The 115,343-nt window shown below is 35.8% G+C and carries 86 protein-coding genes, 5 tRNA genes and 1 riboswitch (2 of these 92 running past the window's edge); of the genes, 58 read left to right on the forward strand and 33 right to left on the reverse strand.

Features of this window, described 5'->3' with window-relative positions; genetic code table 11:
* From C8N37_RS06310 to C8N37_RS06335, 6 genes are all read left to right on the forward strand, one after another.
* A protein-coding gene (locus tag C8N37_RS06310; RefSeq protein WP_108158117.1) for a sensor histidine kinase crosses the window boundary here: on the forward strand, window positions 1-1,383 show its 3' portion. Its footprint begins 93 nt before the window's first position; 1,383 of the gene's 1,476 nt are visible here — the last part of the coding sequence; the start codon falls outside the window, past its left edge; the stop codon is at window positions 1,381-1,383.
* A 159-nt stretch (window positions 1,384-1,542) separates the two neighbouring features.
* Complete coding sequence (locus C8N37_RS06315; RefSeq protein ID WP_108158118.1) at window positions 1,543-4,158, forward strand: zinc-dependent metalloprotease; 2,616 nt, start codon at window positions 1,543-1,545, stop codon at window positions 4,156-4,158.
* Window positions 4,159-4,181: 23 nt separating this feature from the next.
* Entirely contained in the window at window positions 4,182-7,526 is a 3,345-nt protein-coding gene (locus C8N37_RS06320; protein WP_108158119.1) for a SusC/RagA family TonB-linked outer membrane protein, read from the forward strand.
* A gap of 10 nt (window positions 7,527-7,536) precedes the next feature.
* Entirely contained in the window at window positions 7,537-8,856 is a 1,320-nt protein-coding gene (locus C8N37_RS06325; RefSeq protein ID WP_108158120.1) for a RagB/SusD family nutrient uptake outer membrane protein, read from the forward strand.
* 71 nt (window positions 8,857-8,927) lie between these two features.
* Window positions 8,928-9,653, forward strand: a complete 726-nt coding sequence (locus C8N37_RS06330) for a LytR/AlgR family response regulator transcription factor (RefSeq protein WP_108158121.1) — start codon at window positions 8,928-8,930, stop codon at window positions 9,651-9,653.
* A gap of 150 nt (window positions 9,654-9,803) precedes the next feature.
* The gene (locus C8N37_RS06335) at window positions 9,804-11,018 is read left to right on the forward strand and encodes an MFS transporter (RefSeq protein ID WP_108158122.1); all 1,215 of its coding nucleotides are present in this window, start codon (window positions 9,804-9,806) and stop codon (window positions 11,016-11,018) included.
* Window positions 11,019-11,072: 54 nt separating this feature from the next.
* Here the strand turns inward: C8N37_RS06335 and C8N37_RS06340 are convergent.
* Together C8N37_RS06340 and C8N37_RS06345 are read right to left on the reverse strand one after the other, a co-directional pair.
* Window positions 11,073-11,145, reverse strand: a tRNA-Gly gene (locus tag C8N37_RS06340).
* Between the two features lie 64 nt (window positions 11,146-11,209).
* The gene (locus C8N37_RS06345) at window positions 11,210-12,748 is read right to left on the reverse strand and encodes an NAD(P)/FAD-dependent oxidoreductase (protein ID WP_108158123.1); all 1,539 of its coding nucleotides are present in this window, start codon (window positions 12,746-12,748) and stop codon (window positions 11,210-11,212) included.
* Between the two features lie 177 nt (window positions 12,749-12,925).
* Here C8N37_RS06345 and C8N37_RS06350 point away from each other — a divergent pair, with 177 nt between their 5' ends.
* The 5 genes from C8N37_RS06350 to C8N37_RS06370 all read left to right on the forward strand — a co-directional run bounded on the left by C8N37_RS06350 (window position 12,926) and on the right by C8N37_RS06370 (window position 16,627).
* Window positions 12,926-13,504, forward strand: a complete 579-nt coding sequence (locus C8N37_RS06350; protein WP_108158124.1) for a LemA family protein — start codon at window positions 12,926-12,928, stop codon at window positions 13,502-13,504.
* 87 nt (window positions 13,505-13,591) lie between these two features.
* Complete coding sequence (locus tag C8N37_RS06355) at window positions 13,592-14,023, forward strand: TPM domain-containing protein (protein ID WP_108158125.1); 432 nt, start codon at window positions 13,592-13,594, stop codon at window positions 14,021-14,023.
* 3 nt (window positions 14,024-14,026) lie between these two features.
* Window positions 14,027-14,851 carry a TPM domain-containing protein gene (locus C8N37_RS06360; protein ID WP_373866211.1) on the forward strand — a complete coding sequence of 275 codons (825 nt, stop codon included), beginning with the start codon at window positions 14,027-14,029 and terminating at the stop codon, window positions 14,849-14,851.
* A gap of 130 nt (window positions 14,852-14,981) precedes the next feature.
* The gene (locus C8N37_RS06365) at window positions 14,982-16,112 is read left to right on the forward strand and encodes a TlpA disulfide reductase family protein (protein WP_108158126.1); all 1,131 of its coding nucleotides are present in this window, start codon (window positions 14,982-14,984) and stop codon (window positions 16,110-16,112) included.
* A gap of 71 nt (window positions 16,113-16,183) precedes the next feature.
* Window positions 16,184-16,627 carry a hypothetical protein gene (locus C8N37_RS06370; protein ID WP_108158127.1) on the forward strand — a complete coding sequence of 148 codons (444 nt, stop codon included), beginning with the start codon at window positions 16,184-16,186 and terminating at the stop codon, window positions 16,625-16,627.
* Window positions 16,628-16,816: 189 nt separating this feature from the next.
* Here C8N37_RS06370 and C8N37_RS06375 read toward each other — a convergent pair whose 3' ends face one another.
* The gene (locus tag C8N37_RS06375) at window positions 16,817-18,394 is read right to left on the reverse strand and encodes a glycoside hydrolase family 10 protein (RefSeq protein ID WP_108158128.1); all 1,578 of its coding nucleotides are present in this window, start codon (window positions 18,392-18,394) and stop codon (window positions 16,817-16,819) included.
* A 152-nt stretch (window positions 18,395-18,546) separates the two neighbouring features.
* On the opposite strand from C8N37_RS06375, the gene C8N37_RS06380 reads away from it, so the two are divergent.
* From C8N37_RS06380 to C8N37_RS06390, 3 genes are all read left to right on the forward strand, one after another.
* Window positions 18,547-19,974, forward strand: a complete 1,428-nt coding sequence (locus tag C8N37_RS06380) for an L-serine ammonia-lyase (RefSeq protein WP_108158129.1) — start codon at window positions 18,547-18,549, stop codon at window positions 19,972-19,974.
* Between the two features lie 97 nt (window positions 19,975-20,071).
* The gene (locus tag C8N37_RS06385) at window positions 20,072-20,875 is read left to right on the forward strand and encodes an MBL fold metallo-hydrolase (protein ID WP_108158130.1); all 804 of its coding nucleotides are present in this window, start codon (window positions 20,072-20,074) and stop codon (window positions 20,873-20,875) included.
* 636 nt (window positions 20,876-21,511) lie between these two features.
* Window positions 21,512-22,294, forward strand: a complete 783-nt coding sequence (locus C8N37_RS06390) for a hypothetical protein (RefSeq protein WP_108158131.1) — start codon at window positions 21,512-21,514, stop codon at window positions 22,292-22,294.
* Window positions 22,295-22,520: 226 nt separating this feature from the next.
* On the opposite strand, the gene C8N37_RS06395 is transcribed toward C8N37_RS06390, so the two are convergent.
* Window positions 22,521-23,129 carry a hypothetical protein gene (locus C8N37_RS06395; protein WP_146171029.1) on the reverse strand — a complete coding sequence of 203 codons (609 nt, stop codon included), beginning with the start codon at window positions 23,127-23,129 and terminating at the stop codon, window positions 22,521-22,523.
* 100 nt (window positions 23,130-23,229) lie between these two features.
* On the opposite strand from C8N37_RS06395, the gene C8N37_RS06400 reads away from it, so the two are divergent.
* Together C8N37_RS06400 and C8N37_RS06405 are read left to right on the forward strand one after the other, a co-directional pair.
* A complete protein-coding gene (locus tag C8N37_RS06400; protein ID WP_108158133.1) occupies window positions 23,230-23,628 on the forward strand; it encodes a hypothetical protein in 399 nt (132 codons plus the stop codon).
* A 223-nt stretch (window positions 23,629-23,851) separates the two neighbouring features.
* The gene (locus tag C8N37_RS06405; RefSeq protein ID WP_146171030.1) at window positions 23,852-25,072 is read left to right on the forward strand and encodes a hypothetical protein; all 1,221 of its coding nucleotides are present in this window, start codon (window positions 23,852-23,854) and stop codon (window positions 25,070-25,072) included.
* 89 nt (window positions 25,073-25,161) lie between these two features.
* On the opposite strand, the gene lipB is transcribed toward C8N37_RS06405, so the two are convergent.
* The 9 genes from lipB to C8N37_RS23215 all read right to left on the reverse strand — a co-directional run bounded on the left by lipB (window position 25,162) and on the right by C8N37_RS23215 (window position 37,286).
* Entirely contained in the window at window positions 25,162-25,860 is a 699-nt protein-coding gene (gene lipB, locus C8N37_RS06410) for a lipoyl(octanoyl) transferase LipB (RefSeq protein WP_108158135.1), read from the reverse strand.
* A gap of 108 nt (window positions 25,861-25,968) precedes the next feature.
* Window positions 25,969-27,156: a GTPase HflX gene (hflX, locus tag C8N37_RS06415; protein ID WP_108158136.1), complete on the reverse strand. Its 1,188-nt coding sequence runs from the start codon at window positions 27,154-27,156 to the stop codon at window positions 25,969-25,971.
* A gap of 225 nt (window positions 27,157-27,381) precedes the next feature.
* Window positions 27,382-29,487, reverse strand: a complete 2,106-nt coding sequence (gene recG / locus C8N37_RS06420) for an ATP-dependent DNA helicase RecG (protein ID WP_108158137.1) — start codon at window positions 29,485-29,487, stop codon at window positions 27,382-27,384.
* Window positions 29,488-29,774: 287 nt separating this feature from the next.
* Complete coding sequence (locus tag C8N37_RS06425) at window positions 29,775-31,442, reverse strand: SusD/RagB family nutrient-binding outer membrane lipoprotein (RefSeq protein WP_108158423.1); 1,668 nt, start codon at window positions 31,440-31,442, stop codon at window positions 29,775-29,777.
* Window positions 31,443-31,452: 10 nt separating this feature from the next.
* A complete protein-coding gene (locus C8N37_RS06430) occupies window positions 31,453-34,512 on the reverse strand; it encodes a SusC/RagA family TonB-linked outer membrane protein (RefSeq protein WP_108158138.1) in 3,060 nt (1,019 codons plus the stop codon).
* A gap of 448 nt (window positions 34,513-34,960) precedes the next feature.
* Window positions 34,961-35,674 (reverse strand): hypothetical protein, encoded by a 714-nt coding sequence (locus tag C8N37_RS06435; RefSeq protein ID WP_146171031.1) that lies wholly within the window; start codon window positions 35,672-35,674, stop codon window positions 34,961-34,963.
* Between the two features lie 157 nt (window positions 35,675-35,831).
* Window positions 35,832-36,758: an EamA family transporter gene (locus C8N37_RS06440; RefSeq protein WP_108158140.1), complete on the reverse strand. Its 927-nt coding sequence runs from the start codon at window positions 36,756-36,758 to the stop codon at window positions 35,832-35,834.
* A complete protein-coding gene (locus tag C8N37_RS06445) occupies window positions 36,758-37,144 on the reverse strand; it encodes a RidA family protein (RefSeq protein WP_045753091.1) in 387 nt (128 codons plus the stop codon). Before C8N37_RS06445 ends, C8N37_RS06440 begins: the two co-directional genes overlap by 1 nt.
* A gap of 10 nt (window positions 37,145-37,154) precedes the next feature.
* Window positions 37,155-37,286 carry a DUF6728 family protein gene (locus tag C8N37_RS23215; protein WP_307724928.1) on the reverse strand — a complete coding sequence of 44 codons (132 nt, stop codon included), beginning with the start codon at window positions 37,284-37,286 and terminating at the stop codon, window positions 37,155-37,157.
* Between the two features lie 68 nt (window positions 37,287-37,354).
* On the opposite strand from C8N37_RS23215, the gene nagA reads away from it, so the two are divergent.
* The 21 genes from nagA to C8N37_RS06545 all read left to right on the forward strand — a co-directional run bounded on the left by nagA (window position 37,355) and on the right by C8N37_RS06545 (window position 67,228).
* Complete coding sequence (nagA, locus tag C8N37_RS06450; RefSeq protein ID WP_108158141.1) at window positions 37,355-38,467, forward strand: N-acetylglucosamine-6-phosphate deacetylase; 1,113 nt, start codon at window positions 37,355-37,357, stop codon at window positions 38,465-38,467.
* Window positions 38,468-38,536: 69 nt separating this feature from the next.
* Window positions 38,537-40,144 (forward strand): glycoside hydrolase family 10 protein, encoded by a 1,608-nt coding sequence (locus C8N37_RS06455; RefSeq protein ID WP_108158142.1) that lies wholly within the window; start codon window positions 38,537-38,539, stop codon window positions 40,142-40,144.
* A gap of 159 nt (window positions 40,145-40,303) precedes the next feature.
* Window positions 40,304-40,852 (forward strand): acyl-CoA thioesterase, encoded by a 549-nt coding sequence (locus C8N37_RS06460; protein WP_108158143.1) that lies wholly within the window; start codon window positions 40,304-40,306, stop codon window positions 40,850-40,852.
* Between the two features lie 243 nt (window positions 40,853-41,095).
* Window positions 41,096-44,179, forward strand: coding sequence for a SusC/RagA family TonB-linked outer membrane protein (locus C8N37_RS06465; protein ID WP_108158144.1), 3,084 nt, complete (start codon window positions 41,096-41,098; stop codon window positions 44,177-44,179).
* Between the two features lie 4 nt (window positions 44,180-44,183).
* A complete protein-coding gene (locus C8N37_RS06470; RefSeq protein ID WP_108158145.1) occupies window positions 44,184-45,815 on the forward strand; it encodes a SusD/RagB family nutrient-binding outer membrane lipoprotein in 1,632 nt (543 codons plus the stop codon).
* A 50-nt stretch (window positions 45,816-45,865) separates the two neighbouring features.
* Window positions 45,866-46,507, forward strand: coding sequence for a peptidoglycan recognition protein family protein (locus tag C8N37_RS06475; protein WP_108158146.1), 642 nt, complete (start codon window positions 45,866-45,868; stop codon window positions 46,505-46,507).
* Window positions 46,508-46,983: 476 nt separating this feature from the next.
* A complete protein-coding gene (locus C8N37_RS06480) occupies window positions 46,984-48,207 on the forward strand; it encodes an exo-beta-N-acetylmuramidase NamZ family protein (protein WP_108158147.1) in 1,224 nt (407 codons plus the stop codon).
* A gap of 57 nt (window positions 48,208-48,264) precedes the next feature.
* Window positions 48,265-51,756 carry a SusC/RagA family TonB-linked outer membrane protein gene (locus tag C8N37_RS06485; protein WP_108158148.1) on the forward strand — a complete coding sequence of 1,164 codons (3,492 nt, stop codon included), beginning with the start codon at window positions 48,265-48,267 and terminating at the stop codon, window positions 51,754-51,756.
* 10 nt (window positions 51,757-51,766) lie between these two features.
* Window positions 51,767-53,626 (forward strand): RagB/SusD family nutrient uptake outer membrane protein, encoded by a 1,860-nt coding sequence (locus C8N37_RS06490; protein ID WP_108158149.1) that lies wholly within the window; start codon window positions 51,767-51,769, stop codon window positions 53,624-53,626.
* 194 nt (window positions 53,627-53,820) lie between these two features.
* On the forward strand, window positions 53,821-55,677 hold the full coding sequence (locus tag C8N37_RS06495; protein WP_108158150.1) for an outer membrane protein assembly factor BamB family protein: 1,857 nt from the start codon (window positions 53,821-53,823) through the stop codon (window positions 55,675-55,677).
* A gap of 20 nt (window positions 55,678-55,697) precedes the next feature.
* Entirely contained in the window at window positions 55,698-57,524 is a 1,827-nt protein-coding gene (locus C8N37_RS06500; protein ID WP_244914355.1) for a glycoside hydrolase family 9 protein, read from the forward strand.
* Window positions 57,524-58,219: a polysaccharide deacetylase family protein gene (locus C8N37_RS23065; protein ID WP_244914356.1), complete on the forward strand. Its 696-nt coding sequence runs from the start codon at window positions 57,524-57,526 to the stop codon at window positions 58,217-58,219. The genes C8N37_RS06500 and C8N37_RS23065 overlap by 1 nt, the downstream gene beginning before the upstream one ends.
* 25 nt (window positions 58,220-58,244) lie before the next feature.
* A complete protein-coding gene (gene murQ, locus C8N37_RS06505) occupies window positions 58,245-59,057 on the forward strand; it encodes an N-acetylmuramic acid 6-phosphate etherase (protein WP_108158151.1) in 813 nt (270 codons plus the stop codon).
* 29 nt (window positions 59,058-59,086) lie between these two features.
* Complete coding sequence (locus tag C8N37_RS06510) at window positions 59,087-60,577, forward strand: sodium:solute symporter (protein WP_108158152.1); 1,491 nt, start codon at window positions 59,087-59,089, stop codon at window positions 60,575-60,577.
* A gap of 69 nt (window positions 60,578-60,646) precedes the next feature.
* Complete coding sequence (locus C8N37_RS06515) at window positions 60,647-61,462, forward strand: purine-nucleoside phosphorylase (protein WP_108158153.1); 816 nt, start codon at window positions 60,647-60,649, stop codon at window positions 61,460-61,462.
* 28 nt (window positions 61,463-61,490) lie between these two features.
* Complete coding sequence (locus C8N37_RS06520; RefSeq protein WP_108158154.1) at window positions 61,491-63,479, forward strand: putative porin; 1,989 nt, start codon at window positions 61,491-61,493, stop codon at window positions 63,477-63,479.
* A gap of 185 nt (window positions 63,480-63,664) precedes the next feature.
* Window positions 63,665-63,739, forward strand: a tRNA-Val gene (locus C8N37_RS06525).
* A gap of 31 nt (window positions 63,740-63,770) precedes the next feature.
* Window positions 63,771-63,845, forward strand: a tRNA-Val gene (locus tag C8N37_RS06530).
* A 31-nt stretch (window positions 63,846-63,876) separates the two neighbouring features.
* Window positions 63,877-63,951 (forward strand) — tRNA-Val (locus C8N37_RS06535).
* Window positions 63,952-63,983: 32 nt separating this feature from the next.
* A tRNA-Val gene (locus tag C8N37_RS06540) sits at window positions 63,984-64,058 on the forward strand.
* Window positions 64,059-64,294: 236 nt separating this feature from the next.
* On the forward strand, window positions 64,295-67,228 hold the full coding sequence (locus C8N37_RS06545) for a M16 family metallopeptidase (protein ID WP_108158155.1): 2,934 nt from the start codon (window positions 64,295-64,297) through the stop codon (window positions 67,226-67,228).
* Between the two features lie 47 nt (window positions 67,229-67,275).
* Here the strand turns inward: C8N37_RS06545 and C8N37_RS06550 are convergent, their stop codons facing one another.
* A complete protein-coding gene (locus C8N37_RS06550) occupies window positions 67,276-67,998 on the reverse strand; it encodes a 3-keto-disaccharide hydrolase (RefSeq protein ID WP_108158156.1) in 723 nt (240 codons plus the stop codon).
* Window positions 67,999-68,100: 102 nt separating this feature from the next.
* The gene (locus C8N37_RS06555) at window positions 68,101-68,622 is read right to left on the reverse strand and encodes an NADPH-dependent FMN reductase (RefSeq protein ID WP_108158157.1); all 522 of its coding nucleotides are present in this window, start codon (window positions 68,620-68,622) and stop codon (window positions 68,101-68,103) included.
* A gap of 228 nt (window positions 68,623-68,850) precedes the next feature.
* Here C8N37_RS06555 and C8N37_RS06560 point away from each other — a divergent pair, with 228 nt between their 5' ends.
* From C8N37_RS06560 to lepB, 5 genes are all read left to right on the forward strand, one after another.
* On the forward strand, window positions 68,851-69,648 hold the full coding sequence (locus tag C8N37_RS06560) for a ParA family protein (protein ID WP_108158158.1): 798 nt from the start codon (window positions 68,851-68,853) through the stop codon (window positions 69,646-69,648).
* 1 nt (window position 69,649) lies between these two features.
* Window positions 69,650-70,576, forward strand: a complete 927-nt coding sequence (locus tag C8N37_RS06565; protein ID WP_108158159.1) for a ParB/RepB/Spo0J family partition protein — start codon at window positions 69,650-69,652, stop codon at window positions 70,574-70,576.
* Between the two features lies 1 nt (window position 70,577).
* Window positions 70,578-71,303: a DUF5683 domain-containing protein gene (locus C8N37_RS06570; RefSeq protein WP_108158160.1), complete on the forward strand. Its 726-nt coding sequence runs from the start codon at window positions 70,578-70,580 to the stop codon at window positions 71,301-71,303.
* Between the two features lie 83 nt (window positions 71,304-71,386).
* On the forward strand, window positions 71,387-72,133 hold the full coding sequence (dapB, locus tag C8N37_RS06575) for a 4-hydroxy-tetrahydrodipicolinate reductase (protein ID WP_108158161.1): 747 nt from the start codon (window positions 71,387-71,389) through the stop codon (window positions 72,131-72,133).
* Window positions 72,134-72,240: 107 nt separating this feature from the next.
* Window positions 72,241-73,665: a signal peptidase I gene (lepB, locus tag C8N37_RS06580; RefSeq protein ID WP_108158162.1), complete on the forward strand. Its 1,425-nt coding sequence runs from the start codon at window positions 72,241-72,243 to the stop codon at window positions 73,663-73,665.
* A 45-nt stretch (window positions 73,666-73,710) separates the two neighbouring features.
* Here the strand turns inward: lepB and C8N37_RS06585 are convergent, their stop codons facing one another.
* The gene (locus C8N37_RS06585) at window positions 73,711-74,427 is read right to left on the reverse strand and encodes a pyridoxine 5'-phosphate synthase (RefSeq protein WP_108158163.1); all 717 of its coding nucleotides are present in this window, start codon (window positions 74,425-74,427) and stop codon (window positions 73,711-73,713) included.
* 117 nt (window positions 74,428-74,544) lie between these two features.
* Between C8N37_RS06585 and cdaA the strand changes: the two genes are divergently transcribed.
* On the forward strand, window positions 74,545-75,339 hold the full coding sequence (gene cdaA / locus C8N37_RS06590) for a diadenylate cyclase CdaA (RefSeq protein WP_045755791.1): 795 nt from the start codon (window positions 74,545-74,547) through the stop codon (window positions 75,337-75,339).
* A 43-nt stretch (window positions 75,340-75,382) separates the two neighbouring features.
* Here cdaA and C8N37_RS06595 read toward each other — a convergent pair whose 3' ends face one another.
* The 6 genes from C8N37_RS06595 to C8N37_RS06620 form a co-directional block, all read right to left on the reverse strand.
* Window positions 75,383-76,231, reverse strand: coding sequence for a DUF2911 domain-containing protein (locus tag C8N37_RS06595; protein ID WP_108158164.1), 849 nt, complete (start codon window positions 76,229-76,231; stop codon window positions 75,383-75,385).
* Between the two features lie 113 nt (window positions 76,232-76,344).
* A complete protein-coding gene (locus tag C8N37_RS06600) occupies window positions 76,345-78,072 on the reverse strand; it encodes a DUF4091 domain-containing protein (protein WP_108158165.1) in 1,728 nt (575 codons plus the stop codon).
* A 68-nt stretch (window positions 78,073-78,140) separates the two neighbouring features.
* Window positions 78,141-79,436, reverse strand: a complete 1,296-nt coding sequence (locus C8N37_RS06605) for a sugar MFS transporter (RefSeq protein ID WP_228115926.1) — start codon at window positions 79,434-79,436, stop codon at window positions 78,141-78,143.
* Window positions 79,437-79,766: 330 nt separating this feature from the next.
* Complete coding sequence (locus C8N37_RS06610; RefSeq protein WP_307724930.1) at window positions 79,767-80,186, reverse strand: hotdog fold thioesterase; 420 nt, start codon at window positions 80,184-80,186, stop codon at window positions 79,767-79,769.
* Window positions 80,158-80,706, reverse strand: a complete 549-nt coding sequence (locus C8N37_RS06615; protein WP_108158167.1) for a DinB family protein — start codon at window positions 80,704-80,706, stop codon at window positions 80,158-80,160. The genes C8N37_RS06610 and C8N37_RS06615 overlap by 29 nt, the downstream gene beginning before the upstream one ends.
* On the reverse strand, window positions 80,687-81,916 hold the full coding sequence (locus C8N37_RS06620; RefSeq protein WP_108158168.1) for a sensor histidine kinase: 1,230 nt from the start codon (window positions 81,914-81,916) through the stop codon (window positions 80,687-80,689). Before C8N37_RS06620 ends, C8N37_RS06615 begins: the two co-directional genes overlap by 20 nt.
* 162 nt (window positions 81,917-82,078) lie before the next feature.
* Here C8N37_RS06620 and gltX point away from each other — a divergent pair, with 162 nt between their 5' ends.
* On the forward strand, window positions 82,079-83,605 hold the full coding sequence (gene gltX, locus C8N37_RS06625) for a glutamate--tRNA ligase (RefSeq protein WP_108158169.1): 1,527 nt from the start codon (window positions 82,079-82,081) through the stop codon (window positions 83,603-83,605).
* A gap of 62 nt (window positions 83,606-83,667) precedes the next feature.
* Here gltX and C8N37_RS06630 read toward each other — a convergent pair whose 3' ends face one another.
* Both C8N37_RS06630 and dapF read right to left on the reverse strand, forming a co-directional pair.
* A complete protein-coding gene (locus C8N37_RS06630; protein WP_108158170.1) occupies window positions 83,668-86,553 on the reverse strand; it encodes a DEAD/DEAH box helicase in 2,886 nt (961 codons plus the stop codon).
* Between the two features lie 164 nt (window positions 86,554-86,717).
* Entirely contained in the window at window positions 86,718-87,500 is a 783-nt protein-coding gene (dapF, locus tag C8N37_RS06635; protein WP_108158171.1) for a diaminopimelate epimerase, read from the reverse strand.
* A gap of 243 nt (window positions 87,501-87,743) precedes the next feature.
* Between dapF and C8N37_RS06640 the strand changes: the two genes are divergently transcribed.
* The 5 genes from C8N37_RS06640 (at window position 87,744) to C8N37_RS06660 (ending at window position 91,908) form a co-directional block, all read left to right on the forward strand.
* Window positions 87,744-89,291 (forward strand): Do family serine endopeptidase, encoded by a 1,548-nt coding sequence (locus C8N37_RS06640; RefSeq protein WP_108158172.1) that lies wholly within the window; start codon window positions 87,744-87,746, stop codon window positions 89,289-89,291.
* A gap of 98 nt (window positions 89,292-89,389) precedes the next feature.
* Window positions 89,390-89,824 (forward strand): low molecular weight protein-tyrosine-phosphatase, encoded by a 435-nt coding sequence (locus C8N37_RS06645; protein WP_108158173.1) that lies wholly within the window; start codon window positions 89,390-89,392, stop codon window positions 89,822-89,824.
* 189 nt (window positions 89,825-90,013) lie between these two features.
* Window positions 90,014-90,361, forward strand: coding sequence for a hypothetical protein (locus tag C8N37_RS06650; RefSeq protein ID WP_108158174.1), 348 nt, complete (start codon window positions 90,014-90,016; stop codon window positions 90,359-90,361).
* 9 nt (window positions 90,362-90,370) lie between these two features.
* Window positions 90,371-91,123: a peptidylprolyl isomerase gene (locus C8N37_RS06655; RefSeq protein WP_186812810.1), complete on the forward strand. Its 753-nt coding sequence runs from the start codon at window positions 90,371-90,373 to the stop codon at window positions 91,121-91,123.
* 20 nt (window positions 91,124-91,143) lie between these two features.
* On the forward strand, window positions 91,144-91,908 hold the full coding sequence (locus C8N37_RS06660; RefSeq protein WP_108158176.1) for an exodeoxyribonuclease III: 765 nt from the start codon (window positions 91,144-91,146) through the stop codon (window positions 91,906-91,908).
* 120 nt (window positions 91,909-92,028) lie between these two features.
* Here C8N37_RS06660 and C8N37_RS06665 read toward each other — a convergent pair whose 3' ends face one another.
* Window positions 92,029-93,090 carry an Mrp/NBP35 family ATP-binding protein gene (locus tag C8N37_RS06665; protein ID WP_108158177.1) on the reverse strand — a complete coding sequence of 354 codons (1,062 nt, stop codon included), beginning with the start codon at window positions 93,088-93,090 and terminating at the stop codon, window positions 92,029-92,031.
* 180 nt (window positions 93,091-93,270) lie between these two features.
* On the opposite strand from C8N37_RS06665, the gene C8N37_RS06670 reads away from it, so the two are divergent.
* Both C8N37_RS06670 and hpt read left to right on the forward strand, forming a co-directional pair.
* Window positions 93,271-95,304, forward strand: coding sequence for a transglycosylase domain-containing protein (locus tag C8N37_RS06670; RefSeq protein ID WP_244914357.1), 2,034 nt, complete (start codon window positions 93,271-93,273; stop codon window positions 95,302-95,304).
* Window positions 95,305-95,844, forward strand: coding sequence for a hypoxanthine phosphoribosyltransferase (gene hpt / locus C8N37_RS06675; protein ID WP_108158179.1), 540 nt, complete (start codon window positions 95,305-95,307; stop codon window positions 95,842-95,844). It begins immediately after the preceding gene.
* Here hpt and C8N37_RS06680 read toward each other — a convergent pair.
* On the reverse strand, window positions 95,841-96,401 hold the full coding sequence (locus tag C8N37_RS06680) for a DNA-3-methyladenine glycosylase I (RefSeq protein ID WP_108158180.1): 561 nt from the start codon (window positions 96,399-96,401) through the stop codon (window positions 95,841-95,843). The genes hpt and C8N37_RS06680 overlap by 4 nt on opposite strands.
* A gap of 105 nt (window positions 96,402-96,506) precedes the next feature.
* On the opposite strand from C8N37_RS06680, the gene C8N37_RS06685 reads away from it, so the two are divergent.
* From C8N37_RS06685 to C8N37_RS06695, 3 genes are all read left to right on the forward strand, one after another.
* Window positions 96,507-97,466, forward strand: coding sequence for a DUF4271 domain-containing protein (locus C8N37_RS06685; protein ID WP_108158181.1), 960 nt, complete (start codon window positions 96,507-96,509; stop codon window positions 97,464-97,466).
* 12 nt (window positions 97,467-97,478) lie between these two features.
* Window positions 97,479-98,249: a uroporphyrinogen-III synthase gene (locus C8N37_RS06690; protein WP_108158182.1), complete on the forward strand. Its 771-nt coding sequence runs from the start codon at window positions 97,479-97,481 to the stop codon at window positions 98,247-98,249.
* 367 nt (window positions 98,250-98,616) lie between these two features.
* A complete protein-coding gene (locus C8N37_RS06695) occupies window positions 98,617-99,483 on the forward strand; it encodes a cupin-like domain-containing protein (protein WP_108158183.1) in 867 nt (288 codons plus the stop codon).
* 65 nt (window positions 99,484-99,548) lie between these two features.
* Here C8N37_RS06695 and C8N37_RS06700 read toward each other — a convergent pair whose 3' ends face one another.
* Window positions 99,549-102,425 (reverse strand): PD-(D/E)XK nuclease family protein, encoded by a 2,877-nt coding sequence (locus C8N37_RS06700; protein WP_108158184.1) that lies wholly within the window; start codon window positions 102,423-102,425, stop codon window positions 99,549-99,551.
* A gap of 3 nt (window positions 102,426-102,428) precedes the next feature.
* Window positions 102,429-105,800: a UvrD-helicase domain-containing protein gene (locus C8N37_RS06705; protein WP_108158185.1), complete on the reverse strand. Its 3,372-nt coding sequence runs from the start codon at window positions 105,798-105,800 to the stop codon at window positions 102,429-102,431.
* A gap of 346 nt (window positions 105,801-106,146) precedes the next feature.
* On the opposite strand from C8N37_RS06705, the gene C8N37_RS06710 reads away from it, so the two are divergent.
* The 3 genes from C8N37_RS06710 to C8N37_RS06720 all read left to right on the forward strand — a co-directional run bounded on the left by C8N37_RS06710 (window position 106,147) and on the right by C8N37_RS06720 (window position 108,618).
* Window positions 106,147-106,668 carry a 30S ribosomal protein S16 gene (locus C8N37_RS06710; RefSeq protein ID WP_094773200.1) on the forward strand — a complete coding sequence of 174 codons (522 nt, stop codon included), beginning with the start codon at window positions 106,147-106,149 and terminating at the stop codon, window positions 106,666-106,668.
* A 134-nt stretch (window positions 106,669-106,802) separates the two neighbouring features.
* Window positions 106,803-107,330 carry a ribosome maturation factor RimM gene (gene rimM / locus C8N37_RS06715; RefSeq protein WP_108158186.1) on the forward strand — a complete coding sequence of 176 codons (528 nt, stop codon included), beginning with the start codon at window positions 106,803-106,805 and terminating at the stop codon, window positions 107,328-107,330.
* A 164-nt stretch (window positions 107,331-107,494) separates the two neighbouring features.
* Window positions 107,495-107,600, forward strand: a riboswitch (SAM riboswitch).
* Window positions 107,601-107,661: 61 nt separating this feature from the next.
* Window positions 107,662-108,618: a methylenetetrahydrofolate reductase gene (locus C8N37_RS06720; protein WP_045752422.1), complete on the forward strand. Its 957-nt coding sequence runs from the start codon at window positions 107,662-107,664 to the stop codon at window positions 108,616-108,618.
* Window positions 108,619-109,111: 493 nt separating this feature from the next.
* Here C8N37_RS06720 and C8N37_RS06725 read toward each other — a convergent pair whose 3' ends face one another.
* From C8N37_RS06725 to C8N37_RS06745, 5 genes are all read right to left on the reverse strand, one after another.
* The gene (locus tag C8N37_RS06725; RefSeq protein WP_108158187.1) at window positions 109,112-109,783 is read right to left on the reverse strand and encodes an OmpW/AlkL family protein; all 672 of its coding nucleotides are present in this window, start codon (window positions 109,781-109,783) and stop codon (window positions 109,112-109,114) included.
* Between the two features lie 197 nt (window positions 109,784-109,980).
* Window positions 109,981-111,651 carry a glutamine--tRNA ligase/YqeY domain fusion protein gene (locus tag C8N37_RS06730; protein WP_108158188.1) on the reverse strand — a complete coding sequence of 557 codons (1,671 nt, stop codon included), beginning with the start codon at window positions 111,649-111,651 and terminating at the stop codon, window positions 109,981-109,983.
* Window positions 111,652-111,822: 171 nt separating this feature from the next.
* Window positions 111,823-112,467 carry a carbonic anhydrase gene (locus tag C8N37_RS06735; RefSeq protein ID WP_108158189.1) on the reverse strand — a complete coding sequence of 215 codons (645 nt, stop codon included), beginning with the start codon at window positions 112,465-112,467 and terminating at the stop codon, window positions 111,823-111,825.
* A gap of 96 nt (window positions 112,468-112,563) precedes the next feature.
* Window positions 112,564-114,102 (reverse strand): SulP family inorganic anion transporter, encoded by a 1,539-nt coding sequence (locus tag C8N37_RS06740; RefSeq protein ID WP_108158190.1) that lies wholly within the window; start codon window positions 114,100-114,102, stop codon window positions 112,564-112,566.
* Between the two features lie 100 nt (window positions 114,103-114,202).
* Window positions 114,203-114,535: a hypothetical protein gene (locus C8N37_RS06745; RefSeq protein ID WP_244914358.1), complete on the reverse strand. Its 333-nt coding sequence runs from the start codon at window positions 114,533-114,535 to the stop codon at window positions 114,203-114,205.
* A gap of 220 nt (window positions 114,536-114,755) precedes the next feature.
* Between C8N37_RS06745 and C8N37_RS06750 the strand changes: the two genes are divergently transcribed.
* Window positions 114,756-115,343, forward strand: the 5' end (the start) of a protein-coding gene (locus tag C8N37_RS06750; protein ID WP_108158191.1) for a helicase HerA-like domain-containing protein. Its footprint extends 954 nt past the window's final position; only the first 588 of its 1,542 coding nucleotides appear in the window; the start codon lies at window positions 114,756-114,758; its stop codon lies off the right edge, out of view.

Consider the following 115,343-nt stretch of genomic DNA (forward strand, 5'->3'; position numbering starts at 1 on the left):
ATTGATCAACGATTAGAGCGGTTGAATAGGCGTATTTTAAAGGAGGTGTCATTGGAAAAATCAGAACTTGTTCAAAAAGAATTTGATGATTTTGATCGTATTTTTCACTTAATGGGACTTGCAGCAGATGAAGGACAGCAAGAGTTTATGAATAAGCTCATTGAACAAGACAGCGTTAAACAATTTCTTGTTGCTTATTCCTACTGGAAATCTGAATCGGGAGTTTATTCAAAAAAATTAACATGGTACAACGATAAAAGTGTTATAGATTCCATTTTTATTCAGACGAAATTATTTGAAGATATCACATCAGCAACCTTTATTCAAGGTGAAAATGGCATGTATTTGCGGATTCATATTAAAACGAATAAAGGTGTTCTACAATTGATTTTAGATCTCTATAAATTCAATACTTATATAGCAAATCAAAACATAGGAATGCGGGCTTATTTTGAACTATATGATGATCATGGGATATGTATTATGCATCCTGATCTAACCCATATCGGGAAAAAAAGAAAAGAAGCTATAATGAGCTATCCGATTAGAGATAGTGTGATCCTCTCGGATCATCTAGGATTAGAGGTGTTGCTGGAAGAATATAAATTAAACGGTATATTTTCAGATAGTAAATTTTTTGTAAACGTCGTTTTGCTTATGACAGCAGATGAAGTTCGCGATATCGGCAATACAGCATTTCTCTTGGGAGCCTTAGGTATTGCTACGATGCTACTTTTTATATTTTTGATTGATTGGCAAAATAGAAAAGCAAAACAGTTGACGTTGAGGAATTTGGAGTATCAAAAAGAAGATGCATTGCTGCGTTTTGAAAATTTAAAGAGAAAAGTCGACCCACATTTTCTCTTCAATGCGTTGGGCTCTTTGCAGCAATTGATCGGTAAAGACCCACTTCAAGCAAAGACATTCGTTGGTAAAATGGCAAAAGTATACCGTAAGTTTTTAAGTCGTGATGAATCCGGATTGGCGACTATCAAAGAAGAAGTTGTGCTTGCAGAAGAATATTTTTTTATGCAAAAGATTCGTTTTGTAGATACGTTAATACCTCTAGAAATTAATATCTCGCCAGAAGCGATGACTTTACATATTCCCCGTTTTAGTCTGCAGATTTTGATAGAGAATGCTATTAAGCATAATGAACTCAATAAGGAAAAACCTCTGTCGATCTCCATTATTGAAACCCAAGGCCAACTCGTAGTTCGAAACACGGTGTTGTTAAAAAATCCAGATATAGATTCGGCAGGATATGGTACGCAAATGATCGCACATGTCTATGATTTTTATCAGGTACAAGGTTTTGAAATACAGCATAATGAAACAGATTTTATAGTTTACCTGCCCTTTATTCATATCGATAGTCAATAAAGCTAAAATAATAATTTAATAGCGCTAGACTATTCTTCTAGTATTACTGCGGATTCACTCCTGAAATTAACGCCTTCACTCGGTTTCGCTTTTTGGAACGATAATATATTGGCATCTTCACCACCCTATATCTATGAGTCCTATATTAATTTAATACAAATGAATAATCTGCCTTTCAAAAGAAATTCGGCATTAGCAAGCTTAAGTTTCTTTTCCATTTTTATCCTAAATTCTTGTCAACTGCTCAGTCCATTAGGCTTAGGTAAAAAGAAAGATGTTGTCGCTGATTCCACAAAAAAGGATTCGGCATTGGTATACGATAAGTTTTTGAAAAATGCCAAAATAGACAGTGGGATTTTTAATGTTATTAATAAAGAAAAAGATTTCTTTTTTGAGATACCTATAGAAAAACTAGATCAAGATTTTTTATTGATCAATAAAATCTCTTCAGTACCATTAGCATTGAACGAAGCCGGTTTAAATAAGGGAATGAATTACGAAAATAAAGTTATTCGTTTTTCTTTGAAAAAAGCACGTAAAGAAATTTGGGCTAGTGAAATCAAGCCACAGGTTGAAGTTCCCAAAGAAGATGCGATAGCGCGTTCAGTAGCTGATAATTTTACACCATCTTTCATTGAATCATTCAAAATCGAAGGATATAATAAGGATTCTTCTTCGGTCATTATCAAAGTCAATAAAGTATTCGATGGTACGGAAAAAAGTTTCAATGATGTATTTACCAATATTGGTCTAGGCACATCACCAAAGACTGCCTTATCTATCATCGATCAAATGAAATCATTTGATAATAATATTGTCATCCGTTCCGTTTTATCGACTCGAGTAACAGAAGGAAATGAATCGATTCCCATTAGTTTGACGATAACGTGTAATATATTAGAGCTGCCAAAGAATGCCATGAAACCCCGGTTCTCAGATCCAAGGGTAGGTTATTTTACGACTCCTCGTTGGTACTTTTCAGATAAACAGCAAGAGTTAGAGAAGCGGGAACTCGTAACCCGTTGGCGTCTAGAACCTCGTGAAGAAGATGTACAACGTTATTTAGCAGGTGAATTGGTTGTGCCTAAGAAACCCATCGTTTTCTATATTGATCCAGCTACTCCGCAACAATGGCGTCAGCAAATCATCGAAGGAGTACACGATTGGCAAAAAGCCTTTGAAGAAGCTGGTTTTAAAGATGCGATCATTGCAAAAGAAGTTCCTAAAGGAATGGATTTTGATATGGATGATGCCAATACATCTGCCATAACCTATGCTGCATCTCCACAGGCTAATGCGATGGGACCCTCCGTTGTAGATCCCCGTACTGGTGAAATTCTAGAAGCAGACGTTATCTGGTGGCACAATGTGATGACCGCATTAAACTCATGGATGCGTGTACAGACTGGTATTATTGACCCAACAGTCCGTGGTAATATATTTTCAGACGAAAAAATGGCGCATGCCATTCGTTTTGTGTCTTCACATGAGATCGGTCACACCTTAGGGCTGAAACATAATATGGGTTCTTCTTTTGGCTTTCCAGTGGACTCTTTGCGGTCGGCATCTTTTACACAAAAGATGGGCGGTACGGCAACATCCATAATGGATTATGCTCGTTTTAATTATGTTGCACAGCCCGAAGACCAGGTACAAGCCATCACACCAGTGATCGGGTTGTATGATAAATATGCCATTGCATGGGCTTATCGTTGGTACCCAAATAAAACAGCGTGGGAAGAACTTCCTTTGTTGAAAAAAGAAATCGAATCCAAGCAAGACAACCCTTATTATTGGTATGGGGAACAACAAGACCCTAAAAATACAATTGATCCAAGATCACAATCTGAGGATTTAGGCGATAATGCGATGCTTGCAGGAACCTATGGTTTGAAAAATTTGAAACGCATTATGCCACAAATTATTAACTGGACAACGACTTCAGGCCAAGATTATTATAAGGCAGGTAAATTGTATATGGCTGTTATTGGTCAGTGGTATACTTATGCCGATCATGTATCTAATAATATTGGAGGTATCTACTTAAATAACCCTGTTTTAGGAGATGGTAAAGATGCTTATGCACCAGTACCGCGTCAGACACAAATAGAAGCATTGGCTTATTTGAAAGAACATGTTTTTACATTGCCAGAATGGTTGTTCCGTAAGGAAATAATGACAAAAACTTTTCCTTTAAAAGATAGCCCAATTGGATCTTTTGAATATGCACCCTATACATTAAAAAGGGAATTTCAATACAGTTTATTGTATAATTTGCTTCAAGACCAACGCTTATTGCGTATGACAGAGATGGAATTATTATTTGGACGTAGCCAAGCTTGGAGTGTAGAAGAATTTTTGAAAGCACTGCGTCAAGATATTTTTGCACAAACGATAGCAAAGCAAAACTTAGATATCGATGCACGTATGTTGCAGCAAAATTATATTGATATTTTATTGGTTACCAATAATAAAAGTATGGATAAGTTAAACACAAAGAAATTATCTTTTGTGGACCAATTTATGCAAACAGCCAAGCCAACTTTTTGTCCGATACACGGCACAACACATGCTGCTACTGATGAATCTCATTTACGGAATGTACATGTTTCAGGTATGAGTAGAACCGCTGAAATGTTGACTGTGAAACGTGCTGAACTTATTCAGATCCAAAAGCTGTTGAAAGCAGCACAATCATCAGGAGATTTTACCACTCAAGCACATTACCAAGACCTATTAATGCGGATTAATAGTACTTTAAATATGAGTAAATAACTAAATCTATATATCAAAAACAAATGAACAAATTCTTACTCTTTGTCGTCTTTTCTTGCGTGCAACTTACTTCGTATGCACAAGAAACGATAACCTTAAAAGGAAAGGTGTTGGATAGCAAAACGCAATCACCGATATTAGGTGCTACCGTTTTTATTGAAAGCACTGCAGTTGGAGAATCTACGGGCGTAGTTGGTCAAATACAACAATCTGCATTGGGAGCAGTGACCGACAACGCTGGTAATTTTACTTTAACTGTGCCGACGGACGTTAAATATTTTACAGTTTCCTTTGTTGGATACCAAAATAAGCAAGTCCAGGTAGCAAAGGTATACAACACAATCTTTCTGGAAGCTACGGATAAGGCTTTGGAAGAAGTGATCGTAACAGGGTATACCAATATCAGTAAGGTCAAAAACACGACCGCTTATAATAAGCTGAAATTAGACGATATCAAGCAAACAGGAGTATCGAGTATTGACCAATTATTGGAAGGACAGGTAGCAGGTTTACAGTTAAGTAATCTAAATGGCGGGCCAAATAGTGCTCCAAAAATTCGTATACGTGGTACTGTATCCTTAAACGGAACGCAGGATCCTTTATGGGTAATCGATGGTTTGCCGATCGAAGGAACAGCATTGCCAAATACTTTTGATAAAGATAATTTGAACAATCTGTCTAATTTACCGATTGCAGGGATCAACCCAGATGATATTGCGGATATTACCGTATTGAAAGATGCTGCGGCAACATCCATTTATGGTGCTCGAGCTGCAAATGGTGTTATCGTGATTACAACTAAAAAAGGTAAAAAGGGACCTACACAGGTTTCTGTATCTGCAAACAGTTTCGTTACTCAAAAACCTGATTTTACTAAACTCAACCTGATGAACGCATCAGAAAAGGTTGATTTTGAATTAGGATTGGCCAATCGCTCTGATCTGACTTATCGAGCAGACCGTGGTGCTATTGCACGTTTATTGAGTGCCAATAATGAATTAGATGCTTATCGTCAATATGGATTGACAGGTCTTTCTAAAACAACACAAGACGCGATCAGTCAATTGCGCAATCAAAATCATAATTGGGGCGACGAATTGTACCGTACAGCATTAAATCAACAATATACAGCAGCGATATCTGGTGGATCTGATGGACACGATTTTTACTTGTCGGGAGGATTTTACGATGAAAAAGCAACAACAAAAGGAGTTGATATGCGTCGTTATTCACTGACTTTAAATAATAACTTTAAAATCAGTAATAAATTGAAAGCAGGTATTAATTTATTAGGATCATCTACAGATCGTAATAACTTCATTCAAGATCGTGATGCTTTTACTAATCCAAATACCTACGCACGTACAGTCAATCCGTATTTAATGCCTAGAGATGTACAAGGGAACTATATGTATGATCCCGATATTGAAGGGTATGCAAAAGATACCTATGTGCCTTTTAATGCGCTTGAGGAACGTACAAATACAAGCTATAATTTAAATAACAAAAGTTTAAAAGCAATAGCAAATGTCACCTATCAGGTACTTCCTTCTTTATCGCTACGTACTGAATTAGGTTTACAGTTTGAGGAATCAGGAACGGAGCGTTTCGCGGATAAAGAAAGCTATAACACAAGAAAGTTTAGAGAACAAACTCGTTATTACGATAGTGTTTCAAAAAAATATAAATATTTCCTTCCTGATGGTGGAACGATACAAAATGATAAAAACAGTATTTTTCAATACAACTGGAAATCTTTTGCGCAGTTCACCCGTAATTTTAACGATCACCATGATATTGAGATCATGGCAGGTACAGAATTGAGAAGGTCAAAAAACACCGGGATAATGACACGTGGGTTTGGTTTTAACCCAAAGACATTGACTAATGAAAATATTATATTCCCTAATAATAATTATTTTAATGATAATAGATTTAGACAATATTCAAAAGCAATAGGGGAAAATTCTTATGCATCATTTTATGCGAATGCTTCTTACAGTTACGATCGTAAATATAATGTGCATGGTAGTATTCGCTACGACGGTTCGAATATGTTTGGAGTAGATCCGAAATATAGATTCTTGCCGATATGGTCCTTATCAGGTTCATGGAATGCAAAGGAAGAAGATTTCTTGAAAGATAAAGAATGGATCTCGAATCTGAGATTCCGTGGATCCTATGGAATACAAGGAAACATAGATCGTAATACCTACCCTTTTATTATTGGTGAATATGGTAATGGTAGTCTGTTGCCAGGAACAAGTGAAGAAAATATTGTGGTCAATGCACCTGCTAATGATAAATTACGTTGGGAGCGTACACAATCGTGGAATGCTGGTCTTGATTTTGGAATCTTAAAAAATAGAGTACAATTTACGGTAGATTATTATTATCGTACTTCAACAGATCTGATCGGTACTAGTGATTTACCTCTAGAAAATGGATTCCCCAATGTATCCCGAAATTGGGCATCAGTAAATAATGATGGTATAGAATTATCGATCAGCAGTCAAAATATTGTTCGTGATCGTTTTAGCTGGTCAACAGATTTTAATATTGCGCAGAACCGCAATAAGTTGAAGCGTGTAATGGCTAATCCAAAAGCCTATAATGTAGACGCGCGTGCCGGCTACCCGATAAATGCTATGTATGTCATTGAGACAGCAGGTTTAGATGCCGATGGATTGCCACAGTTTTACAATGACCAGGGGGCTGTTGTGTCGTATGAAGATTTTTATCAATTATACGATCCTTATGCCGATTTTATGCCAGGTTATCTGGTATCATCGCCACTTACAAATAGGGAGTTTCAGAATAAATTCAAATATAAAGGTAGCCTTGACCCCAAATTTGTGGGTGGTATGACCAACAGGTTTCGTTATGCTAATTTCGATCTAGCTGTCTCTGTAGTTTTCAATATCGATCAGTGGATGCGTCGTAGCCCAACTTACAATCCAGCTATCGTAGACAGAGGTTCAAATTATACCAAAGATGTCTTGCAGGCATTAACTCCAGGTTCGAAAGAATTTATTGCAATCGGATCGACTAATGCTGAAGTTACAGACCGTTGGATGGCCTACAGCTGGATGAATGATAATGATCCATCTAATTCTTTTAAATATTTAGATATCTGGTCTAAAAAGATGAGTTATTTACGTGTCAACAGTATTCGTTTGGGTTATACTTTACCGAAGTCAGTTGCTAGTAAAGTTCAGGCATCCAATATTCGCTTTAATATAGAAGGACGTAACCTGTTTGTTTTTGGTAATAACTACGATGGATATTTTGATCCAGAAACTTATGGTAATAATTATGCGCAACCCATCTCAAAATCATTTGCATTTGGTTTAACAGCATCATTTTAAGTAGAAAACCATGAAAAAAAAATTAATATATATCGCATTGTTAGCTGTAGGTTTAACAGCTGTTTCTTGCAACAAATATTTAGATATACAACCAGTGGGAACAGTAGTTCCTACTACTGAAGCAGACTTTAGAGCTTTGATGGTAAGTGCATATCAAGCTTACCCTGCTCATAAGGCATTATTAAACTTACGCACAGACGAATTATTTTTAGATGAATATTCTACAGATATTGCTCAGATAAAAGATCTGTATCTATGGAGAGATCAAAATTCTGATCAAAATACTCTGCCAATGGCGTGGGAGACGATATACAAAAGTATCTTTTATACCAATCACATCATTGCTGAAGCAAAAAATAAAGCTGGAGATACAGATGCCGTAAAACAAATCCTGGCAGAAGCGTATTTATTACGTGCATATGCACACTTCGAACTTTTAAATACCTATGCCACTAACTTTAATGCAGCTACAGCTTCAACAGATCGCGGTGTTCCGATTTCGATAAAAGTAGACTTAGAGCAGTTGTTTGCCCCGTCAACAGTAGAAAAAGTGTATGCGCAGATACTGCAGGATATGAATCAGGGAACTGCTTTAATGCAGGTTTCAGATCAAGAGACCAAAGTAAAATACAGATTTAGTCGTCGTGCTTACGAAGCTTTTGAAGCACGATTAAGATTATATCGTGGCGAATGGGAACTTGCTTCAAAAGCTGCTGATAGAGGTTTAGCCATCAATGCAAACTTAGAGAATCTGAATGATACGACTTCTAAATTGCCAAATGACTTTGAATCCAAAGAAATGATCCAAGCGTTGGAAGAGGTCGGGAAAACAAATGTTTCACGTTCAACCTATATTAATCCATCTTTTCTGTCTAAATTTAAAGAAGGAGACTTACGTGTTAATCGTTATTTTCAAAAATCTGGAGGAGACTATGTATCAAAAAAAGGTGGAGATAATCGTTTTAACGTCACCTTTAGAAATGCAGAATTGTATTTGATCAAAGCAGAAGCTACAGCAAGATTGGGACAAAAGGAACAAGCTATTGCTGCGTTGACTATATTATTAAAAAACAGATTAACTGCAACTGCTTTTACAGCAGCTCAAGCAAAATTAGTAATACTTTCAAATGCAGATCTAATTACTTATATCTTAGATGAACGTGCGCGAGAACTTGCTTTGGAAGGATTGCGTTGGTATGATCTGAAACGTACAACAAGACCGGAGATTATACATAGCTATCAGTCTCAGATGTTCAAGTTGAATGAAAATGACCCCCGTTATGTAATTCGTTATCCAAAAGAATCAATTTCGAATAATCCAGATTTATAAAATTAACGCATTTTGTGTGAAATTCAATCCTCATTCTGAAAAGAATGGGGATTTTTTTATAAATTCAACACATGTTTAAAAAGATATTAATCGTAGAGGATGAAAATTGGGCTTCGGAAAGTCTATTGGAAAAATTGAGCCAACTGATTTCCACAAAGTTTGAATCTACGGTTAAAACGACAGTGCGAGAAGCTGCTGATTGGTTGCTTAAAAATGAGGTCGATCTCATTTTTATGGATGTTCAGCTTGGTGATGGACTCAGCTTTGAGATCTTTGATCAAGTAAAAATCAACGTACCTGTTATCTTTACAACAGCTTTTGAAGATTATGCATTAAAAGCATTTCAACATCAAGGGTATGCCTATCTGTTGAAACCGTATGATGAAGAGGAACTACAGGAAGCTTTGAATAAAATAACACCTTTTTTTGTTCAAGAAACAGATGATATCAAGTACAAAAGTCGTTTTTTGGTGCGCTATGGTATACGGTTAAAATCTATCCCAACAGTTGATATTGCTTACTTTATGGCTGAAGACAAATTGCTCTATGGTTATACCAAAGATGGTGATCAGTTTATTGTGGAAGATACGATTACAGGTCTTGGATCACGGCTCGATCCACAATTCTTTTTTCAGATCAATCGCAAATTTATTATACATATTGATTCTATTTTGGATATGTTAAAAGTAGGACGAAACCGTATTCGCCTGCAATTGCAACCAGCCCTGCCTTTAGGAGTTGAAGTCATAGTCAGTGAAGATAAATCATCCGATTTTCAAATGTGGCTGGATCGCTAAATTTTTTCTATTTTTGTGCCATTATGAAAGTCGCTTTATATACAACATTTTATTTCTAATCTGAGGACAATTTCGTTCATTAGGTTTTTTGTTTCATGGGGTCAATGATATTGAAATATCACTGACAGTTGTATTTTACTGAATTATTTTATGGAAAAGAAAAATTGGTTTCAGACCTATCTCTATATCTGGATTGGACAGTTTGTATCCTTATTGACCAGTTCAGCGGTTAACTTTGCTGTCATTGTATGGTTGAGTTTAACCCACAAATCTGCAGAAGTATTGGCTTTAGCCGGAATAGCTGGATTATTGCCTCAAGCATTGATCGGTCCATTTGTCGGTGTTTTTATCGATCGATGGGACCGCAAAAAGGTGATGATTTTTGCAGATGCTTTTATTGCGCTTTGTACTTTGCTCATGACATTTGTCCTTCAAGGATCAACTGTCGGCTTATCTTTGATCTATCTGTTATTAGCATGTCGCTCCATTGGATCTGCTTTTCATGCTCCTGCGATGCAAGCTATAGCACCATTGATGGTTCCCGAGGATAAGCTCTTGCGTGTATCAGGGATTAATCAGATGCTCCAGTCGGTAAGTAGTATCGCAGGGCCTGCGCTAGGTACATTGGCCATTACTTATTTTTCAATTTCCCAAGTGCTTTATCTCGATGTTATTGGTGCTGCTGTAGCCATTATATCCTTACTCTTTGTGACCATACCACATCTATCGGTAGAGTCTACCTTGTCGATTGCACAGGTCTGGGATGATTTGAAACAAGGTATGAAAGCCATCTATCATAATCGTGGATTGAGTTTATTGTTTTTATATGCGATGATTGCCACTTTTTGTGTGATGCCTATAGCCATTATGTTTCCTTTGCTGACCATTGGTCATTTCAATGGTGGCAAATGGGAGATGAGCGTGATTGAAATTATCTGGGGTGTCGGTATGTTAGTCGGAGGTGGCTTATTGAGTGCATTTAGGGTTCAGTTCTCGAAAGTGATGATGATCAATACCATGCACATCGTGTTGGGATTGACATTTGCATTTTCAGGATGGTTTCCTGCCACCTGGTTTATTCCATTTGTCGTGGTGACCGGAATTGGGGGTGTGGCGATGTCGCTATTCTCTGCCTCATTTATGACCACTATACAAGAAGAGGTGGCCCCGCAAATGTTGGGACGTGTGTTTTCACTTTATTTTAGTCTTGCTATTTTACCAAGTGTCGTTGGACTACTTTTTACCGGTTTTATTGCAGATGTTATTGGAGTTGCTCATGCTTTTGTGATCGCAGGAATATTGATGATGGTCGTAGGTATATTATCCTTTTTTACACCAGCAGTTATGCGCTTGGGAGAGAAGTAGTTTAAAATCCCCTGAAAAAATAAAAGCTTCCAAATTTTGGAAGCTTTTATTTTGAGCGAAAGACGAGATTCGAACTCGCGACCCCAACCTTGGCAAGGTTGTGCTCTACCAACTGAGCTACTTTCGCATTTGTCTTACAAAAATACGGCTTTATTTGAATTTTTGCAAGACCAATTTAAAAATTTATCAATTTAAAGGATCGCGTCTGCACAATTCATCCCATCAATCGCTGCAGAAATAATACCTCCAGCAAAGCCAGCGCCTTCAGCGCATGGATAAAGTCCTTTAATTTCAGGATGTTGTAATGTTATTTTATCGCGCGGAATGCGAATAGGAGATGATGTCCGAGATTCCACGGCTACTAAGATCGCTTCATTCGTATAATATCCTTTCATCTTTTTCCCAAAAATAGGTAGTGCGCCACGTAGCGCTTCATATACAAACTTAGGTAATACTTGCGTCAGATCGGTAGAAACAGTACCAGGTTTGTAAGAGTTTTCAGGAAGATCTTTGGAGATACGTCCTTCTACGAAATCAATCATACGTTGGGCAGGGGCTACCATCTTGCCTCCACCAGCTTCAAAAGCGCGTCTTTCTATTTCACGTTGAAAATCTAATAGGGCAAATGGATTACTTTCAGATCCCTCAACATCTTCCAGATTGATTTGAATGACGGTCCCCGAATTTGCATGAGGATTATTCCGCTTAGAAGGAGACCAACCATTGACCACAATTTCATTGTCTGCTGTAGCACAGGGAGCAATAACTCCACCAGGACACATACAAAAAGAAAACACTCCACGACCATTTACCTGCTCCACGAGACTATAGTAAGCCGGTGGAAGATGTTCGCTTCGAACTTCGCAATGGTATTGCGCTTGATCGATAATCTCTTGTGGATGCTCGATGCGAACACCTAAAGCAAAAGCCTTAGCTTCAAGCAACCAGTTTTTAGTACGGAACAGTTCAAAAATATCACGTGCAGAGTGTCCCGTGGCAACGATGACATGGCTTGCATTTAATTGTGTACCATTAGCAAGTGTAACTCCCGTAACTTGGTCATTTTCGGTATTGATATCGATTACCCGTTGTTCAAAAATAACCTCACCCCCATAAGAAATAATGGTTTCACGAATCGCTTGGATAATATGCGGTAATTTATTAGTGCCGATATGAGGTCGTGCGTTCACCAGAATATCTTCATTTGCACCATGAGAGACAAAAAGTTTTAATACTTTTTCAACATCACCGCGTTTGTCAGAACGCGTATACAATTTGCCATCTGAATAAGTCCCGGCACCGCCTTCGCCAAAGCAATAGTTTGAATCTGCATCCACAATACCTTCGCGATTCAACCGAGCTAGATCACGACGACGATCCTGTACACATTTGCCACGTTCGATAATGATCGGTTTTAAGCCTTTTTCAAGACACCGAAGGGCAGCGAATAAACCCGCAGGACCAGCACCGATAATTAAAACGGGTTGTGCATCTTGTACAGATTGATATTTGATTTTGAAACTTTCAGTAATAGGTTCTTCGTCTATAAAAAAGATAATACGAGCTCTAAAAACAACATGACGGCTACGCGCATCTATCGAACGTTTACGGATTTTAAACCCTTTAATGCGTTCAAGTTTTATGTTCAAGGATTTGGCACCTTGATTTAAAATATAAGCATCGTCTTCCATTCTTTCTGGAGCGATCGCCAATTCAATTTCTTTTTGCATATTATTCTTGCTGGGTTTTTATCCCAAAAACAGGTCAAAGTTAAGGATATCTGCTGTATTTTTTTAGTGATTAATAGGTATGCACCTAAAATTATTCTTATATTCGTAGGAGTGGTATAAGCTTTGTAGTAAGCTATCCGTTAAAATTTATTTGAAATATATTAATTCAACGAAAAAATGAAAAGATTATTAGTCGCATTCTTTGGTTTAATGGTCGCATTATCTTTCAGTTCATGTGGATACAATACAATGGTATCGCAGGATGAAAATGTAAAAGGTAAATGGGCTCAGGTTGAAAATGCATATCAGAGACGTGCAGATTTAGTTCCTAATTTGGTCAATACCGTTAAAGGATCTGCAAAGCACGAAGAAAGTACATTAACGGCTGTCGTTGAGGCGCGTGCCAAAGCGACATCTATCACGGTGGATCCCACTAATTTAAATGAAGAAACGATTGCACAATATCAAAAGGTACAAGATCAATTTTCAGGTTCTTTGAGTAAATTGATGGCTACAGTAGAAGCTTATCCTGATTTAAAAGCAAATCAAAACTTTTTGGAACTTCAGGCACAATTAGAAGGTACTGAAAATAGAATCTCGACCGAACGTAGAGCATATAATGAAGCGGTACAACAGTTTAATACAACGGTAAGAAGCTTTCCTAATAATTTGATGGCGGGTATGTTTGGCTTCAAAGCGAAAGGAACTTTTACAGCACAAGAAGGGGCTGATAAAGCGCCAACCGTATCATTCTAATATACCGATTAGTTTACTAGAAAAGATGAATGATGGGCTTATCTTGTGCACTCATTCATCTTTTTTTATTTAAAAACAATTTTATTCATGGGAACATTTTCATCAGAACAGCAGGAAAAAGTAGTACATGCGATCAGTATAGCGGAAAATAAAACTTCAGGAGAAATTCGTGTGGTGGTTGAAAAACATTGTCCAGGCGAAGTTTTTGATCGTGCCACACATTATTTCGAAAAGCTGGCGATGCATAAAACAACCTTAAGAAATGGTGTGTTAATTTACTTGGCGCATGAAGACCATAAGTTTTCAATCATTGGAGATGCCGGTATTCATAAGAAAGTATCGGAAGATTTCTGGGAATGTACGAAAGAAATTATGGTTCAAGAATTTCGAAAAGAACAGTTTGTAGAAGGATTGATTCAAGGAATTGTACATGCTGGCAACCAATTAGCAAAATTTTATCCGCGAGAAGAGGATGATATTAATGAATTACCGAATGATATTGTTTTTGGCGATAGATAAAACATGAATAAACTAAAGGAATATAGGTCATTGACCACGATTAGATTTTCAAGCCTCAATATTTTTGTATTGACGATTGTCATGCTGTTTAGTGTGGTAAGTTTATTTGCTCAGGATTTTCCTGCTGTACCAAACCGACTGGTCAATGATTATACAAAAACATTGACAGCAAGTCAAGTGGATCAGTTAGAGCAAAAACTCTTGGCTTTTGAAGATTCAACTTCTATACAAATCGCTGTTGTATTGATGAATTCTACTGGATCATATGATATTAGCGATTATGCTGTACGACTTGCTCAACAATGGGGCGTTGGAAATAAAAAGTACAACAATGGTATTATGTTGCTTGCAGCAATTGGAGATCGGGCAGTTACGATTCAAACTGGATATGGTATAGAAGGTGCTGTTCCCGATGCAATAGCACATCGGATCATTGAAAATGAAATAAAACCAGCTTTTCGAGCACAAGATTATTTTACAGGAGTCAATAGTGCAACAGATGCATTGATTTCATATACTAAAGGAGAATATAAAGCAGATCCTAAGCAAGCAGAAGGAAAAGGTGGTGGATCAAAAATGTTGATCATCATTGTGGTAGTCATGATTGTTATTGCTCTGATCTCACGCAAAGGTGGTAATGGAGGTAACGGCGGTGGTAAAGTGATGAATGGTAGAGGAACTTCTGATTTGTTTTGGTGGACTTTACTCAATAGTCTAGGTCGAGGTGGTTCTGGTGGCGGAGGCTTTGGCGGCGGCGGAGATGGAGGTGGCTTCGGCGGCTTTGGTGGCGGAGGCTTTGGCGGTGGCGGTGCCAGCGGCAGATGGTAACGCAGAACTATAAGGGAGTAGCAAAGGATAAATAAAATTAAAATAAAACCATCATAAGCAAATGTGGATAAATAGTGATGAATATTGCTCATAATGGCTTCATAAACGATCAAAAACAAATTATATAGTGATGAAAAAAGGAATATTATTGGGATTAAGTTGTATCCCAGCTTTAATTTTTGCACAAGAAAATTTCACATTAACAGGTCAGGTAAAAGGTGCTTCAGATAAAGCGAAAGTTTTTATGCAATATGTTGAAAATAATGCACGAAAAATTGATTCTACGACCATATCTGGAGGACAGTTTAAGTTTAATGGTTCAGTTGCTGGACCGGTGAAAGCTTATTTGATACTTTCTGCCGATGGCACATCCATCAAAGAAATTCAAAACCCCGATTTGACACAAGTTTATTTGTCAAATGGTGTGATAAAAGTAAACACTGATGGTGAAATGAAAAATGCTGTTATTTCAGGTAATGCTATCAATACTGATTTTGCAAAATATCAAACAGCAATCAAGTCTTATACAGATGCATTTCAAGCTTTAAATAAGCGTTATGCTGAAGCTACAGAAGAACAGCGCAATGATCAAACTTTTATCGCAGGTTTGCAGAAAGAAGCAGGTGAAATTAATGAGAAACAAGAAGTAGCAGATGAGCAATTTATAAAGGATAATAAATCAAGCTTTATTACATTGGATCTACTGTTTGATAAATTAGACGGTGAAAATGTCAATTCTTTAATTATACCAAGTTACCAAGCTCTTTCAGCTGACCTGAAAAATAGTAAAAAAGGTAAAGAATTAGCGACTAGAATTGAGAAATTAAAAGCAGTTGCTATTGGTTCAATGGCTCCAGATTTTTCATTGCCAGATACTGCCGGAAATGAAGTCGCATTGTCTTCTTTAAGAGGTAAGTATGTGTTATTAGATTTTTGGGCGAGTTGGTGTGGACCGTGTCGTCATGAAAACCCTAATGTAGTAGCTGCATTTAACAAATTTAAAGACAAAAACTTTACTGTATTTGGTGTCTCTTTGGACAACCCGGGTAAAAAGGATGCTTGGATGAAAGCAATCGCTGATGATCAGTTAGGACAATGGCCACAGGTATCTGATTTGCAAGGTTGGAAATCAGCACCGGTAGCATTATACGAAGTGCGCGGTATCCCGCAAAACTTTTTAATCGATCCGACAGGTAAAATTATTGCCTCAAATCTTCGTGGAGAAGAATTGCAAGCTAAATTGGCAGAATTGTTAAAGTAATAGCAGTGTAAGGATACGAGAAAAAGGGCTTTTCGATTCGTCGAAAAGCCCTTTTATTTTTACTATTGTAAATGCGTACTTTTTTATACCTGATATGGGCAACGGTTTTATTGACCAGTTGCCAGAATAAACAAGAAGCGGGAGTACCGATTCTTAATCTATCGGCTTTATCCGTTATTCCTTTGGAAGAACCTATAGATAGTTTGGCAAAGGGTAATACCTTTATTGATGTTCAACTGCCTGCAGGAGCGCGTATTGAAGAGTTGTCGAAAGAAGATTTAGGTCTATTGAAAGCCGCTGCCTACCGTTTTTTTGGTAAAGTCAAATTAGTCGACAATCAATATGTTGCAGATATTAAAGAAGGAAAAGAAATTGAAGTTTCGGATGCTGTTGTTTCTGCATATTTGAAGGCAATATCCAGTACAAATGCTTTTGCAGATTCCCTAAAAAGGGAAGGACAAGAAATTCAATTGCCCGCTATCACGGATGAATACCGAAATGCTTTATTGAAATAAAGGCAAGCAGTCGGGGTAAATTAACTAACAATGCTATGCTTCCTTTATTTTTTATAAGCATTGATTGAAATTAAAAAAGGGAAAACCAAACTATAAATTTTGATTTTCCTTTTTTTAATTATGATGTTTTGATATTTTAATTCAGTGTTTAAATTGTAAATTTCCTACTACCTTCCTAGTTTTTCACTTTTACTGCATGGTGTAAGCAGAACTATACTTCGATATTTTTTCAGTACTTCTGGTATTGGAAGGTCCACTTTCATTTTTCATGCGATCCAATGCTGTAACAAAATAGTAGTATTGCTCTTTCGTATTGATATCAGTATCGGTATACTGCAAATCATCTTCATGGTAAGTAATGTGGATGATGTTACTGCTATTGTTTAAGTCTGGTTTTTCCCCTTCCTTAAAGCGGTATACTACATAGCCGTAAGCAGATTCACCGTCAGCCGCACGATCGGGTTTTTGCCATACCAGATCATTGGATTTTTTATTATCTGATGGTCTTAGTTGTAATCCAAAAGGTGCATGCGGTGGAATGCTATCGATCCATGGCATCGTTGGTGGTAAAGAAGATGCATGATACAAATTGCGTTGCAATGAATCTTGTAATCCAGCCAGATTGTCTGTTAATGATTTGGAACTAAAGAAAATACTGCCTTGGACATTTGGCTGTTCGCGTAGATAACGAATTTGACGCGGAATTTGGCTCCGGTCAGTCCATCCTGGTTTTTTTTCATTTACCCGGTACGCTCCATGTCCGATGTAAAAATGACGACCATAAGTATGATCTTGCCACCAAGCAACCAATATTTCATAGGCTGCAGCGCGGTTTTGAAATGGAAAATAAATCTGAGGATTGATATAGTCGATCCACCCCTCTTTGATCCACTTTACACCATCGGCAAAAAGTGTTCGGTAACCACTTAGACCATGGGTATTGGACCCCTCTTTATTTGCATCTTTATTGTCCCATATACCAAACGGACTAACTCCATATTTAACGTAGGGTTTTTTGGCCTTAATTGCAATTCCTAGATCACGTATAAGTATATCCACATTGTTTCTTCTCCAATCATCGATATTAGAAAAATTGTTGGCGTACTGCCCAAATGTGATGCGATCAGGTATCGGAGTATTACGGGTATCCGGATAGGGATAGAAATAATCATCAAAGTGGATCCCATCAATATCATAATTGTTGACCACGTCCATGATGACATCAATAATATATTCACGAACTTCAGGAATACCGGGATTGAATAGTTTTTTGCCCGCATAAGTAAAAAACCATTCAGGTTTCCTTTTGGTAATATGATCTTCTGAAAAATGATTGGGATTAAGTGTTGTAGATGCACGATATGGATTGATCCATGCATGTAATTCCATTCCTCTTTTGTGACATTCGTCGATAATGAAATCCAAAGGATCATAGAATGGATCTGGAGCTTTTCCTTGTTTACCAGTTAAATAGCGACTCCAGCCCTCCTTTCCACGACCATAAAAAGCATCTGCCGATGGTCGGATCTGAAAAAGAATGGTATTCATACCAGATTTTTTGTGCTCATCCAAAATATGGATAAGCTCTTGCTTTTGTTTTTCAACATTAGTGCCCGTAGCAAGTGTAGGCCAATCAATATTTCCGACAGTGGCAATCCAAACACCACGAACTTCACGTTTGGGGCTAGGTTGAGCGCATAAAAGTTGTGCTGTTAGTGCGATTAGAAAAAATACTCCAAGTAAGTGCAGAACGTGTTTAAATCTCATTTGTTTAATGATAAGTTAACAAAGATAATTAAGCTTTATTGATAAAGTATTAAATCTTTGTAAGAACTTTGTGGTTGTTTAATATTCTGTAAATTGCAATGTTTTTGGACTGTCCTAAAAACATGATTTTGATAGCGTTTTATAAATATAGAATGAGCAAAGAACAAATTTCCGTTTTTGATATGTTTAAAATTGGTATAGGACCTTCCAGTTCGCATACCTTAGGCCCATGGCGAGCAGCACAGCAATTTACGAAAGTATTGCAAGATAAAGCTGTGCTCGATATGGTGGAGTCTGTTAAAATTTTACTCTATGGTTCTTTAGCGAAAACAGGGACAGGACACGGAACAGATATCGCTGTGCTTTTGGGATTAAGTGGAGATGATCCCGTTACTTTTGATGTTAATCAAGTAACTCCTAAAGTGGAGCATATCAAATCTGTACATGAATTAAGATTGGCTGGTACCCATCTGATCCCTTTCTCTTATCAGGAAGACTTACTTTTTCTTTATAGCGAAAGTTTACCCTATCATCCTAATGCTGTTACTTTTCAAGCGTTTTTAAAAGATGGTAAAGCACTTAGTGAAACCTATTATTCGATTGGCGGTGGATTTGTGGTACAGGAGAATGAAACGAGTAACACTTCTACAGAGGTTGATTTACCTTTTCCGGTTGACACTGCTCAGGACTTATTACATTGGTGCCGTAAAACAGGATTAAAAATATCTGAACTCGTATTAGAAAATGAATATGCATGGCGTGAAGAAAAAGAAACGAGAGATGGTGTTTTAAATATTTATAAAACAATTTATGAATGCATATATCGAGGTTGTCATACAGCTGGTACACTGCCCGGAGGATTAAATGTAGAAAGAAGGGCGGCAAAACTGAATCATCGGTTGCTGAAGGGGCGTACTTACCAAGATTATGAAAGTTGGATCGATGCCATAAAAGCAGGAGGTGAAAATTTTCAATATATTCTGGATTGGGTCAGCTGTTTTGCCTTAGCTGTCAATGAGGAAAATGCTTCTTTTGGTCGAGTCGTGACAGCACCGACAAATGGTGCATCGGGGGTTATTCCTGCAGTATTGCAGTATTATATCACATTTCATCATGGTGGTTCTGACGATAAAATCATACAATTTATATTAACAGCTTCAGAGATTGGATCAATCTTTAAAAAAGGAGCGACGATTTCTGCGGCCATGGGCGGTTGTCAGGCTGAGATTGGGGTATCATCAGCGATGGCCGCAGGTGCATTGACAGAATGTCTTGGTGGGTCTCAAAGGCAGGTGCTAATGGCCGCAGAAATAGCGATGGAACATCATTTAGGTTTGACTTGTGATCCGATAGGTGGATTGGTTCAGATTCCTTGTATTGAACGTAATACAATGGGCGCAATCAAAGCGATTACAGCTGCACAATTGGCTTTACAGTCCAATCCTGATAAAGCTAAAGTAAGTTTGGATGCGGTCGTAAAGACCATGTGGGAAACGGCTTTAGATATGAATGTTAAATATAAAGAAACAGCAGATGGTGGATTAGCTGTACAAATACCACTAAGTTTACCCGAATGTTAATTTTTTAGATTGTTATCGCGCCATATTCAATTATTCGGTTGGCAGAAGCACGGATGAATATGAGCTACGATCTTTAAAGAACAAATATAAAATACATATGAAATATTGTGCTATTGCCTCAGGCAGTAATGGAAATTGTTATTATGTCGCTAAAGGCGATACGGCTATTTTAATTGATGCTGGCATTAACAGTAAGCACATACATCTGCGTATGTATAATTTGGGTATATTGCCGACACAAATTAAAGCAGTATTCGTCACGCATGAGCATAGCGATCATATTCGTGGTTTATCTGTTTTTGTCAAAAAATATAATATACCCGTATATATAACAAATGGAAGTTATGAAGGAACACGATTGCATCTTCCATCACATTTGGTTCATATCATCGCACCAGATGAGGTGACAGAAATTGGTGAAATGAAAATTTATGGTATTCCAAAGTACCATGATGCTAAAGAACCATGCAGCTTTTTGGTTTCAGACGGAGCGCATAATATTGGAATTTTAACCGATATCGGACGCCCTTGCAAAAATGTTGAACATGTGATTAAGCATGTTGATGTGTTGTTATTGGAATCTAATTTTGACGAAGAGATGCTGAAAAATGGTCGTTACTCTTATTTTTTAAAAAATAGAATTAGTAGCGGTTGGGGTCACCTTTCCAATACTGTCGCTCTGGATTTGTTTAATACACATCGTACATCCAGATTAAAGCACTTGATGTTAACCCACCTTTCTGGCGAAAATAACAGCGTAGAACTTGTTCACGAAACTTTTAGATCGCACTGTGAAGATATTTTACTTTCAGTGGCAACTCGCTATGAGGAAACTGAAATTTTTGATGTTGTCAATTTGAATGCCCTTCAAAATGATATGAGATCAAGCATGTGCGGTTAAAGAATCCGTTTGGTTAATTAGTTGATGGATTGTTTAGTATTGCATCATTGCAATGCCAGTAATAAAATGCCTGTAGGTTTTTAAGGTACTATAGCAGTATAAAAGGTGTCGGGTATCTCGTAAGTGCGAATTAAACCTCTATTAGGAGTATAGATGAAGTATCCCTCAAGCATATATTAGGTACTTGTACAGTATGGTTTCGAATAGCACGGTATCTGCTTGTCATTTTCCTACGTTATAAAATGCAGGATTTAATTTGAAGCAAGAAAATTGTAGTTTTCTTTTGATTTGTATTCGACTGCTAGTTGGGTCGCGTTTGAGAATATTTTGAGACAGATTCAGCTTTCGTTTGATTCATGCTCGGCTGCTGTTCGATTCGCTGCCGAAAAATAGCCGAATGGCAGTCGTAGCTGTGTCGAGTTAGTCTCGACGTTGTATCGAAGCCATAGCCTATCACTATCGAATCGTTGTTGAGTAATGCCAGCACTTATATGGAGTTTCAAGGAGTTTCAAGGACTTTTAGGGGCTTTTGTCCGTAAAACATCAAACAGTTTAAACGTCACTTTACAAAATAAATTGATTTGTTTCTGAACGAAAAATATCCTAAATTTATTGTTAACCAATAGGCAAATGTTCATGTTTAATTTTAAAAATCCTAAAAATCCGTATAGAAAAAAAGGAAAAGATTATAGATTGAGTGAGAACAGTAAATTAACCGGGGCAGATTTTGGATATACTCGCAAACTTGCCAGTCAAATTTATAAAATAATGCAATTGATACAAAATGAGTCTTGTAAAAATGATACCTATACTCGTTTTTCAAAAGTACTTTATAAAGTAGTACGTAATGATCAAGTGCATGAGTTGGGTAAATTGCAATTAGGTTATGGAAATGTAGCGCCATTAAAAGGTTTTCGATTCTTTAAAAAAAGAAATTGGCATAATTTCTTTATGAATAAACCTACAGCTGAGTTAGACATAGAGAAAGGGGCGATTCGTTTTGCTATTCCACCTATTTTTGCAAGGGAGTTCAATAAGTTTCCAGAACGAACGCGTAAGGTTATTATTAAAATGCATTGTATCCAAGTATCTGTGGGTGATGAAAATATAGTTGAATTAAATTCTAGTAAAGAGCTGGTGATAACAGAAGTTGATAATATCAATTCGCGCTCTGTTTATTTTGCTATAAAAGAGAGAGCAAATGTAGTCGCATTGTGTGTGGCAACAGTACGTATTTGGTTGGAATCTGTAAATAGTAAAGAGGAGTTTTTATCTTTCGATAGTAAATTTATGACTGCTGAAATATTCGATGCATTAGTAATCCGTGATGGTCAGCTTTGCCATTTCGAAGAACAGAAATTTTCTGATATGAAACCTCCTGAATTTCCAGATTCGGATGAAGAGATCGATTGGGTATAATCAGTTTTTTTATAAAAATTATATTTTTAATATTTGTGGGTCTTTAAGGGAAGAATATCAAATAGGGAGTCTGAAAGGCTATATCAAGTATTTGGTGAGTTCATTTGCTACATTTTTGAGGGGTGTTATCCATTTTAATATGTTTATCAGTAGATACTGAGTGTAAATGTAACATGGTATTCAGACGCCTTATTATTGAGATGTTTTTATAGCATACTTTCTACTATTACTGTGCTATGGTAGATTTTATATTCGCATACGAAGGTATAGGTAAAGTAATGCCCTCATCTTCATATATGTAATATAATGCATGCGCCAGACGAATGAGAAACTCGCGAATAGCGATAATCCTATCTCCAAATTGGTCATTGTCTAAAGATCTCTTTAAAGTCAGCTGTTCCATCAGATCGTCCATCGTCTTGTACCATTTTTTTAGCGACTGATAAGAGAAAAATTTACGAATTAAATCGTTGGGATTTCTTTTGCCATTGTATGTGAAGTCAATTCCATACGAGTAGTTGAAGTAATCGTTTCTGGTCTCGAATAATTTCAACGGATCCTCGTGTTTTGCTAGACCACATTGTTTAAAAATAACATATGCAACTTCAATCTGTTTGATCATTTGATGACAATTGTAACCATTTTCGGGATATCCTCCACTGGACATCGCTGGATAAGCTCCGCTGGTAACAAAGAGATTGATATCATTTTTCCAGTTAATGATATCGGTTTGATGTCGAAAAAAATCATGGATGTAGATCATTGGATTATTGATGATCTTCTTACTTAAGTAGCGAAAATTTTTCGCTTTTAGTTTCTTTTTTGTATTTTTCATAATCATTAATTAAGTTGGTACCCTAGTAAAGGCTATTATATTATAATTGTTTATTAAAATTAGGATATTATAATGTCTTTTGCAAGTTAAATAAAAAATAATGTCTGGTATTAAAGAACGTGTCCTGTTAATCGCGGAAAGTAAAGGGATCAATAAAGCAGTTTTCTTTGAAGAGTTAGGGCTTTCTTATGCTAACTTTAAAGGTGTGCAAAAATATTCCGCACTAAGTTCTGATACGATGGTCATTATTTTAAATAAATATGTCGATATAAGCCCTGTTTGGCTTCTAATGGGTATAGGAGAGATGTATAAGAATGATTTGGGTAATATGAGAGAACTTGCAACTCCTTATCAACAGGTCGTTGCTTCGCAAAATAATGATAGCCTGATGGTCGATTCTTTGAATAAAGTGATCAATGCACTGGAGCAGACGATACGTACCCAAGAGAAAACAATTCTTGCCCTTGAAAAACAGATTAGTTTTTTAGAAAAGAAATAGTTTTTGGATATTATTTTATCTATTTTGTTTTTAAGTTTTAAAGCTAGTTGTTACCTTTAAAAATCTTATTTAGCTTGATATCTCATTGCAATAATTTTAAAAAGTAACAGATTAAAGGGGATTTATTGTTAAGATTTTGGTTTATTTTTGTTTAATGGAGGTATTTTGTTTTATAAAATATTATCCTTCTTTAAATCTTTTAATATTTAATAATATCGCGTTTATGTTGCAAAGACTATATCTTTTGTTTACGATGTTACTTTGTTTTATTACTCTGGATACTGTTGCTCAATCGGCTGGTGATCGTCCTGTCTATACATCAGAATGGGGGCATCTTTATCGTGCTGAAAATAACAAAAGAGATTTATTGGGTATTTTTTCTACGGAAGCGCCGATTTACGTTTTGGATTCTAACCTGACACAGTATAAGGTGCAAGTGAGTAATGGAGATATTGGTTTTATCAAGAAGCAACCACTTCAGAAGGCGATGTCTGGCAAGAGATCGGAGGGTGAACCTGCTCAATACTTTTACCGAGGTAGTCAAGGAAGTCAGTGTCCTCATTTTTTTGTTCAGGTATCGGAATTAAGAGTACGAAAAGCTCCAAATGTGACCAGTACAGCTGTTAGACGAGCTAAGTTGAACGAATTGATTTGTGTGGATTACATTCCGCTTTATTCGGACGGTTGGGTATATGTTGGAGATCATTTTCATGAAAAACCTGAATTCATTCAGGCTAAATTTTTAGGTGCTGAATTAACTTACGATAACGTGTTGAAGAATTATCTTCAGGTAAGAGGTAAAGACCAAAAGCAAGAAATGGTATGGGCAGGAAGGCTGCGCGAAATCGCTTGGACTGATGATAGAAAATTGAAAGAGGCTCTTACTTTTTGGAAACAATCATTTGAAAATGCTGGTGTTAAAGATCCAAAAATAGATATAGATTTTGAATTGCTTGTCGCGGAAAGGTTTCAGAGTAGACCAACATTCGATGCTATCATGAGTCAAGTGGAGGCTCTTCGTATACACTATGATTGGAAGGGAACGCTTCTTTATGATGGAAAGATAACGGATAATCAGATGAAACAATTGGAGATGAAAAGGGTGGAAGAGATTCCTAATATGCCCGAATGTGGATGGGAACCGAAATATTATTATCAATCTCCATCTTCTATTGTAGCATTTGAAGAAAATAGCAAGGGTAAGTTAGTTGGGTCTGTCTATCAAACTTCCTTTGTGGAGGGGGTTGTATTACGGATTGGTCAGGAACGTGTGGATGGTAATTATGATGAAAAGGAATTTGTGAAAAAATTTGGACACTTATTGACCGTCACGTGGATAGATACTCCGCATGTCTATCATATCCCAAATGGCGACGCCGGCCTCTTTATCATTACTTTTGAAAATGGAAAAGCTGTCTGTTATGCATGTATGTTTTATTGTTAGGAAGGTTAGATGGTGAACATGTTGGATCGTCAGAAAGGTTAGGTAAATATTGAAAAGAAAGGACCTACAGTTTGTAAGTCCTTTCTTTTTTAAACCAGTTCCATAGCGAATAGATTGGCAATATGTCTTTTTAATTTGTCTTTTACTTCATTTATATTGGGTTTATAGCCCAACTCTCTTTCCATAGAAGTGACATCTTTGTCATCAATACCACAAGGTACGATATTTCCAAAATAGCTTAAATCTGCATTTACATTAAATGCAAATCCATGCATAGTGACCCATCGGCTTGCTCTGACACCCATTGCACATATTTTACGTGCTTTTTCGTTATCAGCATCTATCCATACACCTGTGAAACTCGGATATCTTCCTGCTTGAATACCGTAGTCTTGCAAAGTCAGGATAATAGCTTCTTCTAATGTACGCAGATATAAATGGATATCTGTAAAGAAATTATCTAAGTCGAGTATGGGATATCCCACAATCTGTCCAGGACCATGATAGGTAATATCTCCTCCGCGATTAATTTTGTAATAGCGAGCTTCTTTTTCTTCTAATGCTTTTTCATCGAGTAATAAATGTTCTGGTTTACCCGATTTCCCTAAGGTGTAAACATGGGGATGCTCGTTAAAAATTAAAAAGTTTTCCGTTGACAATTCGGTGTTGTTAACACGATTATCATGCTTTATTGCTAAGGTCTTCTTAAAAATCTCTTCTTGTCTATCCCAAGCTTCTTGATAGTCTACTAAGCCCCAGTCGATAAATGTTACTTTCTTATTTTGCATATTGATATGGCTTTATGCCATTTATACTTTTGTAAAGAATTAAAATACATTTGGTTACTGTCTTCAATGCGATGTTATCCAAGCGTATTTTAGATCTAAAAATTTGAATTAGTAAAGCAGATTATTGTAAGGATAGCGCGCATTGTGCATATCTACAATGATTTCGTAAAGCTTCTGTTTGAACTCTTCCAAATGTGTTTTGTTTGTTGCGGAAATAAAAATAGCAGGATCAGCATTTTTTGCCATCCAACTGTTCTCAAAATCTTCTAATGTAACAGTACGTTCGCCGTCTTCCCCTTCTTCAACTGTGGGAACAAATGCATCTATTTTGTTAAAGACGGTAATAACGGGCTTATCTAATGCGCCTATATCCTTTAATGTTTCATTTACTGCTTGGATATGATCCTCAAAATTGGGATGCGAAATATCCACTACATGGATCAAAACATCTGCTTCGCGAACTTCATCTAAAGTGGATTTGAAACATTCTACCAAATGATGCGGTAGTTTGCGAATGAATCCAACTGTATCCGATAATAGGAACGGTAAATTGTCGATAACGACTTTACGCACTGTTGTATCTAAAGTAGCAAATAACTTATTTTCAATCAATACATCTGATTTTGAAATCATATTCATGATGGTAGATTTCCCAACGTTGGTATAACCCACTAATGCAACACGGATCATGTCGCCACGATTCTTACGTTGGGTTTCATTTTGTTTGTCAATGGTTTCTAATCGATCTTTGAAAACACTGATTTTGTTAAGGATAATCCTTCTATCCGTTTCAATCTGACTTTCACCGGGACCGCGCATACCGATACCACCACGTTGACGCTCTAAGTGGGTCCACATACGCGTTAACCTTGGTAAAAGATATTGCAATTGCGCCAATTCTACTTGTGTCTTTGCTTGCGCACTTTTTGCGTGGCTGGCAAAGATATCCAAGATGAGGTTGGAACGATCTAATATTTTGACTTTGAGCTCACGCTCGATATTTCGAAGTTGTGAAGGTGTCAATTCATCATCAAACACGACCATGTCAATTTCTTCGGCGATGACAAAAGCTTGGATTTCTTCCAATTTTCCACTGCCCACAAATGTTGCTCGGTCTGGATAGGCCAGTTTTTGTGTAAAAATGCCTTTTGTGACGCCACCTGCTGTTTGCACTAAAAATTCAAGTTCCTCAAGGTATTCTTGAGCCTTTGTTTCAGCTACTCCCTGGGGAATAACGCTCACGAGAATTGCGGTTTCTGGTTTTACTGCGGTATCGTATATTTTGATTTTTGCCATTATTTTCTGTTATAGTTTTGTATTGTATATTAAACTTGTTGAAATGTTAGCCTCAAGGCTTGACAAATAGAGGATGAAAGGATCAGTTTTCATATCACGAAGTCCTAATAATAATACAAAGATAATCGTTTTTAGTTTAATTGTTTTATTTGGAAAGCTTATCCCTTCATTTTATTAATAGAGCTTATGAGCTGTTTTAGAAAGAAATAGTACCTGCGCGAATGTTTATGAAATCTTATCCCAAGTGATACCGTCCGTTTTTCTTGCGAGGTACTGTCTGAGTAATGTATGACGTTCTTCTATCATTTCAGGATCTTCTTTGAAGATGTCTATGACTGAGTTTCGTGCTTCGGATAACAGTTGTTGGTCGGTAGCGAGGTTTGCTAACTTTAATTCTAATACACCTGATTGTTGCGTGCCGGAGATATCGCCTGGGCCCCGAAGTTCTAGATCTACTTCTGCAATTTCAAATCCATCATTGGTACGTACCATGGTATTCAACCTTAATCTTCCTTCTTTACTAAGCTTATTTCCTGACATCAGTATGCAAAAGGACTGCTCTGCTCCCCGACCTACACGTCCTCTTAATTGGTGGAGTTGTGAGAGACCAAAACGTTCCGAATTTTCAATCACCATAACGGATGCATTGGGCACATTGACCCCGACTTCGATAACGGTGGTTGCAACCATGATCTGGGTTTCATGTTTTACAAAACGTTGCATTTCAAAATCTTTGTCCTTGACTGGCATTTTGCCATGTACAATACTAATTTTATAATCAGGAAGTGGAAATTCACGTTGTATATTTTCCAATCCTGCCTCTAAGTATAATAGATCTAGTTTTTCACTTTCTTTGATCAGTGGAAATACAACATAAACTTGTCGGCCTTTTGCGATCTCTTCACGCATGAGGCCAAACATGCGTAGTCGGGAGCTTTCGAAAAAATGTACGGTCTTGATGGGTTTTCTTCCTGCCGGAAGTTCGTCTATAACAGAAATATCCAAATCGCCATACATGGTCATGGCCAGCGTGCGGGGTATTGGTGTTGCAGTCATCACGAGCATATGTGGTGGGATACTATTTTTACGCCACAATTTAGCCCGCTGTTCTACGCCAAAGCGATGTTGTTCATCGATGACGACAAAACCCAGATTCTTGAATTGTACTTTATCTTCGATTAAGGCGTGGGTTCCGATGAGAATATCTAAAGTTCCATTTTCTAATTCTTCATGGATAACACGACGTTGTTTGGTTGTGGTTGAGCCAGTCAATAATTTGATGTTGCAGATGTCCTCACCGAGTAATTCTTTCAATCCGGTAAAGTGTTGTGTCGCTAATATCTCCGTTGGTGCCATCATGCAGGCTTGAAAACCGTTGTCGATAGCTAAGAGCATGGTCAAGAGTGCAACCACCGTTTTTCCGGATCCTACATCTCCCTGTACTAAACGGTTCATTTGCGCTCCAGTCACGGTATCTTGTCGGATTTCTTTAACGACACGTTTTTGTGCATTTGTTAATGGAAATGGGATACGTTCTTTGAAAAAAGTATTAAACTTGTCACCTACTTTAGAGAAAATCTGCCCTCTGAATTTTTTAGTGTTGAGCTGTTTGTTTTTTAGTAATTTGAGTTGAATATAGAATAATTCATCAAATTTGATCCGCTTGATTGCTTGAGTCAGTTCTTCCTGGCTCTGTGGAAAATGAATAGCAACGGTTGCCCGGGCTTGATCCATCAATTGATGTTTTTCCAATAGATATGCCGGCATTTGCTCGGGAAGTTGACGAAATACAGTTTCTAATGCTGTTTGCTGTAGTTTTTGAATTCCTTTACTGTCTAAATTGAATTTTTTAAGTTTTTCAGTGGAAGAGTAGACCGGCTGTAGCGTCATGTTCCCTAAGTTTTTTGCTTGGGCTTGATATGGCTCCATTTCGGGATGTGTAATGGATATTTGTCCGTTAAAGACGGATGGTTTTCCATACATCACATATACCGCACCTACTTTTAACGATTTCTGGAGCCAGGTAATGGACTGAAACCACACTAACTCGATGCTTCCGGTTTCATCTTTGAATTGTCCAACTAATCTTTTGGCTTTTTTCTCTCCAATTTCTTTAAGCCCAATAAGCCTTCCTAATACCTGAGCAGAGTACATATCGGCATCAAGCTGTCTTATTTTATGAAAGACAGTACGGTCAATGTAGCGAAAAGGATAGTAGCTGAGCAGATCACCAATAGTGAAAATCTGCAATTCTTTCTTAATTACATCAGCTTTCTGAGGGCCTACGCCTTTCAGATATTCTATGGGGGTTATTAAAGATAAATCAGCCATTCTTCTAATTCGCTAATTTAAGGAATTTACTTAAAATTTTAGCAAAGTACTGTTATTGTTTGGTCATTTGTCTTGATTTAACGACATCATGTTGAGGTTTTGATTGATAATTGGCTGATAAAATACGCTTTTTAAAATTGGAATGGTTAACCGTGATGGATCATAAATGAAACTAGGTCATTGACTTGAAGAAATAAAAGTAAATGTATAGGTCTAAAATAATAAAAAATGGGGGTGATCATGATTTATGATCCACCCCCGCTCTTGTTATAGTATATTAATTTCGATTAAAAATTTCCTTTATTGACATCCCACCAGAGACGTGTGCCGCCATGATCGGCACCGCCAAGTAATGAAATGGCATTTTGTACTTCAGTCGCATTGGTGTTATACTCATTTTGCGGGAATGGTAAACGACGAATCTGAATCTTAGTGTCGATCAGACCAGCACTATTGTTAACCGCAACAGGGAATAGTTTTGGATATCCAGTTCTCCGGAATTCACTCCATGCTTCTTGTCCTTCAGGAAAGATAGCCAACCACTTTTGGGTAATGATGCGTTCCAGTTTTTCTTCATTAGTGGCTGCATCATTCCATTGTATGGTTAAGCTTGTCGGTGAGTCTGCATTATTGCTGGCGTTAAATGGATCAACGTAGGCATCAGCTTTACTGGTATTGTCTTGTAAATATGTGGCTAGACCACTTACACCCCACTGTGCAAAAGAGGTTTCAACACCTTTTTCATAAAGAGATTTTGCTGTTCCACCAACATTTGCCCAACCTCTTAGGGCTGCTTCGCTACGTAAGAAATACACTTCTGCTGCAGTCATTAAAATGGGTGCAGTGGTTGCAGTAAATGAGGGTGTACTCCCATTTGTATTTAAAGCAGATAATACTTGGTATTTATCTTTTTCAATAGCTGCGGCACCTGTGCGGATACCAATGTATTTTCCAGCAAATCCTGTTGTTAGTTTATCAACCGCTACGGGCTCCATATATTTGGAAATACGAGGATCTTTGTAACCCGTCATGTAAGATTGTAAGGAAGCATTCATACGTGTATCTGCCCAGTTTTTTGAAATAAACCAAAGTGGATTGCTAAATGTACCATCTGTAGGAACTTTAATTTTAAAGTTTTCACTATTTGCTTCGATAACTCCACCATTTGCAGGGTCCAACGCTTTTTCGGCTTGTATTTTTGCTAATTGTGGATCTGCTTTTACAATACGAATTGCAAGTCTTAAGCGAAGAGAATTGGCCAATTTTAACCAATTTTTGAATCGGGATTGGTTATCCATATTTGGGTAGACCAAATCAATTTCTTCGATTTTATCTGTCATTGGACTTTCTGCACTAAAGGCTTTTAAGGCTGTAGTAGCTTCGTCCAATTCTGTAAAGAAGGCGTTATAAAGATCGGATTGTTTGTCATAAGGAACGTCACCTGATGTGCCTACTTTACTGTAAGGGATGGGGCCATAAATGTCGGTTACACGGTTGGCCGCTGCAACTTTAATTACTTTTGCTGCTCCCCCAAGAGCTGGATAGGTTTTATCCAATCCGTTTTTTTGTAATTTATCAATAGATTTGATCACATCTAGATAAAGAACTTTAAACGGTTCGCCATTCCAACCATTCACCATAGCATAATTCAGATTGTTTTGACCACTATTGAAAGGAGTAGGGGACATAAAGTAACCGGAGAATACATCTGCATTTAGATTTTGCTGAAGTTGGTATGAATTTGGATCACCGCCTCCAGAGAAATTGTAAATGGCCATTTGGGCTGTTTTGAAGAATAAGACCAGATCTTTCCCATCGGCAGCGAGATCTTCATCGGTTAATCCGGTGTTGTTTTTGTTGTATTCTTCAAAGTTTTTTGTACAGCTGCTCATAGCACTTCCTAGTACTACACAGGCTAACATCAACTTACTTATATTTTTGAAATTGTATTTCATCGTTGTTTTTTTAAAATGTTGCATTCAAAGTAAGACCATAGTTACGGGTTGGTGGCATCATAAAGATATCTACACCGCTTAGGGTATTACCGGTAGACATGGTTACTTCTGGATCAAATGGTGCTTTCTTAGTCAAGTAGAATAGATTTCTACCTACTGCTGAAACGCGGAGTTTTTTAAAGAAACTGTCATTGATATTAAAATCATATCCTAGTACCAATTCACGTAGTCTAACAACTGTTCCATCGTAGATATATTGGCTACTTACAGGTCCCATTCCACCGACAGTGGTATACCATTTTTCGGCATCAACATTGGTCACTGTAGTACCTGAAGCTGTGATGCCATTAATAGCAACTCCGCCATTTGCACGGGCATCGCCACTTGTTTTTGAAACACCGTAACCGTCAAGAAGCGCTTGCGTGATGGACATGACTTCGTAGTCAAATTTGCCGTCGATCAAGAAACTTAAATTGAAGTTTTTATAATTGAAGCTATTGTTCCATCCCATTTGCCAAATTGGATTTGAGTTGCCTAACTTAGTATAGTTTGAATTCTTTTGTGGAGATCCATCTTCAGATACTAGAATACGTCCTTGATCGTCACGCGCAAAATCTTGTCCATAAATATCTCCGAAAGAACCGCCAACTTCAAATTTGGAAGCATAGTTATTACGTCCATCTCCGGTCAATGCAAATTCTTTAATGCGATCATCTAACTTGATAATTTTGTTTTTGTTATACGTAAAGTTTAAACTTGTTGTCCACGTGAAGTTGTCATTTTTGATGGCATCTAATGATACTAATGCTTCAACTCCTTGATTTTGGATATCACCAGCATTGATAGCATATTGATCATACAATGATGCTTGACTAGCCGCAATTTTGAAGAACTGATTTTTCGTATTTGTTTTGTAATAAGTGACATCTACATTTAAGCGGTTGTTCCACATACGCCATTCAGTACCAATTTCCAATGAATGGGTTTTTTCTGGCTTCAAACCTTTGAGAAATGCGATATCATTAAGATTGATGACCCCGTATGCATTGAGGTTATTGGTCAATAAAGTGGTATAAGGTGGTAAATCATTTCCAACGATAGCATACGATCCTCTAATTTTGGCCATGTTGACAAAATCGGGCATATTTAACTTGTCATTTAAAACGACACCTAGACCTACCGATGGGTAGAAGAATGAATTTGATTCTGTAAAAGCTAGGGTACTTGACCAATCGTTACGTGCTGTTAGATCCAGATATAACCACTGATCGTAGGATAAATTGGCACTAGCAAAGACCGATTGTAATTGTCTTCTGTTGTTCAATAGACCTGTTGGAGTTGGTGTAGTTGAATTTTGGATGATAAACTGATTTGGATATTGTAGACCAGCTGTACCACTGTTGTAATCGACACCTTCTGTCTTCCAGTCTGTGATACTGGTACCTACTACACCTGCAATTTGAAATTTATCGTTGACATTGAAATTCATGTTGGCGATCAAATCTCCATATTGCTGAGTAATGGTTGTATTGGTATAACTATATCCTCCATTAGGTCGGGCTAAAATAGACTGTGTACCTGCATATGATTTTCTATCCCAAACTTCACTGGTACGATCGACACTTCCACGTGCTTGAACATTGATCCATGGTGCGATTTGATATTTGGCACTACCGTTTAACAATAGACGGTTTCTTTTTGAACTATTTTGATTTCTGTTGACGATCCACCAAGGGTTTTGTTGTGTGGTTGGGTCATCTGAGAGCGTAAACCAGTTTTGATCATAAAGATTGCGGCTTGGATTGAATTTCTCAAATTCTTTATAAGGAGAAATGTCAACACTGCGAGGCAATAAATAAAGTCCCACTAAAGGATTATAGTAAAAACCAGATGTCGGTGCATTGTCTAGTTTTTGAGTAATATAATTAGCACTTCCTTCTACCGTTAGTTTGTCGTCAAAAAACTTGGCGCTTTCTTTTAGATTGAAGTTGTGACGGGTCATGTCATTATTTGGCGTAATTCCTTTTGCTAAAGTGTTGGCGTAAGAGAAGTACGTTTGATTTTTCTCGTTTCCTCCAGATAATGTCAATGAGTTGGTGAAATTGCTACCCGTTCTTAGGAACTTGTTAACATTATCAAAGTTCGTTTGATCATTTTTTGCTCCCCAACTGGTTACACTTGTCGTGCTAGCATTGCCTCCGGATCCTTGCCCATATTGATTTTGAAATTCTGGTAACGAGGTTGCTTGCTCGATCTGTGCACTGGAGGAGAAGTTAACTGTGGTGCGGCCACCTTTTCCAGATTTGGTCGTGATTAAGATAACACCATTGGCTGCTTGACTACCATATAAAGCGGCAGCTGATGCTCCCTTTAGTACGGAAATATTCTCCACATCTTCGGGATTGATCATGGCAATAGGATCTCCAGGATCGCGTTGACCTCCAAATACATTGTCAGGTTGTGATCCTAATGTCTGATTATTGATCGGTACTCCATCAACAACATATAAAACTTGGTTATTTCCTGAAGCTGATTTGTTTCCCCTTAATACAACTTTGGCAGATCCACCTGGTCCGGATGAACTGGAAGCAATGTTGACACCTGCTACTTTACCATTTAGGTTATTGGCCAAATTGGTGCTTTTCACACGATTCAATTCGTCGCCTTTCAGTTGTTGGGTCGAATAGGTCAACGATTTTTGAGCGCGGCTGATCCCAAGTGCTGTTACAACTACACTTTCGAGTTGTTGTGTCTGAGGCACTAGACTTATGGTTAAAGTAGTCTCATTGGGAGCAAGTGTTACGGTTTTGGTTTCATACCCAACAACACTGATGCTCAAAATACGATTTTTATCGTCAACGTTCACTTGGAAAACACCGCTAGCATCTGATGAGCTGGCTTTAGATGTTCCCAAAACTTTAATAGTAGCTCCCGCTATTGGTGAATTAGACTGGCCATCCACAATAGTACCCTTCACCTGCGTGTTTTGGGCAAGAAGTAAAGATGCTGAAAAGAGCATTGTTGGAACAATACCCAAGATCTTCAATGTTGTTTGTAATTTACTATTCATTTAGTAATATGTGTTATGATCTAATTATGTCTTTACACATTTCATAAGAATAGATTTATAAGCAATGGCTAATTCAATTTAGCTCATTGGTTAGTAGATGTCTTATATTGAATATAGGAGGGCACGTATATAATAGACGTAAAATAAAATCAATATAATTTATTAGCGAGACAGGTTTTTCTCGTAATGGGAATCTAAAGTACTATTGTTCTTGAAATTTTGAAAGGATTTTATAACAAATGTGATACAGTATTCCTGTTTATACTATCTATCTATCTGTTTTACAGTCGATTTATTTTTGTCATATTTTTTAGACACCTGTTATTTTGTATCATAAAGGTCTTCGGGTTTCAGAAATTGATATTTTCTATATCATTAGAATTTAGTATAAAAAGACAGCCATAGCTGAATGCTATGGCTGCCTTTTATTAAATAACGGTTGTGTTAATTACTTAGAGAGTTCGACGACAGGTTTATTATTGACACATTTTACGCCTGTCGGATACATATATTCACCCACTGGGCAATTTGGTTTTTCAGCTTCAAGGATATTCTTTTTTAAAGAATTGTAAAGTGCAATATCTTTTTTGATTTCAGTGAGGTTAGCTGTCGTTAAATAAGGGATATAATCAAAGCCACAATCTCTTAAAAGTATAGTAGTCGTCCAATTATCTTTTCCGTTGCACGTGAGGTTATTCAGATAGTTGTCTATCTTAGTTTTTACAGGAGTTATTTGTGCTTTGCTATCGGCTAAACTAAGATCTTTCATATATAATAGCTTGGCTTTTCCATTTTCACAGATAAGTTGAATAGGTGCAGAAACATGCCAAATGCCTTCTTCACAGGGTTCGTAGATAATTCCTTCTCGGATTCCTGCATCTATTCCTTTAGATTCAAGTTCACGATATTCATTCCAAAGTTTTTCAAATTGTGTTTTAATGCGTTTGTGCACAGGGAAATAGCTGTGTCCACACCAATAATTTGCCGCTTTTTCAATGGTCCAATCGTTTAGGTTCTCGCATTTTTCTGAAGCAATGAGCTGCTCAATGGCTTCTCTTTTTTCTTTGGCTAGTTCACTCCATTGCAGTGAAGTTGTTTCATCTTTTTTACATGCGCTAACAAGTAAAATAAATAGCGTAAGATAGCTGAGTTGTTTGATCATGATCATAAAGGTTATAGATTTAAAATATAAGAATTGGACAGAGTATCAGTATTAAAGTACTAATCCTAAAAATTTGGCAAATTCTGAGCACAGATATAAGGTATACATGGTTAATAATCAATTATTAACCATGTAAACGCATTTAGAAAATGAAATGCTACAAATAATTTTTCCTTTTGAAGAGAATTTTTAATTTATCGAAATTAAAAATAATAATGGCAATGAAAATCAGACTATATGCCCAGTATTTATATGGATCTACCTGTTCTTGAAAATAGGTAACAGCCAGTGTAAATGCAATAATTGGGTTGATGTATAACATGATGCCAAGTGTCGAAGAAGATATTTTCTTTAACGCATACATGCTTGAGAATAATGGTATTATGGTAAATAGTAATGCTATGATTAATATAATGCTCCAGAATGTGCCTTCTTGAGGTATTGGACTTTGATCCATTATCATTTGGGGTATAATAAATAACGTACACATGGCTAGCTGTATCGCTAGCATATTGAGTTTGTCAAAACCTTGTATGATACGCTGTAAGACCAGATAGAAGGCATATAGTGAACCAATCGTTAAGGACCATAATACTTCTGTCAGAGACCCCGTTGCTAGCATGAATACGCCGGCTATAGCAACAGTTAAAGATAGTTTTTGAGTGGTATTTAAGTTTTCTTTTAAAATGAAATAACCGCCTGCAGTAGTAATCAATGGGCATAGAATATAAGCGAACGCACCCGCTTGTACGCTAATACTGTTGATGCAATAGATATAGGTGTACCAATTTGCAAATAGTAGAATAGCTGATGCAAGCGTAAGATAAACGATTTTAATTCTTTTATTCTTAGGAAGCAGTTGAAAATTGCGATAGTCTTTTTTAAGATCTCTTTTTCTGAAAATAAAGTTGAAGAGCCAAAGAAGTGAAACGGCTAATATGATACGGTAATGCAGAATATCCTCTGCTGACCAATTTTTTAACAAGCGAATAGGGACAGCCATAAATCCCCAAATTAAAGGACCTAAAAAAGCCGCTAAGAAATACTTTCCGCGGCCTTCAGTATCTTGTTCTTTGGTTATCATTAATCTTTCCAAGCAATCACGGAAATTTCTACATTTACATTTTTTGGTAGTGTCTTAACAGCAACACATTCACGTGCCGGTTGTACAGTGGTGAAATATTGTGCATATACTTCATTGACTGTCGCGAAGTCATCCATATTGCTTAAGAAAATGGATGCTTTAACAACATCTTCAAATCCATAACCTGCGTTTTTTAAAATAGCATCTACATTTTTTAAAACTTGATGAGCTTCATCTGCAACTCCTGTTGTGATTAATTCCATCGTTTCTGGAACTAAAGGAATCTGTCCAGATACATATAATGTTTTATCGGCTTTTATTGCTTGGTTGTATGGACCGATTGCTGCGGGTGCTTTTTCTGTATTTAAAATAATTTTTTGAGACATATGTTGGTATTTAGGATGCAAGGAATATTTTATAGATCAACGCCAATATAAAAACAATGATAGCTATGGCATTGATGATATGCATAGCTTTTAGATTGCCGTTGGTGGGGCGATTGGGGTCTTTTTTTCTAAAAAAGTACATGGAACTAAGTTACGCTTGTAAATTGATAATCGCAATGATTATCTTTAAACAATCAAAAATAAAAGATAATGAATAAACTTGCTATAGTTGGTGGCAAAATCTTCTCAGATTATGATCTGATTGAACACAAAGCTCTACTCGTTGAAAATGGAATAATTACAGCTATCGTAGATCCAAAAGAAATTCCAACTGATTGGGAGCAATTGGACGTCAAAGGTGCGAATATTTGTGCTGGTTTAATTGATTTACAATTATATGGCGATGGCGATGACTTGTTTTCCGCTGAATTGACAGCAGCGTCTTTGCAGCGAATTTCGGATGGACTAGCTCGTAAGGGAACGACTTCTTATATGATGACTTTGGCAACAAATACATTTCATGTTTTTCAACAAGCTATTCAAGTTGCTGGTCATTTTAAGCATGACGCATTATTGGGATTACATCTGGAGGGACCATTTCTGAATAGTAAAAAGCGTGGTGCCCATCCTGCTGAATTGATTGTAAAACCTACGAAAGAGAATATCAAAGAACTGCTAGGCGATCATCCTTCTGTCGTGAAAATGATGACCATTGCTCCAGAGTGTATAGATGACGACGTGCTTGAATATTTACAATCTTATGGACTTTTTTTAAGCGCAGGTCATAGTGATGCTACATATAAGGAAGGCACGAAGGGATTCGATCTAGGTATTCCTACAGGAACTCATTTATTCAATGCGATGTCAGCTTTGCACCATCGAGAGGTAGGAATGGTAGGGGCAATCTTTAATCATCCTACAGTATGCTCTAGTATTATTTTAGATGGGCATCATGTGAGTTTTGAAGCTGTTAAAATTGCAAAAAAACAGATGGGTGAACGTTTATTTTTAATTACAGATGCTGTAGCAGCTTGTTCGAAAGGGATCTATCAGCATGTCTTGAATGATGGTTACTATTCGCTGCCAGATGGTACGATATCAGGTGCTGCTGTCTCTTTATTTGAGTCGGTTAGAAATGCTGTACAGCAAGTCGGTATCCCATTGGATGAAGCAATCCGTATGGCGACTACATATCCTGCTCGATTGTTGAAGCGAACAGATATTGGTAATCTAAATCTGGGTAGTATTGCTAATCTTTTAATCTTCTCTGCGGATTATAAACTTCAGGAAGTGCTGGTTAAAGGAAAGTTAATATCGAAGTAGTTCTGTCGATACAAAATCATAATCCGTACATTTGTAGCTTATTTTGAAATAACACATTAACATTTTTGAATGAAACATCACTTATTAATACTATCAGTTGCTTTATTTTTATTTTCATGTTCTTCCAAAAAGAATAGAAAACAAGAGCAGGTTAAGGGTACTACTGAAGTTAAATTGCAACATCCGGATGCAAAAGATAAGCCTCTACGTGAGAAAGTAAAAAATAATATTGAAGAGAAAAAGGCTGAAGAGAAAAAAGAGGTTGTAGTTGAGCTTCCTGAAGTGCAACGTGAATTTCGTGCAGCATGGATCGCTACTGTAGCGAATATCAATTGGCCAAGTAAGAATTTCTTGTCTACTGATGAACAAAAGCAAGAGGCTATCCAAATCTTGGATTTTTTGAAGAATAACAATTTTAATGCAGCTATTTTTCAAGTTCGTCCATCATCTGATGCTTTGTATCAAAGTGATTTGGAACCTTGGTCTTATTTCCTAACAGGAGAACAAGGAAAAGCTCCTTTTCCATATTATGATCCTTTAGAATTTTGGGTTGAAGAGGCACATAAAAGAGGTATTGAGTTACATGTTTGGTTAAATCCATATCGTGCGCACCATACTTCCGGAGGTAAGCTAACAGAATCTTCCATGGCTAAAAAGATGGGTAATTCTGTCGTTCGCTTGAAACAGGGATGGTATTGGTTTGACCCATCGAAACAATCAACGCAAGATCATGCTTCACGTGTTGTGATGGATATTGTAAAACGTTATAATATTGATGGGGTACACTTTGACGATTATTTCTATCCTTACGCAGAATATAACGGTGGTCAAGATTTTCCTGATAGTGATAGTTGGAATGAATATAAGAAAAGTGGTGGTACATTGACACGTGCGGATTGGAGAAGAAACAGTGTGAATACATTTGTAGAGCGTATTTATAAGGAAATTAAAGCAGAGAAAAATTTTGTGAAATTTGGTATTAGTCCTTTTGGAATTTGGAAGCCAGGTTATCCAGCAGGTATTCAGGGGTCAAGTCAATATGATCAATTGTATGCGGATGCAAAATTATGGCTGAATAAAGGTTGGGTGGATTACTATACGCCACAATTATATTGGCCTATTCAGCCGGCCAAACAGAGTTTTACGACTTTGCTAAAATGGTGGGAGAGTGAAAACACGATGCGCAGGCATTTGTGGCCCGGCATTAATACTGTGGGTAAACGTACGGCAGAATATTCTACTGAGATCGTCAATCAAATTGCGGCAATGCGCAACATTGTTCCGGATAGCAAAGGTATTGTTCATTGGAGTTTAGCAGGTTTGACCAAAAATCCTAGTATGGCAAAAGCTATTTTTGAAGGTCCATACCAAAATAAGGTGTTGATTCCTAGGACACCTTGGCTGAATGCAAATCCGATGTTGAAACCAACTTTGTTGTTGACTTCAGAGAAAGATTTTATGTTTGCAAAATGGCAACACAAGCAGATTGACCAAGTGTTTCATTGGGTTCTTTATACCAATTATGGAGGAGAATGGTCTTATGATATTCTAGATCCATCGATAACAGCTCGAGAGCTTTCGAAAACTAAGAATGGCAAAAAGCTGCAATATGTTGCGGTTAAAGCGGTGGATAGATTGAGTAATGAAAGTCCATATATTGCTGAAAAGATTAAGTAATCTAAAAAATATTAAAAAAGGGTTATCCAACTTGGATAACCCTTTTTTTGTAAAGTATGATTTTGGTCGATCATGTCGTCTATGAATGGAAGTCATGGATGTAATTGCTTGATCGTGATCGATTAGGAATTGATTTTTTTCTAAAGTATATTTAATTATATGGAAGAAATTTATAAAAAAGCTGGTGAGTCTGTTATACGGATGTCTCAGTTAATGTTACCCTCCAATGCCAATTTTGGAGGTAAAATTCATGGTGGATATGTGCTTTCTTTGATGGATCAAATTGCTTTTGCAGTAGCCTCAAAATTTTCTGGACATTATTGTGTGACAGCATCGGTTGGAAAAGTTAATTTTTTAAAACCGATTGAAGTAGGGGAATTGATTACGCTTATAGCTTCGGTAAACTATGTTGGCAATACTTCTATGGAAGTCGGTATTCGTGTTGAATCCATGAATATTCAATCTGGTGAAATAAAGCATTGCAACTCTTCTTATTTTACGATGGTGGCAAAAGATGAGCATGGACATTCTGTTCGTGTTCCGCGTTTGATATTGTCGAATGAAAAAGAGGTGTTTCGGTTTTATAAAAGTATCATTAAAATTGAGATTGATAAAGAAAGGGAGCGCGCAATACTTGATTTGGAATCTGATTCGGAGGAACAGTTAAATTATATCAGGGAACGCTATGATGTTAAGATCATGTTGTAATGATTTTTCTTTTTATGTTCAATTTGTGCGCATTTCTGCATTTTGTTTTTTAATTTTTTGCTTGATTCAATCGATTGTGTTACAAAGAGATGATTTAGGGTTGTGTTTTAAGGCATATTATTAAAATAATTACGCATAATCTTGCAAAGCTTGGAACCTTTTTATACTATTGTAGTGTAATGGTCAGAAACCAGTCGGGAAAAATCACCCGATTTAACAATTGCAACTAACTAAATTATTATTATGAATAAAAAATTACTCTTATTCTGTTCTGGAGTGATGTTATCTACCAGCTTGTGGGCGCAAACGAAAACTATTTCGGGCAAAGTGACCAATGCATCTGATGGAACATCCCTGTCGAATGTGACTGTCAGTATTAAAGGTAAAGCAGTCAGTACACAAACTAATCCAGATGGAAGTTTTACAATAAAAGCTGAACCTGGAGACGTCCTCATCTTTAGTGCTATTGGTTCTAAGTCAACACAGCAAATCATTGGTTCTAGTTCTACCATCAATATTGCGCTTTCTGGAAGTGAAGAAGCCTTGGGTGAGGTTGTTGTCACAGCTATGGGGATAAAAAAGGAGAAAAAAGCTCTGGGATATGCTGTTCAAGATATCAAAGCTGATGAGTTGATGAAGAATAAAAATCCAAATGTAATCAATTCTTTAAATGGAAAGATAGCAGGTGTAAATGTAACCAATTCTGGAGGTTCACCAGGTGGTTCGGCATCTATTGTGATTCGTGGTGGAACATCGTTGGAAAGAGATAACCAACCACTTTTTGTGATTGATGGAATGCCAATGGATAATTCAACTGGACAAGGTGATAATTCAGCATTTGATGGAAATACAAATATTTCAACGACAAATGGTAACCGTGCATTAGATATTAATCCTGAGGATATTGAGTCTATTTCAGTATTGAAAGGTCCAGCTGCAGCAGCGCTTTATGGTTTAAGAGCAGCGGCTGGCGCTGTGGTGATTACAACAAAGAAGGGGAAAGAGGGTGCGACATCTATTGGTATTAATTCACGTATTGGAACTAATTGGGTCAATCGTTTACCAAAACAACAAGATAAATATAAGCAAGGATCATATTACAACGGTTTATTTATTCCTGAAACTAACTTATCTTGGGGTGATGCTTTTAAAGATGGAGAGAAAATCTATAATAACATGGAGGATTTCTATCAAACTGCAACTACCTATGATAATTCATTTAATGTTTCTGGTGGATCTGCAAAGGGTAATTTCTATCTATCGGGCTCAAATATTAAGCAGACCGGGGTTGTGCCAACAACAGATTTCGACCGAACTACCTTTCGATTTAACGCAGAGCAGAAAACAGATGTCTTCACCTTTGGTGCAAATGCTTCTTTTGCACGTTCTTCAACTCGTAAAACTTTAACTGGCTCTGGTTTATGGGGTGGATCAGGTTCTGGTTATATGGAATCTATAATTGCCTGGCCGAGAAATTCAAATATGCGTGATTGGATAAACCTTGATGGTTCGCAGCATTTACTATTGCCAAATATTCCATTGTTAGATAATGCGGATAATCCATATTGGACTATTAATAAGAATCCACAAAATGATAAAACAGATCGTTTTTTAGGTACTGCCTATGCTTCTGCTAAAATTACGAGTTGGTTAGATGCTACCTATCGTCTAGGTATCGATAATTATACAACTGATTTTAGTACATTGATTTCTCCTGGATCTGCAGTTAAATTAGCGTGGCAGAATGGAATGCTTTCTGAAGGGAAAAGACAATATTCTTATTTGAATTCAAATTTTATGTTAAATTTCCATAAGGTATTTGCTGAAGACTGGGATTTAAACTTATTGTTAGGGAGTTCTGCAGAGGATACTCACATACAGGCAAACTCGTTACGTGCGGAAAATTTTTCTATTCCAAATTTTCAAAGTATTAATAATGCTGAAAATGGAGATAAATACTTAAATCAAGTCATTACAGATAAACGATTATTAGGTGTTTATGGAGAATTTAGAGCTGGGTATAAAAATTTGGCTTTCTTTAGTTTTACTGGAAGAAATGATTGGTCATCAACTTTGCCAATTCAAAATCGTTCTTTTTTCTACCCCTCTGTTTCAGGAAGTTTAATTTTCACAGAGTTATTGGAAAAAAATGATATTTTATCATTTGGAAAATTACGAGCATCGTATGCTCAAGTAGGAAAAGATGCTCCAGCATATCAAACGAATACTTATTTGTTTGGACCTGCATTAACAATAGGTGGAGGCTATAGAAATGCTTGGACAAGAGGAAATGATCAACTAAAGCCAGAAACAACCACCTCTACGGAATTTGGTACGGAATTGAAATTCTTAAAAAATAGATTAGGGTTGGATTTTACATACTATCAAAATAATTCAAAAGATCAAATCTTACAACCTCGTGTTTCAAATGCTACAGGATATATTTTAAGTTATGTAAATACAGGTGAGATTGAAAATAAGGGTTTTGAAATTTCGTTGAATGCAACTCCAATAAAACGCGATCATTTCAGTTGGGACTTAATGTTGAATTTTTCACATAATAAAGGTGTTGTTAAATCTCTTCCTGCATCGTTGCCAATTTTATATGTTACAGATGTGCAGGTAGGTAATGGGAAAGCTGCCTCATTTGGTAATGGCAATTTTATGGGACTTTCGGGTTCAACATGGCAGAAAGATACAGATGGAAATCTTTTATTAGATTGGGAAACGGGAAACCCATTGACATCCACATTGACCACTACACCAATTGGTAATCGTGAACCTGATTTTATTGGAGGATTAACTAATAATTTCACTTACAAAAATTGGGATTTTTCGTTTTTATTTGATTTCCGTAAAGGAGGAGATGTATTGAATGGGACAGAGTATTTAATGACAACTTATGGTCTTAGTAAAGAAACAGAAAATAGAGGCCAGACAATTACATTCACAGGAAAATCTTTAAATCCAACAACAAAAGAATATGAAACAGTAACACGTGAAGTTGTTGCTACAGAAAAGTATTATAGAGATATTTATGCAAATAATACACCTTTTTTTGTTGAAGAGGTTAATTGGTTGCGTTTGCGTTCAGTTTCATTGACTTATAGTTTGCCTTCATCTGTTTTAAAAAGATCAAAAGTTTTCAAAGCTGCATCTTTTAATGTAACTGGGACAAACTTATGGTTGCTTACGAATTACTCAGGGATGGATCCAGAGACAAGCGCTGCGGGTGCTGGTGTGATTGGATCTGGTTCAGTAGGTATTGATTATGCAGGTGTTCCTGCAACTGCTGGATTTACATTTGGTGTTAATTTAAAATTCTAACGTAATGAGAAAAATATTTTATATAGCGACAATTTCTGCAACATTGCTATTCAATTCCTGCAGTAAATGGTTAGATGTTAATGATAATCCTAATTCTGCCAACTCAACAGTACCTACACCTCAACAACGATTGCCATCTATACTGGCTCAGTTTATAGATGGATATGAGTCTGCAGGTACACGTACTTCTTTTTTAGGACAGCAATTGGCTGTTGTAAACGCAAACAATAATAATTGGAATTTAACCAGATGGAATTCAACAGCTTCTTCAACTGGTTGGCCTTGGCAATCATGGTATGTTAATACTGCGGTTAATATTGATCCATTAATTGAGAGCGCAACTAAAGTTGGTGCTTACCACTATGTTGGAGCAGCAAAATTGATCAAAGCTTGGGGTTTTGGTTATATGGTTGATTTGTATGGAATGTTGCCATATGATGAGTTTGATAAAGTTAATAATCTAACACCAAAATTTGACGATGGTGAATATGTGTATACTCAGGTTTTAGCTTTAATTGATGAAGCTATCCTAGATCTATCTAAAGAACAGTCTTTAGGGGCAGCTCCATTATCTGCAGGAGACATTTTTAATAAAGGAAACGTACAGAATTGGTTGAAATTGGCTTATGGATTAAAAGCTAGATTTTTAAATCATTACAGTAAATTGCCTTCCTATAACCCTCAGGCTGTACTAGATGCTTTGGCTAAAGCTCCAATTGCAAATGATGAGAGCACAATTATTCAGTATGTAGATGAGACAGCCACTACTAGCGATCAGAGTAAAGCATCTTTGCAGTGGGTAAATACAGGGACTTCAGCTCGTATTACTCAATTATATTATAATTATATTACCAATAATTATCCAGGAGCTCCTTCAGGTAGTGCTAATGTTATTGATCCGAGATTGGATTTATTAGTTCCAAGTTCTCAGAATTCAGATGGAAGTTATCGTAAAACATTATTTGTTGATATGAGTTCAGATTTGCCAAAAACTGGGCCTGCGTCTTATGTTTATGCTAGCGCGACTAATAAATTTTCGAATAAAGATTCTGTTTATATTTCCATGCGTAAGGACATTGCTGCAAATGGACGTATACTTTCCACGGGAACTTGGTATACTGAAAAAGGAGGTAAAGGATTATTGTTAACTAATTCTGAAATGAAGTTTATAGAAGCTGAAGTTCGCTTTAAAAAAGGAGAATTAGGGGCTGCATTGTCCGCTTATCACGCCGGTATCAAGGCGCATATGGAAATAATGGGTATCAAAGCCTCTGATGTCGCATTGTATATGGCAAGCTCTTCCATAATACAAGAGGCAGGGAAATTAACTTTGAGCCATATTATGATTCAAAAATATATAGCTCTTTCCTACTCACCTGAACAATGGTCTGACTTAAGAAGAATGAACTATTGTACAGATGCATCAGGGAATTACAATGAAGCGACAGGTATCTATAAAGGATTTAAAAGACCTTCACATGTATTTACCACAGCTTATCCCTCGCAAACTGAATGGCCTAGAAGATTCGCAATTCCATCTTATGAAATTAATTATAATCTAATACAAGTAAAAGCGGCAAATGCCGAAGCGGATTTACCGACTTATCAAAACCAACGTATTTGGTGGGATAAATAAAAAATTAAGGGTTTACAAAAAATTGTAAACCCTTTTTATATATTCGTGAGATGAGATATTTTTTTATTCTATTTTTATTTTTAGCTCTTCGCTCATTTGCACAAACACCTGTTATTATCCAAAAACCTATTCTTTGGAATGCAGAGCGGGAGCAGCTCTCTTTGGATTATCTTAAAAGTAGGCATGGTATTGTACAGCAAAAGGCAGTTATCAAACCAAAAATGGTAGTCGTGCATTGGACAGCTAATAATAGTGTTCAAGCAACTTTTAATACGTTTAATCCCGTATTATTGCCTGGGAGGCCAGAATTGACTAAAGCAAGCCCGTTAAATGTTTCTTCGCAATATGTGATCGATAGAGATGGTACGATTTATCAATTTTTGCCTGATACTGTATTCGCTAGACATACCATTGGTTTGAATTATTGTGCGATCGGTATTGAAAATATTGGTGGTGATAAGTATCCACTTACCGACAAGCAGTTGTTGGCTAATGAGGCGCTCATTAGGCAGTTAAAAAGCAAGTATCCAATAGATTTTGTAATTGGTCATCACGAATATAAGACCTTTCGTAAAACTAAATATTGGAGAGAAACAGATTCAAATTATATCACTTCAAAGTCAGACCCTGGAGATGATTTTATGATAAAATTAAGGAGAAGGTTGATTGATTTGAATCTATTATCTTTATAACAGGATTATAAAAAACAAAAAAGGAGTTCTTATGAACTCCTTTTTTGTTTTTGTATTTTTTCATCTGATTTCTTGAAATGTGGATGTTTTTTTAATCATATTACTATCTCTTCTAAAATGTTTGATGTAATTTCTTGAAAAATCATTAATTGCTGTTTTGTGCCGCACTTTATTAAAGTAATAATAATGTTACAAAACTGTGTATTAATTACACTAATTATGCTTTTGTAATTCTTAATTATTGTTAATATGTTTTTGATATTCAGTTATTTGTGATGTTTATCGAGTGTTTTTTGTTAAAAAATGTTAAATAACAGTTAATGGTGTATATAGGGAATAAAAGTGACTACTTACTTTGTTTTGCGTTTTTGTAAGTGATTTAGTTAAAAAAACGAAAACATCTACTTACATTTATTCACGAATTATCATCTATTTGCCAGTATGATAGACACGCTACCATTAATTTTTAATAAAATATGAAAAGACTATTTGGATTCCTTTTATTGACGAGTTTTCTTACTTTCACTTCATGTGCTAGTAAATCAGTAGTCATAAATCAGACTTCATTCACTTCTCTAAATAAAAATGCGCAAATTTTAACCGGTGCAGATCAGCTTTCATCTTACTTGCCTATGTTAAAAGGTAAGAAAGTAGGTGTTATGGGAAACCAAACTTCTATCGTAGGGGCATCTAAGGAACATCTAGTAGATGTTTTATTGCGCGAAAAAGTGGATTTAAAATTTGCCTTTGCGCCTGAGCATGGTTTTAGAGGTGATGTGGAGCGTGGAGAGAAATTTGGTAATGATGTTGATTCAAAAACAGGATTGCCATTATATACTTTATATGGAGGTAATCAGAAACAAGACTCTATTGTAAATGCAATTGATGTCATGATTTTTGATCTTCAAGATGTCGGAGCCCGTTTTTATACCTATATCACTTCCTTGCATCGGGTGATGGAATTATGTGCAAAACACAATAAAAAACTTATTGTATTGGATCGTCCAAATCCGAATGGTGATCAGGTGGATGGTCCGGTAAGACATGATGATAAGTTTAAATCAGATGTTTCTTGGCATAAAATAGCGATGATCCATGGTTTGACCATTGGTGAATTGGCTAAGATGATCAATGGTGAAAAATGGTTAGAAAATGGCAAAAAATGTGATGTGACCATTGTACCTGTTAAAGGATATGACCATAAGATGATGTATGATCTTCCTGTTATTCCTTCGCCTAGTTTGCCTAATGCTCTTTCAGTCAGACTTTATTTGTCATTGTGTCTTTTCGAGGGGACAGATATTTCTGTAGGACGCGGAACGGATTGGCCTTTTCAAATTATTGGTTATACCAATCCAGTGTATGGATCATTTACTTTTACTCCTGGTGAACGTCACGGTATGACTAAGCATGTAGAAGGTAAAGGTGCTATTAATTATGGGATTGATCTTCGAAGTGTAGTTCCTTCTGAACATAAATTTACTTTAAAATACGTGTTGGATTTTTACAACAAAACTCCAGATAAATCTACCTTTTTCGCTCGTCCTGCATTTTTTGATAAACTTGCTGGGACTGATCAATTGAGATTGCAGATTCTTGACGGAAAATCGGAACAGGAGATAAGAGCTTCGTGGGCAGCTGATTTAGCTGCATATAAAATGATGCGCAAGAAGTATTTATTATATCCTGATTTTGAATAAAACAAACTAACTAAATTTCAATATAAAAATTCATTTATTATAAAACGCTACGATACAATGAGAAAATTTATACTATTTTCTGTTGCTGTGGGTCTGAGTGTGCCTTCTAAGTCTTTCAGTAATGTGAGCAAAGAAGGAGTACTGAATAGCCCTAATGTAACACAGTCACTTTTAGCTTCATCCAAAGCTGCGCTTCAAAATGCAGTTCAGGGGGTGGTGACAGGGCCAGATGGGCCAATGGCGGAAGTAAGTGTAGTAGTTGTCGGAGGGACAGCCTCTACAAAAACAGATACTCAAGGACGTTTCAAGATTACGGCTCCTATCGGGAGTAAGTTGAGATTTACGTCCATTGGTTATGCTACAAAAGAGGCAACGGTAAGTTCTAACACTGTGAACGTTACTTTAGAATCAAGTAATGAATCTTTGGAAGAAGTGGTAGTTGTTGGTTACGGTACACAGAAAAAAGGGAATGTAACAGGTGCTGTATCGACTATCAATGTAAAAGAAAATTTACAGAGTAGACCTATTGCTGATGTTGGTCGTGCTATCCAAGGTACAACACCCGGATTGAGTGTTACAATACCAAGTGGAGAAGTAGGTTCTGATCCAAAGATTAGAATTCGGGGCGCAATTTCTTCTATACAAGGAACATCTAATCCTCTTATTTTATTAGACAATGTTGAAATACCAAGTATTCAATATGTCAATCCTGAGGATGTTGAATCTATTACAGTCTTAAAGGATGCTGCGGCCTCTTCGATATATGGTGCTAAAGCAGCTTTTGGCGTTATTTTGATCACAAGTAAGACGGGAAGTTCAACTGAAAAAATCAATGTTAATTACTCTAATAACTTCTCCTTTCAGAATCCTTTTAAAAGATATGAAATGGGTCGTCTTAATGCATTGAAATATACGGTAGACGCTATGGATCGGGTTGGAGAAACGGAAACTGGAGCTTTTTATAAAATAAATAGAGAGAGTTACGAAAAAGCTGTTGATTGGGATAAAAAATATGGTTCTACGATAGGATCAGATGACCCTACAGTCTATGGGAGAGATTGGTATGTGAATCCTACAGCGCCAACTAAAAAATTTGGTATTCGTACTTATGATCCCTATGATTATATGATTAAGGAATGGGCGCCTACTCAGACCCATAATCTATCGTTAAATGGTAGCATTAATAAAACAAAATATACGGCTTCATTTGGTTCCTTAAACCAAAGTGGTATGTTGAAACCTGGTGATGCAGATAAGTTTACAAGATATAATGCTGCTTTGCGACTAAGTACAGAACTTAATAAGTTTATTACTGTTCGTGGTGGAGCCATGTTTGCTCAGCGAAATAAGACATATCCATATGCCACAAACTCAACTACAGCAGATCCATGGTTATACATGTATAGATGGAGTTCATTGTATCCAATGGGAAATGACGAAAATGGAAATCCAATCAGAAGTCCTTGGAGTGAAAACAATGCGGCAAATGATGCATCGATGTTACGTAACTACATTAATTTAAATGCAGGTGCGACAGTTAATATTAAGAAAAACTGGAGAGTAGATATTGATTACAATTTTACGAATGAAGATTTTTCTTGGAGAAAAAATGGTACGAGATATACCGCTGCAAATTCTTGGGTTGCTGCAAAGCAAAGGCTGGATGCGAATGGTAAACCTGTTTTTGTTAATAGTGATGGTCAAGTAGTTTCTGCAACTGATGCGGGAGCAATACAGGCTTATGATTTGTCCAATGACATGTATACCGCGAATGGTTCTGCACAGGATCATATTTACATGCGATCTGAAAATGAACAAAAACATACTTTTAATGCATATACGACCTATGATTTAAATTTAAATGATAATCATGTATTTAAATTTATGCTAGGTATGAATCGGGTGGCTTCTGCTGGTCAGTATCATTGGACGCAAAAAGCTGATTTAATTGATATCACTAATCCGCAATTTGATCTTGCTGTTGGAACAATAACGGGTAGTGGAGGCGAGTATTGGGAATCTCAGTTGGGATACTTTGGTCGGGTCAACTATGCTTATAAAAATAAATATTTGTTAGAGGCAAATCTTCGTTATGATGGATCGTCTAAATTTCCTACAGATTTGAAATGGAGATGGTTTCCTTCATTCTCAGCGGGCTGGGTAGCATCAGAAGAGAGTTTTATGGAATGGGCGAAGCCAACGTTGAACCAATTAAAATTTAGAGGTTCATGGGGTATCATCGGTAATCAAACTGTACCTTCTGATTTGTATATTTCCAACATGCCTGCAGGTCAAACAAGCTGGGTAATCGATGGAACATTAACAAATTCTGTTGGATCTCCAAAATTGAATGTTCCGAATGTAACCTGGGAAGATCTGGAAACGTTGGATGTCGGTATGGATGCCAGATTTTTCAACAGTAAGTTGGGACTTACTGTTGATTGGTATCAAAAGAAAACAAACAATATGTTTGCTCCTTTAGAAGGTACTACTTTGACTTTAGGTTCAGCACCTCCGATAGGTAATTATGGTACTTTGACTACTCGAGGTCTTGAGATTGCTGTTGATTTTAACCATCGCTTTGAAAATGGCCTTGGAATTAATTTAAGAGCTAATATTGATGATGCTAAATCGGTATTTAGCGGTTATACAGAATCAAGAACCACAGGAGTAAATTATGACGGTCGTGTATATGGGGATATCTGGGGATTTGAAACTGATCGACTGTATCAGTATGATGATTTTGTGTTGGATGCAAATGGAAAGACACAATTAGTTAAGCTGACGCAGGATATGTCAAAATATTATACTGAAGGTGGTAGTCTAGCGTATTTATTGAAGGAAGGACCAAATGGCGAAAAGGCTGTTTATCAACCCAAGTATCAAAATTCATCTAATTTTTATTACGGACCTGGGGACGTAAAGTTTAAGGATTTAAATGGCGATGGAGAAATCGATAATGGTGCAGGTACAATCGATAATCCTGGAGATATGAAAATTATTGGAAATTCTACGCCTAGATATCAATATGGATTTAGAATAGGGGCTGATTTTAAGGGTTTTGATGTTTCAGCATTCTTTCAAGGAGTTGGTCAACGTAAAGTGTGGGGGACTGGATTTTTGGCTATTCCTGGCTTTAATGTTTCTGATGGCGCTATGCCAGCAAGTTTTGTTAATGATTACTGGACTCCAGAAAATCAGGATGCATTTTACCCAGCCGCATTCAATAATGCTGGTGGTACCAATGTAAACAATATGCAGATTCAATCTCGATATTTACTGGATATGTCATATTTGAGAATTAAAAATCTGACAATGGGATATACGATTCCAAAGCGTATACTGGATCGTGCAAAAATTAACAATTTAAGGGTGTATGTATCATTAGAAAATTTCTTTACTTGGGATAAGTTAAATGGCTTGCCAGTTGATCCCGAGGAGGTTGAAGGAGAATCGATTTTTAATGCTACTAACTATAATGGTGGTCGTACAGGTGTTGGTACTCCAACATTCAAAAGTGCATCATTTGGTGTTCAGTTAAACTTTTAATATTAGAAAAATGAAATTAAATAAACATATTATAGCAGTTTTGCTGTCTGCGGCAGGTTTAGTTTCTTGTAATAAGGACTTATTAGATCGTTCAGAGACAACGAAAGTGATTGATGCTGAATTTTGGAGAAACCAAAGCGATATCCGATTGTATGCAAATGACTTTTATACAAACTTTTTTGTTGGGTATAATTCAGGGTTTGGTGTTGCGTTTGCTCCGCTTAGAGGGTATAACTGGTCGGATGATTTTACATCTGAAGGAACGCAAGCAAGTTTTGAATCCACAGTACCTACAACGCGTGGTCCTCTTACAAATACAACTTTGCCGACAACAGATATGCTAACTCAGTATTCTGGGCCTTCTTGGAATTTCTACTGGGTACGCAAAGCAAATGTGATGTTGAATCGCATAGAAGATAAAGCAAAACCTAATTTATCTCCAGAAGAGTATAACCACTGGACAGCAGTTGCTAAATTTTTCAGAGCTTTTGAATATTCCCGTTTAGTAGGTGTGTTTGGAGATGTTCCTTATTTTGATGCGGAAGTCGATCCATTGGATTTTGATACGATGTATAAAGCTCGTACGCCAAGAACGGAGGTGATGGATAAAGTGTATGATGACTTTAAGTTTGTACTGGAGAATATGCGCGTAGATGATGGTAAAGGGTATGTAGGTCGTTATACAGCTGCTGCTTTAATCTCAAATTGGATGTTATTTGAGGGTACTTGGGAACATTACCACAATGTGGATAAAACAAGAGCGAAAAAGTTTTTAGAGTTAGCCGTTGAAGCTTCTCAATATGTAATGAATTCTGGTAAATATTCTTTTGGTAGTGATTTTAAAAGTTTATTTGCATCTGAGGATCTAACGGGTAATCCTGAGGTTATTTTTTTTAGAGCATATAATGATGCCGTAAAGGTGACACATGCAATTGGTTCTTACAGTAATGGTACTGAAGGACAGGATAAAGCTTCAAATTTAAATTTATTGAAATCTTTTATCTGTAATGATGGTCAAGTTTGGCAAAACTCTACAACAGCTAAAGCTGGTGACTTTTCGTTAAAAGCGTTAGCATCTTCTAGGGATCCAAGATTTGAAGCAACTTTTATGGATACAGTTAACACGGCGTCTAAAACATTAGCATATGTTCATAAATTTGCGAGCAGAGATGCCTTGAATTATATAGGTAAAACCTATCCTGCGAAATGGGCAAGTAATACCAATACAAATGATGCTCCTGTAGTTCGTTTAGCAGAAGTGGTCTTAAATTGGATTGAGGCTAAACAAGTATTAGCGGAAAATTATGGCGGTGCTGCTGTGGGGCAAAATGACTTGGATAAATCTATTAATGCAATCAGAAATAGACCTTTAGATGCTGATGCAACTAGAAAAGGTGTTAAGAAAACTGCGCCATTATTATTATCTACTATTCCTAATGATCCTACTCGTGATGGTGATGTGTCTCCATTGATGTGGGAAATACGTCGTGAACGTCGTATGGAATTTGTATACGAAGGATCTCGTCTGAATGATATTAGACGCTGGAAAAAATTGGATTATATGAATTTTAACAAGCCTGAATATGCGGCGGGTCCATGGATCAATGCTTTGAAAGATTTACCTAAAAATAATGCTGGTAATAATTTGGCAGATTCGTACAAAAATAGATTAAAAGTAATGAAGGCAGATGGTACCATTGTTACATTTAATGGTACAAATGCTAGTGATTTAGTTGGTTACTATGTTGTTGCAAACTTTGCAAATCGTGTAGGATTTACAGAGCGTTCATATATGTCTCCAGTTGGACTTAATCAGGTTCAGCAATATGTGGATAGAGGATATACATTAACACAAACAGCAGGTTGGTAGTTATCGACTACTGAGTTAATAAAGAGCCACTTAATTTTAGGTGGCTCTTTTTGTTAATTTTAAATTCAATTTGACAAAATTATCTTACGGTGTTGCTAGTATGACTGCGTATTTGTGTTATTTAATTTATAAAGTTGCACAAAAACGCATTATTTTATTTTTTATGACTATCTTTACAATACGAATTAATTCCTATGATGATAAAAAGAACCTATAGTATTATTTGCATGTTGATTTTTGCATTTAATATATTGAATGCACAATCTTTCAAATTTGCTCATGTCACCGATACACATGTTGGGGGAGCGACAGGTGAAGAAGATTTGCGTCGTACAGTAAAAGATCTGAATACTTTAAAAAATATTGATTTTGTTATCCTTTCAGGTGATATAACCGAATTTGGTGCCGATCATGAATTGATACTGGCTAAACAAATATTGGATAGCTTGTCCTTGCCTTGGTATGTAGTTCCTGGTAATCATGATGGTAACTGGTCTGAAAATGGAGCCAATACTTTTCGACGTGTTTTTGGTGGTGAAACTTTCTTTTTTAAACATAAAGGTTTCATGTTTTTGGGGACTAACTCAGGACCAAATATGCGGATGAGTCCGGGTCAGATTCCGCGTGAAAATCTTGTTTGGATGGATTCAATTTTTAGTGCTAATCCAGATCATAATATGCCTTTGATATACATTAATCATTATCCGCAGGATTCTTCTTTAAATAATTGGTTTGAAGCTTTGGATCGAGTAAAGTCTAGGAATGTGCAATTGGCTTTTTGTGGACATGGTCATGTAAACAAATTATACGATTGGGAAGGGATACCAGGGATAATGGGGAGATCAAATCTTCGTGCAAAAAATGAATATGGCGGTTATAATATTGTAACGATCGACCAGGGTAAGGCTACTTATCAAGAGCGTACAGTTGATGGACGCTATTTGGATCCTTGGGCAGTGGTCACGTTAGAAAACCATCATTTTGAGTTGAATAAAAAGAAATATCCGCGACCTAGTTACATCGTTAATGATAAATATGGGTCTCAAGTCTCTGTAGCTTGGGAGTTTCAAGATGCGAGTGATATTGGTGCTGGAATGTCCCTTTATAAAGATTGCATTATCACGGCTAATACCTCAGGTGATATTTTTGCATTGGATAGCAAAACAGGCAAAAAGAAGTGGTCATTCAAAACGGGAGGTAAAGTATATTCAACACCAGCGGCATGGAAAGGTGTTGTGGTGGTAGGCTCTTCTGATCATTATATTTATGGTATAGATGCAGAGACGGGTATGTTGAGATGGAAAGTGAAAACAGAAAAAGCTGTTCTCGGTTCGCCATTGATTCATAAGGGTATAGCATATATTGGTGGATCTGATGGAGTGTTTAGAGCATTGGATGTATTGACGGGAAAACAAAAATGGAATTTTAATGGAGTGAAAGGATATGTTTCTACTCTTCCGACTTACTATCAAGATCTACTGATTTTCGGTTCATGGGGAAATGGCTTTTATGCTTTAAATGCAAAGTCGGGTGCTTTGGAATGGGAGTGGAATAACGGACATGCTAATCGCATGTTTTCTGCAGCAGCTTGTTACCCTGTTGCCGTTAATAATACCATTTTTGTAGTGGCTCCAGATCGTTATATGACGGCACTAAATGCAAAAGATGGACAAGTTATTTGGAGAGAGAAAAAGGATACAATTCGTGTTAGGGAATCCATGGGACTTTCTGCTGACCATAAATATGTTTATGTTAAAACAATGGATGGAGATTTGCTTGGGGTTTCCACAAAAGGTAATCAGATGGATGTCGCTTGGAAATCTAATTTGAAACTTCCTTATGAATTAGCCCCTTCTGCGATAAACACGAATGGTAAAATTGTTTTTGTACCGAGTCATTCTGGATTATTATCAGCACTAAATGCTAAATCAGGTCATATGCTTTGGCAATATAAAATTTCAAACGGTATGGTTAATCCAACATTAGTTTTGGGTAATAATGAACTCGTTTGCAGTACAATGGATGGTAAGATTGTTAAACTAAAATTTTAACTTTATAAAAGTTCTAAATTATGAAATTAAATACACAAAACTTATTACATTTACTGCGTATTTTTATGCTTGTTTTTGCATGTTTTGTTTTTAACTTTGCGAAAGCGCAAAAACAAGCATGGATTAGAGTAAACCAATTAGGTTATACACCTGCAGGTATAAAGGTTGCGGTATTTGGAGGAAAGGTAAAAGGAAATTATACTGAATTTGAACTGATAGAGGTAAAAACAACAAAACGCGTGTTCTCTAACACTATTGGTAAAGATTATGGTTCATATGGACCTTTTGTTCAGAGTTTTAGATTTGATTTTTCAACATTCCGGGATACAGGTTCTTATTATTTAAGAGTTGGAGAGGTGAAATCACCTGTCTTTAAGATTGGAAAAGATGTTTATAAAGGGGCTGCGGATTTTGCGCTCCGTTACATGCGTCAACAAAGGACGCTGTTTAATCCATATCTACAAGATAGTTGTCATACACACGATGGTTTTGTATTACATGCAAATAAGGTTGGTATCACTGATAGTACACGCATTGATGCAGGTGGCGGTTGGCACGATGCTTCTGACTATTTGCAATATTCTACGACCTCAGCAAATGCAACTTATCATCTTTTGGCTGCTTATCGGGATTTTCCAAAAGTATTTGGTGACCAAAAGCAGGCAAATGGACTGGATGGGAAAAATGGTCGTGCTGATGTGCTTGATGAGGCTAAATGGGGATTGGATTGGTTGATCAAGATGCATCCTGCTCCGAATTTGATGTTTAACCAAATTGCAGATGATCGTGATCATACCAATATGAGAATGCCTGGTGAAGATCCTTTTTATGGAAGAGGATTTGAAAGACCGGTATATTTTATTGATGGCGAACCACAGCAACGTGGTAAATTTATGAATAATACAACGGGAACAAGTTCTACAGCAGCTAAATTCTCGAGTGCGTTTCATCTGGGAAGTTCTTTGTTTCAAAGTGATGATCGTAGATATGCAAAAGTCTTGGCAAAAAAAGCAAAGACAGCCTATAGCTTTGCATTGATAAAACCAGGAGTAACGCAAACGGTATCGGTAAAATCGCCCTATATCTATGCTGAGGATAATTGGGTAGATGATATGGAATTGGCAGGTGCAATGTTTTATGGAGCGACTAACAAAAAGAGGTTTTTAAAGGAGTCAATGGCATATGCTCGACAAGAAAAGATTACGCCTTGGATGACAAGCGATACCGCAGCGCATTATCAATGGTATCCATTTATTAATCTTGGTCATTTTGAGTTAGGAAAACAATTAAAAGGCAATGATCGCGAGGAGATTGTCTCATACTATAAGTCTGGAATAGATGCTGTTTTAGCTAGAGCTCAAACTAATGCTTTTTATCGGGGAGTGCCTTTTATCTGGTGTAGCAATAATTTGACTGTATCCTTTGCTATTCAGTGCTTATGGTATAAAGAATTGACAGAGGATGAGCGCTATGATGAATTGGCACAGTCAAATATAGATTGGCTGTTTGGGACTAACCCTTGGGGGACTAGCATGGTTTATGGTTTGCCTTCTTGGGGCGATACACCGGTTAATCCACATTCTGCTTTTACCCATTTAAAGAATTTTCCAATTGATGGTGGATTGGTCGATGGTCCTATTATGACTTCGACATATCGTAATCTGATTGGTATCAAGTTGTTAAATGAGGATCCGTATGCAGCATTTCAAAGTGATTTAGTTGTTTATCATGATGATTACGGGGACTATAGTACGAATGAACCTACAATGGATGGTACCGCTTCTTTGATATATCTGTTGGCTTCTCAAGAGCAAAAGGCATTGGAGGAGCCTCCGGTAAAAAAGTAGTGTTGGATTCTTATGGAGCGATCATAAGGGGTGATAGTCTGCAAAAAAGGCTTGCACTTGTTTTTACAGGACACGATTTGGCTGAGGGAGGATTAAAAGTACTGAAGACATTAAGGGAAAAGTCTATAAAAGGATCATTTTTTTTAACAGGAGATTTTTTGAGGACAACAAAATTTCGTTCTGTTATAGATGAGATTAAAAAGAATAAACATTATCTTTCTGCCCATTCTGATAAGCATCTTTTGTTTAGTGATTGGAGTAATAGAAATGGATTATTAGTGACTAAAGATTCATTCATCCATGATTTGGAGATGAATTTTAGAGAACTAGATAATTTGGGTTTTCGAAGTGATAATAAATATTTTATTCCGTCGTATGAATGGTATAATAAAGAGATTGTCGTTTGGAGTAAGGAGATGGGGTATACGCCCATTAATTATACACCAGGATTGCGAACTGCGGCAGATTATAGTTATCCAGAAATGGGAAAACGATATTTATCTTCTGATGATATCGAAATGGGAATATGGAAAGAGAGTAAGCAACCCAATGGTTTAAATGGATTTATCGTGCTCGTACATATGGGTACTGATGTACGTAGAAAAGATAAATTCTATGATCGTTTGGGAAAGATAATAGATCAGTTAAAGAAAGAAGGATATCAATTTGTAGATATTCGTGAGTTATTACAATAGAATAAAGGACAATATAGAAGATAGGATGATAAATACAACCGAAAAAGAATCGCATTACCAGGATTTAGAAAAAATGACTGTTTTGGAGTTGTTAACGAATATTAATAACGAAGATAAGACCGTTCCAATGGCTGTTGAGAAAGCTATTCCTCAGATCGAGGCTTTAGTTAATGAGTGTGTTGCTAAGATGAAAAACGGGGGGCGCGTTTTTTATATTGGGGCTGGTACGAGTGGACGATTAGGTATTTTAGATGCTTCTGAATGTCCGCCGACATATGGGGTTCCTTTTGATTGGATTATCGGAATGATTGCAGGAGGAGATACAGCTATTCGTAAAGCTGTAGAGTTTGCAGAGGACGATACGGAGCAGGCGTGGAAAGATTTAGCTGAATATAGTATCAATGCGACAGATGTGGTGATTGGTATTGCTGCCTCTGGAACGACGCCTTATGTAGTAGGTGGTTTGAAGGCTGCTAACGCAGCGGGATTAGCAACAGGTTGTATCGTATGTAATGGTGGTTCTCCGATTGCAAAAGTGGCACAATTGCCAGTTGAGGTTGTGGTAGGACCTGAATTTGTTACAGGCTCTACTCGTATGAAAGCCGGTACTGCTCAAAAATTAGTATTGAACATGTTGAGTACCTCAATTATGATTCAATTGGGTCGTGTTCAGGGAAATAAAATGGTGGATATGCAACTGTCAAATCATAAGCTAGTCGCACGTGGGGTACGTATTATCATGGATGAAACGGATGCTACTGAAGCAGAAGCAACGGAATTGTTGGAAAAATTTGGTCATGTACGTCAAGCGATAGAAGCTTACCAAGAAACACATTAAACATAAATCACCTATTATAAAACAAACTTATGTCACCAATAATTTTATTGTCTTTTTTGGTTATCTACTTTGCTGTTTTACTTGCTGTAGCGCATTTTACATCAAAGGGGTCTTCGGATAACTCTACATTCTTTGTCGCAAATCGTAATTCAAAATGGTACATGGTTGCTTTTGGAATGATCGGTACCGCATTATCTGGGGTGACTTTTATTTCTGTCCCTGGAGCAGTTGGAGCTTCAGAATTTAGCTACTTTCAATTTGTATTGGGAAACGCGGTAGGATTCGTTATCATCGCCTATGTATTACTTCCTTTATACTATAGGATGAATCTTACTTCTATCTATACCTATTTGGAGGAGCGATTTGGACATACAACTTATAAGACCGGTGCTGCTATTTTTCTTATTTCCAGAACAATTGGTTCTGCATTTCGCCTTTATTTAGTTGCTATTGTATTGCAACATTTTATATTTGATGCTTGGAATATACCTTTTGTCGTTACAGTTGTTATTTGTTTATTACTGATTTGGCTCTATACGAATAAAGGTGGATTGAAAACTATTATCGTAACTGATACACTACAGACAACGTTTTTGATAACAGCTGTTATTTTATCCATCTACTTTATGGCAAAAGGTTTAAATTTTGGAATTGTGGACACCTTTGAGGCTGTGAAGGAAAGTAGCTATTCTAAAATATTCTTTTGGGATGATTTTGTTGGTAGCAAAGCTAATTTTTGGAAACAATTTTTAGGAGGTATTTTTGTAACAATTGCTATGACCGGGTTAGATCAGGATCTAATGCAAAAAAATCTATCAATGGGAACGATCAAAGAGGCTCAAAAGAATATGATAACCTTTACAAGTGTATTTGTCGTGATTAATATCTTCTTTTTGGCTGTTGGAGCGTTGTTATATATCTATGCAGAGAAAAATGGTATTAATATAAGTCAACTGGCAACTCGTGATTATCTATATCCGGAAATTGCTTTAAATCATTTAACTATCCTTCCAGCAATTATATTCATGATGGGACTGACAGCTGCCACTTTTGCTACTACAGATTCAGCTTTGACTGCCCTGACAACTTCTTATTGTATAGATTTTTTGAATTTTAATAAAAAAGAGAATCCAAATGATCCAGTATTGGTGAAGCAACGCAATTATGTACATTTTGGTTTTTCAATTGTAATGCTGTTGGTCATCTTAGTTTTCAAATTGATAAATGATGATTCTGTTGTAAATGCCATCTTTACTGCCGCGAGTTATACTTATGGACCATTATTGGGACTATTCGTTGTTGGTATCGCTACCAAATATGCTGTTAAAGACAAGCTTGTACCTTTTATCTGTGTGATATCTCCTGTTATTTTATATATATTGAAAACTTATGTTATTGAGGTTTATACACCATATGTTATTGGGTTGGATTTAATTATCATTAATGGATTTATTACATTTTTATTGTTAATCCTTACCTCTCCAGGTAAAGCCTCTGTTCAAGAGCTTGCACATAATTAAAAAAAGTTAAGTGATTTGTACGTGCAAAAAAATTAAGTTAAGTTTGATTAAATTAGTTTTTTTGTACGTATGTATCAATTGATAGAAGAAACAGCAGGATTTATCCGCAAAAAAATAGGCGATTTTCAGCCTGAATTTGGAATAATACTAGGTACTGGCTTAGGAAAATTGGTCGATGAGATCGAAGTGCAGTTTTCGCTAATGTATTCCAATATCCCCAACTTTCCAATCTCTACAGTGGAATTTCATTCTGGCAAATTGATATTTGGTACTCTTAATGGTCGTAAAGTTATAGCGATGCAGGGGAGGCTACATTATTATGAGGGATATAATATGAGAGAAATTACTTTCCCCATCCGTGTTATGAAAGTATTAGGTATTCAGAAACTGTTTGTTTCAAATGCTTCAGGGTCTTTAAATCCTACTATTCTTAAAGGTGATCTGGGAATTATCTCTGATCATATTAATCTTTTACCTGATAATCCTTTACGAGGTTCTAATTTAGCAGCTTTTGGACCACGTTTTCCAGACATGAGTCAACCCTATAATCAGGAGATGATCAAGCAAGGTTTGGCTATAGCCAAAGATAAGGAGATTCGTGCACATGAAGTAGTTTACGTAGCCGCACCAGGCCCAAATTTAGAAACTAAAGCAGAGTATCGTTACATGAGCATTATCGGTGGTGATATCGTTGGTATGAGTACGGTGCCAGAAGTTATTGTTGCAAATCACATGGATTTGCCCGTATTTGCCATCTCTGTCATTACTGATGAAGGTTTTCATGAAGATTTGAAACCTGTTTCTTTGCAAGATATCGTAGATATCGCTGCAAAAGCTGAACCAAAGATGACGTTAATTTTGAAAGAATTAATAGCTTTGCAATAGTTTTTCAACAATGCTAGTTCAAATATAAATGAAGGTGACCTTGCGCTTATTAGCGATTTTTTGTTGTATTATTGGTTTTATAAATCAAGTTCATGCACAAAGTAATGATGAATGGAGTAGTGCTTTAGACTCCGCTAGGGCAAAAGAGGATTCGAAAAAAGATTCTGTGATTTTGTCTGCTAAATATATTCGTTATACCACATTGGATATGATGAAGAAGGGCACTTATACTGTTCAAATCGATACATCACACCGTAATTTTCAATATTATAATAAACAAAATTTGCCCTGGAATCCGAGTATTAATTTGGGTTCTTACGGTCTTGCAACACGCGATTTGTTATTTCAACCAACAAAAACTATCGGTTTTCAAAGTGGTTTTCATAGTTTGGAACGGACGTTATATCGCCCAGATTCTATCCAATATTTTAGAGCACGAGCTCGATTTTCTGAACTTTATTCTGTTGGATTTTTCTTTAATGACCAAGTATTTCGTGCTCGACTTGCACAAAATATAAATCCAAGACTTAATATTGGTGGGGAATTTCATGCTACAAAGGCGGATGGATATTACACCAATCAGAAGTATTCTGATATTAAATCAGCTTTGTTTACTTGGTATGAATCCGAAAATCATCGCTATAATTTATTGTCGAATCTAGTTTTCAATAAATTGGACGCAACGGAGAATGGTTCTATTTTGGCAGATAATATTTTTAAGGATGCTGAAAAACAATCTGCAGACCGATATCCTGTGCGTCTACAGGGATTAGGAGATAATAGACCTCGAAACGAATGGCGGGATAATTCACTTTTTATTCGTCAATCGATGTTCTTGGGGCATATTGATACCGTTGATGCCGGTAAACCTACGATGCAAATTTATCCTACTAATAGCATTGCCCATAACAGCTCGGTTCGTATTCAGAAATTTAACTTTTTTAAGAACGAAACGGATGGTAATGGAGCTTTTCCTTATGGACCTTCTCAATTAAGCCAGGATACAACAGAGATTACTTCGATTTCAAATGAATTTGAATATAGTTTTTATTTACGGGGGAAATCTATTTTTAAAAATGAAGCGAAATTGAATGTAGGATTTCAACATGATATGTATTGGTATACAGATAGCGGGATTAATAACCGATTCTATCAAAATGGAATGTTGAAAGGGGAGTTGGGCTATAAATTTTCTGACCGAATAAATATTACGGGTAAGGTGAATCAGATCGTGATGGGACACAATTTTGGAGATTATCTGTATGAGGCAAAAGCAGATTTTTTATTAAGCTCTAATGTGGGGAAAATAACGGTCTCGGCCTATTCTCAAAATAAGTCTCCTGAGATGGTGTTTAATCGGATGAATTATACTTATCATCAATGGGATCGGGATCTTGACAAAACCAAGACCCAAAATTTAGCATTCCATTATAGTAATCCAAAAATTGGTTTTAATGGTAAAGTTGAATACTTTTTGATGGACAACTATCTTTATTTTAGAGAGATTGACAATCCACAAAATGATGCGCGCTTATCAAAAATAATCGAACCTGCACAATTGAGCTCTGCTAATCTTTTGAAAATATCTGTTGGACAAAAGTTTAAGTTTAGAAGATTTACACTGGACAATCTGATTGTCTATCAAAAAACAGATCAACAGGCGGTTCTTGCCACTCCGGAAATCTATACATGGCACAGTTTGTATTATAGTAATGTTCTTTATAAAGTTGTTGATTTTAATATTGGTGTTGATGCACGTTTTAATTCTCCATTTACAACACCATCTTATTCAATTAATGCAAGCCAATTTTATAATGATAATACTGGAATTAAATTTTCTACTTACCCGATATTTGATGCATGGGCAACTGCAAACATTCAACGGGTCACATTATTCATCAGCTGTAATTTTGTAAATCAATATTTGGGACTGCCAAAAGGTTATTATACTGTTCGTCGTTATCCGATGAATGACGCTAATATTCGATTTGGAGTTTCTTGGAAATTCTATGACTAAAAATATTGAAAATTATGTGGGTGGCTTCTAGTGGATTGCGTTTTTATGCACAAAAAACTTTTGAAATAATTTTGAGAGTCAAAATTTTGCTGTACATTTGCATACGCAATTAGGGAAAGATATTAAATATCGATAACTAAAGCAGAAGTTAGCACAGCTGATTTATTGAAAGTCTGAAAGAAAATGGAGAATTAGCTCAGCTGGTTCAGAGCATCTGCCTTACAAGCAGAGGGTCACTGGTTCGAACCCAGTATTCTCCACAAAAAACAGAGGTGTTTTAAAATACTAAATGGAGAATTAGCTCAGCTGGTTCAGAGCATCTGCCTTACAAGCAGAGGGTCACTGGTTCGAACCCAGTATTCTCCACAAAAAACAGAGGTGTTTTAAAATACTAAATGGAGAATTAGCTCAGCTGGTTCAGAGCATCTGCCTTACAAGCAGAGGGTCACTGGTTCGAACCCAGTATTCTCCACAAAAAACAGAGGTGTTTTAAAATACTGAAAAGGAGAATTAGCTCAGCTGGTTCAGAGCATCTGCCTTACAAGCAGAGGGTCACTGGTTCGAACCCAGTATTCTCCACTTTAAAGCATCGATTTTATCGATGCTTTTTTTGTTTAAGCCTATTTTATGTATTTCCTATATATTTTATATTCCATAAAATGTGATCGCCATGGTATGGGTATAACTCCTATTTAGTTGATCTTAAAAATCTCTTCAAACGAATCAAAATTATTATGATTTTAAAGATGTCTGAAGACTGTGAATTATCCTTGAAACATTTATATATTTGATTATATTTTATAAACTTATTATAAATGAATTTAAAATCTATTTCGATAATAGCTTTAGTGTTCTTATCTAGCGTAACAACTTTTGCACAGGTGAAAAAGTATGATTGGAAAGAAGCAAATGAGGGAGGTTATACGTATCGTTACGTAACAAATGATCCTACAAATTCTCGTTTTTACACTTTGAAAAACGGTCTAACAGTTATTTTGAGTCCTTCAAAAAAGGTTCCTCGTATTCAGGCATATATTGCTACTAAAGCCGGTAGTAAAACTGATCCGGCAGATCACACGGGTTTGGCACATTATCTTGAACATATGCTTTTCAAGGGGACTGATAAATTTGGGTCAAAAGATTGGGCAAAGGAAAAACCATTACTTGATCAGATTGATGGCTTGTATGAACAATATAATTCAACGAAAGACGAATCTAAGCGTAAAGAAATCTATAAACAAATCGATCAGGTATCTGGTGAGGCTGCTAAATACGCAATCGCGAATGAATACGATAAGCTGATGAGTGAAATGGGGGCGGAGGGAACCAATGCCTTCACTTCTTTTGAGCAGACCGTTTATACGGAGGATATTCCAAACAATGTCATCGATAAATTTCTTGCGGTACAAGCTGAACGTTTTCGTAATCCTATATTAAGATTGTTTCACACAGAGCTAGAGGCTGTTTATGAAGAGAAAAATAGAGGGTTGGATAATGATGGGCGTAAATCTGTTGAGGCTATGTTTGAAGCGATGTTTCCAAATAACAATTATGGAAAGCAGACAACTATCGGCACAGTTGAGCATTTAAAAAATCCTTCATTAAAAGCGATACGTGAATATTTCAATACTTACTATGTTCCGAACAATATGGGGGTAATTATGTCAGGTGATTTCGATCCAAATGAGGTTGTAAAGAAAATTGATCGGGCATTCAGTTATATGCAACCAAAGGAAATTCCAGTTTATAAATTTGACCCCGAACAGGAGATTAAGCAGCCTATTGTAAGAGAGGTTAAAGGCCCTGAATCTGAATTCTTATTTTTAGGGTTTCGTTTTCCTGGTGCATCTACTAAAGATGCACAAATGTTGAATTTGCTTGGAAATATGTTGACAAATGGTTCTGCGGGTTTAATTGATCTCGATCTGGTGAAATCTCAAAAATTATTGGGTGCAGGTGCATTCCCTTATGTTCTGAAAGATTATTCGATGTTGATTATGCAAGCAAACCCAAGCCAAGGGCAATCTTTAGATGATGTTAAATCTTTGATTTTAGCAGAGCTGGAGAAACTACGTAAAGGGGATTTTTCTGATGATTTGATTACTTCAATTGTAAATAACGAAAAGAAATCGGAGATTTCAAGAAATGAAAGCTATAGTAATCGTGCTGAGGAATTAATGGATGCTTTCACTTCAGGTGTAGATTGGTCAACAGAATTGAGTTATTCGGATAACTTAACTAAAATTACCAAAAAAGATATCATGGATTTTGCTTCTAAATATCTGAATGATAATAATTATGTGGTAGTCTATAAGCGTAAGGGTGTTGATGATAGTGTTGTAAAAGTAGAAAAACCTCCTATTACGCCTGTAGTTGTAAACCGTGATGACCAGTCTGCTTTTCTCAAATCTATTGCAACAATGCCAGAAAGTAAAATTTCACCAGTTTGGTTAGATTATGCGAAAGATATCCAAAAGGGTACGTTAAAAGGTGTTGATGTGATTGCTGTTCAAAATAAGGATAACGCTTTATTTAGTTTGACCTATCGCTATGATATGGGAAAATGGAATAATAAGTTACTGGCTATTGCGGCAGATTATCTAGAGTTTTTGGGAACTAAAGACAAATCAAGTGAAGATTTCAGTAAAGCATTTTATAAGTTGGCATCTGATTTCTCGGTGACTTCCGGAAATGAAGAAACGCGGATTAATATTTCAGGATTAAATGAAAATTTTGAGCAAACAGTTGCATTAATACAAGATTTACTGAAGAATAGTGTAGGTGATGAGGAAGCCCTAAAAGCTTATATCGGACGTTTGAAAAAATCAAGAACAAATGCAAAAGAGAATAAGGCTTTAATTATGGAAGGATTAAAATCTTATGCAAAATATGGTGCTAAAAATCCTTTTAATAATGTGCTTACAGATGAGGAACTGAATTCAATTAAAGCATCTGATTTAGTTGGTATTTTACATGAACTGGCGAATATGAAACATCAGATTTTGTATTATGGTCCTAAAACAACAAGTGAGTTAGTTGCCGTATTGAAGCCTTTAAATACAAATACCATATTTACTGAGGTTCAGAAAGCGAACAATTTCGCAGAGTTGCCTACCCCTAAAAATCAAGTGTTATTTGCTAATTTTGATATGAAACAAGCTGAAGTATTCTGGTTTAGAAACTCAGAATTGTATAATTCAAAATACAGTCCTACTGTAGCTTTATTTAACATGTATTTTGGAGGTGGCATGGGAAGTATCGTCTTTCAGACAATTAGAGAATCTAAAGCTCTAGCTTATTCTACTTATGCCCATTTTGCTTCTCCTGCGAAAAAAGAGAATCATTATTCTGTTGGTGCTTATGTAGGTACACAAGCCGATAAATTTAATGAAGCGGTTGTGGGAATGAATGAATTGTTAAATGATTTGCCTGATGCTCCAAAAGCTTTGGAAACTGCTAAAGTAAGTTTAGTAAAATCGTTGGCGAGTGATCGCATTACAAATGCAAATATTTTATCAAATTATTTAAATGCTCAACGATTAGGACTTGTCTCAGATATCCGTAAAGATATATATGAGCAAGCGCCTAAATTAACTTTTACAGATTTAAAAACGTTTCACAATAAAGAAATGAGTCGTAGACCGTACGTTTACTGTATTGTAGCAAAAGACGAAAATATGAAAATGGAAGATCTACAAAAGCTTGGAGAAGTTAAGAAATTAACTTTAGAAGAGTTATTTGGATATTAATTTTGAAGCAATTAAAAAAGAGCAGGATTTTTCCTGCTCTTTTTTAATTATAATACTTTTATCTTGATATTGCGGAATGAAACTTCATCTGTATGGTTTTGCAACGCAATTTTTCCTTTTTGAAATTTACCAAAGTCAGGATAGTTTTTCATATTGGTATTGGAGACCAAATTTTTCCAAACTTGAGTATTGGTACTGTCCTCGAATGTTAATTTACCATTCAACCAAAAACTAACTTTACCGTTATCTTGTACGATTCTTGATGTATTCCATTCATTAAAAGGATTAGGCTTCGAATTTGTTCCAATAACCTTTACTGAGTAAAGAGATCCAGCCCAATGTGTAGAATCTACTTGGTGACGTGGTTCGGCATTGGCATTATCCAACAGTTGCATTTCAAGACCTGTTACAAATGTCGCATCATATTTAGGATCTTCTTGGACATCGATAAACATACCACTATTTCCTCCCTTAGCAACTTTCCAGTCAAATTTTAAATCAAAATTTTCATAGATATCATTGGTGACTAAGTCTCCAAATATTCCTGTTTTTATTGTTGGATCACATACTATAGCGTCATCTTTTACAACCCATTTGGAAGGTTGATTGCCCTGATTGTAAATATGCCAGTTGTTGATATCTTTTCCATTAAAGAGTAATTTCCATCCTTCTTTTTGTTCTGTTGAAGTCAAGATGTTATTTTCAGGAGCTTGCTTGCAAGAAGATAATAACGTAAGTGATAATATAAGATATGATAATTTTAATTTCATAAGATTTGATTTTTCAACAAAATACGAAAATTTGTAACGCTATTGAATTTAAATGAAATAGCCAATGTATAGTGCATTGGCTAATTGTAGTTTTACTGTTTTTTAAAAGTGAATAAGTTCATCGATTTGCTCGTCAATGGCTCTGATTGTTTCATCATGAATAAAATTATTCTCTTCATTTATTTCATTTTGAATTTGCGGTAAAAAGATTTTTAAAGGTAAGACATGCATGCGTAAGTAATTACAAATCCCTGTGAGGTGATCTATACCTCTCAGGTTGCCATATCGACCGGATGAGATGCCTACTAATGCTGCTTTTTTATGATAAAAACTGATTGGAAAACTACAGGCATCTATAAAAATTTTGAGTACCCCAGGAATACTTCCATTATACTCGGGCGTAACAAAAATAAATTTATCTGCCTCAGAAACGAGTTGTTGTATCTTTTGAAATTCTGCACTTCGCTGTCCATATAAGTCGGAAACAATTATATCTGCAGGTAGATCTGTTAAAGGTAGTATTTGACAGCTTTCACCACTTTTTTGTAACTGCCTTTGATAGTATTGAGCAATTTTCAGTGTCTTACTTTTGGGACGATTCGTTCCCGAAATTATTAAAATCATTGTCTAGTTGTAACTTATAAAAACCCACCGAACAAAGTGGATGTATATCCTGATTTTTTGTATCTTAGCATCTTGAGGATCTATTCCTTTAGATACTTTCAAAAGTAATAAATAAGCACCATTTAAGTGTTTTTTTAGAAGGAAGAATTTATGAATGAGCAGAATAATCCTTTTTTGTGACTTTAGAGTCACAAAATAATATTTTATAAAGAAAGAATTTCATTCGAAATGGGTAAAATTATATCAATTGCAAATCAAAAGGGTGGTGTTGGTAAAACGACAACATCAATCAATTTGGCGGCTAGTTTAGCTGTTTTAGAATATAAAACCTTATTGGTTGACGCTGATCCGCAAGCAAACTCTACTTCTGGAATTGGATTTGATCCAAGAACCATTAAGGAAAGTATATATGAATGTTTGGTAAATGATTTGGATCCTCGTGATGCAATTCAGGCGACGGAGACTCCTAACTTAGATTTATTGCCCGCACATATTGATTTGGTTGGTGCTGAAATTGAAATGATCAATATGCACGAACGCGAATATAAGATGAAAAAAATCTTAGATCAGGTTAAAGATGATTATGATTTTATCATTATTGATTGTTCTCCTTCCCTTGGTCTGATTACTATCAATGCACTATCGGCATCTAATTCTGTTGTGATACCGGTACAATGTGAATATTTTGCACTAGAGGGTTTGGGCAAATTATTGAATACAATTAAAATCGTTCAAACACGTTTAAATACAAGTTTGGAAATTGAAGGTATTTTGCTGACGATGTATGATGTACGACTTCGTTTGTCGAATCAAGTGGTGGAAGAAGTCAAAACCCACTTTACAGATTTGGTATTTGATACCATTATCCAACGAAATACGCGATTGAGTGAAGCTCCAAGTTTTGGTATTTCTGTGATTATGCACGATGCATCTTGCAAAGGAGCTATCAACTATTTAAATTTGGCTAGAGAAATTTTACATAAGAACGGACATCTAAAAGAATTAGATTCAACAGTTACAATATAATATGGCAGCACAACAGCGAAAAACAGGTCTAGGAAGAGGATTAGGTGCCTTATTAAATGATAGTACCGATTTGCCTGAACGAAATTCAGATGTGCAGGCATCTCGAATAGAGACTCCAATAAAGTCAAAAGAATCTGGCAACATTAGTACGGTAAATGTAGATGCGATTGAAATGAATCCATTTCAACCCCGTACTGACTTTGATCCACAGGCACTGCAAGAGCTTTCTGAATCGATCTTATTGCAAGGCTTGATTCAACCCATTACTGTTCGAAAAATCGGTGAAGATAGCTATCAGTTAATCTCGGGTGAGCGTCGTTACCGTGCTTCAAAATTAGCAGGTATCACTGAAATTCCTGCTTATATCCGTACAGCTAATGACCAACAAATGTTGGAAATGGCTTTGATCGAAAATATTCAACGTGAAAATCTGAATGCTATCGAAGTGGCTTTGAGTTTTCAACGGATGATTGAAGAGTGTAATTTGAAACAAGAGGAATTGGGGGAACGTGTAAGTAAAAACCGTTCTACTGTAACCAATTATTTGCGTTTGTTAAAATTACCGCCAGTGATCCAAGCTGCTATCCGAGACGGAGAATTGACAATGGGGCATGCTCGTGCACTTATTAATGTTGCAGAAGTTGATAAGCAATTGTATATTTTCAAATTAATTGTTGATTTAGGGCTGTCTGTACGTAAGGCAGAAGAGCTTGTTCGCGAGATTCAAAATGGAAATAAGAAGAAAACACAAAAGGATAAAAACGCACCTAAATCTTTTCAATTTCAAAAAATTGAAGATGATTTGGCATCTAAGTTTTCATCTCGGGTCAAGTTAAATCTGAAGAGTGCAAAAGGAAAGGGTGCTATTGAAATTCCTTTTGAATCTGAAGATGATCTGAGTCGTATTTTGGAATTATTAGACTGGTAACATGTATAAAGTAATCAGTTTATTGTTTTCTATCTTTATTTTTTTTGTTGCACAAGCACAAAAAGTAGATCCTAAAGAAAAAGTGGCTTTAAAAACTATTTCTATGACAGATTCAACTAAGAAAGTCTCAGCTGTGCAGGATACCATCAAAAAAGAAAGCCGTAGGGAGAGAAAGCGTAGAGAAAAGGCCGAAGAAGAAGCAAAAACACCGAAAATTTTCAAAGATTCTACGCGTCTTGCTATAGAAGCAAAAACAGTTACTGCCTGGAAAAGATCCTTGATTCTTCCAGGGTGGGGGCAATATACCAATAAAGGTCTATGGTGGATTAAAATACCGATCATCTATGGCGGATTTGTATCTACAGCACTTGTATTTGATTTTAATAATCGTTACTATAAAGAGCTTATTGCAGAACTTGATTATCGCTATAAAAATAATAATGCGGTAAATAATCCCGCATATGCAGGAGCTCAAACACAGGGACTTATCAGTGCAAAGGATTATGCTCGCCGTAATCGTGATCTCATGGTACTTTTGACCGTGGGTTTATACGGATTAAATGTTGCTGAAGCTTATGTTGATTCCATGATTAAGAATCGTTGGAGCATTAGCTCTGAAAAGTTAGCATTTACAATTAGACCTACTGTTTTACAGGGACCATCAACAAGTTTTGCTTATCATGCTGTTCCAAATATTGGGCTCAAATTATCCATGAAAATAAAATAAAATTATATAACTTGAATTTGTATTCATGCATGACTGCAGCATACTAATTTGGTCTTCTTTATTAAATATGATCTGAAAAAGATATGAAAATTGTATTATTCGGCTATGGCAAAATGGGCCAAATTATCGAAAAATTTGCTCAAAAGAGAGGGCATGAGATTCATTTAATTGTCAATAGTGAAAATCGTAACCTAATCAGGGTGGCTGATTTAGAAGATGCGGATGTTGCGATAGATTTTGGTGTTCCACAGGCTGCATTGTCTAATATGGAGCTTTGTTTAGAAGCTAACTTACCTATAGTGATGGGAACAACTGGTTGGTACGAACATATTGATGCCATCAAAGCGAAATGTTTATCTGTTGAGGGATCGATCTTATACGGATCGAATTTTTCGATTGGTGTAAATATCTTTTTTCACATCAATAAAATGTTAGCCAAAGCAATTCAGCCCTATAAAGCATACGATGTACAAGTGGAAGAAATTCATCATATCCACAAATTAGATGCTCCAAGTGGAACAGCTATTACAATAGCTGAAGGAATTTTGAATAATAGTGATGTCAAAACAGCTTGGGTTAATTCTTTGGTTGGCGAGGGGGAAGAGGAGATCATTCCTAAAGCAAATGAATTATTGATAGAAAGTCACCGGATTGAAGAGGTCCCAGGAACACATACTGTTGTGTATAGTTCGGAAGTTGATCAGATTGAATTTAAACATACTGCACATAGTCGTGATGGTTTTGCTTTAGGTTCTGTGATCGCAGCTGAATGGTTATTTGGGAAACAAGGGTTTTACCAGGTAACTGAAATGTTTGATTTCAATAGGTAATGCGATTAACTTTTAAACGTTAAAATTACGTAGTTCTGTAACGAAACTAACAGGTATTATACTAATTGAAATATTAGGTCATTAAAAAATAAAACTTAGAGAAACTTATGTGGTATATTATTTTTGCCGTCTTAACAGTTGTTGCTCATTATGGGCTTTGGAAATTATTTGTTAAAGCAGGCAGACAGGGATGGGAAGCGCTAGTTCCTTTTTATCGTGAGTATGTAATGGCTCAATTGACCGGTCGTGCAAAATGGATAGTAATTTTATTACTAGTACCAATTGTGAATATCTTTATTTTTTATGGTCTATACCTGGATTTAATAAAGGCATTTGGGAAAAGACGATTTTGGGAAAATGCTGCCGCTGTTTTAGTTCCATTTATCGTATTGCCAATATGGGGTAACGATCCATTAGTCAAGTATTTAGGGAATCCTAATTCAGAAGAGTTCAAAAAGAAATATTTTTATAAAAAATCAATGGCTCGGGAATGGGCAGATGCAATTGTTTTTGCAACTGTAGCAGCCTCTTTGATTCGTGGTTTCTTGATTGAAGCCTATATGATTCCAACAGGTTCAATGGAACGTACGTTGCTAGTTGGTGACTTTTTGTTTGTCAGTAAGTTGAACTATGGTCCTCGTGTTCCGATGACGCCACTGGCATTTCCTTTTGCGCACCATACGATGCCATTGACAGGTGGGAAAGCTTATTCTGAATTAATCGAACTGCCTTATAAACGTTTACCTGGATTTCAGGATATCAAAAGAAATGATGTCGTTGTATTTAATTATCCTATGGAAGCTGATGCTCCCTATAATAGACCTGTAGATAAACGGGAAAATTATATCAAGCGTTGTGTAGGAATGCCTGGTGATGAAGTTTCGATGTCTAATGCGGTATTATATGTGAACGGTAAACCTGGTTTTAATCCTCCAGAGGGACAATTGGATTATATCGTAGTAACAGATCAAACGGGATTAGACATGCGCGTCATGAGAGATAAACGATTAGAAACAATCGACACAGGTCAACCTAATATTTATCAGGTTTTTATGACAGCAGATGAAGCTGCAATGGTCAAAGGTTGGATGAATGTCAAAGAAGTTGTTCCAAATATTCGTAAAGCTGGTGAGAATGAAGAGGGAACATTTCCACATGTATCTGCTCTGAATTGGAACTTTGATAACTTTGGACCAATTAAAATTCCTAGCAAAGGTTGGACAGTACAATTAGATAGTGCAACCATGCCACTTTATGAGCGTGCAATCACCGTGTATGAAGGTAATAAGTTGGAAAACAAGGCTGATGGGACCTATATCAACGGTGCTAAAGCTAATTCTTATACCTTTAAAATGGATTATTATTGGATGATGGGTGATAATAGACACAATTCATTAGATTCTCGTGGATGGGGTTTTGTTCCAGAGGATCATATAGTAGGTAAAGCATTATTTACCTGGTTGAGTCTTGATGAATTAGGTTCTGGATTATCTAAAATACGATGGAATAGGGTATTCAAAGGAATAGAATAATAAATAAAAAGAAAGGTCCTGACATATGTCAGGACCTTTCTTTTTTTATTTCAGTGCGTTTATATACCTTTTTATAGTTTCCTCCAATCCAAGGTAAAGTGCATCAGCGATAAGTGCATGCCCAATGCTAACTTCTAGTAATCCTGGAATATGCTGATTAAAATAGGTTAAATTGTTTAAGTCAAGATCATGACCGGCGTTAATTCCTAATCCTACTTCTCTAGCTTTTAAAGCTGCGTGAAAATAAGGTTTTATGGCTTCATCTCTTTCTTCTAAAAATGCTTGTGCGTACGATTCGGTATATAGTTCAATGCGATCTGTACCTGTTTCAGCAGCAGCCTCTACCATATCTTCATCTGGATCAACAAAAATGGATACTCGAATGCCTTGATCTTTAAAGAGTTTACACATATCACTTAAATAAGCTTTATGTTTAATCGTGTTCCATCCATGATTTGAGGTAATCTGACCTTCTGCATCTGGTACTAATGTCACTTGTGCAGGTTTATTGGCTAGGACAAGATCAATAAATTTCTGCTCTTGACAATTGCCTTCGATGTTTAATTCTGTTTGAATATTGGCTTTCAAATCAAAAACGTCAGTATAACGAATATGACGTTCGTCCGGTCTTGGATGAACAGTGATTCCATTTGCACCAAAGCGCTCGCAGGCTAATGCAGCTGCTATTACATTTGGATTGTTTCCTCCTCGCGAATTACGGAGAGTAGCTATTTTATTGATGTTTACAGATAGTGCCGTCATGTTTATTCCAATCTTTTAAGTAAAAATACAAAACAATTTGAATGCTTGCTTATATTAACACTAATTTGCTTGATAAAGAGCATATTCTTTATTTGATTTTTTTTAACTTGCATCAATATGGAAGGATTTGATTATAGTCTGTTTAGAGGTTTCCGTTTACTGGATGTCATCGATATTATTTTAGTAGCGATTATTATCTACTATGTGTATAGTTTAATACGTGGTACCATTGCTGTTAACATTTTAATTGGTGTTGCTTTATTCTATGGTATCTATATCATTGTTAAGCAAATGCACATGCGTTTGTTGACCGAGATATTTGGTGGATTTATTTCTGTGGGATCAATTGCTTTGATTGTGGTTTTTCAACAAGAAATCCGACGATTCTTATTACACATCGGAAAGAATATCTCCATGAAACGAAAGAAGATTCTGTGGTCATTTTTGGTAAGTAAACGGACTGTTGCAAAAGATAACTCTGAACATCTTAAACCTATTATTGAATCTTGTCGTAGCATGTCGAAGTCTCGTACTGGTGCTTTATTGGTTTTTTCTAAATACTTTGATGAGGAATATTACCAAAGCAGTGGTGAGTATATTGATGCACATATCTCCAAGCGTTTAATAGAAAGTATTTTTAACAAAAATAGCCCTTTACATGATGGGGCTGTTGTTGTTGTAGATTTTAAAATTATGTCAGCTTCTTGTATTTTACCTTTATCAGATAGTGAAGATCTACCTTTGCAGTTTGGCTTGCGCCATCGCGCTGCTATTGGGGTAACAGAGGTTTCGGATGCTGTTGCTGTTATTGTATCGGAGGAAACAGGTGAAATATCATTTGCTAAAGATGGTAATGTCAATATGAATATTACGCATGAGGAATTGGCCGAATTGCTTAAAGAAGAATTATAATAAATGCCGCTTTTCCAAAAAAAGCGGCATTTATTATTTAATCCTATTTATTGGCTTCTTGAATAACCTGTGTATTTAATTTAACGTATTCTGTGTTGTTTTCTTTTTGAGCAATTTCTAATCCTTTTTTTGCGGTAGCAATAGCACCTTTTTTATCACCCGCTTTTAACTGGATCTTTGCTTTCCAATAACGAATGTATGGAGCTTCAGGATTTCCTTTTTCAGCTTCATTAGCCCAAACTAATGCTTTATTGAGATCAAGATTGTTGGTAAGATAAAACTGTGCGGCTTGTAGATAAGGTTTTTTATCCCCTTTCATCGCTTCATCAATGTTCGCTAAGATTTCTTTAGTTTGATCTACTTTTATCGTAAACTTCGTATATGCATTTTCCCAAGCTAATGATAATGTCGCAGCATTAGTCGTTACATTCTCAAACTGCATGGTAAATGTTTCTACTTTGTTAGGAAGTTTCGTCGACTTGACATTAAAACGGATCAAATCGTCTTTTTTGTCGTATGTATAAGCTCCCCATTGATTACTATTTTTAGTTAAGATGATCGTCCATTCTCCTTGAGTAGGAATGGTTAAGATACCATATGTACCAGCGGGAACTTTATTTCCTTCTATTGTAACTTCTTCTTCGAATTTAATAACAGGAATGTTATTTGCTCCAGTCCTCCAAACTTCATTATAAGGAACTAAACCACCGAATATAACGCGTCCATTTATATTTGGTCTTTGATAAGAAAGTGATAGATTTTTAATTCCTAATCCTTGTGTAATGGAAGTCGTGCTACTTGCTTGTGGTAGTTTTACTTGAGCAAAAGAAGTCGAAGAGAGACTAAATGTAAGTAACGTTGCCGCACAAAGTGTTAAAATAGATTTTTTCATTCTGAAAATGTTTAATTTTCACTAAAATACTGGTAAATAATCAGAATAAAGAATTTTTGATTTTAAAAAACAAAGACCGTTAAAATGATTTTATCGGTCTTTGTTTCATAGTTCTATAAGCTGTTTAATATTGCTTTAGCTTCTTTAATTTGCTTCGGAATTGCGTTTTGAATAATATTTTTATTCGTAAATCCTGCAATTGCTTTATTTAATTTTTCTAATTGAGCAGGGGTTAATTGATCTCTTAAAATTCTTATTTTTTCAACATCTTGAATACCTTCAATTAACTTTTCAAAACGAATAGATGTCATGTTGTTCGGATATACAAAGTAAGTGTCGCCACCTAACCAAGTTCCATAACGAGTGTCTTGATTCGGATTTTTATTCCAACAGTCAAATGCCCATCTTAAGTAGCCATCAAAACCCCTTTGCACACTGTGCCAAGCTAACCAAGTTGCTTCTTGATAACCAGAATTGGTAAATGTATTTGGGAAAATTTCAGAACAACAAGTATAGACAGTTGTTTTGTATCCTTTGTCTTTACGTGCTTTTAAAACTTCTGGAGCCATATCTTCTCCTAAGGTGATACTATAATCTGCAAAATTATCTGAAATCTCTGGATGATATGCACCTGCAAGGGATGATTTGAACTGTGGATCAGCTTCTTTAATAATTGCAATTGCACGTTTCATATCTTCTTGTGGCCTTTCATCCATAGCGATTGTGGTCCATTCAAAATATCCTTTTTGTTTTAGGTGTCTTGCAAAATCTTTTAATAAGGGTAACCAATGTTCTCGATATTTTGGATCATCTGTTTTCACTTTGAGAATTTCGTATTTGCCCGATGTTTCATCATAATATTGAAAATTCATATTCCATGGAATCATACTGTAACAATTGATATATTCTGAAATACCAATTTCACGCATGAAACTTATCCATTGATCAAAAATGCTATAATCGTATGACCAAGAACCATCCTTCTTTTTTGTCCATTTGATCATAGCTTGGTATTTATCATAAGTTTGTCCATTCCAAGGGTCGTTGATGATACTTGCAGTGATGTTTTTTTGTCCAGCGTCGCGTAATCTTTCATAATATGGTTTCATGGCATTGAAGTGTGCTGAAGACCATAGCTCGACTTTATGTTGTCTCGCAATAGAGTAAGGGTTTTGCCAAAGATCTAAGTGATACGCCCAATTTTTTGCTTCTGGCAGTACATGTGTCAATACTTCTACTGTGTAGGGAATGGTTGTATTATAATTTGTACCTTTTAGTGTAATTGAACCTTTATAGATTCCCGCCGCTGCGTCACGAGGAACTTGGATACTTAACCAGAGGGGTCTGGTTGTATTTTTATCATATTCAAAAGTTGATTGATTGGTAATACGGTCTGCAACTAAAGCCGAATCTAATACCTGGCTAATACCACAACCATTTTTTAGATCTCCCGCTAAATCTGTCATCACATATGAAATATATCCAATGGCAATATCTTTTGTTCCGATTTCTTGCGCTTCATTATTTCTTAATGGTGAAGAACTCACTTCAATTTTATCATGATTTTGGTTGCTCCAAAAAACCAGTTGTGTATGCACTTTTTCGCCCTTCCAAGCTTTTGTATTCCATGATTTACTCCATGTTTCAACCGTAGGCGGGTTTGTTTTAGAATAACTGTAATTAGCTGTGCTAAAAGCGAAATTACTTTTCTCTTTTAAATTGTTCCACTTTTCAGTTGTTTGAGGAGCTTTAGGGTCTTTTAACTCATTTATTTTTTGGGAATAGCCCTGTTGGGCATAAATGAATAGACCAACTAGTAAACAATAAAACGATTTTTTCATATTTAGGGTATAAGAAAATAGCGATTATTTTCAAGAAATAATCGCTATTTGTTTGTAATTAGTATTTTTTATTTCTGCCCGACTCTGTGACCTTTAGTTGCAAAGTATAAGATGTATAGATAAGCAGGAACCATGGCATAAAGAAATGCATGTTGAAAATCAACATGTAAATTGTCTTTTAAATAACCATATATCAAAGGCCAAATAGCTCCACCTGCAATACCCATAATCATAATAGCAGAACCTGTTTTAGTGAAACGGCCCAAACCTTTAATACCAAGTGGAAAAATTGCTGGCCACATCAATGAATTAGCAATACCTAATAAGGCTACAAATATAAAAGATGTAATTCCTGTAGTAAATACGGAAATAACGGTAAATAAAATACCCACCATGGTACAGATACGTAGTGCTAATTGTTGGGAAACAAATTTTGGTATAGCAATAATACCAACAATATAACCTAACAGCATGCAGCCCAACGTAAATGTCGTCGCATAGGTAACTAATGCTCCATGAATATTCAATTCTCTCGCATAAACTCCAATAATATCACCCGCCATTACTTCTACTGCAACACAGAAAAATATAGCTAATGAACCTAGGAATAAATGTGGGAATTGGAATACGCTTGTTTTCTTTTCTTTGATAACAATAGCACCGTGTTCATCTGTATGTTCTTCTTCTGCGTTAACATCTACTTCTGGTAAATGTGTTATTTTAATAACGATAGCAAATAGAACAAATATGACTGCTAGTGTGATATAAGGGGTATGGACACGTTGTAGTAAAGAATCTAATATGGCATTTTTAGCTTCCATATCAACCGCAGCTTCTAGTTTTGCTGTGACTGCAGCGGAATCTTTTAAGAATAGAGTTCCGAAAATTAAGGGAACAATAATGCCAGCTGATTTGTTGAAGAAACCAGCAATTGATATTCTTTGAGCGGCACTATCAATTGGGCCAATGATACTTAAATAGGGGTTTACAGCAGTTTGAAGTAATGCCATTGCCGAACCTTGAACAAAAATACCTGTTAAGAATAGAATATAGCTTCTGCTATCAGCTGCTGGTATGAAAATTAGAGAACCTACGCCAAGTAGAACTAAACTAAGAACAAGACCATTTTTGAAACCAATTTTTTTCAAAATCCAAGAACTTGGGATTGCTAAAAAGAAGTAGGCGATGTAAGATGCAAATGTTACAAAAAAGGCTTGTAAATCTGTTTCTAAATTACAGGCAATCTTTAAGAATGGGATAAGAGTTCCATTTGCCCAAGTGACAAATCCTAAAATGAAGAATAAGGCGCAACACATTGCCATGGGGCGAAATGCTGTTTTTCCTGAATTTGGTTGAGAATTCATTTTTTTAGTATCAATTAATTGTTTTTTTTGATTAAAAATTAGAAAATGTTGATTTTTTTTTGTCTCTATTCAAAATGTGCTTACACAATCGATTGATATTGGTTTATAATAAAAAATCAACTCTTTTCATTACAAGACTAATTAAATAAATTCAATATTGGAAATAAAAAAGGGGGGATTTTGAGATTATTTAGTAATATTTTCAATAGAAAAAGGGAGTGCCATGCCTAGTATGAACCTCCCTTTTTTAAAACCGTATTAGCAAACCAAATTCAGTTGGTTTTCTTTATACCAAGACAACTGAAGATGTCATTTGTTTTTAAAATAAAATTATTTTGGTATAATGGCAACCGTTAATCTGGATATACAATTGAGATTTCCAGATTCATCTGAGATGCGAACATCCCAAATATGTGTTTGCTTACCAATATGTACAGCAGTACAAACAGCTGTTACGAATCCTGTTGCTACCGGACGTAAGTGATTGGCATTAATTTCGAGTCCAACTCCCTTTTGTATATTGGGATCAAGAATTAGGTTAGAAGCGATACTACCGATAGATTCTGCCAATACTACAGAAGCTCCTCCATGTAAAATTCCAAATGGTTGTCTTGTCTTATTATTGACAGGCATTGTTGCTGTAATTGAATTATCGTCAATCGCTACAGCCTTAATTTCAAGCAATCCTGTCATATATTGATCAAGGATACTATTTATTTGCTCAGTGCTGTAATTCTGAAACCAGATCATGGACATTGTTGGAATTAAAATAACGTTCTTGAATGATGATGCGGTGGTGATTTAAATGTCCTGCAATAACATATAATAAAGCTTTGACACTTGTCAGTCTTTCTGATGCCATTCCTTTTCTTTCCAATTCCGGTTCACTGAAATTTTCAAAAAGAAACATATTTGCTTTTCTGAGATGTACAAATTCTTTACTTAAGGAGGCTAATGTACGTTCGCTATATCTGGAGTTTTGGATAAAATATTCTTGATCATATCCTAAAAGTTCTTTCATATCATTTCGAGAAAACCTCAGAGCACGATAAGCCATGATCCGTTCGTTATCCAAAATATGTCCTATAACTTCTTTGATTGACCATTTATCTTCAGCATAACGATAATCGCCTTTTTCTTCGGGGATGGTATCGAGGAACGCTGGAAAAGATAAAATTTGTTCTTCCAGTACTTCCATGACATCGCCGACTACGGTCTCAATGTACGTGGAATACACCGCTGGGTATTCATCAGATTTCAGTGGGTTCATATGTTAGATTACTTTTTAATATTATTCTAAATGTTGTTCCTTTACCAATTTCAGAATCTTTTACAAAAATATGTCCTTGGTGATAATGTACCATTCTTTTGGTTAGACTCAGTCCCAATCCCCACCCGCGCTTACGAGTAGTAAAACCTGGTTGAAATACCGTTTCAAAATTTGATCTTGGAATTCCTTTTCCTGTATCACTAATGTCAATAAAAATTTCCTCTTTCGCAATATTTTCAGATATTTTAACAGTTATTTTACCTTCTGATGCAATTGCATTAACTGCATTTTTTAATAAATTTTCAATAATCCAATCAAATAAAGGGATATTGAGTTTTGCTTCAACATGTTTATCTCCTACAAGTTCGAAGATAATTTTATCACTTGTTCTTACTTTAAAATACCGAATATAGGATGCAATCACTTCATACACATTGGCATTGTGAAGGACAGGTGTTGACCCAATTTTAGAGAATCGATCTGCAACGATTTCGAGTCGCTTGATGTCATTTTCCATTTCGTTCAAGGTTTCATCATCCTCTGCATCAAATTTTAATTTAATGAGTTCTACCCAACCCATCAATGAAGATATTGGAGTCCCTAACTGATGGGCGGCTTCTTTGGTTAATCCCACCCAAACGAGATTTTGTTCTGATTTCCGAATAGAGTTGAATACGGTATAACCAATAATCAGAAAAATGGCAATCAATGATAGTTGGATATAAGGAAATACTCTGAGCTGTTGAAGAAACCATGAATCTTTGTAATAAACCATCCATTTTGCTCCATTATCTAATTTCAAAATAATGGGTGTATGGCTCTTTTTCATGAAATTCAGCTGCTTCTCAAAGTAATGAGGATCGTATTCCAAATGATGATTTGTACTGTCTTTTGTCGTTGCCTTGATATTGGTTTTAGTAGAATCTAAATCTCTCCAGAAAACAATATTTTCTTTTTCATCTGTGATGATTGCTGGAACAGCGAGGCTATCTCTTACCGAGTAGACAAACGTAATAAATTCATCATCGACATCAGGCATTGTCATAATGCTTTTTGTACTCATAGCCCACACTTCTGCTTTTGTACGCTCTACTTTAGATAGATTTTTGACCAGATAGTTGGTATACAAAAGAGAGGCCGCTGCAATAATTGCCGCGAATATAAGTAAGAAAAATTTCCAACGTTGTTGATTGTATTGATACGGATTCATATAAGCCAATGAGGAATCTTGTTGTTGCAAATTAAGGAATTAATTGAAATTAATCTTTGTCGGCAACATATATCTAATGATAAACTGTCAGTTTTGTTATTTTATTGTGGTTATCAAGGTTATAGTTTCATTGAAATGAAAATTTTGTGGTAATTTTGTGTCATGAGTTCTGAAAGAAAAGTAAGGGTGCGCTTTGCACCAAGTCCTACAGGTGGGTTACACCTTGGAGGAGTTCGTACAGCTTTATTTAATTATTTGTACGCACGCAAACATCAAGGTGATTTTATTTTGCGTGTTGAAGATACAGACCAGACACGTTTTGTTGCTGGAGCAGAAGAATATATTAATGAGTGTTTAGCTTGGTGTGGTTTGACGCCAGACGAGAGTCCACTAAAGGGGGGAACTTTTGGACCGTATCGTCAAAGTGAACGTAAACCTTCTTATCGTCAATTTGCTGAGCAATTAATCGAGAAAGGATATGCCTATTATGCTTTTGATACAGCAGCGGAGCTTGAGGAACAACGGAAAGATCAACCAAATTTTCGTTATAGCCAAGAGAATAGATTAAATTTAAGAAATTCATTAAGCCTTTCGAAGGAGGAAACTCAAGAGTTGCTGTTAGCCGGTATTCCACATACTATTCGTATTAAAGTTCCTACTGATGAAACAGTTTCTTTTACAGATATGATTCGTGGTCAAGTGAGTTTTGATACAAATCTGATTGATGATAAGGTATTATTAAAAGCTGATGGTATGCCTACCTATCACTTAGCAGTTGTTGTTGATGATAAAGCGATGGAGATTTCTCATGTTTTTCGTGGCGAAGAATGGTTGCCTTCGGCTCCAATACATATTCTGCTTTGGGAATATTTAGGATGGAATGAACATATGCCTAAATGGGCACATTTGCCTCTAATTTTAAAACCTGATGGAAATGGTAAATTGAGTAAACGCGATGGAGATCGATTAGGATTTCCAGTGTATGCCATGAATTGGAAAGATACTCAATCTGATACAATGACAAAAGGATTTCGCGAAATGGGATTTTTACCAGAAGCTTTTGTCAACATGTTGGGGGTACTTGGATGGAACGATGGAACTGAGAAGGAACTTTTCTCATTAGAGGAATTGATTGAAAAGTTCTCGGTTGAGCGTATTAGCAAAGCTGGGGCTAAATTTGACTTTGAAAAAGCTAAATGGTTCAATCATGAATGGATAAAGAAAACATCAAATGAAGCTTTACTACCGCAGATTAAAGATGTATTGGCAACACATAAAGTTGAAAATGTTTCGGATCACTATATTTCCGAAGTTTTGAGCACTGTGAAAGAACGCTTAACCTTTATTTCTGATTTTTGGGAGCAAGCATCATTTTTCTTTGTACAGCCTGATAATTATGATTTAACAGCTGTCAAGCCGAAGTGGTCTGTGGAGAAAATGTCTTTCTTTCAGGAAGTTAATGTCGAATTTTCTAAATTTGACTCTTGGGATGCTTCAGCTTTGGAGACATTCTTTAAAGGGGCAATTCAGGCATCAGGAATGAAAATGGGGGAACTGATGATGCCTTTCCGAATTATGTTGGTCGGAGGTAAATTTGGACCAGATGTATTCCAAATTGTTTCATTGTTAGGAAAAGAAGAGGTTATTGCTCGTGTTGATAAAGCGCTTATCGCTTTTTCTGCGGAGTAATGATCTTATATAAGTTAAAGCAGGAAGCTCTATGCATTGCATAGGGCTTCCTGCTTTAAATACTAACCGAGAAGTTCTTGTATGTCTTCTGCGGATAGTGATTTGATAAAACTTTCTTCAGTTGTGATTAGACTTTGAGCAATAGAACGTTTTCTATTTTGCATCGCAAGTATTTTTTCTTCAACAGTATCTTTAGATATGAATTTATAGATAAAAACATTCTTGGTTTGTCCAATACGATGAGATCTATCTACAGCCTGTTGTTCTACAGCTGGATTCCACCAAGGATCTAGAATAAATACATAATCGGCTTCAATAAGATTGAGACCAACACCACCTGCTTTGATGGATATTAAAAAGAGTTTGGTATCTTCATCTTCTCTAAACTGACTTACAGCCTCATCTCTATTTTTAGTACTTCCATCTAAATAAGCGTAATTGATATTCTTTTTATCAAAATAGCTTCTGAAAATATTCAGTTGTTTTACAAACTGAGAAAATATTAATACTTTATTCCCATTTTGCAACACTTTTTCCAGTGTTTCAATAACCGTGTCAAATTTTCCTGAATTGCCAGTATAATCTTGATCAACCATTTTTGGATGGTTGGCCAGTTGTCGTAATTTGATTAAACCTTGTAATAATGCAATTTGGTTAGATTTTGCTTTTCCTGCAAGTTGATTATCTAAAATTGCATTACGATACTCGGATTTTATTTTTTCATACAGTTCATGCTGTTTTTCAGACATTTCACAGTAAAGTACTTGCTCCGTTTTTGGTGGTAATTCTGTTGCAACCTGATCTTTAGTTCGACGCAAGATAAAAGGTTTGACGATCGTTTGGAGTCTTTTCGCTTTATCTTCATCTTTTTTCTTTTCAATAGGCTGAACAAATTCCTTTTGAAAATAGGTGTAACTACCCAAAAGACCTGGATTTGTAAAATGCATCTGTGTCCATAGATCAGAAACCGAGTTTTCTACAGGAGTTCCGCTTAACGCGAGTTTATGTTGACTTTTTAAGCTTTTAATTGCCTTGAAAGATTTTGACGTTGGATTTTTTATATTTTGACTTTCATCTAGAATGATGTAGTTAAAATAAAATTGATTTAAGAATTCCTCATCAATACGCGTAATACCATAGGTGGTAATGACCAAATCATAAGAGGTGAGTAATTCAGGATTTTTTATTCTATTATTACCTGTATGCAGATAAATCTGTAGATCAGGAGCAAATTTGTTTGCCTCATTCTGCCAGTTATATATAAGTGAAGTTGGTAATATCAAAAGTGAAGTTTTAACAGCATTTTTTGTTGTCAGTGTTTCTTTTTGACGTTGTAATAGCGCTAAAGTTTGGATCGTTTTCCCGAGACCCATGTCATCAGCAAGGCATCCTCCAAACTTATATTGTTGTAGAAAATTGAACCAATTATAGCCTGCTTGTTGATAGGGACGTAGTTGTCCTAAGAAATTTTTCGGTAAAGGAGCATCCGCAATTTCTTCAAATTCAGCCAATTTTTTTAATTTGCGACTGAAGGTAAGTTCTGTGTGCTCACTAATTTCCAACAGTAGACCGAGATGAATTTTATTTAATTTTAATTCATTCTTATCCTTCGAAAATTGAAATAAATGATTGTATTGCGCAAACCACTCTTCGGGGATCATCGCTATCTCTCCATTTGGCAAAGTAAATTCTTTGATATTGTGGAGAATGTGATGTCTCAATTGAATAAAAGGAATTTCAAAAGGACCAAATTTAGCAATTGCTTTAATATCAAACCAGTCATTGTCTTCATTGATTGAAATATCAATAGAAGTCTGACCAATGAAAAATCTTTTTTCAGCTAGATCTTGTATGATTTCAAAGCCCTTTTCTTTCAAAACCGTATCATTTTGACTTATCCAGTCAAAAATCGATGATCGTTTTCCAAGTAATTCTTTTGGTACTAAATCATTTGAATATTGGTGGGTTCTCTCTAGCCCAAGATCAGTTATAATCTGTGTTTGTTTTTCTTCCCAGACAATAGATCGCTTGATACGGTGGAAGGTATAAAGATCCTCTTCTTCATTGTACTCCATCCGTACATTGACTTTATTGTCTTTACCTGAAGAAAATATATAAGGCCCATATTGAAATTGTAATTGTACATGATAATCGCCTTCTTCATGATAATTTAACTTCAATATTGGATTGGCATTATGTTGATGGTTTTTTATTTCAAAACCTTCTGCATAGACGTGATACTTTTCTATTAAGCTACACACAAATGTTTCAAAATATTTTTTTTCTGTACTTCGCGATACAGATATGAATCTTTTGTTTAAAAATGGGCTCAATTTCTTTCCTTCTAATTGTTGATCGAAGTGAAAGAGTGTATTGTTCAGCAACATCCAAGCTTGTTCATTGACGATTACTTGAGCATTCTTGAACATGAACTCCATGCGATGGTCTTCATACTTAATGGTTGGAAAATACCGTGTTTCTTCTTCTGTTCTTCTAAAATGAAAGAGGACAGAAGCAGGCTGAGGAGCAATTTGAACTTTTTGATCAGCGGGATAACCATCTTTGCTCATTAAGAAAATCGGTTTTTCTCCTACAATTCCAAAAAATTGAATAAGTACTTGATCAATTTTTGTTCTCAAGACTTCATATAGATTTTTATCAAATACTTTTGAAAAGAAATCAACGGGTCTAATAACTTTGTTATGATGTTTTTTAATAAGGCTCGTTTGCTCAATCTGGTCAAGTAATCGAATTAATTTATAATCCAATTCGTCAACAGCTTGGGCATATTCATTTACCGTATTGCTAAATACACGTTTATATCGAAGTGAGTATGATCCATTGGGATTTAATTTGACCGCATGTGGCTCTATTAAATAACCCAAATAGGGATGTTCACAGATGGAATAAACAATTCGGTGTGATGAAGATAACTTTGTTTGTTGCATTAAATATATTCGTACCCTCTAAAAAGGTTTCTAATATACAGATTAATCTATATGATGTGGCTAATATTTGTTAATAATTTATACTGAATGAATATAAATAGAGATTTTGTTTATGTTCATTCTGTGATATTGATTTTGATGCAGTTACAATTGTAATCCTCGAATTAAATCGTTCCCTCAAAAACAAACGTGGCAGGGCCTTTTAAGTAAACTTCAGTAAAAGAGAAACCTTCTTTAAAAAATGAGATGTATAATTGACCACCTAAAACACGAATTGGAATGGTTATCTGCCCATTTCTATTTTCATGCAATGCTATTGTCATGGCAGCGGCAGTTGCTCCTGTACCACAAGCAAATGTTTCATCTTCTACTCCTCTTTCAAATGTACGTAAGAAATAACCCGATTCGCCTTCTTTTTCAATAAAATTAACATTAATGCCTGCTTCTCTATATGTTGCATTATTACGAATTGTATAACCAGCGTTGAAAACATCTAGGTCAGAAAGGTTATTTTCGAAGGTAATATAGTGAGGTGAGCCTGTATTGATGACATAAGCATCTCCATCACGATTTATTTCATTAACATCAATCATTTGAAGGTCAATTAATTGATCGTTTAAGTTAGCTTTGTGAATACCATCAACTGCCAAAAAGGCAGTGTTGTCATGAATTAGCCCTAGGTCTCTTGCAAAAGCAACAATACAACGTCCTCCATTACCGCACATTGTGCCTGCTCTTCCATCGGCATTGTAATAAATCATCTCAAAATCAAAGTTTTCTTTCTCCTGTAATAACATGAGACCATCTGCACCAATACCAAATCTTCGGTCACAAAGCTTATGGATTAAATCTTCGTTTTTACTATCGAAATGCAGGTTTCTATTGTCGATAAGAATGAAGTCATTGCCAGCGCCTTGATATTTTGAAAATTTAATTTTTGATTCCATTTTGCATGATTCTATCTAGCAAAATTAACTTTTCTGTTACATATAACATAACGAAAGTTAAGTTTTGTTAAAACCATGTTTTAAGACTTCAATTAACATTTTTTAACGTGCCTAATTAGCAGAGAAATTTGAAATGGTATTACATTTGAAAAGGAACTAGTATATTTATGTAGAATAGTTTTTCGGGGTAAATATCGAGTTTAGAATATCATATTTAATAAAAAAATTTAGAAGCTATAGTTTATGAACAAAGTAGGATTAACTTTATTAACAGCAGTCTTCGGAGGAGTCGTAGCCCTTGGTGGTTATAAGCTTTTTGAAAGTAAAAAGTTTGAAGGAATGTCTATCGAAGACAAACAAAAGGTATATTTTGCGAACAACCCCACTGGAGTGATTTCTTCAACAGGAAATCCAGATTTTACACAAGCAGCTGCGATTGTGTCTCCAGGTGTTGTTCATATCAAAACAACATATACAAGGCAATCATCTCAAGGGGGCGGTTCGGGCTCTCCATTTGACATGTTTGAAGAGTTTTTTGGAACACCACAAGGACGTGGCCGTCAGCAAAGACAGGCACAGCCTGTACAGGCTTCAGGTTCTGGAGTTATTATAACGGAAGACGGGTATATCGTGACGAATAATCACGTTGTAGAAGATGCAGATAAAATTGAGGTGGTACTTACGGATAAACGTTCCTTTGAAGCTAAAGTAATTGGTCGTGATCCAAATACGGATTTAGCGCTTTTGAAAGTAACCGCTAAGGGTTTACCTGTCGTAAAATTAGGTAATTCCGATAATGTAAATATTGGAGAATGGGTATTAGCAGTAGGATATCCTTTGGGCTTACAATCCACAGTAACTGCAGGTATTGTGAGTGCTAAAGGTCGTCAAATTGGTATATTAGGAGAAAGCCAACAACAACCTCGTGGTTATGGAGGTCAAGAGCAGCCAATAGCTAATTCTTCAATAGAATCATTTATTCAAACAGATGCAGTTATCAATAGAGGTAATAGTGGTGGTGCACTTGTAAATGCTCAGGGAGAATTGATTGGTATTAATTCTGCTATTGCTTCTCCAACAGGAGTTTATGCTGGGTATGGATTTGCAATACCGGTAAATCTAGTTAAAAAGATCGTAGACGATTTTAAAGAATTTGGAAATGTGAAACGTGGATACATCGGTATTACTTTTACAGAAATTAATCCTGAATTAGCGAAAGAAAAAGGATTTACAGATGTCAATGGATTGTATGTTCAAGATGTTGTTAAAGGTGGTGCCGCTGAATCTGCGGGAATTCAGAAGGCAGATTTAATTACCAAAATTAATGGTAGAGTAATCACTTCTTCACCAGTTTTACAAGAAACTATTGGTCGATTACGTCCAGGAGATAAAGTGAAATTAACCTTCAAACGTGATGGCAAAGAGCGAGAAGTAACAGTAACTTTAAAGGGAGAAGAGGTTAATAAAGCTGCAGAAGGAGGAAAGTCAAGTAAAAGCGCTACTGAAATTTATAATAAATTAGGAGCTAGTTTCCTGCCTGCTTCTTCTGAAAAGAAAAAAGAATTAGGTGTTAATTCCGGTGTTGTGGTGACACAAATTAATAAAGGTGGAGTATTTGAATACTTTGGAGTCGAGAGAGGATTGGTGATTACTGAAGTGAATGGTGTACCTGTTAATAATGTTGACGAGATTGAAGCGGCATTAGCTAAAACAAAACGTAATATTGTTAGTTTAAAAGGTGTTCCAGAACGTGGAAGTACAGTAGTTATCAATGTTCCTATCGAATATTAAACATATTTAGGTTGGTTATGAAGGTGGTTCCGATTTCGGAATCACCTTTTTTACTTTAATATAGGCGTATACTCTCAATATTATCACTATTTTTAGGCATGAAAATTTTAATGGTTTGTTTAGGTAATATTTGTCGTTCACCATTGGCACATGGCATTTTAAATCATTTAGCAAAAAAGGAAGGATTAGATTGGACAATTGAGTCTGCTGGTACTGGAGATTGGCACATTGGTCAAAGTCCAGATCGTAGATCTATTGCTGTTGCTAAAAAATACGAAGTAGATATTTCACAACAAAAAGCGATGCATTTTAACGCTAATCTGTTTGAAATATATGATCATATCCTGGTGATGGATCATCAAAATTATAAAGATGTAGTAGCACAAGCATCGTCAAAAGAAGAAAAGGAGAAAGTAGCCTTATTTTTAGTTGATGATATCGTTCCAGATCCTTATTTTGATGAAAGTTTATTTGAACCAGTTTACCGGATGATCGAAACTCGCTGTAAAGAATTGCTCCAAGCATGGAAGTAGTTTTTCAGATTGATTAAAATCCTGCGGTACTATGTAAGTTAGCGGATAGATTACTCATGTCAGAAGCATCAAGTGTCCTACATGAAATTTAATAATCTGAATGTACTATGTTTCATATTCACTCTGGATATATTAGTATATAAAATACAATTTATCTAAGTTTGTCTCTATATCTAAGTTTGTCTTTATATGAATGCGTCAGAAGTAAATAAAAAATGGGTGGTTTTGCAACATGAGATTGCTCAATCATTTGATATGGATTTACCCGATTTAAAAGTATTTTTATTTTTGATTGGTGTCCAGGAACTAGGAAAAGGACCACAGACTTTTTCGAAAAGAGAAAAAGAAGAATTGATGCATATTGCAAATTGTCGTCTTTTTAGCGCGATGGGTTTTTATGAACTTAAAGGATTGGATGAACAAGGTTGGCCACATTGGGAGTTGGTTAAACCAATTCCTAATTATACTTTATTAGAACAGGAGTTGATCATCAAGTCATTGATCATAGATTATTTCCAAGAGCTAAACGTAATTTAATAGATCATAATGAAAAGGATTATTTTAAGTGTATTTTTTTGTGCTTTATCGATCGCAGTATTTGCAGCGAAACCTGTATTTAAATATGTGCGTATCCAAACGGATAAAGGGACAGTTGTTTTGAAGCTTTATAATGAGACACCTAAACACAGGGATAATTTTATCAAATTGGTGAAGGAAAATTATTTTGATAGCTTGCTTTTTCATCGGGTGATACATAATTTTATGATTCAGGGCGGGGATCCTGATTCTAAAAATGCAAAGTCAGGTCAACAACTGGGAGAAGGTGGACCAAGTTATACCGTTCCTTCTGAAATTCAATCAGGATTATTTCACAAAAAAGGAGCTCTAGGAGCTGCACGTGATGATAATCCCGCAAAAGCTTCTTCAGCGTCACAATTCTATATTGTACAAGGAAAAAAGTTCACAAACTCAGGTTTGGATAGTTTAGAAACTCTGCGAATGAAAGGTGTCAAATTTACGGAAGCACAGCGTGCTGCCTATACAACATTAGGGGGCACTCCACACTTGGATGGAAATTACACTGTATTTGGCGAGTTGATCAATGGAAAAGAAGCGATTGATGCCATTGCTGCTGTGAAAACGGACAAAAATGATCGTCCTATAACGGATGAACGAATGTATGTTAAGTTATTGACGAAGAGAGAAGCAATTAATTTGGAACGTGAATTAAAAGGGTTAAAACCTAAAAATGGTTTATTCACTAAGATTGCTGATATGTTTTCTTCTTCTGATTATTAATTTCCAAATAGATTTTTGCTTTGAAAATAGTTACATATAATGTGAATGGTCTGCGTGCAGCGATTAAAAAAGATTGGCTGGGCTGGTTAAAAGAAGTCAATGCAGATGTTGTCTGCTTACAAGAAATAAAAGCTACTCCAGATCAGATCCCTGAAATAGCGTTATTAGAGCAGTTAGGATATGAACATTACTGGTATCCTGCTCAGAAAAAAGGATATAGTGGAACGGCTATATTTACTCGAATAACACCTAAACATGTTGAATACGGTTGTGGACATGAAGATTATGATTTTGAGGGACGAATCATTCGTGCCGATTTTGATGATTTATCTATCATGAGTACCTATTTTCCATCTGGCACTACTGGTGATACTCGTCAAGATTTTAAATATCGATTTTTAGCTGATTTTCAGAATTACTCCAATCAGCTTTTATTAGAGAGACCAAATTTGATTGTGTGCGGAGATTATAATATCTGTCACCGTCCTATTGATATTCACAATCCGAAGTCAAATGCTAACTCTTCAGGTTTTTTACCAGAAGAAAGAGAATGGATGGAAAATTTTATAAACTCAGGTTATATTGATTCTTTTCGTCACTTAAATCCAGATCCGCATCACTACAGCTGGTGGAGTTATCGCGCAGGAGCACGTGCTAGAAATTTAGGTTGGCGTATTGATTATAATATGGTATCAACTGCTTTAGCAGATAGAATCGAATCGGCTACAATATTAAATCAGGCAGTACATTCTGATCACTGTCCAGTGGTGCTCAGTTTAAAATAATACGATCATGAAAACCTGAGTTCAGCTTATTAAGGTTGAATTAAAACGAGCAAAATAGTCATGATAAAAAAAGGCGCATATTCAATTAATATGCGCCTTTTTTTATGTTAAATTAAACAGTTATTTTACAGCTTGTATGATAGACAATTGTTGTGCTACTTTTTCAGCTATTGTAATAAATGCCTTTGATGTTGGATCTTCTACATCTATAGCAGTTGGGAAGCCATTATCACCCGCATCAGAGATTCCTTTTAATAATGGAATTTCGCCCAAGAAAGGTATTTTGTATTCTTCAGCCAATCGCATTCCACCACCTTTACCAAAAATATAATATTTGTTTTCAGGTAACTCGGCAGGAGTAAAATATGCCATGTTTTCAACAATACCTAATAGTGGTATATTTATGGAATCCATCAAGAACATACCCATGCCCTTAATAGCATCTGCTAAAGCAACCTGTTGCGGTGTGGTTACAATAACTGCACCTGCTATTGGATAGTTTTGAGCAACAGTGATATGGATGTCACCTGTACCTGGGGGCATATCGATTACTAAATAGTCTAGATCTCCCCAGTCTGTATCATTTAACAATTGTTTGATAGCAGATGTCGCCATAGGCCCTCTCCATGGAATAGGCTGATTTGGATCCGTAAAAAATCCAATAGATAATAACTTGATTCCAAATTTTTCTATTGGTTGTATTTTGACAGTACCATCTTCATGTTGCACCGACTGTGGCTTTTCACCCTCAAGCCCAAACATAATAGGAAGTGAAGGTCCATAGATGTCTGCATCTAAAAGTCCAGTCTTTGCTCCTTTAGCATGTAATGATAAGGCAAGATTTGCTGCAACAGTAGATTTGCCCACACCACCCTTTCCAGAAGAAACGAGTATGATGTTTTTAATTCCTAAAAGTTGATTTCCCTCTTTACCTACTACGCGTGATGTCATATGAACATCTACCGCAATGTTCTTGTCAATAAAATGTGCGATCGCATTTCGACAAGCATGTTCAATATGATCTTTAAGCGGACATGCTGGTGTCGTTAAAACGACTTCAAAAGATACTTTTTGATCTTCAATGACAATATTTTGAATCATATTGAGTGTAACCAAATCTTTTTTCAAATCTGGTTCCTCGACATATGATAATGCTTCTAGTACTTGTTCTTTGGTTATCATCTGATATATGGATGCATGTATATTAAACCACAAATTTACTGAATGATAAATTAAAACTTGTCATAAAGATGTTTTTAATGATATTAAGATTTAATTTTTACATTTGAGTATTCAAACTCGAGTGTCATACGTTTTTATAATATGTCCAATAATCTTAAGACCCTTCTTCGCTCCAAAAAAATGCGAATCTTGTACATCGTACTGGGAGTTATTTCTATATTTATAATTGCAGGGGGTGTTTTTGCATACCAAAAAAGAGATGGTTTGTTGCTGTCTGCTATTAACAAGGCAAAGGAAAAACTTGCAACTAAATATGATTTAGATCTCAAAATTCAATATTATTCTTTCAAGGGGCTATCTTCTGTACAGTTCCAAAATATCATTTTACAACCTAAGGGAAAAGAACAATTAGCCCATATACAAGATCTGACAGTCTCTGTTCGTATATTTCCGTTATTATTTGGCGATGTTAAGTTAGGTCAAATAATAATGAATAATAGTGCTGTTACATTAATCAAAAAAGACTCTACGAGTAATTATGATTTTCTGTTTAAGAAGAAAAATAGGGATAGTACAACCAATGATAAAGTTGAAACTAATTTTGCAGATTTGGCAGATCGTATGCTTAAAAGTGTATTCTTTAAGATTCCAAAGAATATGGATATGCAAAATTTTGAACTTTCCTATCAGGATGATAGCACTTCGCAGCGGATTTCAATTCCTGAAGCTGAAATTTCTGGTGGAGATCTGAAAACAAAATTTTTACTAAATGAACATGAAGCTGTCTGGAATTTAGAGGGTACTGTTGACCCCGATGGTAAAGAATTGTATCTCCGTTTATTCTCAGATGCTAAAGATGTCGAACTGCCTCTATTAAGACGAAAGTTTGGGTTAAAGGCAAGTTTTGATGCTATTTCCTTTCGACTGAATAAGGTCGATCGTAAAAATAAAGAACTTTTGTCCTTATCTGGTGAGTGGGGTTTTGAAAATTTAAAACTTAATCATTGGAGAATTTCTGATAAAGATGTTTTATTTCCTGAGGGTTTGATGAGTGGTACATTAAACATTGGGAAGAATTATCTGGAGGTCGATAAGGAAAGTAAAGTTAAAGTAAAAGAATTTGAATTCAATCCATATGTTAAATATGTCCATAAACCCAGTAAACAATTAGCGCTTGCTATTCATACCGATCGTATAGAAGCTCAAAAGTTTTTTGATGCGATTCCACAGGGCTTATTCCATTCATTAGAAGGAATACACGTTTCTGGACACATGCAATACGATCTAAATTTTGCGTTGGATTTCAAAAAGCCAAATGAAGTTGTCTTTACTTCAAAAATGGATGACAAAGATCTAAAAGTAGAAAAATGGGGTAATGCTAATATCCAAGAATTAAATACAGCTTTTACTTACACGGCTTATGAAAAGGGAGAGCCCATGCGTACAATTGTATTGGGGCCTCAAAATAAAGATTTTACACCTTTGGGACAGATTTCAAGATATATGCAAATATCATTAATCAATACGGAGGATCCCTTCTTTTTTTCTCATAATGGTTTTCAAGAAGAAGCGTTTCGTCTATCTATAGCAACAAATTTAAAAGAGAAAAAATTTAAGCGAGGTGCAAGCACAATCTCGATGCAATTGGTGAAAAATGTTTTTTTAAATCGTAATAAAACAGTTGTACGTAAAGTGGAGGAAATTATATTAGTTTGGTTGATGGAGTCATCTAGACAGGTGAGTAAGAAGCGACTTTATGAAGTTTATCTAAATGTGATCGAGTGGGGCAATAATGTTTATGGTATTACTGAGGCTGCACGTTATTACTTTGGTAAGAAACCCGCAGACTTAAATTTAGGAGAAAGTATCTTTTTGTCCAGTATTGTTCCTAGACCTAAGACGGGTCTATATTCTTTTGATTGGACAGGACATCTGAAGTCAAATATGATCCGCTATTTTAATACCTATGGTCATATCATGGTCAAGACTAGGCAGATTGGAATAGATTCCACTGTATCAAATTATGGTTTCTATCAAGTTGAATTAGTACCACATTTGCGTTCTGCAAGGCCTGCTTTTGTAGACTCATTGCAGACAGATTCTTTAGATATAGGAGAAGATGAAGACAGCTTTTTAGATTTGGATGAAACAACAGAAGCGCATAAACGATCTATTTTTGATAAACTATTAGGGCGAAATAAAGAAGAAAAATAAATGAAGCAGATACAGATAGATCAATTACATTTTGAATTGATGATTGATGACAATCAAATTCAAAAGCGAATACGCTTGATCGGTGTTGATATTAATCACCGTTATGAGAATAAAAATCCAGTATTTATTGGAGTATTAAATGGATGTTTCATGTTTATGAGTGATTTGCTTAAGCAGGTTGTAATCCCATGTGAGATGTCTTTTGTGAAGTTGTCCTCTTATCATGGAACCGATCAGGGTGATATGCATGAACTCATTGGATTAGGTATAGATCTTAAAGGAAGAGATGTTATTATTGTCGAAGATATTGTTGATTCGGGGAACTCTTTAAAATATACAATTGCTGCTATCGAGAAAATGCTACCTGCTAGCGTTGTTGTCTGTACTTTATTATTAAAACCTGAATGTTTACAATATGATTTTGAAAACATTCAGTATGTAGGTTTTGAAATTGAGAAAGAGTTTGTAGTGGGCTATGGCATGGATTATAATGGTCTTGGTCGTAATATTCCAGATATTTATAAAAATATTCCCGCTTAATTCCTAAACGAGCAAGAGTTAAAGTGATCATTGACCATTCCTACAGCTTGCATATAGGCATAACAAATTGTTGAACCGAAAAATTTAATGCCTCTTTTTTTTAGGTCTTTAGAAATGGAATCAGATTCTGTAGATGTAATCACTGCATCTTTTGGTGTGACGATATTATGTTCTATACGTTCCTGATTGGGCATAAAACTATATAGATACTGGTAAAAGCTACCAAATTCCTCTTGTATCTTGATGAAAATCTGAGCATTCGTTATAGAAGTTTCAATTTTTCTTCTATGGCGAATGACTCCAGAATTTGTCAAGATATCTTCCACTTTTTTTGGTGTGAATTTTGAAACTGCCTGTACATCAAAGTCGGCAAATGCTTCTTTGTATTGCTCTCTTCTTTTTAAAATAGTAATCCAGCTTAGTCCAGCTTGAGCAGATTCTAAAATCAAGAATTCGAAAAGAGTTTTATCATCTTTTACTTGTTTACCCCATTCTAAATCATGGTATTCCATATAAAGCGGATCATTGCCGCACCATAAACATCTTGTTGTTGACATCAGTTATCGTTTAATTTTTTCATGAAGTTAAGAAAAGCGTTTGTAATGTTTTTTTTCTAAGCCAAATTTTATCCTAACTTTACAACTCTTAAGAATTTCAAATCAATGCAGGTGAGGTTAAGCTACATTATTCAGTTTATTTTTTTCTTTTTTATGTTGTCTGCTCAACAGGCAAAAGGACAGGAGCTGACTGATTCAATGGTGGTGCTTTTGGCTGATTCTACTGCAGTACAGGATACAGTTGCTCAAGTTGTGGTTCCAAAAGGACAAGAGTCGCTTTATCCTTCTGTTGCAAAGCCCTATCGGATACTAGACGTTGTAGGAGATGAGATTATCCTTCATAATTTGAATTCTTATGCTATCACACAGTATTTTTTAACAAGTGACCTTCAGGGTAAGGATAAAGTGCATGTTGGAATTTTAAAATATGAGCGTAAAAGATGGGTGCTATTTACCAGTTTATTTCTTTTCTTGGCATTTGCCATTGTTCGTTTTTTCTTTTCTTCAGATGTCAAATTAATTGTATCAGCCTATTTTAACGAACGTATAATTGTACAGGTGAGTAAGGAAGATACCATTCTGACATCTTGGCCTTTTATTTTTTTATATCTTCTTTTCTCTTTAGCACTCAGTCTTTTTGTCTGTATATTTTATGCTTATATCTTACAGAGGTTTGATTTTCTGTCATTTACCAATTATTTAAAAGTCTCGGCAATAATTGCAATTATATTTGCTTTGAAAATAGGGTTTATTCGATTTATCGCTTTTGTTTTTGAAATACAGCGTTTAGTGAAAGAATATGTTACAATCTTATATTTAATTTACTTTAATTCATTGTTATTTTTACTGCCGATTGTACTTGTTGTAAGTCTTGTCCCACTCAGTTATCTGTCTTATATCTTTAGTTTCACTGTAATTGTAGGTGTTTTATTGTTTTCCTATCGGTTTTTGCGAACAGCACTGAATGTGGTATCTCAACAGCAGTTTTCAGTTTTTTATTTAATTTTGTATCTTTGCTGCCTAGAAATAGCACCTATTTTAATATTAGTGCGACTACTAAGCTAATTAAATGATAATATGCAAACTTCCGACGTAGAAAGAGCGAAAAAGGTAAAAAGTATATTGGTAACCTTGCCAAAGCCTGAAAATGATAAGTCACCATATGCTGCATTAGCACTGAAGTATAATTTAAAACTTGATTTTAGAGGTTTCATCCACGTAGAGGGTGTTCCAGCTCGTGATGTTAGAAAGGATAAAGTAAATCTTGCTGATTTTACGGCAGTTATTTTCACAAGCAGAAATGCTGTAGATCATTTTTTTAGAGTCTGTGAAGAAATGCGATTTGAAGTATCATCAGAATTGAAATATTTCTGTATTTCCGAGACGATCGCATTGTATCTTCAAAAGTATATTCAATATCGCAAACGTAAAATTTTCTTTGGAAAACAAACGGCTAAAGATTTGGAAGATGTGCTTAAGAAGCATAAGGATGAAAACTTTTTATTTCCTTGTTCGGATGTTGCTAATGAAGAAACAAGTAATTGGTTAAAAGTTAATGGCTATAAGTTTACACCTGCAGTTTTATTTAAGACAGTGGTGAGTGACTTATCAGATTTGAAAGATGTATTTTATGATATCATTGTTTTCTTTAGCCCTTCCAGTGTACAATCTCTATATGAAAATTTTCCAGATTTTAAGCAAAATAAGACAAGAATTGCGGCATTTGGAACAAGTACGCAACAAGCATTATTGGAGCATGGCTTAGTTTTGGATATTCCTGCACCGACACCGAAAGCTCCAAGCATGACCATGGCCGTCGAGGAATATGTTAAGATGGTGAATAAATAGAAAAATCTACATCTCGATTATTTTTGTGCATGTTTGCGCATCTGAATAATTTTCTGGTCTATTTCATCCAAAATGGATTGTGTAGCTCCATAAGAAAGAAAGATTTTTAAATAGGTGAACTGATATCAATAAATACGCTTAAAAATAGGCTTGATAGTCTCAATTACGGCATAAATATGATTTTGGGTCACTATAAATAAAATATGAAATACGATTTAATGACATTTGTCATTTAGTTATTTAGAATATTTCTACTAACTTATGTGCTAAATTAGTACTTTAGCGATAGTGATTGTTTTAATCGCTGCATAAGTTTAAGTAGAAATATTTTTTTTAAGTTTGTAGTAGTTGTAAAAACAGATAGCTTGTGAAATTAAAACCAGTTGATAGTATCTCAGGAATAACTCCAAAAGAATTTGTAAAAGATTACTTAAAAAAAGGTCAGCCTGTAATTATTAAAGACTTTATAAGTAAGGATAGTACATGTTGGAATAAATGGAGTTACGATTATTTCAAGAAAATTGCAGGTCAAGAGCAAGTAGATGTATATGGACGCGAAGAAGATTCTCAAAATCATGCAGCGAGTCCTCCCGTTGGAAAAATGACTTTAGCACAATACCTTGATAAAATAAGTGCAGAACCAACTGAGTTACGTTTGTTTCTTTTTAATCTTCTAAAGATTAGACCAGAACTTAAAAAGGATGTGACCTATAATGACGTTACCGGTGGTAAAGTAATCCAGTGGCTTCCTTATTTGTTTTTTGGAGGCGAAGGATCATCAACACGTAATCACTTTGATATTGATATGTCCCATGTATTCATATCGCAATTCCAAGGTTCGAAAAGAATTTGGTTATTCCCAAATGATCAGTCAGACTTATTATATAAATTGCCTTATAATTTTCATAGCATTGCTAATCCTAAAAAAAGTACAGAGGAAGACTATCCAGGATTGAAATATATTGAAGGTTATGAAGCCGTAATTAACCCAGGTGATACTCTATATATGCCAGCAGGTTGGTGGCACTATATTCAGTATGATACGGAAGGATACTCCATCTCTGTTCGTGCTTTGGCAAATACGTTCTCTGAAAAATTGAAAGGTGCACGTAATCTATTTATAACACGTTACTTTGATGATGCGATGCGTAAAATATTTAAAAAGAAATGGCTAGATTATAAGATTGAGATGGCTAAAAAAAGAGCACAGCGAGCCATTAGAAAAATAAAATAATATCAATTTTAGGATAAAAATAAAACTCCACCCGGTACAAGGTGGAGTTTTTTTATACCCTTAGATTATTCATCATCTTCCTCGTTTATTGCATTTTTATAAAATAGAATGTAAGGATCAGAATCATATACATTTGCTTTCGGATCATGTTTAAAAGGAATTTCTGGATTGAATATTTCCTCTAAAATGGTTTTTAAAAATATTACAAATTCCTTTTTAACCTCATCTAAGTAGATGGATTCTAATATTTCGGATTTCGCATAAAACAAAGTTCCTTCTTCTCTCATCTTTCGGGCAACATATAAATTTGGTTCGATACCGATTCTTCCAGTAACTTGTTCATAGACATAGGTGTAAAATAAGGTTTGAACTAGTGCTTTGTTTTCCGTATTCTTGATAAACACTTTATCCAATCCTTTAAAATTTACTTCATCAGCTCCTGTTTTATAATCAACGATTCGAATCTTGACCGTTTTATCTTTTAAAAGTACCTCATCTACACGGTCAATAATACCATATATACATACCTGTTCTTCTTTTCCTTGTACTTCAATAGGGAAATTCATCACATAATCTTCATCATTCTCCAGTTCTATAATCTTGATCCCGATGAAATGGTCAACATCGTGTTGAATAAGTAGCCGTACATATTCGGATGCAATTTTATGCATGATACGCTGGAGACTGTTTAACGAATTTAATCCTGTTCCTTCCAGTTGATACAATTCGATAATTTCGGAAACTATCAAAGCATCAATTGTGGTTAAAGATTTTTCCAATTCCTGTATAGAGACAAACTGATCAGCACCTTTAAATGGCAGGTAGACTTTTTCCATCACATTGTGTATCACTGTACCCAAATTATTCATTTCAAATTCTTGTGTAATACTGGGAGGTTCTTTGATTTCTGCCACGTATTTTAAAAAGAATTGTAATGGAGATTGTAAGTAAGTCGTGAGTGCTGTTGCAGAAATTTTCTTTTTCTTTTCGATAAAATCGACATATAATTTATCCCATATTGCGCCCCTTTTTTCCACTGTCAGCTCTTCTAGATCTGGTAAAAACGTAATATTCTGCTGTTGATTATGTTTTAAAAATTTGAAATTACTTTCAAACTCCAACTGCTTGATAAAACGACTTTCTTCACCAGAGGAGCTTTCACTAACAATGCCGTTATAAAGGAGATGAATCCCTTCACTGTATTGAAAGTGACGATAAAATAAATAAGCAGAAAGAGCATCTTGATTTTCTAGAATTGGCAGTCCGTAAGCTTGTCTTAATGAATTAGGAATAAATGTTGGGGAGCTTGAGGTTTTAGGTAATATACCCTCATTGGCACCTAAGACATATACATGATCAAAATTAAGACAGCGGCTCTCTAAGAGACCCATGATCTGTAGCCCTTCGAGCGGATTACCTTCAATAGCCGAATTGATATTGGCAATTGCTTTACTGATAAGTCCCAATTGAAAAGGTAAGCTCAGCGGTTGAAGCGATTCTAAACCAAGATTGAGCTGGTTTAATGTCTTTCTTACCTCGATCAACAAGTTGCTGTCAATTTGTTTTATACGGTCTTCTTGAGCAAGATTAGCAAGTAGATTGTCAACGATATGAATCAGTATAGCAATAGTTTCTTCGATTCGGATGATCGGGTGGAAAAAATGTACTAAACTTGAACTTTTGAATACAAGTTCTTTAACTTCCACTTCAAATAGTTGTTTATCCGAAATTAATTTTTGAATGGATTGTTTCTCTTGTTTTGAAACGTTCGTCAACGGATGATTGATGAATGTTTCAATAAGCGTATAAGGTATTTTTGTTTTTTTCTGATGTGTGATCAGGTGCTGAACTTCCATCCACAATTCAATAATGCCATAGATGGGCGATTGAGTTAAGGGAAAACCTGTTGTAATGTTTGGTTTTACATCAGGCAGACTTTGTAATAAAGAAACCAATAATGATTCATCAGCGAGAAGAATAGCCGAAGATTTACCCTCCTTTTCATTATTTTCTAAGATGTCATGTAGCAGTTTTGTCTGGGATACATTACCCGTTGCTGAGTATAGATGAACTTCAGATTGACGATTACCAATTACATTGGAGCTATCGCCTAAAGCATTTATCAAACCGGTTTGATAAATATTCCGACGGATGAATAGACCAGCTTCCTGTTGTTGATCATCTAGATAATAGGCATCTGCATCAAAGTAAAAGAGCGCTAAGCCTTCCTCTTGCCATTTTTTAAATAGAGTAGCTTCTGTTTTGCTCAAAGCATTGAATCCAACAAAAATAATCGTTTTATAATTCTTGTGGAATTCTTGATTTTTTGCTTTTCCATCCACAATATCCCGATAGATTGTCGGCATATTTGTCATTCTCTTCACTTGTAATTGTTCTTTAAAAGCGCGGTATAAGAGCGGAAGACGTCGCCATAGTTTTAAAAATCTTTCTTGTACAGCAGAGTGGCCTGCAATGGAGAAAGATTGCCAAAACTGACGTATAAAGTCCTGTTGTTCTGAAGTAAAATGTTGAAATTGCAAATCAATCTGTGTATTGTCAAACAATTCCATAAAAATTTCATCAATATCAACTAAATCGTAGTCAATTTGTGAGAAGTCACCTAATATAGTTTCTGCGATTGGATAAAATTCTTCTAAAGTCTCTGCTTCATGACCTTCCTTGGATAATAGCTCATTATGCAAATGGTAAAGAATGAAAAACTGTGCAATAGGAGTTGCTTCTGCCAAATGGGTTGACAGCCGGAAAAATTCTTGGATCGTAAAAAAATGTGGTGACCAAATTGCTTGTCCGTACACTTCAGCTAGATGTTGTTTAAGATAAGTGATCGGTCTCTTGTTGTTAAATATAATAGCGGTTTCGTGTAGATCCTCTCCGAAGCGGTTCTTTAAATCGATAGCGACGTCTTTTAAAAATGGATTCATTTCTTAATTTTTTGCATGTAATAAAACCTCTACTAAATCATTTGATTTGGCATAAAATAAGAACCCTTTTACATTCTTATAGCCTAATTCCTCCAATGTTCTGACATATTGCTTGACCTGCTTTTGATGTGACATAGCTTCGCTCTGGGTAAATTTAAAGTCCAGCACAATCGTTTCATTTTCGCTAGTGAATACTTTGTCGGGACGTAAGGTTTCACCTTTAGCAGTGATGATTGCCGATTCATTCCAAATTTTAAAATCACCAGTCAACCACATATTGATTTGTTGATGTTGCCATATTTGGTTGACTTCATGTAGAATTGCAGATTTCTCAGCTGGTGTAAATATTCCTTCTGAAATGTATTGATTAATGATGGTCTCAATTTCTGATTGTGTAGTTACGATGGACATGATTTCATGTGCCATTACGCCGTATTGTGAAGCTTTGTCCAGTAATAAGATGCTGTTAATGGTACGTTGTGAGGATTTTTCAAAAGCTTTATCCAATTCTTTTGAAACAGGATAGTGTTCCAAGGCTATTTTCCCTATTTCAACATGATCACTTTTTTGTCGAGTTATAATATGATCGATGTTTATTTCATTATTTATTAAAGTAAAGTCTCCTTTATGATTATCCAATACTTGATAGACGATATCACTGATTAAATCATTCTTTACGTCCATGCCTATAATTTCTCCTGTTTTTTTGTCTACGAGCTGTTTAAAAGCAGGTGCGGATATATAAAGATGTTCTATTGCTCGAGTGGTTGCAACATAGAACGTATTGAGTGCATCCATATAATTAAAAACCATCTCTTCATAGTACTTCTGATATAGGGTAGATTGTCCTAGAGAAGAAGTATACTTAATGGGTGCTTTCCCTATGGCTTCAAGAGCTGTTCCTTCGGTATCTATCCAAAAGTTGCCATTGACCATGCCATCTAAAGTCCAATTGCAAAATGGAATCATAACCACATCATAAGCTAATCCCTTTGATTTGTGGACTGTGGTCACTTCAATAGCATCTACTTTACCAGAAGAGGGTAATACCGATTTTATACCATCTTCTTCCCAAAAGATCAAAAATTGATTAATCCCGCGCTCTCCATTTGTCGAAAAATTAGCAATCATATCTTTAAAGGCCAATATATAAGGTAGATGGGCATTATGTAAAGAAGTCAATCCGTAAGCTTCTATCAACTTTTCAACCAGATGGACCAAAGGAAGTTTCTGCCAGTGCTCCCAGTTTTCTAGCAATTCTTTTGGTAGCTCTCCTTGCAAACTCTGAACATCATTTTCTTTAAATTTTAACCAGACATCAGCACTAAAACTTTTCCCTTTTTGAATAATATGATAAAGATGTGTGAGTTTTGCTTTATATAGTACATGTTTATCACTATTGAATACAAAAGCCTTAAGTGTTTCAATCAGTAATTGTATCCCCTCATTTGCCTCTAACGCGAGTGCATCTCCAGATATAACTTCAAATTGTAGCTGTTTTTCATTTCTATAATTCATCAGTTCATGGATAATCAATCTTGCCTGCTTATTTGATCGTACAAGAATTCCAATTTGATTTGCGCGATATCTGCCTGATGTAATCCACTCGTCAATTTGTTGACATAAAGAGCTAACAGCAAGTTCCTCCACCTGTGAGCTTCTCCTTACATTATTTTCCACTTCCAAATACTTGACAGTGATGGAACCATTTTGTAATTTATCTTGGAGTTTGTACTCTGGTACTTGTTGTGAAGCGCCTTCGTAAGCTTTTATAATCATGTGGTTATAGCCCATTTCGTTCCACCAAGATTGTCCTTCATCGCTAAGATCAGCTGCAATATGCTCGTTTAATAGTTTTTGAATATGACTTGGGATAGTCTCAAATAAATAGTTGTTAAAATGGATAATATTTGGGAGACTTCTATAGTTGACATCTAATGAACCATTTTCTATCAATTCTTGCAGATCTTCTTCATTTGAAATATGAAAGGCATGTGCGACTTGTTTTTCTGCTTGTTCCAGTAATATGCGCCAATCACCGTTTCTCCACCGGTAGATACTTTGTTTGACATCACCAACAATTAAATGCTCTGAAAGATCTCCAGAGGCATTTCCAAGTGCGTTGATCAATAATGGGCTATAATTTTTCCATTGGATGCGTGAAGTATCTTGAAACTCATCAAATAGAAAGTACTGGTAACGATTGCCGATTTTTTCCCAAATAAAAGTAGGATCTCCATGTTGATCTAATCCCAGTTTATTCAATTGAATTTGAGCATCTGAAATTAATTGAGCATTGTTTTCCTTACGCCATTGTGCCAATAAGTCACTCATCTCTTTCATAAGACGGAGATAGTAAAAATTTTTTTGGAATGCTTCGTAAGTGATATACGTACTGAATTTATCTTTTAATATTTTAAAGTTTTTTAAAACCGGAAATAGCGCCTGCTGCAAAGCGTAATTGATTTCTTTTTTACCGTCTAAAAAGGCATCTTCCTTATCCATTAAATCAACATATTTAGTGATAATCTCTTGGAGTTTTGACGTACTTTGTTTGAATACATTGATCGTTGAATTGGATAGCGAATAAATGGGATTTCTGCTTTTTCCTTTTAAATCAGCAGAATCAATGTTTAAGGATTTAAATGTCGCTGTAAAGTTTTTGATCTCTTCACGTAATGCTTCTAAGAATACCTGAGTAAAATTTTCTATTTCCTTATTTAGGGTATTAAATACTTTATCCGAATTTTGTGATAATAGATGTTTGTCAAATTCTTTGAAGTTTTCTGAAAAGATTTCATTCGCCAGATTAGTCAATTCTCTACGGTAGTTCCAATTTTCATTGTTTGATATCTTTTTTTCGGCAAATTCAATGATCCATTCCAATAGATCCGGACGCTTATCCAACAGTTGATTTAGCATGACAGTAAGCTCCTGTCGTACTCTACTGGTATTCATTTCTATTTTATATGCTGCGTCCAAATTGAGCTCATAGGTAAAACTTCGAATAACTTTTTGAGAAAATCCATCAATAGTACTGATGGTAAAGTGACTGTAATCATGTAATATCTTGCGATAGACACGGTAAGCCTTTTCTTGAATATAGCTTGTATTCCAATGTGGAAATTGCGTTAATAATAAACTTCTATAATCCTGTATTTTTCTACTTTGATCACCGAGAGCTAGCCCTTTAAGTACCGATAAAATTCTTTCTTTCATCTCAGCCGTTGCTTTATTTGTAAAGGTGACGGCTAGTATTTCTCGATAACTGTTTTCTTTTGAAAGTAATAGCGTTAGGTAATGTACAGTTAAGCTGAACGTTTTACCAGAACCTGCAGAGGCTTTTAATATTTTTAATGGAGCTATTAATGACATGAATTCAATTTGATTTGGAAGGATGAAAATACACTTATTAATTTGAATAGACAAAATTGTATGCGCGTCTATTATTTAACAATAGACGTAAAATTACAAATAAATTTCTCGTATTAAATCGCTTGTTTTCTGTTATAAACGCAGATTATATTCTTTTAAACGGATGATTTTTACAGTCCAAATATGGCATACTACTGTTTTGAAGTGTGGTAGGCTAGCATCTTTCTTATTTCGTGGAGGTTGACTGTTATATTTAGCTTTTTACTTTCACAAATCCTTTGTATCTTTGCGTCCCCTCTTACATGAAGTACGGGGGATATGTTGAATACATAAATAACAAGAAAACATGGCAACTAAAATCAGATTGCAAAGACATGGTAAAAAAGGACGTCCTTTTTACCACTTAGTAGTAGCAGATGCACGTGCTCCACGTGATGGTAAATTCATCGACCGTATTGGTTCTTACAACCCAAACACAAACCCAGCGACTATCGTTTTGGATTTTGAAAAAGCTTTGGATTGGATGAATAAAGGTGCTCAACCTACTGACACAGCTCGTACTATCCTTTCGGATAAAGGTGTTTTGTACAAAAAACACTTATTAGGCGGTGTTAAAAAAGGTGCATTTGATGAGGCTGCTGCTGATGCTAAATTTGTTGCTTGGACTGAAGCTAATGATGCAAGAATCGCTGGTAAAAAAGACGGTTTAGCTAATACAAAAGCTGAAACTAAGAAAATTGCATTAGCTGCTGAAGCTAAGAAAAAAGAAGAAAAAGCTGCTGCTATTGCTGCTAAAAATGCTCCAGTTGCAGAGGAAACTCCTGCTGAAGAAACTGAAGCTCCTGCTGCAGAAGAAACTGAAGGATAATTTTTCTTTCATACAGTATCAAGAAAGCCGGTTCGACATGATCCGGCTTTTTTTATAAAGAAAATAACTCCTATTGCCAAGAAGTACTGCAATTTTGTATTTATATTTTTAAATTTGCCCTTTCAAATTAGAACATGACCATAGAAGAAAGTTTTTACATCGGTTATATTAGTAAAACACGAGGATTAAAAGGAGAGCTACAGCTTTTTTTTGAATTTGAAGATTATCAGGATTTAGATTTTGATGTCTTATTTGTTGAAGTCAATAAAAAATTAGTTCCTTATTTTGTCGCTAATATTAAATATCAAACCAATAGCACCGCTTATTTGAATTTGGAAGATGTAGATCATATTGATAAAGCACAGCCCTTAGTACGTAAGAAGGTATATCTGCCTCATGATAAAATGCCTGAACGTGATCCTGATGATTTCAGATATACGGATTTAATTGGGTATTTGGTGATTGATGAGGTGCATGGAGAACTTGGTGAAATTACACATGTGCAGGAAATGCCGCAACAGTTTATAGCTACTGTTGACTTTAATGGCAAGGAACTTATGTTCCCATTAAATGATGATTTAATGCTTGGTATTGATGCAGAAGATCAAGTACTAGAAGTCGATTTGCCCGAAGGCTTAGTTGAGTTATATAAAGAAATTTAACATATTCATAATAGAATATGAAGAAACATAAGCTACTACACATCTTTGTGTAGTAGCTTTTTTATTTTAATAACACGGTTTTTGTAACTCCTGAACGTATGATTTTTTTAAACAAGCTTCTAATATTATTTTGATTATAAATTTCTATTACCGATATTAGCCGATGCTTATAGAGAAAGGCAGAGGGACTAGACCCAATGAAGCCTTAGCAACCTGTTATTTTATAAGGTGCTACATTCTACCCCAACTCAGAGATGGGAAAGATAAGTTGAAACAAGTTTACTTGTGCATTTCGATGTAAGCCAACCAAAATCATATTTAAAAAAAATTAATGAAAATCGTTGATCATATCAGTAATGCCAAAGGAAAAACTTTGTTTTCTTTTGAATTGTTGCCTCCAGCTAAGGGGCAGGGTATCCAGAGTATTTTTAAAACAATGGATGCACTTATGGAATTCAAGCCTCCCTTTATCGATGTGACTTATCATAGAGAAGACTATATGTATAAGAAACACGAAAGCGGTTTATTAGAGCGTGTGGCTTATCGTAAACGTCCAGGAACAGTTGCTATCTGTGCTGCTATTATGAATAAGTATAAAGTGGATGCTGTTCCTCACCTGATATGTGGAGGATTTACGAAAGAGGAAACGGAGAATGCATTAATTGATCTCAACTTCTTAGGGATTGATAATGTATTGGTATTGAGGGGAGATGCACGAAAAGGTGATTCTGATTTTATTCCAACAGATGGTGGACATGCATTTGCAACGGATTTATTGCAACAGGTAGTTGATATGAATCAGGGACAATATCTCCATGAAGATATTGCTATATCTGAAAAAACAAACTTTTGTATTGGTGTAGCGGGTTATCCAGAGAAACATTTTGAAGCGCCTAATTTTAATACCGATTTCAAATGGTTAAAAAAGAAAGTAGAGATGGGAGCAGAGTTTATCGTTACCCAAATGTTTTTTAATGTAGAAAAATACAAAGAGTTTGTTACTAAATGTAGAGAAAATGGTATTCATGTTCCTATTATACCAGGATTGAAACCTTTGACAACTAAAAAGCAATTGATTACCCTACCTAAGATTTTCCATTTGGATATTCCCGAAGAATTGAGTGAGGCAGTCTCTGCATGTAAAAGTAATGCTGATGTGAGACAGGTGGGAGAGGAATGGTTAGTACAGCAGTGTAAAGAATTAATCGATTTCGGGGCTCCCGTTTTACATTTTTACACCATGAGTAATCCTGGTCCAACAAAAAGTATTGTAGAAAAGTTATTCTAAACCTACCTATTTAACGATCAGCCTGCTACAGAGATGATGCAGGTTTTTTAGAAGTAGTATTTTTTTATGGTATTTAATTAAAATCAATTAAGCTAGCGATCAACGTATTGCTCGCTCGTAATGTGAAATTTTTAATAGATCATCTGTATTATTAACAGCTGGCTGCTGATAAACCAGAAAGTGGATTAGAAGTCCGAAATATTAAAAAAGCTCTTGACGCTGTTGACTTGTATAATCGCTAATATGAAAGAAAAAGGACCCATATGTCTATGTTGCTGATCTGAGGAAAATGTATAAAAACATATATCTAGGAGTGAGCCATTAAATGAAAGAGACCAGAAATTATAACAAAATACTGGTCTCTTATTGTTTTAGCTATAACGTGGTTATTTATCAGTGTTATGCTGTTAAAATAGATAACTGACAGCATTATATAGCAAATGTCAATGTTTAATAATCATTTAAACAACATATTACCCCTGTAGATTATTTGTTAAAATTTTACTCCTACACCAAAACCCAGAAGAAAAGGATTGATATTTACCTTTGCAGGAATATTTAATCCAGTTGCAAGGTTACTTGCATCCACATTGACATCTGTTTTTAGAAGGATGTGTTTCACATCAAGATTGACAAATAAATTTTTTGAAATGCTAATGTCAACACCCAATTGAGTGGCTAACCCAAAAGCATTATCGTATTGCACATTTTTAACTGTATTTCCAGCATTCTCATTGTAAAATATAGTATAGTTCGCTCCAACTCCGATATAGGGTTTAATAGATGGAGTAGGATGGAAATGATATTGAACAGTTAAAGTCGGTGGTAATAACCAAACACTACCCAAGTCAATTTTATTATTGGTACTACCACCAATAGCTGATAAATCCGAATTTGTGGTGGATACTTTGTGTTTTGTAGTTCCGAGGATCAATTCTGCTGCGATGTTTTTGTTAAAAAAATAAGTGAAATCCAGTTCAGGAATTAACTGACTTGAAATAGCAACATTTCCTCCAATCGTGGATACATCAGCATTTTCGATAGGGACAACTCCTACACCTCTAAGACGTATCTGCCATCTATCAAAGTCTCTAGTTTCTTGTGCCTGACTTACTCCTAATCCGAATAATAAGCATGCAGCAGTTGCAAAGAATAACTTTTTCATATTTGAATGTGTTAATTGTGATTATTCAAATATAAAGGGGCCACAGCTTTAAATATGTGACAAAAATCAAGAGTAGCTATGAAGGTAATTACTTTCTAGATCGGCTTAAATATCGATATTGATCATTAGTGATTCTACTTTTTTATTGAAGATGACTTCATAAAAAAGGGAAGCTATTGCCTCCCTTTTTTATGTTATTATTGACCTTTTTTTACTTCTTTGGCCCAAGAATCTTTTAGCCCAACCGTTCGATTGAAGACCAAGTGATCTGGCGACGAAGAGGTATCTAAAGTGAAATATCCTAGTCTGATAAATTGATATCCTTTTCCCGGTACCGCATTTAACAAATCAGGTTCTATATATGCTTTGCTAATTTTTAAACTATCGGGATTGATCGATTCTTTAAAATTTTCAGAAGCAGCAGGGTTTTCATCGTTAAATAAACGATCATATAATCTAATTTCAGTTTCCTTAGCATGTGGAACAGAAACCCAGTGAATGGTACCTTTTACCTTCATTCCAGAAGTATCTTCTCCAGATTTTGAATTAGGGACATAAGTACAATGCACTTCTGTTACTTGACCATTTGCGTCTTTGACGAAGTCATGGCAGGTTACGATATAGGCATTCTTTAAACGTACAGAAAGACCTGGTCCTAAACGGAAAAATTTCTTTGGAGCATCTTCCATAAAGTCATCACGTTCGATCCATAACTCATTTGAAAAAGGAATCATACGAGAACCTTCACCACCTTCAACCTCAGGGTTATTTTCACCATGTAACTCTTCTATATGGTCAGTCGGAAGATTTGTGATCACTAATTTAATAGGATCCAAGACAGCCATTCTTCTCCATGCTGTTTTATTCAAATCCTCACGAATACAAAATTCTAACAAACTCACATCAATCATGTTTTCGCGTTTAGCGACACCGATTTTATCACAGAATGCACGAATACTCGCTGGTGTATAGCCCCTTCTACGCAAACCAGAAATTGTTGGCATACGGGGATCGTCCCAACTTTCGACAAATTTATCATTGACTAATTGCAACAACTTACGCTTACTCATCACTGTGTAAGTCATGTTAAGGCGAGCAAATTCATATTGCTTTGATGGGTAAATCTCTAATTTTTCAATACACCAATCATATAACGCACGATGAGGAATAAACTCTAATGTACAAATGGAATGTGTGATTTTTTCGATCGAATCTGATTGACCATGTGCAAAATCATACATCGGGTAAATACACCATTTGTTTCCAGTACGGTGATGATGTGCATGTTTGATGCGGTACAATAAAGGATCACGCAAATGCATATTTGGATTAGCAAGATCTATTTTAGCACGCAATACTTTTTCACCATCTTGGTATTTACCATCTTTCATTTCTTGAAAAAGAACCAAATTCTCTTCAACACTGCGACTGCGATTAGGAGTAGGAACTCCAGGTTCAGTTGGTGTACCTTTGGCCGCCGCAATCTCTTCGGCAGTACTATCATCTACATAAGCCAAATCTTTTTTGATTAGGTCTACAGCATATTGATATAAGGTATCAAAATAATCTGAAGTATATAATTCCTGTGCCCAGCTAAAGCCAAGCCATTGAATGTCGTGTTTAATACTTTCAACATACTCTGTATCCTCTGTAACAGGATTAGTATCGTCAAAACGTAAGTTAGTCTTGCCATTATATTTCTGACCTAAACCAAAGTTTAAGCAAATAGATTTAGCATGACCAATGTGAAGATAGCCGTTTGGCTCGGGAGGGAAACGCGTTAATACACGTCCATCATGTGCCCCATTACGAAGATCGTCTTCGATAATTTCTTCAATAAAATTTAATGATTTCTCCTCGTTTATCATAATACAAAGTTAAGTATTACTTCGAATTATCCGTAGTAGTTCTCACATTTTAAAGTAAGTTGTTTCAATAGAAAAATTACTATTATATACAAGCTGTAACTAGGAAGGGTAGAGGGGCGGAAAATGGATTTTATAATAGAAAAAGGGTCAGTTGCCCGACCCTTTTCAATGCTATTTATAAGAGAATACATCTCCAAGATCTTCATTACTGGTAAAAGTACAACTCAGATCTGTCAGTTCACCTGTTCCGATGTTAATGACCATTCCATGAACGGCAAGATCATTTCTATCTTTCCAAGCATTTTGTATAATGGAAGTTGTACATAAATTGAACACCTGCTCTTGTACATTTAGTTCAATTAATCTGTCTACTTTTTTGTCATGATCCTCTATAGCGTCTATTTCAGCCGCATGTAAACGGTAAACATCTTTAATATGGCACAACCAGTTATCAATGATACCAAATTGATTGCGACTCAATGATGCAGCAACACCACCACAGCCATAGTGACCAGCGATTATGATTTGTTTTACTTTTAAAACATTGACCGCATAATCCAGTACAGATAGCATGCTCATGTCTGAATGTACACACATGTTTGCAATATTACGGTGTACAAATACTTCTCCAGGCTTAGTACCTGTGATTTCATTTGCTGGCACCCGACTGTCTGCACAACCAATCCATAAAATTTCTGGATTTTGACCTTTTGCTAATTGTTGAAAACGACCTGATGTATCATTCTTAACAAAGTCCATCCATTCGCGATTTCCGTCTAAAATTTTTTTAAATCCTAATTCTAAATCTTTTTCCATTTTATATATATATATTAATACAGTTCATATTTAATTGAGCTGCATGTTTTATCCCTGATAGGATACAAATCTCGTTAATTAATTGTTTTATTTTTATTATTTTTTCTTGTATTCAACATCTGTCAATTCAATGCGCTTTCCTTTGGTCAAGGCATTTTGTTGAAAATCTTTAATAACTTCAATGACATCTTTATCAATGAATTTACTTGCAGTACCATTGATAACAATCAAACCAACAGATTTAGGAAGGCTATAAAGCTTTTGTTGAATAGGCGCTTTATTTAAAAAAGATACCTCTTCGGCCAAAGTGATGATAGCTTTGTCGCAGTCATTTTGTTTTACGATATCAAATTTAAAAGCATTTTGCATATTTGCTTTTAAGATATAAAAAGTAGCTACAACAAGTCCAATACCAACACCCATCAATAAGTCTGTAAATACAATGGCTACAATTGTTGCGAAAAATGGAATAAATTGATCAAGTCCTTTTTTATACATCGATGTAAACAAAGCAGGTTTTGCCAATTTATATCCCGTTTGCAATAAAATTGCAGCTAAGCATGACAACGGAATAAAATTCAATACATTAGGTATGATTAAGATAGCCAGTAATAACCACATACCATGCAATAGGGCCGACTGTCTCGTTCTACCCCCAGCATTGACATTTGCAGATGAACGTACAATGACAGAGGTCATCGGTAAGCCTCCCAATAAACCACTTGTAATATTACCAACACCCTGAGCGATCAATTCCCGATTTGTAGGTGTATTTCTTTTAAATGGATCAATTTTATCCACCGCTTCAATACTTAAAAGTGTTTCTAAACTGGCAATAATTGCAATAGTAAAAGCGACTATCCAGACCTCCTTATTGATGATTTGTGTAAAATCTGGGAGTGTAAATAGTCCAGTAAATTCTGCAAATGAATTGACAATAGGTACAAGGACAAATTGTGATTCAGCCAGTTGGAAACGTGTGCCATTAAAAGCAAATGACAAGCCTATGCCCAGAGCAACTACAATTAATGGAGCTGGGATCTTGTTTAGCTTTGGTATTTTAGACCAATAGATTAAGACTACCAATGATAGTATACAAATGATAAAAGCGCCCAGACCAATGGAAGATATCAATGTGTCGGTGAATGCTCCGATTCCATGACCATTATCAAGTTCAAAAGCATGGGTTTCCATCATACCAAATGCCAAAGGAATTTGCTTCAATATAATGGTGATACCAATTGCGGCAAGCATTCCGACGATAACAGAAGAAGGGAAGTAATTGCCTATCATGCCAGCTTTAACTATTCCAAGAATCAATTGGATAATACCTGCAATAACTACAGCTAATAAAAAAGTCTCATAGGCACCGAGACTCTGAATAGCGCCCAAGACAATAACCGTAAGACCAGCTGCAGGGCCACTGACGCTCAAAGGTGATTTACTGATAGAAGAGACGACGACACCGCCAATTACTCCTGTTAACAATCCTGCAAACAATGGCGCACCAGAGGCCATTGCAATACCCAAACATAGTGGAAGTGCTACTAAAAACACTACAACACTAGCGGGTACATCATATTTTAAGTCTCTTTTCGATAGTTTTAGAAAAGCAGACATACGAGTTCCAAACATTAGTTTCTGTCTAAAAATGTTACCTGATATTTTACCATATATTCCTCTAATCAGACTTGATTAAAGTTGATGTCATGCCGAATGGCACATAAAGGGAGAATTAGCAGTTAGGAGGCGGCGTAGGAACAGAAGGGTGGAATGCGCGAATACATTTTTCATTTTTCAAATAATGTTTTTGCTTTCCATGATTATCAGTAATGATGGCTAAGAAATTCGATTCTTCTGTTTTAGCATTAAAAAACTTTGAACCAGATTCATTACTATCACTGTGTGCACCATTGTTGTTTTCAATTTCTAATTGGAGCACAATTTGAAGAATTGTGTTTTGATCTAATAAAGAAGAAAATATAGGCGTTATCGATATGCTCATCTTTACGAAAAAGATTAAAGCACATAATAGAGCGGCGATATTTCTAATTTTTTTGTTAAACATTTTTTTTCAAAACTGTATCTGTACCTTTTTTAGAGTATGTAAAAATACATTTTTCATGTTAAAAAATTATTAATTTTTTGAAAAAAAGCCCTTGCTGACAAAAAAATTACAAAGACTCAATATTTCGTTCTATATTTAATCTAAGAAATATAATTTGTAAAAGGCGGGGGTATTTTAAGATTAAGGACTGGTTCCTTTATAAAAACTAGTATATTAAAGAATGGAAGATCAAGCATTATTTATTGAAAAAGTAAAAGCATCCTATAATCCAAAAGGTACCTATATTTATTTAGGAGCGGGTATTTTAGATGGAAATATTCTTGCAGAAGCCCAGGTTAATTTGGCTTTAAAAATGATGAATCGTCATGGTTTGATTGCTGGGGCAACTGGAACAGGTAAAACACGTACGTTGCAATTGATCGCAGAACAGTTATCCGACAGTGGAGTTCCTGTTTTCATGTTGGATGTAAAAGGTGACTTATCTGGGTTAGCTGTAGAAGGACAGACCAATCAAGCTCTAATTGATAGAGGAAATGCTGTTGGCGTTTCATTTCAGCCCGCTAGTTTTCCCGTTGAATTGTTTTCATTGACAGGAAATAAAGGTACCACTATGCGTCTTAAAGTATCCGATGTTGGTCCGATTCTATTAGCACGTATTTTGGAATTGAATGATACACAAACTGGAGTTTTAGCCGCAATATTTAAATATGCGCAAGATCACAATATGCCCTTAGTTGATTTTAATGATATTAAAAAGTTATTAAGTTATTTGGCAGATGGTCCCGGCAGTGAAGAGATTAAAGATGAT

The sequence above is a fragment of the Sphingobacterium faecium genome, from assembly GCF_003054045.1.
Classification (GTDB): domain Bacteria; phylum Bacteroidota; class Bacteroidia; order Sphingobacteriales; family Sphingobacteriaceae; genus Sphingobacterium; species Sphingobacterium faecium.

What these genes read in the sequence shown, in the direction of transcription:
- C8N37_RS06315 (WP_108158118.1), top strand. Translation starts at nt 1,543, where the DNA reads ATGAATAATCTGCCTTTCAAAAGAAATTCGGCATTAGCAAGCTTAAGT.
- C8N37_RS06320 (WP_108158119.1), top strand. Translation starts at nt 4,182, where the DNA reads ATGAACAAATTCTTACTCTTTGTCGTCTTTTCTTGCGTGCAACTTACT.
- C8N37_RS06325 (WP_108158120.1), top strand. Translation starts at nt 7,537, where the DNA reads ATGAAAAAAAAATTAATATATATCGCATTGTTAGCTGTAGGTTTAACA.
- C8N37_RS06330 (WP_108158121.1), top strand. Translation starts at nt 8,928, where the DNA reads ATGTTTAAAAAGATATTAATCGTAGAGGATGAAAATTGGGCTTCGGAA.
- C8N37_RS06335 (WP_108158122.1), top strand. Translation starts at nt 9,804, where the DNA reads ATGGAAAAGAAAAATTGGTTTCAGACCTATCTCTATATCTGGATTGGA.
- C8N37_RS06345 (WP_108158123.1), bottom strand. Translation starts at nt 12,748, where the DNA reads ATGCAAAAAGAAATTGAATTGGCGATCGCTCCAGAAAGAATGGAAGAC.
- C8N37_RS06350 (WP_108158124.1), top strand. Translation starts at nt 12,926, where the DNA reads ATGAAAAGATTATTAGTCGCATTCTTTGGTTTAATGGTCGCATTATCT.
- C8N37_RS06355 (WP_108158125.1), top strand. Translation starts at nt 13,592, where the DNA reads ATGGGAACATTTTCATCAGAACAGCAGGAAAAAGTAGTACATGCGATC.
- C8N37_RS06360 (WP_373866211.1), top strand. Translation starts at nt 14,027, where the DNA reads ATGAATAAACTAAAGGAATATAGGTCATTGACCACGATTAGATTTTCA.
- C8N37_RS06365 (WP_108158126.1), top strand. Translation starts at nt 14,982, where the DNA reads ATGAAAAAAGGAATATTATTGGGATTAAGTTGTATCCCAGCTTTAATT.
- C8N37_RS06370 (WP_108158127.1), top strand. Translation starts at nt 16,184, where the DNA reads ATGCGTACTTTTTTATACCTGATATGGGCAACGGTTTTATTGACCAGT.
- C8N37_RS06375 (WP_108158128.1), bottom strand. Translation starts at nt 18,394, where the DNA reads ATGAGATTTAAACACGTTCTGCACTTACTTGGAGTATTTTTTCTAATC.
- C8N37_RS06380 (WP_108158129.1), top strand. Translation starts at nt 18,547, where the DNA reads ATGAGCAAAGAACAAATTTCCGTTTTTGATATGTTTAAAATTGGTATA.
- C8N37_RS06385 (WP_108158130.1), top strand. Translation starts at nt 20,072, where the DNA reads ATGAAATATTGTGCTATTGCCTCAGGCAGTAATGGAAATTGTTATTAT.
- C8N37_RS06390 (WP_108158131.1), top strand. Translation starts at nt 21,512, where the DNA reads ATGTTTAATTTTAAAAATCCTAAAAATCCGTATAGAAAAAAAGGAAAA.
- C8N37_RS06395 (WP_146171029.1), bottom strand. Translation starts at nt 23,129, where the DNA reads ATGAAAAATACAAAAAAGAAACTAAAAGCGAAAAATTTTCGCTACTTA.
- C8N37_RS06400 (WP_108158133.1), top strand. Translation starts at nt 23,230, where the DNA reads ATGTCTGGTATTAAAGAACGTGTCCTGTTAATCGCGGAAAGTAAAGGG.
- C8N37_RS06405 (WP_146171030.1), top strand. Translation starts at nt 23,852, where the DNA reads ATGTTGCAAAGACTATATCTTTTGTTTACGATGTTACTTTGTTTTATT.
- lipB (WP_108158135.1), bottom strand. Translation starts at nt 25,860, where the DNA reads ATGCAAAATAAGAAAGTAACATTTATCGACTGGGGCTTAGTAGACTAT.
- hflX (WP_108158136.1), bottom strand. Translation starts at nt 27,156, where the DNA reads ATGGCAAAAATCAAAATATACGATACCGCAGTAAAACCAGAAACCGCA.
- recG (WP_108158137.1), bottom strand. Translation starts at nt 29,487, where the DNA reads ATGGCTGATTTATCTTTAATAACCCCCATAGAATATCTGAAAGGCGTA.
- C8N37_RS06425 (WP_108158423.1), bottom strand. Translation starts at nt 31,442, where the DNA reads ATGAAATACAATTTCAAAAATATAAGTAAGTTGATGTTAGCCTGTGTA.
- C8N37_RS06430 (WP_108158138.1), bottom strand. Translation starts at nt 34,512, where the DNA reads ATGAATAGTAAATTACAAACAACATTGAAGATCTTGGGTATTGTTCCA.
- C8N37_RS06435 (WP_146171031.1), bottom strand. Translation starts at nt 35,674, where the DNA reads ATGATCAAACAACTCAGCTATCTTACGCTATTTATTTTACTTGTTAGC.
- C8N37_RS06440 (WP_108158140.1), bottom strand. Translation starts at nt 36,758, where the DNA reads ATGATAACCAAAGAACAAGATACTGAAGGCCGCGGAAAGTATTTCTTA.
- C8N37_RS06445 (WP_045753091.1), bottom strand. Translation starts at nt 37,144, where the DNA reads ATGTCTCAAAAAATTATTTTAAATACAGAAAAAGCACCCGCAGCAATC.
- C8N37_RS23215 (WP_307724928.1), bottom strand. Translation starts at nt 37,286, where the DNA reads ATGTACTTTTTTAGAAAAAAAGACCCCAATCGCCCCACCAACGGCAAT.
- nagA (WP_108158141.1), top strand. Translation starts at nt 37,355, where the DNA reads ATGAATAAACTTGCTATAGTTGGTGGCAAAATCTTCTCAGATTATGAT.
- C8N37_RS06455 (WP_108158142.1), top strand. Translation starts at nt 38,537, where the DNA reads ATGAAACATCACTTATTAATACTATCAGTTGCTTTATTTTTATTTTCA.
- C8N37_RS06460 (WP_108158143.1), top strand. Translation starts at nt 40,304, where the DNA reads ATGGAAGAAATTTATAAAAAAGCTGGTGAGTCTGTTATACGGATGTCT.
- C8N37_RS06465 (WP_108158144.1), top strand. Translation starts at nt 41,096, where the DNA reads ATGAATAAAAAATTACTCTTATTCTGTTCTGGAGTGATGTTATCTACC.
- C8N37_RS06470 (WP_108158145.1), top strand. Translation starts at nt 44,184, where the DNA reads ATGAGAAAAATATTTTATATAGCGACAATTTCTGCAACATTGCTATTC.
- C8N37_RS06475 (WP_108158146.1), top strand. Translation starts at nt 45,866, where the DNA reads ATGAGATATTTTTTTATTCTATTTTTATTTTTAGCTCTTCGCTCATTT.
- C8N37_RS06480 (WP_108158147.1), top strand. Translation starts at nt 46,984, where the DNA reads ATGAAAAGACTATTTGGATTCCTTTTATTGACGAGTTTTCTTACTTTC.
- C8N37_RS06485 (WP_108158148.1), top strand. Translation starts at nt 48,265, where the DNA reads ATGAGAAAATTTATACTATTTTCTGTTGCTGTGGGTCTGAGTGTGCCT.
- C8N37_RS06490 (WP_108158149.1), top strand. Translation starts at nt 51,767, where the DNA reads ATGAAATTAAATAAACATATTATAGCAGTTTTGCTGTCTGCGGCAGGT.
- C8N37_RS06495 (WP_108158150.1), top strand. Translation starts at nt 53,821, where the DNA reads ATGATGATAAAAAGAACCTATAGTATTATTTGCATGTTGATTTTTGCA.
- C8N37_RS06500 (WP_244914355.1), top strand. Translation starts at nt 55,698, where the DNA reads ATGAAATTAAATACACAAAACTTATTACATTTACTGCGTATTTTTATG.
- murQ (WP_108158151.1), top strand. Translation starts at nt 58,245, where the DNA reads ATGATAAATACAACCGAAAAAGAATCGCATTACCAGGATTTAGAAAAA.
- C8N37_RS06510 (WP_108158152.1), top strand. Translation starts at nt 59,087, where the DNA reads ATGTCACCAATAATTTTATTGTCTTTTTTGGTTATCTACTTTGCTGTT.
- C8N37_RS06515 (WP_108158153.1), top strand. Translation starts at nt 60,647, where the DNA reads ATGTATCAATTGATAGAAGAAACAGCAGGATTTATCCGCAAAAAAATA.
- C8N37_RS06520 (WP_108158154.1), top strand. Translation starts at nt 61,491, where the DNA reads ATGAAGGTGACCTTGCGCTTATTAGCGATTTTTTGTTGTATTATTGGT.
- C8N37_RS06545 (WP_108158155.1), top strand. Translation starts at nt 64,295, where the DNA reads ATGAATTTAAAATCTATTTCGATAATAGCTTTAGTGTTCTTATCTAGC.
- C8N37_RS06550 (WP_108158156.1), bottom strand. Translation starts at nt 67,998, where the DNA reads ATGAAATTAAAATTATCATATCTTATATTATCACTTACGTTATTATCT.
- C8N37_RS06555 (WP_108158157.1), bottom strand. Translation starts at nt 68,622, where the DNA reads ATGATTTTAATAATTTCGGGAACGAATCGTCCCAAAAGTAAGACACTG.
- C8N37_RS06560 (WP_108158158.1), top strand. Translation starts at nt 68,851, where the DNA reads ATGGGTAAAATTATATCAATTGCAAATCAAAAGGGTGGTGTTGGTAAA.
- C8N37_RS06565 (WP_108158159.1), top strand. Translation starts at nt 69,650, where the DNA reads ATGGCAGCACAACAGCGAAAAACAGGTCTAGGAAGAGGATTAGGTGCC.
- C8N37_RS06570 (WP_108158160.1), top strand. Translation starts at nt 70,578, where the DNA reads ATGTATAAAGTAATCAGTTTATTGTTTTCTATCTTTATTTTTTTTGTT.
- dapB (WP_108158161.1), top strand. Translation starts at nt 71,387, where the DNA reads ATGAAAATTGTATTATTCGGCTATGGCAAAATGGGCCAAATTATCGAA.
- lepB (WP_108158162.1), top strand. Translation starts at nt 72,241, where the DNA reads ATGTGGTATATTATTTTTGCCGTCTTAACAGTTGTTGCTCATTATGGG.
- C8N37_RS06585 (WP_108158163.1), bottom strand. Translation starts at nt 74,427, where the DNA reads ATGACGGCACTATCTGTAAACATCAATAAAATAGCTACTCTCCGTAAT.
- cdaA (WP_045755791.1), top strand. Translation starts at nt 74,545, where the DNA reads ATGGAAGGATTTGATTATAGTCTGTTTAGAGGTTTCCGTTTACTGGAT.
- C8N37_RS06595 (WP_108158164.1), bottom strand. Translation starts at nt 76,231, where the DNA reads ATGAAAAAATCTATTTTAACACTTTGTGCGGCAACGTTACTTACATTT.
- C8N37_RS06600 (WP_108158165.1), bottom strand. Translation starts at nt 78,072, where the DNA reads ATGAAAAAATCGTTTTATTGTTTACTAGTTGGTCTATTCATTTATGCC.
- C8N37_RS06605 (WP_228115926.1), bottom strand. Translation starts at nt 79,436, where the DNA reads ATGAATTCTCAACCAAATTCAGGAAAAACAGCATTTCGCCCCATGGCA.
- C8N37_RS06610 (WP_307724930.1), bottom strand. Translation starts at nt 80,186, where the DNA reads ATGATCTGGTTTCAGAATTACAGCACTGAGCAAATAAATAGTATCCTT.
- C8N37_RS06615 (WP_108158167.1), bottom strand. Translation starts at nt 80,706, where the DNA reads ATGAACCCACTGAAATCTGATGAATACCCAGCGGTGTATTCCACGTAC.
- C8N37_RS06620 (WP_108158168.1), bottom strand. Translation starts at nt 81,916, where the DNA reads ATGAATCCGTATCAATACAATCAACAACGTTGGAAATTTTTCTTACTT.
- gltX (WP_108158169.1), top strand. Translation starts at nt 82,079, where the DNA reads ATGAGTTCTGAAAGAAAAGTAAGGGTGCGCTTTGCACCAAGTCCTACA.
- C8N37_RS06630 (WP_108158170.1), bottom strand. Translation starts at nt 86,553, where the DNA reads ATGCAACAAACAAAGTTATCTTCATCACACCGAATTGTTTATTCCATC.
- dapF (WP_108158171.1), bottom strand. Translation starts at nt 87,500, where the DNA reads ATGGAATCAAAAATTAAATTTTCAAAATATCAAGGCGCTGGCAATGAC.
- C8N37_RS06640 (WP_108158172.1), top strand. Translation starts at nt 87,744, where the DNA reads ATGAACAAAGTAGGATTAACTTTATTAACAGCAGTCTTCGGAGGAGTC.
- C8N37_RS06645 (WP_108158173.1), top strand. Translation starts at nt 89,390, where the DNA reads ATGAAAATTTTAATGGTTTGTTTAGGTAATATTTGTCGTTCACCATTG.
- C8N37_RS06650 (WP_108158174.1), top strand. Translation starts at nt 90,014, where the DNA reads ATGAATGCGTCAGAAGTAAATAAAAAATGGGTGGTTTTGCAACATGAG.
- C8N37_RS06655 (WP_186812810.1), top strand. Translation starts at nt 90,371, where the DNA reads ATGAAAAGGATTATTTTAAGTGTATTTTTTTGTGCTTTATCGATCGCA.
- C8N37_RS06665 (WP_108158177.1), bottom strand. Translation starts at nt 93,090, where the DNA reads ATGATAACCAAAGAACAAGTACTAGAAGCATTATCATATGTCGAGGAA.
- C8N37_RS06670 (WP_244914357.1), top strand. Translation starts at nt 93,271, where the DNA reads ATGCGAATCTTGTACATCGTACTGGGAGTTATTTCTATATTTATAATT.
- hpt (WP_108158179.1), top strand. Translation starts at nt 95,305, where the DNA reads ATGAAGCAGATACAGATAGATCAATTACATTTTGAATTGATGATTGAT.
- C8N37_RS06680 (WP_108158180.1), bottom strand. Translation starts at nt 96,401, where the DNA reads ATGTCAACAACAAGATGTTTATGGTGCGGCAATGATCCGCTTTATATG.
- C8N37_RS06685 (WP_108158181.1), top strand. Translation starts at nt 96,507, where the DNA reads ATGCAGGTGAGGTTAAGCTACATTATTCAGTTTATTTTTTTCTTTTTT.
- C8N37_RS06690 (WP_108158182.1), top strand. Translation starts at nt 97,479, where the DNA reads ATGCAAACTTCCGACGTAGAAAGAGCGAAAAAGGTAAAAAGTATATTG.
- C8N37_RS06700 (WP_108158184.1), bottom strand. Translation starts at nt 102,425, where the DNA reads ATGAATCCATTTTTAAAAGACGTCGCTATCGATTTAAAGAACCGCTTC.
- C8N37_RS06705 (WP_108158185.1), bottom strand. Translation starts at nt 105,800, where the DNA reads ATGTCATTAATAGCTCCATTAAAAATATTAAAAGCCTCTGCAGGTTCT.
- C8N37_RS06710 (WP_094773200.1), top strand. Translation starts at nt 106,147, where the DNA reads ATGGCAACTAAAATCAGATTGCAAAGACATGGTAAAAAAGGACGTCCT.
- rimM (WP_108158186.1), top strand. Translation starts at nt 106,803, where the DNA reads ATGACCATAGAAGAAAGTTTTTACATCGGTTATATTAGTAAAACACGA.
- C8N37_RS06720 (WP_045752422.1), top strand. Translation starts at nt 107,662, where the DNA reads ATGAAAATCGTTGATCATATCAGTAATGCCAAAGGAAAAACTTTGTTT.
- C8N37_RS06725 (WP_108158187.1), bottom strand. Translation starts at nt 109,783, where the DNA reads ATGAAAAAGTTATTCTTTGCAACTGCTGCATGCTTATTATTCGGATTA.
- C8N37_RS06730 (WP_108158188.1), bottom strand. Translation starts at nt 111,651, where the DNA reads ATGATAAACGAGGAGAAATCATTAAATTTTATTGAAGAAATTATCGAA.
- C8N37_RS06735 (WP_108158189.1), bottom strand. Translation starts at nt 112,467, where the DNA reads ATGGAAAAAGATTTAGAATTAGGATTTAAAAAAATTTTAGACGGAAAT.
- C8N37_RS06740 (WP_108158190.1), bottom strand. Translation starts at nt 114,102, where the DNA reads ATGTTTGGAACTCGTATGTCTGCTTTTCTAAAACTATCGAAAAGAGAC.
- C8N37_RS06745 (WP_244914358.1), bottom strand. Translation starts at nt 114,535, where the DNA reads ATGTTTAACAAAAAAATTAGAAATATCGCCGCTCTATTATGTGCTTTA.